This is a genomic window from Herbiconiux gentiana, from assembly GCF_024978135.1.
Taxonomy (GTDB): domain Bacteria; phylum Actinomycetota; class Actinomycetes; order Actinomycetales; family Microbacteriaceae; genus Herbiconiux; species Herbiconiux gentiana.
Genome location: NZ_JANTEZ010000008.1, coordinates 1 through 101284 on the forward strand (window position 1 = coordinate 1; position 101284 = coordinate 101284).

At 72.3% G+C, this 101284-nt stretch carries 104 protein-coding genes; 59 read left to right on the top strand and 45 right to left on the bottom strand.

Features of this window, described 5'->3' with window-relative positions:
• Positions 1-239: 239 nt before the first annotated feature.
• Positions 240-1385, bottom strand: coding sequence for an MmyB family transcriptional regulator (locus NVV95_RS16135; RefSeq protein ID WP_259487576.1), 1146 nt, complete (start codon positions 1383-1385; stop codon positions 240-242).
• Positions 1349-1696 carry a helix-turn-helix domain-containing protein gene (locus tag NVV95_RS16140; protein ID WP_259487577.1) on the bottom strand — a complete coding sequence of 116 codons (348 nt, stop codon included), beginning with the start codon at positions 1694-1696 and terminating at the stop codon, positions 1349-1351. Before NVV95_RS16140 ends, NVV95_RS16135 begins: the two co-directional genes overlap by 37 nt.
• Before the next feature lie 101 nt (positions 1697-1797).
• Between NVV95_RS16140 and NVV95_RS16145 the strand changes: the two genes are divergently transcribed.
• Complete coding sequence (locus NVV95_RS16145; protein ID WP_259487578.1) at positions 1798-2490, top strand: SDR family NAD(P)-dependent oxidoreductase; 693 nt, start codon at positions 1798-1800, stop codon at positions 2488-2490.
• Positions 2491-2502: 12 nt separating this feature from the next.
• Here NVV95_RS16145 and NVV95_RS16150 read toward each other — a convergent pair whose 3' ends face one another.
• The 3 genes from NVV95_RS16150 to NVV95_RS16160 form a co-directional block, all read right to left on the bottom strand.
• A complete protein-coding gene (locus tag NVV95_RS16150; RefSeq protein ID WP_259487579.1) occupies positions 2503-2907 on the bottom strand; it encodes a hypothetical protein in 405 nt (134 codons plus the stop codon).
• Positions 2908-2992: 85 nt separating this feature from the next.
• Entirely contained in the window at positions 2993-4591 is a 1599-nt protein-coding gene (locus NVV95_RS16155; RefSeq protein WP_259487580.1) for an ABC-F family ATP-binding cassette domain-containing protein, read from the bottom strand.
• Positions 4592-4643: 52 nt separating this feature from the next.
• Positions 4644-5234 (bottom strand): uracil-DNA glycosylase family protein, encoded by a 591-nt coding sequence (locus NVV95_RS16160; protein WP_259487581.1) that lies wholly within the window; start codon positions 5232-5234, stop codon positions 4644-4646.
• Between NVV95_RS16160 and NVV95_RS16165 the strand changes: the two genes are divergently transcribed.
• From NVV95_RS16165 to NVV95_RS16195, 7 genes are read left to right on the top strand one after another with little or no spacing between them, the layout of a single operon-like run.
• Positions 5224-5646 (top strand): biopolymer transporter Tol, encoded by a 423-nt coding sequence (locus NVV95_RS16165; protein ID WP_259487582.1) that lies wholly within the window; start codon positions 5224-5226, stop codon positions 5644-5646. The genes NVV95_RS16160 and NVV95_RS16165 overlap by 11 nt on opposite strands.
• 31 nt (positions 5647-5677) lie before the next feature.
• A complete protein-coding gene (locus NVV95_RS16170) occupies positions 5678-6721 on the top strand; it encodes an NAD(P)-dependent alcohol dehydrogenase (protein WP_259487583.1) in 1044 nt (347 codons plus the stop codon).
• Positions 6718-7518: a GNAT family N-acetyltransferase gene (locus tag NVV95_RS16175; protein ID WP_259487584.1), complete on the top strand. Its 801-nt coding sequence runs from the start codon at positions 6718-6720 to the stop codon at positions 7516-7518. The genes NVV95_RS16170 and NVV95_RS16175 overlap by 4 nt, the downstream gene beginning before the upstream one ends.
• A gap of 48 nt (positions 7519-7566) precedes the next feature.
• The gene (locus NVV95_RS16180) at positions 7567-8307 is read left to right on the top strand and encodes a histidine phosphatase family protein (RefSeq protein ID WP_259487585.1); all 741 of its coding nucleotides are present in this window, start codon (positions 7567-7569) and stop codon (positions 8305-8307) included.
• Positions 8308-8363: 56 nt separating this feature from the next.
• Positions 8364-8939: an Rv2134c family protein gene (locus NVV95_RS16185; RefSeq protein WP_259487586.1), complete on the top strand. Its 576-nt coding sequence runs from the start codon at positions 8364-8366 to the stop codon at positions 8937-8939.
• Positions 8940-8941: 2 nt separating this feature from the next.
• A complete protein-coding gene (locus NVV95_RS16190; protein ID WP_259487587.1) occupies positions 8942-9715 on the top strand; it encodes an Rv2133c family protein in 774 nt (257 codons plus the stop codon).
• A gap of 20 nt (positions 9716-9735) precedes the next feature.
• Positions 9736-11460 (top strand): cation:proton antiporter, encoded by a 1725-nt coding sequence (locus NVV95_RS16195; RefSeq protein ID WP_259487588.1) that lies wholly within the window; start codon positions 9736-9738, stop codon positions 11458-11460.
• Here the strand turns inward: NVV95_RS16195 and NVV95_RS16200 are convergent.
• Together NVV95_RS16200 and NVV95_RS16205 are read right to left on the bottom strand one after the other, a co-directional pair.
• Positions 11457-13460, bottom strand: coding sequence for a vWA domain-containing protein (locus NVV95_RS16200; protein WP_259487589.1), 2004 nt, complete (start codon positions 13458-13460; stop codon positions 11457-11459). The genes NVV95_RS16195 and NVV95_RS16200 overlap by 4 nt on opposite strands.
• A 50-nt stretch (positions 13461-13510) precedes the next feature.
• A complete protein-coding gene (locus NVV95_RS16205) occupies positions 13511-14893 on the bottom strand; it encodes a magnesium chelatase ATPase subunit I (RefSeq protein ID WP_259487674.1) in 1383 nt (460 codons plus the stop codon).
• A gap of 200 nt (positions 14894-15093) precedes the next feature.
• Here NVV95_RS16205 and NVV95_RS16210 point away from each other — a divergent pair, with 200 nt between their 5' ends.
• From NVV95_RS16210 to NVV95_RS16225, 4 genes are all read left to right on the top strand, one after another.
• A complete protein-coding gene (locus NVV95_RS16210) occupies positions 15094-16116 on the top strand; it encodes a 3-oxoacyl-ACP synthase III (protein WP_259487590.1) in 1023 nt (340 codons plus the stop codon).
• Positions 16113-18818: an alpha/beta fold hydrolase gene (locus NVV95_RS16215; protein WP_259487591.1), complete on the top strand. Its 2706-nt coding sequence runs from the start codon at positions 16113-16115 to the stop codon at positions 18816-18818. The genes NVV95_RS16210 and NVV95_RS16215 overlap by 4 nt, the downstream gene beginning before the upstream one ends.
• Positions 18815-19810 (top strand): NAD-dependent epimerase/dehydratase family protein, encoded by a 996-nt coding sequence (locus NVV95_RS16220; protein WP_259487592.1) that lies wholly within the window; start codon positions 18815-18817, stop codon positions 19808-19810. Before NVV95_RS16215 ends, NVV95_RS16220 begins: the two co-directional genes overlap by 4 nt.
• A gap of 92 nt (positions 19811-19902) precedes the next feature.
• A complete protein-coding gene (locus tag NVV95_RS16225; RefSeq protein ID WP_259487593.1) occupies positions 19903-20742 on the top strand; it encodes an alpha/beta hydrolase in 840 nt (279 codons plus the stop codon).
• A 76-nt stretch (positions 20743-20818) separates the two neighbouring features.
• Here NVV95_RS16225 and NVV95_RS16230 read toward each other — a convergent pair whose 3' ends face one another.
• Complete coding sequence (locus NVV95_RS16230; RefSeq protein ID WP_259487594.1) at positions 20819-21847, bottom strand: helix-turn-helix domain-containing protein; 1029 nt, start codon at positions 21845-21847, stop codon at positions 20819-20821.
• 71 nt (positions 21848-21918) lie between these two features.
• A complete protein-coding gene (locus tag NVV95_RS16235) occupies positions 21919-22446 on the bottom strand; it encodes a GNAT family N-acetyltransferase (RefSeq protein ID WP_259487595.1) in 528 nt (175 codons plus the stop codon).
• A 102-nt stretch (positions 22447-22548) separates the two neighbouring features.
• On the opposite strand from NVV95_RS16235, the gene NVV95_RS16240 reads away from it, so the two are divergent.
• Positions 22549-23334 (top strand): aquaporin, encoded by a 786-nt coding sequence (locus NVV95_RS16240; RefSeq protein ID WP_259487596.1) that lies wholly within the window; start codon positions 22549-22551, stop codon positions 23332-23334.
• On the opposite strand, the gene NVV95_RS16245 is transcribed toward NVV95_RS16240, so the two are convergent.
• Genes NVV95_RS16245 through NVV95_RS16265 form a run of 5 tightly spaced genes read right to left on the bottom strand, consistent with a single transcriptional unit; the run spans position 23280 to position 28887 of the window.
• Entirely contained in the window at positions 23280-24548 is a 1269-nt protein-coding gene (locus NVV95_RS16245; RefSeq protein ID WP_259487597.1) for a hypothetical protein, read from the bottom strand. The genes NVV95_RS16240 and NVV95_RS16245 overlap by 55 nt on opposite strands.
• A gap of 47 nt (positions 24549-24595) precedes the next feature.
• The gene (locus NVV95_RS16250; protein ID WP_259487598.1) at positions 24596-25864 is read right to left on the bottom strand and encodes a hypothetical protein; all 1269 of its coding nucleotides are present in this window, start codon (positions 25862-25864) and stop codon (positions 24596-24598) included.
• Entirely contained in the window at positions 25857-26666 is an 810-nt protein-coding gene (locus tag NVV95_RS16255) for a heme ABC transporter ATP-binding protein (protein WP_259487599.1), read from the bottom strand. The genes NVV95_RS16250 and NVV95_RS16255 overlap by 8 nt, the downstream gene beginning before the upstream one ends.
• Complete coding sequence (locus NVV95_RS16260) at positions 26666-27796, bottom strand: FecCD family ABC transporter permease (protein WP_375163851.1); 1131 nt, start codon at positions 27794-27796, stop codon at positions 26666-26668. Before NVV95_RS16260 ends, NVV95_RS16255 begins: the two co-directional genes overlap by 1 nt.
• Positions 27793-28887: a heme/hemin ABC transporter substrate-binding protein gene (locus NVV95_RS16265; protein ID WP_259487600.1), complete on the bottom strand. Its 1095-nt coding sequence runs from the start codon at positions 28885-28887 to the stop codon at positions 27793-27795. Before NVV95_RS16265 ends, NVV95_RS16260 begins: the two co-directional genes overlap by 4 nt.
• 91 nt (positions 28888-28978) lie before the next feature.
• Here NVV95_RS16265 and NVV95_RS16270 point away from each other — a divergent pair, with 91 nt between their 5' ends.
• From NVV95_RS16270 to NVV95_RS16295, 6 genes are all read left to right on the top strand, one after another.
• Positions 28979-30442, top strand: coding sequence for a hypothetical protein (locus tag NVV95_RS16270; RefSeq protein ID WP_259487601.1), 1464 nt, complete (start codon positions 28979-28981; stop codon positions 30440-30442).
• 112 nt (positions 30443-30554) lie between these two features.
• Positions 30555-31580 carry a WxL protein peptidoglycan domain-containing protein gene (locus NVV95_RS16275; RefSeq protein ID WP_259487602.1) on the top strand — a complete coding sequence of 342 codons (1026 nt, stop codon included), beginning with the start codon at positions 30555-30557 and terminating at the stop codon, positions 31578-31580.
• Positions 31581-31670: 90 nt separating this feature from the next.
• The gene (locus NVV95_RS16280; RefSeq protein WP_259487603.1) at positions 31671-32147 is read left to right on the top strand and encodes a DUF1801 domain-containing protein; all 477 of its coding nucleotides are present in this window, start codon (positions 31671-31673) and stop codon (positions 32145-32147) included.
• The gene (locus NVV95_RS16285) at positions 32144-33343 is read left to right on the top strand and encodes a serine hydrolase domain-containing protein (protein ID WP_259487604.1); all 1200 of its coding nucleotides are present in this window, start codon (positions 32144-32146) and stop codon (positions 33341-33343) included. Before NVV95_RS16280 ends, NVV95_RS16285 begins: the two co-directional genes overlap by 4 nt.
• 118 nt (positions 33344-33461) lie before the next feature.
• A complete protein-coding gene (locus NVV95_RS16290) occupies positions 33462-34397 on the top strand; it encodes a M23 family metallopeptidase (protein WP_259487605.1) in 936 nt (311 codons plus the stop codon).
• Positions 34398-34448: 51 nt separating this feature from the next.
• A complete protein-coding gene (locus tag NVV95_RS16295) occupies positions 34449-35624 on the top strand; it encodes an NYN domain-containing protein (RefSeq protein ID WP_259487606.1) in 1176 nt (391 codons plus the stop codon).
• 68 nt (positions 35625-35692) lie between these two features.
• Here the strand turns inward: NVV95_RS16295 and NVV95_RS16300 are convergent, their stop codons facing one another.
• Positions 35693-36466 (bottom strand): hypothetical protein, encoded by a 774-nt coding sequence (locus NVV95_RS16300; RefSeq protein ID WP_259487607.1) that lies wholly within the window; start codon positions 36464-36466, stop codon positions 35693-35695.
• A gap of 188 nt (positions 36467-36654) precedes the next feature.
• Here NVV95_RS16300 and NVV95_RS16305 point away from each other — a divergent pair, with 188 nt between their 5' ends.
• Positions 36655-38505 (top strand): alpha/beta hydrolase family protein, encoded by a 1851-nt coding sequence (locus NVV95_RS16305; RefSeq protein WP_259487608.1) that lies wholly within the window; start codon positions 36655-36657, stop codon positions 38503-38505.
• A 27-nt stretch (positions 38506-38532) separates the two neighbouring features.
• Here the strand turns inward: NVV95_RS16305 and NVV95_RS16310 are convergent, their stop codons facing one another.
• Positions 38533-39036: a TetR/AcrR family transcriptional regulator gene (locus NVV95_RS16310; RefSeq protein ID WP_259487609.1), complete on the bottom strand. Its 504-nt coding sequence runs from the start codon at positions 39034-39036 to the stop codon at positions 38533-38535.
• A 128-nt stretch (positions 39037-39164) separates the two neighbouring features.
• On the opposite strand from NVV95_RS16310, the gene NVV95_RS16315 reads away from it, so the two are divergent.
• The 4 genes from NVV95_RS16315 to NVV95_RS16330 all read left to right on the top strand — a co-directional run bounded on the left by NVV95_RS16315 (position 39165) and on the right by NVV95_RS16330 (position 44324).
• Positions 39165-41282, top strand: a complete 2118-nt coding sequence (locus NVV95_RS16315) for a DUF262 domain-containing protein (protein WP_259487610.1) — start codon at positions 39165-39167, stop codon at positions 41280-41282.
• Positions 41283-41385: 103 nt separating this feature from the next.
• Entirely contained in the window at positions 41386-42471 is a 1086-nt protein-coding gene (locus tag NVV95_RS16320; RefSeq protein ID WP_259487611.1) for a hypothetical protein, read from the top strand.
• 86 nt (positions 42472-42557) lie between these two features.
• The gene (locus tag NVV95_RS16325) at positions 42558-43142 is read left to right on the top strand and encodes a hypothetical protein (protein WP_259487612.1); all 585 of its coding nucleotides are present in this window, start codon (positions 42558-42560) and stop codon (positions 43140-43142) included.
• Between the two features lie 159 nt (positions 43143-43301).
• Complete coding sequence (locus NVV95_RS16330; RefSeq protein WP_259487613.1) at positions 43302-44324, top strand: D-alanyl-D-alanine carboxypeptidase family protein; 1023 nt, start codon at positions 43302-43304, stop codon at positions 44322-44324.
• A 26-nt stretch (positions 44325-44350) separates the two neighbouring features.
• Here NVV95_RS16330 and NVV95_RS16335 read toward each other — a convergent pair whose 3' ends face one another.
• Both NVV95_RS16335 and NVV95_RS16340 read right to left on the bottom strand, forming a co-directional pair.
• Positions 44351-44812, bottom strand: coding sequence for a hypothetical protein (locus tag NVV95_RS16335; RefSeq protein ID WP_259487614.1), 462 nt, complete (start codon positions 44810-44812; stop codon positions 44351-44353).
• 24 nt (positions 44813-44836) lie between these two features.
• A complete protein-coding gene (locus NVV95_RS16340) occupies positions 44837-45544 on the bottom strand; it encodes a Pr6Pr family membrane protein (RefSeq protein WP_259487615.1) in 708 nt (235 codons plus the stop codon).
• A 159-nt stretch (positions 45545-45703) separates the two neighbouring features.
• On the opposite strand from NVV95_RS16340, the gene NVV95_RS16345 reads away from it, so the two are divergent.
• From NVV95_RS16345 to NVV95_RS16360, 4 genes are all read left to right on the top strand, one after another.
• Positions 45704-46984: a sensor histidine kinase gene (locus tag NVV95_RS16345; protein WP_259487616.1), complete on the top strand. Its 1281-nt coding sequence runs from the start codon at positions 45704-45706 to the stop codon at positions 46982-46984.
• Complete coding sequence (locus NVV95_RS16350; RefSeq protein WP_259487617.1) at positions 46981-47655, top strand: response regulator; 675 nt, start codon at positions 46981-46983, stop codon at positions 47653-47655. The genes NVV95_RS16345 and NVV95_RS16350 overlap by 4 nt, the downstream gene beginning before the upstream one ends.
• Before the next feature lie 130 nt (positions 47656-47785).
• Positions 47786-48118: an SHOCT domain-containing protein gene (locus NVV95_RS16355; protein WP_259487618.1), complete on the top strand. Its 333-nt coding sequence runs from the start codon at positions 47786-47788 to the stop codon at positions 48116-48118.
• A gap of 182 nt (positions 48119-48300) precedes the next feature.
• Complete coding sequence (locus NVV95_RS16360) at positions 48301-48897, top strand: HD domain-containing protein (protein ID WP_259487619.1); 597 nt, start codon at positions 48301-48303, stop codon at positions 48895-48897.
• Here the strand turns inward: NVV95_RS16360 and NVV95_RS16365 are convergent.
• Positions 48894-49490 carry a type II toxin-antitoxin system PemK/MazF family toxin gene (locus NVV95_RS16365; RefSeq protein ID WP_259487620.1) on the bottom strand — a complete coding sequence of 199 codons (597 nt, stop codon included), beginning with the start codon at positions 49488-49490 and terminating at the stop codon, positions 48894-48896. The genes NVV95_RS16360 and NVV95_RS16365 overlap by 4 nt on opposite strands.
• A 153-nt stretch (positions 49491-49643) precedes the next feature.
• Here NVV95_RS16365 and NVV95_RS16370 point away from each other — a divergent pair, with 153 nt between their 5' ends.
• The 3 genes from NVV95_RS16370 to NVV95_RS16380 all read left to right on the top strand — a co-directional run bounded on the left by NVV95_RS16370 (position 49644) and on the right by NVV95_RS16380 (position 51516).
• Positions 49644-50978, top strand: a complete 1335-nt coding sequence (locus NVV95_RS16370) for a hypothetical protein (protein WP_259487621.1) — start codon at positions 49644-49646, stop codon at positions 50976-50978.
• A 107-nt stretch (positions 50979-51085) separates the two neighbouring features.
• Positions 51086-51244 (top strand): hypothetical protein, encoded by a 159-nt coding sequence (locus NVV95_RS16375; protein ID WP_259487622.1) that lies wholly within the window; start codon positions 51086-51088, stop codon positions 51242-51244.
• Entirely contained in the window at positions 51244-51516 is a 273-nt protein-coding gene (locus NVV95_RS16380) for a hypothetical protein (RefSeq protein WP_259487623.1), read from the top strand. Before NVV95_RS16375 ends, NVV95_RS16380 begins: the two co-directional genes overlap by 1 nt.
• Positions 51517-51578: 62 nt before the next feature.
• Here the strand turns inward: NVV95_RS16380 and NVV95_RS16385 are convergent, their stop codons facing one another.
• Both NVV95_RS16385 and NVV95_RS16390 read right to left on the bottom strand, forming a co-directional pair.
• Positions 51579-52580, bottom strand: a complete 1002-nt coding sequence (locus NVV95_RS16385; protein WP_259487624.1) for a LacI family DNA-binding transcriptional regulator — start codon at positions 52578-52580, stop codon at positions 51579-51581.
• The gene (locus NVV95_RS16390; RefSeq protein ID WP_259487625.1) at positions 52577-54124 is read right to left on the bottom strand and encodes a glycoside hydrolase family 43 protein; all 1548 of its coding nucleotides are present in this window, start codon (positions 54122-54124) and stop codon (positions 52577-52579) included. Before NVV95_RS16390 ends, NVV95_RS16385 begins: the two co-directional genes overlap by 4 nt.
• Before the next feature lie 172 nt (positions 54125-54296).
• On the opposite strand from NVV95_RS16390, the gene NVV95_RS16395 reads away from it, so the two are divergent.
• Genes NVV95_RS16395 through NVV95_RS16410 form a run of 4 tightly spaced genes read left to right on the top strand, consistent with a single transcriptional unit; the run spans position 54297 to position 59814 of the window.
• The gene (locus NVV95_RS16395) at positions 54297-55580 is read left to right on the top strand and encodes an extracellular solute-binding protein (RefSeq protein ID WP_259487626.1); all 1284 of its coding nucleotides are present in this window, start codon (positions 54297-54299) and stop codon (positions 55578-55580) included.
• Positions 55581-55599: 19 nt separating this feature from the next.
• Positions 55600-56574, top strand: coding sequence for a carbohydrate ABC transporter permease (locus NVV95_RS16400; protein WP_375163855.1), 975 nt, complete (start codon positions 55600-55602; stop codon positions 56572-56574).
• On the top strand, positions 56571-57479 hold the full coding sequence (locus NVV95_RS16405) for a carbohydrate ABC transporter permease (protein WP_375163854.1): 909 nt from the start codon (positions 56571-56573) through the stop codon (positions 57477-57479). The genes NVV95_RS16400 and NVV95_RS16405 overlap by 4 nt, the downstream gene beginning before the upstream one ends.
• A 31-nt stretch (positions 57480-57510) precedes the next feature.
• Positions 57511-59814 carry a beta-xylosidase/alpha-l-arabinosidase gene (locus tag NVV95_RS16410; RefSeq protein ID WP_445727694.1) on the top strand — a complete coding sequence of 768 codons (2304 nt, stop codon included), beginning with the start codon at positions 57511-57513 and terminating at the stop codon, positions 59812-59814.
• Between the two features lie 41 nt (positions 59815-59855).
• On the opposite strand, the gene NVV95_RS16415 is transcribed toward NVV95_RS16410, so the two are convergent.
• Positions 59856-62057, bottom strand: coding sequence for an FAD/NAD(P)-binding protein (locus tag NVV95_RS16415; RefSeq protein WP_259487628.1), 2202 nt, complete (start codon positions 62055-62057; stop codon positions 59856-59858).
• 153 nt (positions 62058-62210) lie between these two features.
• On the opposite strand from NVV95_RS16415, the gene NVV95_RS16420 reads away from it, so the two are divergent.
• The 5 genes from NVV95_RS16420 to NVV95_RS16440 are packed head-to-tail and all read left to right on the top strand — an operon-like array spanning position 62211 to position 66870.
• Entirely contained in the window at positions 62211-63350 is a 1140-nt protein-coding gene (locus NVV95_RS16420) for an LLM class flavin-dependent oxidoreductase (protein WP_259487629.1), read from the top strand.
• The gene (locus NVV95_RS16425) at positions 63337-63942 is read left to right on the top strand and encodes a GNAT family N-acetyltransferase (protein ID WP_259487630.1); all 606 of its coding nucleotides are present in this window, start codon (positions 63337-63339) and stop codon (positions 63940-63942) included. The genes NVV95_RS16420 and NVV95_RS16425 overlap by 14 nt, the downstream gene beginning before the upstream one ends.
• A complete protein-coding gene (locus NVV95_RS16430; protein ID WP_259487631.1) occupies positions 63939-65036 on the top strand; it encodes an amino acid ABC transporter permease in 1098 nt (365 codons plus the stop codon). The genes NVV95_RS16425 and NVV95_RS16430 overlap by 4 nt, the downstream gene beginning before the upstream one ends.
• Positions 65033-65794, top strand: coding sequence for an amino acid ABC transporter ATP-binding protein (locus tag NVV95_RS16435; RefSeq protein WP_259487632.1), 762 nt, complete (start codon positions 65033-65035; stop codon positions 65792-65794). Before NVV95_RS16430 ends, NVV95_RS16435 begins: the two co-directional genes overlap by 4 nt.
• A gap of 59 nt (positions 65795-65853) precedes the next feature.
• On the top strand, positions 65854-66870 hold the full coding sequence (locus NVV95_RS16440; protein WP_259487633.1) for a transporter substrate-binding domain-containing protein: 1017 nt from the start codon (positions 65854-65856) through the stop codon (positions 66868-66870).
• Positions 66871-66881: 11 nt separating this feature from the next.
• Here NVV95_RS16440 and NVV95_RS16445 read toward each other — a convergent pair whose 3' ends face one another.
• Genes NVV95_RS16445 through NVV95_RS16455 form a run of 3 tightly spaced genes read right to left on the bottom strand, consistent with a single transcriptional unit; the run spans position 66882 to position 67758 of the window.
• Positions 66882-67205: a hypothetical protein gene (locus NVV95_RS16445; protein ID WP_259487679.1), complete on the bottom strand. Its 324-nt coding sequence runs from the start codon at positions 67203-67205 to the stop codon at positions 66882-66884.
• A gap of 26 nt (positions 67206-67231) precedes the next feature.
• Entirely contained in the window at positions 67232-67579 is a 348-nt protein-coding gene (locus NVV95_RS16450) for a hypothetical protein (RefSeq protein WP_259487634.1), read from the bottom strand.
• A 2-nt stretch (positions 67580-67581) separates the two neighbouring features.
• The gene (locus NVV95_RS16455; protein WP_259487635.1) at positions 67582-67758 is read right to left on the bottom strand and encodes a hypothetical protein; all 177 of its coding nucleotides are present in this window, start codon (positions 67756-67758) and stop codon (positions 67582-67584) included.
• Between the two features lie 212 nt (positions 67759-67970).
• Here NVV95_RS16455 and NVV95_RS16460 point away from each other — a divergent pair, with 212 nt between their 5' ends.
• Both NVV95_RS16460 and NVV95_RS16465 read left to right on the top strand, forming a co-directional pair.
• On the top strand, positions 67971-68351 hold the full coding sequence (locus NVV95_RS16460; RefSeq protein WP_259487636.1) for a VOC family protein: 381 nt from the start codon (positions 67971-67973) through the stop codon (positions 68349-68351).
• Positions 68352-68363: 12 nt separating this feature from the next.
• Positions 68364-68921 carry a hypothetical protein gene (locus NVV95_RS16465; protein ID WP_259487637.1) on the top strand — a complete coding sequence of 186 codons (558 nt, stop codon included), beginning with the start codon at positions 68364-68366 and terminating at the stop codon, positions 68919-68921.
• A gap of 27 nt (positions 68922-68948) precedes the next feature.
• Here the strand turns inward: NVV95_RS16465 and NVV95_RS16470 are convergent, their stop codons facing one another.
• Positions 68949-69788: an aldo/keto reductase gene (locus NVV95_RS16470; RefSeq protein WP_259487638.1), complete on the bottom strand. Its 840-nt coding sequence runs from the start codon at positions 69786-69788 to the stop codon at positions 68949-68951.
• Between the two features lie 21 nt (positions 69789-69809).
• Entirely contained in the window at positions 69810-70121 is a 312-nt protein-coding gene (locus tag NVV95_RS16475) for a putative quinol monooxygenase (RefSeq protein ID WP_259487639.1), read from the bottom strand.
• Between the two features lie 180 nt (positions 70122-70301).
• Between NVV95_RS16475 and NVV95_RS16480 the strand changes: the two genes are divergently transcribed.
• The 5 genes from NVV95_RS16480 (at position 70302) to NVV95_RS16500 (ending at position 76097) form a co-directional block, all read left to right on the top strand.
• Positions 70302-70982: a GntR family transcriptional regulator gene (locus tag NVV95_RS16480; RefSeq protein WP_259487640.1), complete on the top strand. Its 681-nt coding sequence runs from the start codon at positions 70302-70304 to the stop codon at positions 70980-70982.
• 94 nt (positions 70983-71076) lie between these two features.
• Complete coding sequence (locus NVV95_RS16485; protein WP_259487641.1) at positions 71077-72438, top strand: MFS transporter; 1362 nt, start codon at positions 71077-71079, stop codon at positions 72436-72438.
• Positions 72435-73403, top strand: coding sequence for a dihydrodipicolinate synthase family protein (locus NVV95_RS16490; RefSeq protein WP_259487642.1), 969 nt, complete (start codon positions 72435-72437; stop codon positions 73401-73403). The genes NVV95_RS16485 and NVV95_RS16490 overlap by 4 nt, the downstream gene beginning before the upstream one ends.
• Positions 73400-74548, top strand: a complete 1149-nt coding sequence (locus NVV95_RS16495) for a mandelate racemase/muconate lactonizing enzyme family protein (protein WP_259487643.1) — start codon at positions 73400-73402, stop codon at positions 74546-74548. Before NVV95_RS16490 ends, NVV95_RS16495 begins: the two co-directional genes overlap by 4 nt.
• A 49-nt stretch (positions 74549-74597) precedes the next feature.
• Positions 74598-76097 (top strand): aldehyde dehydrogenase family protein, encoded by a 1500-nt coding sequence (locus NVV95_RS16500; RefSeq protein ID WP_259487644.1) that lies wholly within the window; start codon positions 74598-74600, stop codon positions 76095-76097.
• 37 nt (positions 76098-76134) lie between these two features.
• Here the strand turns inward: NVV95_RS16500 and NVV95_RS16505 are convergent, their stop codons facing one another.
• Positions 76135-76728 carry a hypothetical protein gene (locus NVV95_RS16505; protein WP_259487645.1) on the bottom strand — a complete coding sequence of 198 codons (594 nt, stop codon included), beginning with the start codon at positions 76726-76728 and terminating at the stop codon, positions 76135-76137.
• Positions 76725-77225 (bottom strand): RNA polymerase sigma factor, encoded by a 501-nt coding sequence (locus NVV95_RS16510; protein ID WP_310796089.1) that lies wholly within the window; start codon positions 77223-77225, stop codon positions 76725-76727. The genes NVV95_RS16505 and NVV95_RS16510 overlap by 4 nt, the downstream gene beginning before the upstream one ends.
• A 198-nt stretch (positions 77226-77423) precedes the next feature.
• On the opposite strand from NVV95_RS16510, the gene NVV95_RS16515 reads away from it, so the two are divergent.
• The 3 genes from NVV95_RS16515 to NVV95_RS16525 are packed head-to-tail and all read left to right on the top strand — an operon-like array spanning position 77424 to position 79340.
• Positions 77424-78050: a gamma carbonic anhydrase family protein gene (locus tag NVV95_RS16515; protein ID WP_259487646.1), complete on the top strand. Its 627-nt coding sequence runs from the start codon at positions 77424-77426 to the stop codon at positions 78048-78050.
• Positions 78051-78052: 2 nt separating this feature from the next.
• Positions 78053-78808 carry a CPBP family intramembrane glutamic endopeptidase gene (locus tag NVV95_RS16520; protein ID WP_259487647.1) on the top strand — a complete coding sequence of 252 codons (756 nt, stop codon included), beginning with the start codon at positions 78053-78055 and terminating at the stop codon, positions 78806-78808.
• A gap of 43 nt (positions 78809-78851) precedes the next feature.
• Entirely contained in the window at positions 78852-79340 is a 489-nt protein-coding gene (locus tag NVV95_RS16525; RefSeq protein ID WP_259487648.1) for a YbaK/EbsC family protein, read from the top strand.
• 30 nt (positions 79341-79370) lie between these two features.
• On the opposite strand, the gene NVV95_RS16530 is transcribed toward NVV95_RS16525, so the two are convergent.
• Genes NVV95_RS16530 through NVV95_RS16550 form a run of 5 tightly spaced genes read right to left on the bottom strand, consistent with a single transcriptional unit; the run spans position 79371 to position 83077 of the window.
• Positions 79371-81107, bottom strand: coding sequence for an endo-1,4-beta-xylanase (locus tag NVV95_RS16530; RefSeq protein WP_259487649.1), 1737 nt, complete (start codon positions 81105-81107; stop codon positions 79371-79373).
• Entirely contained in the window at positions 81098-81457 is a 360-nt protein-coding gene (locus NVV95_RS16535; protein ID WP_259487650.1) for a hypothetical protein, read from the bottom strand. The genes NVV95_RS16530 and NVV95_RS16535 overlap by 10 nt, the downstream gene beginning before the upstream one ends.
• A 52-nt stretch (positions 81458-81509) precedes the next feature.
• On the bottom strand, positions 81510-82319 hold the full coding sequence (locus tag NVV95_RS16540; RefSeq protein ID WP_259487651.1) for a hypothetical protein: 810 nt from the start codon (positions 82317-82319) through the stop codon (positions 81510-81512).
• An 11-nt stretch (positions 82320-82330) separates the two neighbouring features.
• The gene (locus tag NVV95_RS16545) at positions 82331-82912 is read right to left on the bottom strand and encodes an RNA polymerase sigma factor (RefSeq protein ID WP_259487652.1); all 582 of its coding nucleotides are present in this window, start codon (positions 82910-82912) and stop codon (positions 82331-82333) included.
• 30 nt (positions 82913-82942) lie between these two features.
• Positions 82943-83077, bottom strand: a complete 135-nt coding sequence (locus NVV95_RS16550) for a hypothetical protein (RefSeq protein ID WP_259487653.1) — start codon at positions 83075-83077, stop codon at positions 82943-82945.
• A 59-nt stretch (positions 83078-83136) separates the two neighbouring features.
• Between NVV95_RS16550 and NVV95_RS16555 the strand changes: the two genes are divergently transcribed.
• Together NVV95_RS16555 and NVV95_RS16560 are read left to right on the top strand one after the other, a co-directional pair.
• Positions 83137-83832: a helix-turn-helix transcriptional regulator gene (locus NVV95_RS16555; protein ID WP_259487654.1), complete on the top strand. Its 696-nt coding sequence runs from the start codon at positions 83137-83139 to the stop codon at positions 83830-83832.
• 97 nt (positions 83833-83929) lie between these two features.
• Positions 83930-84304, top strand: coding sequence for a VOC family protein (locus NVV95_RS16560; RefSeq protein ID WP_259487655.1), 375 nt, complete (start codon positions 83930-83932; stop codon positions 84302-84304).
• Between the two features lie 24 nt (positions 84305-84328).
• On the opposite strand, the gene NVV95_RS16565 is transcribed toward NVV95_RS16560, so the two are convergent.
• A complete protein-coding gene (locus tag NVV95_RS16565) occupies positions 84329-85489 on the bottom strand; it encodes an epoxide hydrolase family protein (RefSeq protein ID WP_259487656.1) in 1161 nt (386 codons plus the stop codon).
• Between the two features lie 126 nt (positions 85490-85615).
• On the opposite strand from NVV95_RS16565, the gene NVV95_RS16570 reads away from it, so the two are divergent.
• Entirely contained in the window at positions 85616-86287 is a 672-nt protein-coding gene (locus tag NVV95_RS16570; RefSeq protein WP_259487657.1) for a TetR/AcrR family transcriptional regulator, read from the top strand.
• Here NVV95_RS16570 and NVV95_RS16575 read toward each other — a convergent pair.
• Both NVV95_RS16575 and NVV95_RS16580 read right to left on the bottom strand, forming a co-directional pair.
• Positions 86202-87641 (bottom strand): sensor histidine kinase, encoded by a 1440-nt coding sequence (locus NVV95_RS16575; RefSeq protein ID WP_259487658.1) that lies wholly within the window; start codon positions 87639-87641, stop codon positions 86202-86204. The genes NVV95_RS16570 and NVV95_RS16575 overlap by 86 nt on opposite strands.
• Positions 87638-88333, bottom strand: a complete 696-nt coding sequence (locus tag NVV95_RS16580; RefSeq protein ID WP_259487659.1) for a response regulator transcription factor — start codon at positions 88331-88333, stop codon at positions 87638-87640. Before NVV95_RS16580 ends, NVV95_RS16575 begins: the two co-directional genes overlap by 4 nt.
• Positions 88334-88469: 136 nt before the next feature.
• Here NVV95_RS16580 and NVV95_RS16585 point away from each other — a divergent pair, with 136 nt between their 5' ends.
• The 3 genes from NVV95_RS16585 to NVV95_RS16595 are packed head-to-tail and all read left to right on the top strand — an operon-like array spanning position 88470 to position 91115.
• Positions 88470-89096: a VTT domain-containing protein gene (locus tag NVV95_RS16585; RefSeq protein WP_259487660.1), complete on the top strand. Its 627-nt coding sequence runs from the start codon at positions 88470-88472 to the stop codon at positions 89094-89096.
• A complete protein-coding gene (locus NVV95_RS16590) occupies positions 89089-89853 on the top strand; it encodes a COG4705 family protein (RefSeq protein WP_259487661.1) in 765 nt (254 codons plus the stop codon). The genes NVV95_RS16585 and NVV95_RS16590 overlap by 8 nt, the downstream gene beginning before the upstream one ends.
• The gene (locus NVV95_RS16595; protein WP_259487662.1) at positions 89850-91115 is read left to right on the top strand and encodes a COG4705 family protein; all 1266 of its coding nucleotides are present in this window, start codon (positions 89850-89852) and stop codon (positions 91113-91115) included. The genes NVV95_RS16590 and NVV95_RS16595 overlap by 4 nt, the downstream gene beginning before the upstream one ends.
• A 94-nt stretch (positions 91116-91209) precedes the next feature.
• Here the strand turns inward: NVV95_RS16595 and NVV95_RS16600 are convergent, their stop codons facing one another.
• The 5 genes from NVV95_RS16600 to NVV95_RS16620 all read right to left on the bottom strand — a co-directional run bounded on the left by NVV95_RS16600 (position 91210) and on the right by NVV95_RS16620 (position 95148).
• Positions 91210-91551 carry a carboxymuconolactone decarboxylase family protein gene (locus tag NVV95_RS16600; protein ID WP_259487663.1) on the bottom strand — a complete coding sequence of 114 codons (342 nt, stop codon included), beginning with the start codon at positions 91549-91551 and terminating at the stop codon, positions 91210-91212.
• Positions 91552-91641: 90 nt separating this feature from the next.
• Positions 91642-92817: a MalY/PatB family protein gene (locus tag NVV95_RS16605; RefSeq protein WP_259487664.1), complete on the bottom strand. Its 1176-nt coding sequence runs from the start codon at positions 92815-92817 to the stop codon at positions 91642-91644.
• A gap of 93 nt (positions 92818-92910) precedes the next feature.
• A complete protein-coding gene (locus tag NVV95_RS16610) occupies positions 92911-93837 on the bottom strand; it encodes an SDR family oxidoreductase (protein WP_259487665.1) in 927 nt (308 codons plus the stop codon).
• A 167-nt stretch (positions 93838-94004) separates the two neighbouring features.
• Positions 94005-94844, bottom strand: a complete 840-nt coding sequence (locus tag NVV95_RS16615) for a helix-turn-helix transcriptional regulator (RefSeq protein ID WP_259487666.1) — start codon at positions 94842-94844, stop codon at positions 94005-94007.
• 88 nt (positions 94845-94932) lie between these two features.
• Complete coding sequence (locus NVV95_RS16620) at positions 94933-95148, bottom strand: hypothetical protein (RefSeq protein WP_259487667.1); 216 nt, start codon at positions 95146-95148, stop codon at positions 94933-94935.
• Between the two features lie 80 nt (positions 95149-95228).
• On the opposite strand from NVV95_RS16620, the gene NVV95_RS16625 reads away from it, so the two are divergent.
• From NVV95_RS16625 to NVV95_RS16635, 3 genes are all read left to right on the top strand, one after another.
• The gene (locus NVV95_RS16625; protein ID WP_259487668.1) at positions 95229-97046 is read left to right on the top strand and encodes a cell wall-binding repeat-containing protein; all 1818 of its coding nucleotides are present in this window, start codon (positions 95229-95231) and stop codon (positions 97044-97046) included.
• Positions 97047-97131: 85 nt separating this feature from the next.
• The gene (locus NVV95_RS16630) at positions 97132-97974 is read left to right on the top strand and encodes an aldo/keto reductase (protein ID WP_259487669.1); all 843 of its coding nucleotides are present in this window, start codon (positions 97132-97134) and stop codon (positions 97972-97974) included.
• Positions 97975-98009: 35 nt separating this feature from the next.
• Positions 98010-98459 carry a BLUF domain-containing protein gene (locus tag NVV95_RS16635; RefSeq protein WP_259487670.1) on the top strand — a complete coding sequence of 150 codons (450 nt, stop codon included), beginning with the start codon at positions 98010-98012 and terminating at the stop codon, positions 98457-98459.
• 54 nt (positions 98460-98513) lie between these two features.
• Here NVV95_RS16635 and NVV95_RS16640 read toward each other — a convergent pair whose 3' ends face one another.
• The 3 genes from NVV95_RS16640 to NVV95_RS16650 form a co-directional block, all read right to left on the bottom strand.
• The gene (locus NVV95_RS16640) at positions 98514-99470 is read right to left on the bottom strand and encodes a sugar phosphate isomerase/epimerase family protein (RefSeq protein WP_259487671.1); all 957 of its coding nucleotides are present in this window, start codon (positions 99468-99470) and stop codon (positions 98514-98516) included.
• Complete coding sequence (locus NVV95_RS16645) at positions 99467-100714, bottom strand: dihydrodipicolinate synthase family protein (RefSeq protein WP_259487672.1); 1248 nt, start codon at positions 100712-100714, stop codon at positions 99467-99469. Before NVV95_RS16645 ends, NVV95_RS16640 begins: the two co-directional genes overlap by 4 nt.
• Positions 100711-101284, bottom strand: a 574-nt coding sequence (locus NVV95_RS16650) for a Gfo/Idh/MocA family protein (protein WP_259487673.1), incomplete at its 5' end; no start/stop codon positions are given. The genes NVV95_RS16650 and NVV95_RS16645, both read right to left, overlap by 4 nt.

Consider the following 101284-nt stretch of genomic DNA (forward strand, 5'->3'; position numbering starts at 1 on the left):
CCCCGCCGCCGCCGCGGCCCCCGCAGCCGCTCCCTCCGCGGCCGCCGCCGCCCCCGCGGCCGCTCCCTCCGCGGCCGCCGCTCCCCCGCGCACCGCCCCCGATCCCCTCTTCTGACTTCCTTTCCCCCAGCGAAGGTGATAATCTTTCAGCGCAGCCCGCTCTAGCGGGCTGAAGTAGGCCTCGCAGTCATCCGGACGGTTCGACGAGCGGGGCTCGCGCATTTAAGGCCCGCCCGTGGTCAAGCCCCGACCTCGACCACGTCGGTGATGAGCGGCGAGACTCGCCGTCGCCAGTCGCCGCCGCGGTGGGCGCACCACGCCACCAGATCACTCACCCACAGCAGTGGGCACTCCCCCGGCGACACGTGCCGGTACTGCAGCCCCGCGCCCGGCGTCGATCGCAGCGCCGAGGCGATGTGCGTCCGGTCCGCGGCCTCCGCCGATTCGTCCCGCTCCAGCACCAGCTGCGAAGCCTCAGACGCCACGAGGTCGCCGACGAGCGACGTGAGCAGCAGCGGCCGGGCGACGCGATCCGAGCATCCGGAGACGAGGTAGAGCACGACCTCGACCTCCATCGCGCACACGGCGGCCACCAGCTGCCGCCGGCTCGAGTCGGACTCCTTGCGGAAGTGGATGCGCGACTGGCCGGGGCGGGTCAACCTGCGCAGCGCCTTCTCGACCGCGGCCGCATCACCGGGTGCCACCGCCGTCGCGGCGATCCAGTACCCGCGGGCCTTGCACTCGTCGACGAAGACGCGCGCGCCGCGCGGAAAGACGGCCATCCCAACACCCTTCGACTGGAAGAGTGAGAATCTATCAGGTCGCGACGACTCCGGGCGCGGTAACGGCCGAGACGCGGAGGAAGTCGAGGCCGCCGCCGGGGTGCCGGCCGCGGCCGTGTAGACGACGATTCGGAGGTCGGTTCCCGCCACCGTGAAGACGTCGCAGTCGAGCTCGATGTCGCCGACGAGGTCGTTCTCGACGACCTTGCGCTCCGACTGGTGCTCGCCGACGGCGCCGCTGTGCCAGACCCCCGCGAAGCGGGGGCTCGCCGCCAGGAGGTCGGCGACGAGCGAGCGCACCCCTCGATCATCCGGATACCGCCCGAGCACCCGCCGCAGGTCGCCCACCAGCGACGCCTCGAAGGCCTCGACGCTGTTGGAGCGGCTCGCGATGCGGCGCTCGGAGGTCATGAAGCCGACGCCGGTGAAATGCCAGATCAGCAGGTTCGCGCGGTGGCTCGTCGAGCGGGCGGGGTCGCCGAGGAGGGCGGTCCAGAGGCGGCTCCAGGTGAGCAGGTCCCATGAGGCGGTGAAGACCGCGAGCGGCACCTCGCCGAGGCGCGCGATCAGCCGCTGCACCCCGGGCGGGATGTGCGCCGGCACCTCGGAGCGGAGGGCGGGAGCAGGCCGGCGACGACGTAGAGGTGGTCGCGCTCGGCGTCGCTCAGCTGCAGCGTGCGGGCGAGGGCGGCCGCGACCTGCGCCGAGGGGCGGCGGGCACGCCCCTGCTCGAGGCGCACCACGTAGTCGACGCTGAGGCCGGCGAGCATCGCCAGCTCCTCCCGCCGCAGGCCGGCGGCGCGGCGGGTGTCACCGGCGGGCAGGCCCACGTCGAGCGGCGAGAGGCGGTCGCGCCAGGTACGGAGGAGCTCGCCGAGTTCGCCGGCTCCGGCGGAGGTGGGGCGGGCATCCATTATGCAAGTCTCGCACCGGGCGGCCCGGCGAGGGTGGTACTGCCGTTCCACCCGTCGACGGGCACCTGGGCGGGGTCGCGGGGCGGGCGCAGACTCGGAGCATGACAACGACACTCATCTCCGGGGCCAACAAGGGCCTCGGCTACGAAACCGCCCGCCGACTCGTCGAGGCGGGCCACACCGTCTGGGTCGGCGCCCGAGACCCCGAGCGCGGGCAGCGGGCGGCGGATGCGCTGGGAGCGCGCTTCGTGCAGCTCGACGTCACGTCCGACTCGTCGGTCGACGCCGCGGTGGCGACCATCGCGGGCGACGGCGGTCTCGACGTGCTGATCAACAACGCGGGGATCCCGGGGCCGATGCGCCCCGCCGCCGAACTCACCGCCTCGGACGCCGAGGACGTCTACGCCACGAACGTCGTGAGCATCGTGCGGATGACCCGCGCCTTCGCGCCGCTGCTCTCGCAGTCGTCGGCGCCGACGATCGTGAACGTGTCGAGCGGCATGGGCTCGTTCGGCGCGGTCACCGACCCCGAGCGGATCGAGTCGCAGATCGTCGCCCCGCTGTACCAGTCGTCGAAGTCGGCGGTGACGATGCTGACGGTGCAGTACGCGAAGGCGTATCCCGAGATGCGAATCAACGCGGCCGACCCGGGGTACACGGCGACCGACTTCAACGGCAACAGCGGGCACCAGACGGTGCAGGAGGGGACGGATGCCGTGGTCGAGCTCGCGACGCGCGGCGGCTCGGGGCCGACCGGCACGTTCGTCGACCGCTCGGGCGTCGCGCCGTTCTAGCGAGGGCGGACGCTACTTCGCCGTCACGACCACCGTGAACGTCAGCGGCTGGATGCCCCCGTCGGAGTTCGTCATGGTGACCTCGGTCTCGCCGGGGCCGACCGCGGTGACCCCGGGGTTGGTCTCGGCGCTGCCGCCCGTGGCGCCCTTGACGAAGGTCGCCACCTGGGTGTCGGCGACCTCGCCGGTGTAGCTGTCGGTGGCGAGGTCGCCCGTCTTCACGTTGAGCACCTGCCCCACCACGAGGTCGACGGTGGCGCCCTGCAGGTCGTTCGCCTCCATCGTCACCGGCGCGACGATGTCGCCGCCGATGGGCGTCGTCGGCGCCTCGGCGGGGCTCGCCGCGCATCCGCTCAACCCGCCGCCCGCCACGGCGACGGCGATCACGACGGCGGTGAAGGTCCTGGTCAGTCTCATGGCGCCAGTATCCCAGCGCACCGCCCTGCCCTCCATCACGATCCGGCAACGCACCCCAACGGGGGTGGCGACCGAACCCGCAGGGTCAGAGGGCGCCGGAGGCGGCGCGGAGGGTGACCTGGGGGGTGCCGTCGAAGATGAGGAGGCGGTCGGCCAGCTTGTCGACGAAGAACCGGTCGTGCGAGACCACGAGCACCGCCCCCGGGAAGTGCGTGAGAGCCCGCTCCATCACCTGCGTGCTCGTGATGTCGAGGTGGTTCGTCGGCTCGTCGAGCACGATCACGGCCGCGCCCGAGAGCAGGCACTGCGCGATCGCGACACGCGCCCGCTGGCCGCCCGAGAGGGTGCCGATCTTCTGCTTCAGCTCGGCCTCCGAGAACTGCAGCATCGCGAGGAACCGCCCGACGCTCTTCTTCGTCGCCGAGAACGCCAGCGAGTCGGGGTAGGCGTTCACGGCGTGGCCGACCGTGTCGGTCAGATCCAGCGCGGCGTAGACGTGGTTGTACGAGACGAACCGCGCCCCCTTGGCCCACCGCACCTGCCCGCTGTCGGCCTCGGTCTCGCCGGTGAGCACGTCGAGCAGCGTCGACTTGCCCGAGCCGTTCGACCCCACGACGGCCACGCGGTCGCCGCGGTGCAGGCTGAAGGTGACGTCGGTGAAGAGCGGATGCCCGTCGAACCCCTTGCTCAGCCGCACCACCTCGAGCAGGTCGTTGCTCACGCGCAGCCCGCCGTAGATCTCGGTGATGATCTGGTCGATCGGTCGCGGAGCCTGCTTCTTCTTGATGTCGGCGAGCCGCCGCGCCACGAAGGTGTCGTCCGAGCGGTTGCGCGCCGCCTCGCGACGGGCGGCCGACGCGGCCTGCTCGTAGGCGAGCAGCTCCTCCTCGTGCGCGAACTGCCGTTCGAGCATCCGCAGCCTCGACTGCTTGGCTTGCACGTAGGCCGAGTAGTCGCCCTCGTACTCCTGCAGCCGGTGGTTCTCGATCTCGACGATGCGGGTGACGACCCCGTCGAGGAACTGCCGGTCGTGCGAGACGACGAGCACCGCGCCCTGGTACCGGCCGAGCCAGGTCTCGACCCAGCGCACGCCGTCGAGGTCGAGGAAGTTCGTGGGCTCGTCCAGGAGCAGCACGTCGGGCGCCTGCACGAGGATCTGCGCCAGCGCCGCCCGGTTGCGCCAGCCGCCCGAGAGCCGGTCGACGGGCAGCTCGCGCCGCGACTCGTCGAAGCCGAGGCTGGTGAGCACGGTGTCGATCGTGTTCTCGTACGACCAGCCGTCGATCGCGTCCATCCGCTCGAACAGCGCGCCCTGCTCGGTGAGCAGGGCGGTCATCCGCTCGTCGTCCAGGGGCTGGGCGAGCTGTTCGCCGATGGTGTCGAGGCGGGCCTGCGTCTCGTGCACGGCGGCGAAGTGGTCGCCGAGAATGCTCCGGATGCTCCGGTCGCCGTCGAGCTCCGAGAACTGGGAGAAGTAACCGATCGTGGTCCCCAGCGTGACGTCGACGCTGCCCGAGGAGGGCTCGATGCGCCCGAGCACGAGCTCGAGGAACGTGGTCTTGCCCGTGCCGTTCTTGCCGATCAGCCCCACCCGGTCGCCGCCGCGGAGCTTCAGGAACGCCTCGCGCAGCACCGTGCGCCCGTCGAACTCGATGCTCACGTCGTTCAGGCGGATCAGGCTCACGGATGCTCGTTCTCAGTCGCTCGGGATGCGGCCGACCGGCCGACGCCCCAGCCTACGTGCTCCGCCGATCGAGGGCGTCGCGCACCAGGGCGGCCAGCTGCGGGGTGGTGTCGGCCTCGAACCAGGGGTTGCGCATCCGCCAGCCCTGCGTGAGGGGCGAGGGGTGCACGATCGGGTAGAACGGCAGGTAGTCGGAGGCCGCGCGCACCGTGTCGGTGAGAGTGCGGCCGCGGCGCGGGCCGAGGTAGAGGCGCTGGGCGTGGGCGCCGATCAGGATGGTCAGCCGCACCTCGGTCAGGGCCGGCAGGATGCGCGGGTGCCACTGCTCCGCGAAACCGCGCCGGGGCGGCTGATCGCCCGAGGCCGCCTTGCCCGGGTAGTAGAAGTCCATCGGCACGATCGCGAGGTTCGCCGGGTCGTAGAACTCGGCGTCGCTCATGCCGAGCCATGAGCGCAGGCGCACCCCGCTGGCGTCGTTCCACGGGATGCCGGTCTCCTGCGCCTTCCGCCCCGGAGCCTGGCTGATGATGAGCACGCGCGACTCGGGCGAGCCCACGACGAGGGGCTGCCAGCCGGCCGCGGTTGCCCAGGCGTTCGACGGATGCGCGGCCACCTCGGCGCGCAGCTCGTCGATGACGGTCACGAACCCAGTGTGCCACCGTCGCCCGAGGCGTAGCGTCGACCGCGTGACCGACGACGAGCGCTGGCTGGTGGTGAACGGGCGCCGCTGGCCCCGCACCGACCCGTCGCTGCCCGACGAGCTCACGACGGCGCTGCGGTCGCACCTCGGCCGGGGGCGCAGCGGGGTGGGGGCGGGGAAGCGCAGCGGCGACGATGAGCGGGTGGCCGCGTCGCGGAAGCGGGTGGGGCTCGCCAAGCACGGACTCGGCGAGCGCGGACCCCGCTGGTGGGACGAGCCGGAGGCCGACCGGCTGGCCCGGGCCCGCGAGGCGCTGCGCGAGCTCGACGCCCTCGACGCTGCCGCCACGGCCGACGCGCCCGCCGCCCCCGCCGCCGCGGCCGCCCTCGACGCCCTCGACACGCCCGAGAGCTGACGCCCTACCCCCCAGGCGTACCGTGGAGACCATGAAGGCACTCCAGTACACCCGCATCGGCTCCCACCCCGAGATCGTCGAGATCCCGAAACCCTCCCCCGGCCCCGGCCAAGTGCTACTCAAGGTCACCGCCGCGGGCGTGTGCCACTCCGACGAGTTCGTGATGGGCCTCTCGGAGGAGGAGTACCTCGGCGGCGGCTATCCGCTGCCCCTCACCCTCGGCCACGAGGGCGCGGGCATCGTGGCCGAGCTCGGCGAGGGTGTCGAACACCTCGCGGTCGGCGACGCCGTCGCGGTCTACGGCCCCTGGGGCTGCGGCCGCTGCCGAAAGTGCGCGGAAGGCAAGGAGAACTACTGCCTGAACGCCCAGGCCGAGGGCATCAAGCCGCCCGGGCTCGGCGCCCCGGGCTCGATGGCCGAGTACATGCTCGTCGACGACGCCCGCCACCTCGTGCCGCTCGGCGACCTCGACCCGGTGCAGAACGTCTCGCTCACCGACGCCGGCCTCACGCCGTACCACGCCATCAAGACCTCCCTGCCGAAGCTCGGCGCGGGCAGCCACGCCGTCGTCATCGGTACGGGCGGCCTCGGTCACGTGGCCATCCAGATCCTGCGCGCCCTGAGCGGCGCCACCGTCATCGCGCTCGACGTGAACGACGAGAAGCTCGCGCTCGCCAAGGAGGTCGGCGCCCACCACACGGTGATCAGCGACGCCTCGGCGGCCGACGAGATCCGCCGCCTCACGGGCGGCCTGGGGGCCGACGCGGTGTTCGACTTCGTCGGCGCCGAGCCCACCATCGCCACCGCCGTCGCCTCGGCGGCCTCCGAGGCCGACGTCACGATCGTGGGCATCGGCGGCGGCACCGCCCATGTCGGCTTCGGGTCGATCGCCTACGACGCCGCCCTCCGCATCCCGTACTGGGGCTCGCGCTCCGAGCTGATCGAGGTGCTCGAGCTCGCCCGCACCGGCCAGGTCGGCGTCGAGGTGCAGCGCTACTCGCTCGACGACGGGCCGAGGGCCTACGAGGCGCTGGCGGCCGGCACGGTGCGCGGTCGCGCGGTCATCGTCCCGTGAGCGCAGCCGCCGCCCGGCAGGAGTACCTGCGCGCCTACGACGAGCCGCTTCGCGGCGACGCCGCGACACCGAGCGCCCTGCGGGTCGAGCGTCTCGGTCCGCTGCGGCTCGTGACCTTCGCCGGTGGGCGCGGCTTCGTCAGCTACCGCGATCTCGGCGGGGCCGACGAGGCGGCGATCCGGGCGCTGGTTCCGGATGCTCTGCAGCACCTCACCGCCGACCCGGCCATCCGGCGCATCGAGTGGAAGACCCGTGGCCACGACGACACCCCGGGCCTGCACGACGCGCTTGTGGCCGAGGGCTTCGTGGCGGAGGAGCCGGAGTCGATCATGGTGGGCCCGCTCGAGGCCCTCGCGGCGATCTCGACCGAGCCGCCCGCCGGGGTCACGGTGCGCCAGGTGCGCGAGGAGGCCGAGGTGCGCGCCATGAGCGCCGCGGTCGACGAGGCCTTCGGCGAGCCGGTCGACGAGGCGATCGCGGATGCCCTGGTGGCTCGGCTCGCCCGCGGCGACGGGATGGAGCTCTGGGTCGCCGAGGCCGACGGCCGCATGGTCGGCGGAGGCCGCCTCGAGCCGGTTCCGGGCACCGAGTTCGTGGGCATCTGGGGCGGCGCGGTGCAGACCGCGTACCGCGGGCGAGGCGTCTACCGAGCCCTCACGGCGGCCCGGGCGCGCTCGGCCCTCGCCGGAGGCGCGCGGCTCGTGCACAGCGACAGCACCGAGTTCTCCCGGCCCATCCTGGAGCGCTCGGGTCTCGTGCGGGTGTCGACCACGACGCCCTATCAGTGGGCGCGCTGACACCCCCGCGCCGACGGATGCCCACCGTCGAGTGTCTAGGCTGATCGGATGGCCACAGTCATCCTCGTGCGGCACGGACGCACCACCGCCAACGCCTCCGGACTGCTCGCGGGCCGCACCCCCGGGGTGAGGCTCGACGAGGTCGGTGAGCAGCAGGCGGCCCGCACCGCCCAGCGGCTCGCCCTGGTGCCACTCGTGGCGGTGGTGTCGAGCCCGCTCGAGCGCTGCCGGCAGACGGCGGGCGTCATCCTCGACCGCCGGCAGAGGGCGCTGGTCGGCGAGCTGCCGGGCGAGCCGCCGGGCGAGCTGCCCGGCCCCCGTCCCTTCGAGCTCCGCATCGACGACGACCTCACCGAGTGCGACTACGGCGACTGGCAGGGCCGCACCCTGAAGGAGCTGGCGAGCGAGCCCCTCTGGTCGACGGTGCAGCGCCAGCCCTCCGCCGTCACCTTCCCGGGCGGGGAGTCGATGGCGACGATGCAGCTGCGCGGCGCCTCCGCGGTGCGCCGCCTCGACGCGGCCTTCGAGGCCGAGCACGGCCCCGGTGCGGTGTGGGTCGCGGTCAGCCACGGCGACATCATCAAGGGCATCCTGGCCGACGCGCTCGGCATGCACCTCGACCTCTTCCAGCGCATCAGCGTGAGCCCCGCCTCCGTCTCGATCGTGCGCTACGGCGCCGACCGGCCCGACGTGGTGGCGACGAACACCGAGGCGGGCGACCTGTCCTGGCTCCGGGCGGCCCCGCCCGCGGCCGACGCGCCGGTGGGTGGCGGAGCGGGCCCCGCGTGACCCGCGAGTCCGTCCGGATCCGAGCGGGCCGGGCATCCGGTCAATAAAATAGGGGCATGCCCACAATCGTCCACGACTTCGCCTGGCCCGACCGTGTCGTGGTGGGCACGGTCGGCAACCCGGGTTCCCGCACCTTCTACCTGCAAGCCCGCACCGGCGCCCAGCTCGTCAGCGTCGCGCTCGAGAAGGAGCAGTCGGCGGTGCTCGCCGAGAAGATCGACGAGATCCTCGACGAGCTGATGGTGAACGACGGCAACCGCTTCAGCGTGCCGAGCAGCATCCCGGTCGAGCTCGTCGACAACGACCCGCTGGAGCCCGTGTTCGAGCAGTTCCGGGCGGGCGCGATGGGCCTCGGCTGGGATCCGACGACCGCCCAGCTCGTCGTCGAGGCCTACCCCCTGGTGGAGACCGAGGCGGCGCCCGACGACCTCTCGGCCGAGCTCGAGTGGGAGACCGGCGAGCCGATGGTCGAGCCCGCCGAGCTGCTGGTGGTGCGGATGCCCGTGGGCACCGCCCGCGCGTTCGCGAAGCGCACCCGCGAGATCGTGGGCGCGGGCCGCCCCCTCTGCCCGCTCTGCGGCACCCCGATGGACCCGGAGGGCCACGTCTGCCCCGTCGGCGACGACGTCTGACCATGGGCGGCGAGGAGCCCGGCGAGGGGCTCGAGCTCGAGCTGATCGGACGCATCACCACCGCCTCGAACGCCACCTTCCTCGCCCGCCTCGGCGAGCTGGAGGTCGTCTACAAGCCGGTTGCCGGCGAGAAACCCCTCTGGGACTTCCCCGACGGCACCCTCGCCGACCGCGAGGCCGCCGCGTACCTCGTCTCGGAGGTGCTCGGCGGCGGGGTCGTGCCCCGCACCTGGCTCCGCGACGGCCCGCTCGGGCCCGGCATGGTGCAGCTCTGGCAGACCGTCGACCCCGAGCAGGACGCGGTCGACCTGGTCCCCGCCGACGCCGTGCCCACCTCGGGCTGGCGCCGGGTCTTCGACGGGCACGACGACGAGGACAGGCCGATTGCCCTCATCCACGAGGACACGACCACGCTCCGCCGCATGGCGGTCTTCGACGTCATCGCGAACAACGCCGACCGCAAGGGCGGCCACGTGCTGCCCCTGGCAAGCGGACACCGGCACGGCGTCGACCACGGCCTCACCTTCCACGCCGAGCACAAGCTGCGCACCGTGCTCTGGGGCTGGATCGACGAGCCCCTCAGCGACGACGAGCTCGCCGGCGTCGAGCGGGTGCTCGCGGCGCTCACCGACGGCGACCTCGTCGACGCGCTCACGCCGCTGCTCACCGACGACGAGATCGTCGCCCTCGCCGACCGCGCGGATCGTCTGCTCGCCGACGGCCGGTTCCCGGCGCCCGAGGGCCGCATGCCCGCGGTGCCCTGGCCGATCTTCTGACACCGGTTAGGGTCGATCAGATGGAACTGGGCATCTACGGGATCATCGCCGTCGCAGTGATCGTGGCCGTGGCCGCCTTCTCGAAACGGCTGGGCATCGCGGCGCCGATCATCCTCGTGGTGGTCGGGGTCGGTCTGTCGTACCTGCCCGGCGTGCCCGAGATCGAGGTGCCGCACGAGATCATCCTCGACGGCCTGCTGCCGCCCATCCTCTACGCCGCCGCGGTGAGCGTGCCGGTCGTCGACTTCCGGCGCAACCTCGCTCCCATCGCGAGCCTGTCGGTGGTGCTCGTGATCGTCACGGCCTTCGCCACAGGCTTCCTGCTCTACACCCTGCTGCCCGACCTCAACTTCGCCGCGGCCGTCGCGCTCGGCGCGATCATCAGCCCTCCGGATGCGGTGGCCGCCACCTCGATCGGCCGTCGCCTCGGTCTGCCCCCACGACTGCTCACGCTGCTCGAGGGCGAAGGCCTCGTGAACGACGCGACCGCCCTGGTGCTGCTGCGCTCGGCCGTGGCCGCCGCCGCCGGAGCGATGACGGCACCGTGGGCGGGTGTCACCGACTTCCTGTTCGCCGTCGTCGTCGCCGTGATCGTCGGGCTGGCCGCCGGCGCGGTGACCGTCTACGTGCGCTCGAAGCTGTCCGACCCGGTGCTCGACACGGCGCTGTCTCTCGCCGTGCCGTTCGTGGCGTTCGTGCCGGCGGAGCAGCTCGGGGCCTCCGGGGTGCTCGCCGTCGTCGTCGCCGGGCTCTACACGGGGCACGCCTCCCCCACCAAGTTCTCACCGCAGTCGCGGATCAGCGACCGGATCAACTGGCGCACGATCCAGTTCCTGCTCGAGAACGGCGTGTTCCTCCTGATCGGTCTCGAGATCCGCACGCTGATCGAAGCCGTGCAGCCCGAGATCCTGACGGTCGAGGCCTCTTTCGGCATCGGCCTGCTCGCCACCGTGGCGCTGGTGCTGATCCGGTACCTCTGGATCGGGCCGCTCGTGTTCGCCCTCGGTCAGCGCGAGAAGCGCAACGAACGCCGAACCTACCGCGCGCTGCTGGCGCTGTACTACTACCGGAGTCATCCGGTCGCGACGAAGCGGCAGGCCCGCGTGCGCAACCGGCTGGAACGCGACTACGAGCGCCGCCGGGCCGATCTCGAGCAGCAGCGCCAGGAACGCATCGACTGGCGCGGCGGCGTGGTGCTCGGCTGGTCGGGCATGCGCGGTGTGGTGACGCTCGCGGCCGCGCAGTCCCTTCCCGAGGACACGCCCTACCGCCCGCAGCTGATCCTGATCGCCTTCACCGTCGCGGTCACGAGCATCGTGCTGCAGGGCGGCACGCTGCCGTGGCTGATCCGGCTGCTCGGGGTCGAGGGCATCGACGCCAAGGAGGACCGCAAGGAGCTCGCCCAGCTGCTGGAGACGATCAGCAGCGCCGGGCTCGAGAAGCTCGACGAGCAGGTCGCCGAGCGCAGCGACCTCGTCGACCCCGAGGTCGTGGAGCGGGCGCGCCAGGCCACGTTCCTGCGCACCGAGGCGGCCTGGGAGCGGGCCGGGCGGCGCGAGCAGCCCGACGAGACCCCGCACCGGCTCTACCGGGAGCTGCGGCTGGCGATCGTGGCCGCCGAGCGCGAGAAGATGCTCGAGCTGCGGGCCGTCGGCACCTACCCGTCACGCATCCTGGCCGAGGCGCAGGCGCTGCTCGACCAGGAGGAGACCCGGCTGCAGCGCCGGCCGGGCACCGGGCACTAGCCGAGGTCGAGCGGGTCGCTGCCGCGGGAGCCGAGGTACGAGCCCACGACGGCCGCCCCGAGGTCGTCGGCCTCGGGCGCCACCACGGAGCCGTCGACGCGGCGCGCCATCGAGTCGATGAACCGCGCCAGCCCCGGGTCGTCGCCGAGCCGGAAGAAGGTCGTGCGGGCGCCCAGGCGCACCGAGTTGTCGAGTTCGCGAACGGCATAGGCGATGGTCAGCGGATGCGGCGGGTAGGCGAAGAACACCTCGCCGTTCGCCTCGAGGTGCGAGGTGGGCTCGCCGTCGGTGACGATCAGCAGCACGGGCTGGGCGTTCGGGTGCTTGCGGAAGTGCCGGTTCGCGAGCAGCAGCGCGTGGTGCAGGTTGGTGCCCTTGTCCCACTCGGCCTCGAGCCCCGTGAGCTCCTCGATGGGCATCACCTGGGCCGAGCGGCCGAAGGCGATCAGCTGCAGGTCGTCGCCGCGGAAGCGGCTCGTGATGAGCGTGTGCAGCGCGAGCGCGGTGCGCTTCATCGGCACCCAGCGGCCGTCCATCGCCATCGAGAACGAGGTGTCGACGAGCAGCGCCACGGCGGCCTGCGTGCGGGCCTCGGTCTCCTGCACCTCGACGTCGCCGATCTCGATCCTGACGCCCGCGGCGGTGTCGCCTCCGGCGCCGGCGACGCGAGTGACGGCGTTCGTGATCGTCCGCGTCACGTCCCACGGCTCGGTGTCGCCGAAGGCCCACTCGCGCGTCGAGCCCGAGCGCTCCCCCGCCGCGCCGGCCTGCCGCACGTCGCGGGCGCCCTGGCGCCCCGACAGCCGCTGGGCCACGTCGCGCAGCAGCGCCTTGCCGAGCTGCCGCATGGCCTTCGGGGTCATGCGCAGCTGCCCGTCCGACCCGCGCTTCATCGTGCCGGTGTCGCGCAGCGCCTTCTCCAGCTGCTGCAGCGTGCGGGCGTCGACCACCGCGTCCGAGCCGAGCTGCCGCGCGAGGGCGTCGAGGTCGAGATCGTCGAGCTGGGAACCGTTGTAGGACTGGGCGAGCTGCTCGCTCAGCTCGTCGAGGTCGGCCAGGTCTTGGAAGACGCCGGTGCCGTCGCCGAGCCCGAGCCCCTGCTCGCCGCTCATCCGCTCGGAACCGCCCCAGTCCTCACCGGGCCGGAGCGACCGCAGGGTCTCGTCGAGCCGGCCGAGGCCCTGCATCAGCTCGGGCGAGCCGAAGGCCTGCTGGGCGAGGGCGTCGAGCTCGTCGCGCTGCTCCTGGGTCATCGAGTTGCGCATCCGCTGGGCGGCCGCGGCGCGGGCGGCGAGCGCATCGAGCAGCTCGTCGATGGTCTCCGGATGCTCGGGGAAGAACTCCCCGTGCTCCGCCATGAACCCCTCGAACTGCTCGGGGGTGTCCTCACCCCGGGCGTGCGCCTCGAGCAGCTCGTTGAGGTCGGCGAGCATCCGCGTGATCGCCTCGCGGTCGGCGTCGCTCGCGTTCTCGAGCGCGTTCTTCATGCCGGCGAAGCGCTGATCGAGCATCTCGCGGCCGAGCAGGTCCTTGATCCTCTCGAAGTCGGCTCGCGCCTCGGAGCTCGTCCAGTCGTAGCCGTTCAGCTCGCTCACCGCGGCCGCGGCGGAGGCGGGCAGGTTGTCGAGCTGCATCTGGGCGAGGGCCCGGTCGCCCTCGTCCATCAGGGCGTCGCGCGCGAGTTGCTTGCGCTCGGCGAGCACCGCCTTCTCGAGCAGCTCCGTGATCTCCTGCAGCGTGCCGTCGAGGTTGTGCTCGCGGGTGAGCTCGCGACGGCGCTCGGCGACCCGGCGGGCCAGGTCGTCGAGCCCGTTCTGGTCCCGGCCGCCGCGGCGGAGGAACTCGCGCAGGGCCTGCTCGGGCGAGTAGCCCGCCATCACCTCCTCGCCGATGGCGTCGAGCGCCTCGGTGAGGTCGACGGGCGGCGCCAGCGGGTCGGGCCCGTCGACGTACCGCCCGTAGCGGGCGGCCCGGGTCAGGCGGCGGTTCGCCCTAGGCATGGTCGCGCATCCGCTCACCGGGGGCGGATGCGCAGACGGCGGTCGCCCGCTCAGCCATAGATCGTCTCGCCGCCGCCCGACTCCTTGCTCACCCGGCGGGCGAGGTAGAGCCCCTCGAGGGCGAGCTCGATGGCGCCCGCCCGCTGACCGTCGTTCGTGGCGCCGAGGCGGTCGCCGATCTCGTCGTAGAGCTCCGACTCGCCGAGCGAGGGCAGCCCGGCCAGGAAGTCGCGTGCGGCGACCTGCTCGCCGGTGGTGACGAGCGACCCGCCCTCGAGCGCGTCGACCAGCAGCGCGAAGTCGAGGCCGCGGAAGTGCGCCCGCACGGTCTCGGCGGTGGCGGTGCGCAGCAGGTGGTCGAGGATCTCGTCCTCCCGGCCCTCCTCGCCCGACTCGAACTCGATCTTGCCGCCGAGCACGTCGACCGCCGTCTCGAGGTCGACCGGTCGGGCGACCGCGTCGGGCTCGCCCTGCCGGGTGGCGCGGTGGATGGCCGCCGCCGCGATCGTCTCGGCCCCGGCGATGGAGAAGCGGGCGCTGACGCCGCTGCGCTGGTCGACCGACGCCGACTCGCGGAGGTTGCGGGTGAACCGGGCCAGGATCTCGATCAGATAGTCGGGCACGTCGGCGACGAGCTCGGCCTCCTGGCGGATGACCGCGATCTCGTCGGCGAGCTCGGTCGGGTAGTGGGTGCGGATCTCGGCACCGAAGCGATCCTTCAGCGGGGTGATGATGCGGCCGCGGTTGGTGTAGTCCTCGGGGTTCGCACTCGCCACCACGAGCACGTCGAGCGGCAGGCGCAGCACGTAGCCGCGGATCTGGATGTCGCGCTCCTCCATCACGTTGAGCATCGCCACCTGGATGCGCTCGGCGAGGTCGGGCAGCTCGTTGATCGCCACGATGCCGCGGTGGCTGCGCGGGATCAGGCCGAAGTGGATGGTCTCGGGGTCGCCCAGGCTCCGCCCCTCGGCCACCTTCATCGGGTCGACGTCGCCGATCAGGTCGGCCACGCTCGTGTCGGGTGTGGCGAGCTTCTCGACGTAGCGCTCCTCGCGGCGGCGCCAGGCGACGGGCAGCTCGTCGCCGAGCTCGGCCGCGCGGCGGAGGCTGACGCTGGTGATCGGCTCGTAGGGGTGCTCGCCGAGCTCGGAGCCGTCGATGACCGGCGACCACTCGTCGAGGAGGCCGGACAGGGTGCGGAGCAGCCGGGTCTTGCCCTGGCCGCGCTCACCGAGCAGCACGATGTCGTGCCCGGCGATGAGCGCGCGCTCGAGCTGCGGGATGACGGTGGACTCGAAGCCGTGCAGCCCCGGCCACGGGTCGCGGCCCTCCCGCAGGGCGTCGAGGAGGTTGTCGCGGAGCTCGGTGCGGAGGGTCTTCTGGACGTGTCCGGAGGCACGCAGTTCGCCGACCGTCGTCTGGGTTGGGCGCATCACGCGGGCAATGCTACGCCCGCTTTCCGGGGCCGATGTCAGGGCCTCGGAAGCTCGCTCCGAGGCCCCCGTGTGCAGCCGGGGGCGGGGCGTGCCTAGGATGCGAGGATGACCGGTTCAGCCTCCACCCAGCGCACTCCCTGTAGATTACTGGTCTCGTGCGTGCGATCACGCGCGTTCTGGAGAGCCGCGGAGGATTCGTGACCGGCAATTCGACTACCCGATTCCGCAACGTGGCCCTGCTGTCCGTTGCGAGCACGATCCCGTCGAGGGTGACCACCTCCGACGAGATCGAGCAGAAGCTCGCCACGGCGCTGAAGCGCCTGAAGCTGCGCAGCGGTCTGCTGCGCCGTGTGGCCGGCGTGCTCGAGCGGCGCAACTGGGGCCCCGGTGAGAGCTCCGACGCCGCCACCATCTCGGCCGGGCGCCGTGCGCTGGCCGAGGCCGGCATCGACGCCTCCGAGATCGGGCTGATGATCAACACCTCGGTGACCCGGCAGCACCTCGAGCCGTCGGTGGCCGTGCGCATCCACGACGGGCTCGGGCTGCCGAGCTCGGCCATCAACTTCGACGTCGCCAACGCCTGCCTCGGCTTCGTCACCGGCATGACGCTCGCCGCCGCGATGATCGAGTCGGGCCAGGTGAAGTACGCCCTGATCGTCAACGGCGAGGACGCCGACGAGATCCAGGTCAACACGATCGAACGGCTGCTGCGGGAGGACATCGACCGCGAGGCCTTCATGAGCGAGTTCGCGTCGCTCACGCTGGGCTCGGGGGCGGCGGCGGCCGTGATCGGCCCGGCCGACGCGCATCCGTCGGGCCACCGCATCCTCGGCGGCGTCACCCGCGCGGCCACCCAGTTCCATGAGCTGTGCGTCGGCAGCGTCGACGGCATGTTCACGGATGCGCGAGCACTCCTGAAGGGCGGGCTCGACCTCGTGCTCTCCGCCTGGAAGGAGGCGCAGACCGAGTGGCGCTGGGGCAAGATGGACCGCTACATCACCCATCAGGTCTCGTCGGTGCACACCGACTCGATGGTGCGGGCCGCGACGCTCGACAAGAGCCGGGTGCCGGTGACCTATCCGCACCTCGGCAACGTCGGTCCGGCGTCGATCCCCATCACGCTCGCCGAGGAGCAGAAGACGCTGAAGAACGGCGACCGGGTGCTGCTCATGGGTGTGGGCTCCGGGCTGAACACGGCCCTGATGGAGATCGCCTGGTGACGGCCTCGCCGCCGCCCGCCCGCTCCGCCGTCTCCCCCGCCGCCCTTCCCCCCGCCGGGCTCGACGGCTTCGACACCGCCCACTCGCGCCTGCTCACGGTGCCGGGCGGCGACTCCTGGCACTACGTCGACACCGCGGATGCCCTGGCCGCCCTCGGGGCCGAGCCGGTCGGCACCGTGCTCGCGGTGCACGGCAACCCGACCTGGTCGTACCTCTGGCGGCACGTCGTCGCCCGCACCCTCGAGGACGCCCGCGCGGGCGGCCCCGCGTGGCGTGTGGTCGCGGTCGACCAGCTCGAGATGGGCTACTCCTCGCGCAGCGGCCGGTCGCGCATCCTCCCCCAGCGCATCGACGACCTGTCGGCCTTCACCGAGGCGCTGGGTCTCACCGGCCCGGTCGTCACGCTCGGCCACGACTGGGGTGGAGTGGTCTCGCTCGGCTGGGCCACCACGCATCCCGAGCTGCTGGCGGGTGTGATGCTGCTGAACACCGCCGTGCACCAGCCGGCCGACGTGCCCATCCCGGCGCCGCTCCGGCTCGCCCGGGCGCGCGGGATGCTCGGGGCCGGGTCGGTGCAGACCACCGGCTTTCTCGACGTCACGCTCTCGCTGGCCGCTCCGCCACTCCCGCCCGAGGTTCGCGCCGGCTACCGGGCGCCCTACCCGACCGCCTCCCGCCGACGCGGGATCGGCGCGTTCGTCGCCGACATCCCCGTGGACGCCTCGCACCCGAGCCACGCACGGCTGACGCGGCTCGCCGCCGACGTGGCCGCGCTTGAGGTGCCGGCGCTGATGCTCTGGGGTCCGCGCGACCCGGTCTTCGGCGACCGGTACCTCGACGACCTCGTGGGGCGGTTGCCGCACGCGCAGGTGCACCGCTTCGAGGGGGCCGGGCATCTCGTGGCCGAGGATGCGCCGGTCGCCGAGTCGGTGCTGACCTGGCTGGACGAGTACGTCGGCCCGGGTGGTCGTGCCGGTGCGGGCGGTCTTGCCGGTGCGGGTATCGTCGGCGACGCCGGTACCGCCACCGCTCCTTCCTGTGATGGCGATGGCGCCGGCCGCGCATCCTTCACCCCCCTCTGGGCCCACCTCGAGGAGCGTCGCGACGACGACACCGACGCCGTGGTCGAGCTGCGCGGCGACGGTGTGCGCCACGTCTCGTGGCGCACGCTGAACGACCGCGTCACCCGCCTCGCCGCGGGGCTGCACCGCCTCGGCGTGCGGAAGGGCGACCGCGTCTCGCTGCTCACGACCCCCGGCGCGACGCTCACGGCGGTGGTCTACGCCTGCCTGCGGCTCGGCGCCGTCGTCGTGGTGGCCGACGCGGGGCTCGGGGTGCAGGGGCTCGGACGCGCCCTCCGCGGCGCCTACCCCGACTTCGTCATCGGCGAGACCCGTGGGCTGGCGGCGGCCCGGGCGCTGGGCTGGCCGGGCATCCGCATCTCGACCGCTCGCCTGCCTCGCGCGTCGGCGAGGGCGCTCGGTGTGACCGTGAGCCTGCGCGAGCTGTACGACGGGCCGTCGCTCGATCTGCCCGCCGCGCCAGAACCCGGCGATCCCGCGGCGATCCTGTTCACCTCCGGGTCGACCGGCCCGGCGAAGGGCGTCGTCTACACGCACGCCCAGCTCTCGGCGGTGCGCGACGCCCTCGGCGAGCACTTCGCCGTCACTCCCGACTCGGGCCTCGTCACGGGCTTCGCCCCCTTCGCGCTGCTCGGGCCGGCGCTCGGCGCGCGGTCGTCGACCCCCGAGATGGACGTCTCGGCGCCCCGCACCCTCACCGCCCGCGCGGTGGCGGCGGCGGTCTCGGCCGCGGCGGCCGACATCGTCTTCCTCTCCCCCGCCGCCATCCTGAACGTGGTGGCGACCGCGGGCGAGCTCGAGCCCGCCGAGCGGGTGGTGCTCGGGGGCGTGCGCACGGTGCTCTCCACGGGGGCACCGGTGAGCGAGCGGATGCTCTCCGAGCTCGTCGCCGTGCTGCCGAACGCTCAGGCGCATGCCCTCTACGGCATGACCGAGTGCCTGCTGGTCTCCGACATCACGCTCGACGACGTGCGGGCCGTTCGCGCCTCGGGGTCGGGTGACGAGGGGGTGTGCGTCGGGCATCCGATCGCCGGGGTCGAGGTGCGGATCAGTGCGCTGGACGAGCTGGGCCGGGCGACGGGGTCACCGTCGCGGGCTGTCGGCATGCTCGGCGAGGTGCTGATCTCGGCGCCGCACCTGAAGAGCGGCTACGACCGGCTGTGGCTCACCGACCGGGAGGCCGTGCGGGACACGCCCGAGAATGGACGCTGGCACCGCACCGGCGACGTCGGGCACCTCGACGCCGACGGGCGGCTGTGGATCGAGGGGCGGCTGCCGCACGTCATCGCGACCTCCGACGGGCCGGTCGCTCCGGTGGGCGCCGAACAGGCCATCGAGACGGTCGAGGCGGTGCGCCGCGCGGCGGTCGTCGGGGTGGGTCCGCAGGGCCTCCGGCAGTTCGTCGCAGTCGTCGAGGCCTCGCCCAGGGCTCGGCGGGCCGCCCTCGCCGCGCCGGAGCTCGCTCGGCGGGTGCGGGAGTCGACCGGGCATCCGCTCGTCGCGGTGTTCTCGGTGGCGCAGCTGCCGACGGACATCAGGCACAACTCGAAGATCGACCGGGCCGGGTTGTCGCTCTGGGCCGAGGGCGTGCTCGAGGGCCGGCGGCTGAGCGCGCCGTGACCGTTCTCGTCACCGGGGCGAGCGGGCTGCTCGGGCGGGCCGTGGCGGCCGAGATCGCCGACCGCGGGGTTCGTGTGCGCACGCTGCAGCGGCGGCCGTCGGGGCTCGCAGGGCGGGGTGGCGGCGGCTCGGTCGCCGATGTCGCTGGCTCGGTGACCGACGCCGCCGCGGTCGCCCGGGCCGTCGAGGGCGTCGACGCGGTGGTGCATCTGGCCGCGAAGGTGTCGCTCGCCGGCGACCCCGACGAGTTCACGGCGGTCAACGTCGAGGGCACCCGGCTGCTGCTCGACGCCGCCGAGCGCGCGGGTGTCGCGCGCTTCGTGCAGATCTCGTCGCCGTCGGTCGCGCACGCGGGCAGCTCCCTCGTCGGCGCCGGGGCCGAGCCCGCCGATCCCGCCCGGGCCCGGGGCCTCTACGCCCGCACCAAGGCGGAGGGCGAGCTCATCGCCCTCGCGCACGACCGGCCGGGCTTCGCCGTGGTGGCCGTGCGCCCGCACCTCGTCTGGGGCCCCGGTGACACGCAGCTCGTCGAGCGGATCGTCGACCGCGCCCGGCACGGCCGGCTGCCGCTGCTCGGCGACGGCACCGCGCTGATCGACAGCACCTACATCGACAACGCCGCGACGGCGATCGCGTCGGCGCTGGAGCGGGCCGCGCATCCGGACGCCCATGGCCGACCCTTCGTCGTGACCAACGGCGAGCCGCGACCGGTGGCCGAGCTGCTCGCGGGCATCTGCCTCGCCGCCGGCGTGCGACCGCCGCGCTGGAGCGTGCCGGCCGGCCTCGCCCGCGCGGCCGGCGGCGCCGTGGAGCGCTGGTGGGCGGTGCGGCCAGGCACCGACGAGCCGCCGATGACGCGCTTCCTCGCCGAGCAGCTCTCGACCGCGCACTGGTTCGACCAGCGCGCGACCCGCCACGCCCTGGCCTGGGCCCCGTCCGTCTCGCTCGACGAGGGCCTCCGCCGCCTCGCCGCCCACTACGCGGCCCGCTGACCCCGGCCGCCTGACCGCGCCCGGCCGACTGCGCCCGGCCGATGTCGGGATGCTCGCTCGTGCGGATGCCGACGGGGTCGTAGATTCGGAGCATGGTCATCGACGACGCGACGCCCCTCCGGTTCTGGCCCGGGTTGGTCTATGCCGAGCGGCCCGAGGGGGCTCTGCGGCTCGATGTGCTGGCACCCGCGGAGGGCGCGGGCGGGGCGGCGGGTGAGGGTGGGGGCTGGGCGACCCGGGCGCCAGGCGCATCCGGTCGGGGGCTCGCCCCGGTCGTGGTGTTCCTGCACGGCGGCGGGTGGCACGAGGGCGACCGCGGGGCGGCACTGCATCCGTGGCTGAATCCGTTGCTGGCCGGGCGGGGCTTCGTGACGGTCGCGCCGACGTATCGGCTGAGCGGCACCGCCGTCTGGCCGGCCGCGTTGGACGACGCGCTCGACGCCGTCGCGTGGACGATCGCGCACGCCGAGGAGTTCGGCGGCGACCCGGAGCGGGTCGCCGTGTGGGGGTTCTCGGCGGGAGCGCAGCTGGCGGCGATGGTCGCCCTCGATCCGGCGAGCGGCGTGCGGGCGGCGGCGGTCGCGGCCTGCCCGGCCGACCTCCGGGGCACCGATCCCGACGCCGACGACGAGGTCACCCGGCTGCTCGGCGCTCCGGTGACCCCCGAGCGGCTGGCGGCGCTGAGCCCGGTCGCCCAGGTGCGGGGCGCGGTCGTGCCGTTCTCGATCGTGCACGGCACCGCCGACGAGATCGTGCCGGTCGAGCAGGGCGAGGCGCTGCGCGACGCGATCCGCGCGGCCGGCGGGGTCGCCGAGTGGCACGCGATCGAGGGCGGGCGGCACAGCTGGCCCGACACCCCGTCGGCGGGCCTCGACGAGCAGGCGCCGAGCTTCGGCTCACTCGCCGCCGACTTCTTCGAGCGGATGCTCTGACCGCCGACGTCGCCCGTACCCCCACGCCGCGCGCGGGCCGACCGCGGTCGCGAAGGGGGCTGGACGAGCGGGCGGGTCAGGAGGCGGTGCGGAGGGACGCCGCGGATGCGGCGGCGCCCGCGGCGGCCGCGCGGGTGAGGTGGTCGTGGAACTCGTCGGGGCGGATGAGGCGGGACGGCGTGCCCGGGGCCTCGCCCGGGCGCACGAGGGCCTCGCCCGGGCGCACGAGGGTCGGACCCTGGTTCCCGCAGGCGCGCAGGGTGCGGCGCAGGTGGGCGATCGCGCCCGAGGCGAAGGTGTCGGGCGGGTCGAGCCAGACGAGCAGGAAGTGCCCGCCCGGCACGTCGAGGCACTGCCACGGCATCTCGCCGAAGCCGAAGCCGTCGACGAAGGCCGGGGCCTCGCCGAAGGTCAGCGGGCGCGCCTCGAGACTCGCCCACATCTCGCGGAAATCCGCGTCGCGCACGGACAGCTCGCCCACGAGCTCCTGCAGCCGCGGGTCGTCCGGGTCGCCGTGGAAGCGCAGGGCGGCGACAGCAGCGCGAGCGGTGCGGCGCCAGCCCTCGAGCCCGCGGGCTTCCTGCGGGGCGAGGAACGCCGCCGCTACGCAGTTGCCCCCGGCGACGGCGAAGCTCGGCTGCAGGGCGTGGGCGAGCTCGTTGGCGACGAGGATGTCCTGGTTGCGGTCGAGGACGTAGACCGGAGCATCCGACCACTGCTCGACCAGCCGGAGGACGAGGTCGCTCACGGGCGGCACCGGGCGGCCCGGTGAGCGCGGCGGAGCCGGCAGCGCGAGGCGGTAGAAGTAGGCGGACGCGTCGGCGTCGAGGCGCAGGGCGCGGCAGAGCGAGGCGAGCACCTGCTCGGAGACCTGGTGGTGGCGGCCCTGCTCGAGGCGGATGTAGTACTCGCGGCTGATGCCCGCGAGGTCGGCCACCTCCTCCCGGCGGAGGCCGGAGACCCGGCGGCCCGGTTCGGCGACGAGCCCGACGTCGGCGGGCTGCAGCTGGGCCCGGCGGCCCCGGAGGTACTGCCCGAGGGTGGGCGCCGCCGAGGCGGGCTCGGGCCGATGACGGGTCGGCGGAAGAGCGGGAGCTGCGCGCATGTCGTTCCTTCGGGATCGCATCCGGAGTAGCGGTGCTCGAATCCTATTGGATTTTCACGCGCAGCGGGACGTCAGCGGAGAGCGCTCTCCCCTACCCGGAACTTGAAGCCGCGGTGCGACCCGACGAACCCGAGCCGCTCGTAGAAGCGGTGCGCGTCGGTGCGCGCCTCGTCCGACGTCAGCTGCACGAGCGCCGCGCCGAGCGCCGGCGCCGCGACCTGCGTGCTCCAGCGCATCATCGCCGAGCCGATGCCCGACGACCGCCGCGCGCTGCTCACCCGGACCGCCTCGATCAGCACCCGGGTGGCACCGCGACGGGCGAGGCCCGGGATGCGCGTGAGCTGCATCATCGCGACCACCTCCTCGTCGGCGCCGACCACGACGAGCAGGTCGTTCGACGGGTCGCCGAGGGTGTCGACGAGCCCGGCCCGGTAAGCCGGGGCGTCCGCCGCGTCGGCGAGGTCGCCGCGCGAGGCGCTGACGGCGTCGTCGGCGAGCAGCCGCATGAGCGCGTCGAGGTCGCCGACGTCAGCGCGTCGCAGGGTGACCGCGCCGTCGGGGGTGGCGAGCGCGGCGGGGAGGTCGAGATCGGTGAGCATCGCCCCAGTCTCGCATCGGCCACCGCGCGGCTCGACAGACGTGGCACGAGGTTGCGACGCCGGTCGTGTCGGCACGGGCATCCGGATGCGTAGCCTCACGTCATGCCGAGCCAGAAGAACCCCGCCCACGTCCCCTCCGGCGCCTCGCCTCTCCGCCGGGCCGCCGCCGAGGCGGGCGGCACCTTCCTGCTCGTGTTCGGGCTGATCGGGGCAGCCCTGCTCACCTCGCCCGACTCGAACGGAGTCGCCGCCCAGCCGGGGACGGGACTGCTCGGCGTGGCCGTCGCACTTGGGCTGACCGTCGCGATCGGTGCGGCGGTGCTCGGCCCGGTCTCGGGCGGGCACTTCAACCCGGCGGTCACGATCGGCGTCGCGGTGGCGGGCCGGCTGCGCTGGGGCCTCGTGCCGGTCTACCTCGCGGCCCAGGTGGTCGGCGGGGTGGCGGGCGCGGCGCTCGTGCGGGCTCTCCTCCTCGGCAGCGCCGACGGCGGGTCGGCGGCGGTCGGGGCGGGCTTCGCGTCGACGGGGTACGGGATGCTCTCCCCCGGCCACTTCGGCCTGGTGCCGGTCGCGGCAGTGGAGGTCGTCGCGACCGCCGTGCTGGTGGTCGTGGTGCTCACCACGACCCACCCCCGCACCGGAACCCCGCTCGCGCCGCTCGTGATCGGCGGCACGCTGACCCTGATGCTCTTCGTCGCCCTGCCGATCGACAACGCCTCGCTCAACCCGGCCCGATCGCTCGCCACCGCGGTGTTCGGCGGAGGTGACTGGGTGGCGCAGGTGTGGGCGTTCATCGTGTTCCCCGTCGTGGGCGCGGCGGTCGCGGCCGGGCTCTACCGTCGCGCGACGGCGGGCCGCGCCTCGGCGGCCCCGGCCGACCCGGCCTGAGCGGCTCGCACCCACGGCAGCGGCAGCCGGCCCGAGAGCTGCAGCACGCACAGCGTGCTCGCCAGAAGGCACAGCACCAGGGCGGCGAGGGGCAGCAGGAGGCCCTCGGCGCCGTCGAGAGCATCCGGAACCAGCCCCGGCTCGGAGCGGGCAGCCGTCAGGGTGTCACCCACCGGGAACGCGGCCGAACCCGCCCCGGGCGCACCCGCCGCGGCCACCCCGCCACCGCCCGGCGGTCGAGCGACCACCGCATTGGAGGGCTGGGCCCCCGTGGGGGTGGCGGGCGCTTCGGGCACCACCGCCGGGGCCGTCGCGTCGTAGTTGACGATCAGCGGGGTGGCGGGCTTGGCGGGGTCGCGCTGGCCACCCGAGCTGAACCAGTACGACGCCTGCCCCGTCGACGCCTGGAAGTCCACGAAGCTCGACGGGAACGATCCCCAGTACGCCTCGTTCACGGCGGTGCGGGCGACCTGCGCCGGGTCGCCGCCGTCGACACCGAGATACTCGGGCTGGGCGGTGAACCCGCCGGCGGCGCCGAGGTCGACGCCGTTCAGCTCGGCGAGCACCACCTCGCGGGCGGGCAGCGGCTCCCACTCGGTGAGGTCGTCCATGCTGGTGGCGTAGCCGCCCAGCGTCGCCACGAGCCGGCCGCTGCCGTCGGCGCCGATCGTCAGCTCGGGGTCGGTGGCGGTCCAGTAGGTCATGCCGCCGTAGAAGGCGACGGTGAACGAACCCGTCCAGCGGATCGTCGCCCCGTCGACCCCGACCTGCCCGACGCCACCGTCCAGGACGACCTGACTGCTCGTCGAGGCGGTGAGCGACCCCGCGCTCACCGGGACGCCGTTCGGATCGAGGCAGCGGCTCGCGAAGTCGGCCGTCCGCCAGGTTCCGGATGCGCTCAGCTTCTCGATCCGCACCGACCCGCTCCGGGCGGCGTAGAGCCCGTCGGCCTCGGTCCACACCCGTGCCCCGCCGGCATCGCCCGCGGCGCCCGCGCTGAGGAAGTTGCAGCCGCCCGCGAACGACCCGCTGCTCGCCTCCCGGCTGAGCCCCCAGCGCAGCTGCGCGTTCGCGACCACGCCGCCTCCGCTGCCGCCCTCGGGCACGGTCACGGTGATGGGCCGGTCGTCCCCACCCGGCTCCGTGGCGGCCGACGCCGACGCCCCCGCACCCGCACCCGCGAGCATTCCGGCCCCGAGGACGACCGCGAGCACGAGCACACACCCGAACCCGGCGCGTCTCGCGGCCCTTCGCGCCGCGCTCACCGCCGCACCGTCTCGAGCACCTCGGTGCTGGATTCGAACCGCGACCCCCCGGTCGGAACCGATCGCGGTGCCGGTACCGATCCCGGTATCGCAGCTCGGGCCGAGCGCCGCGCACGGCGGCGACGGGCCCCTCGCACCACTCCGGTGACGAGGCTCGCCACGAGCAGGGAGACGGTGATCAGGAGCGCGACCGCGACGGCGACCCACAGCCAGGGCGGCACCGCAGCGCCCGCGCTGGCCGGAGGCACGAGCGACGACGAGCCGCCGCCACCGGCCGCCGCCTGCACCGTCACCTCCGTCTGCGCGACCGCACCGGAGGCCGCGCCCGTGAGGATGAGCACATGGGTTCCGGCCCGGAGATCGGCCGGGACGTCGATCACCGCGGCGACCTCTCCGGCGGCGCCGGCGACCAGCGGACCGACGGCGGCGACCCCGTCGCCGAGCGTCGCCACGACCTGCTCACCCGGCGTGAACCCGCGGCCGGCGAAGCTGAGGGCGTTGCCCGCGACGGCCGTCGAGGTCGTGTAGCCGACGCGCGCCGCCGACGCTCCCGACGCGGCGGCGGAGGTGGGCGCATCCGCCGAACCGCCGGTCGAGCCCGCGCCGGCTCCCGAAGCGGCACCGGAACCGCCGGCACCGGAGCCGGCTCCCGAGCCGGCACCCGAACCGCCCGCACCGGCGCCCACGGCGAACGAGATCGGCGTGAACGTCTCGTTGCTCGCGTTCTTCACCCCGTGCGCCCCGATCGTGATGATGCCGCACTGCACCTCGCGGCAGTCCACCTCGCCGACCTCGCCGTCGCGATCGAGGCTCTCGAAGCGGGCCCCGGGCACGACGAGGTCGACGCTCCACCCTCCCGCGGCGTCCATCACGGCGTTGGCGGCGTCGGCCGTGTCACTGCCGGGGAACGCGACGAAGCGTTGGAAGCCGGCGTTGTCCTTCGCCTCGCTGTCGGGCACGTAGCGGTAGTCGACGCCCACCTGGCCCCCTTGACTGGGGCGCCACGAGGCCGGATCGATCCAGCCGAAGAGCACGTACACGCCACCGAAGCCGCCCGTGACCGCCTGGAAGCCGCTGCCCGTCACGGTGACGGGTGTCGCGTAGTCGGGATCGGCGTTCGCGACGCCGTCGGCGTTCGCGACGCTGACCGACCCGGCCGCGTGGGCGGGCGGAGCGGTCGGTGGGGCGGTCGCCGGCACGAGCGCCACGACGGCCGCGAGGGCGGTGAGGGCCACGAGAAATGCGAGCCTGCTGCGGTCAGGCATGGGATGGACCTCCGAGGGGAACGGTCGTCCGTGCCGGCCGCACGAGCAGCTCGCCCGATTCGGCGACCCGGTGCACGAGGATCGGGTGACGGTACACGGCGCTCAGCAGCGCCGCGTCGAGAGCGTCGGCGGGTGGCCCGTCGGCGCGCACCCGACCGGCTTCGAGCACCACGACCCGGGTGGAGTACGCGGCGGCGAGGTCGAGATCGTGCACCACGACGACGGCCGACCCGCCCTCCTCGGTGTGTCGACGCAGGTGTCCGAGCAGCCGCTCCTGGTGGCGGATGTCGAGGCTCGCCGTCGGCTCGTCCAGCAGCACGAGCCCCGCACCCTGCGCCCGCACCCGGGCCCAGGCCGCCCGCGCCTGCTCTCCGCCCGAGAGCTCGGGCAGACGACGGTGCTCGAGCGCCGCGAGCTCCGCGTCGTCGACGGCGGAGTCGATGCGCGCCTCCTCCTCGGCCGGCGGGAGCGCGGTCCACGGGGCGAGTCCCATCGCCACGACCTCCCGCACGGTGAAGGGGAACGACACCTCGTTCGACTGCGTCAGCACCGAGCGGATGCGCGCCAGATCTGCCGCGCGCCAGGACGCCACGGCGCGACCGTCGAGCGTCACCGAGCCCGACGTCGGCGCGACGTCACCCGCCAGCACGTGCAGCAGTGTCGACTTGCCCGCTCCGTTCGGCCCGACGAGCGCGACGAGCTCCCCCGCATCGACGGCCAGCTCGACCCCGCTGAGCACGGCGCGGCCCTCCAGCACGACCCCCACCCCGTCGGCGACGACCCGGGTTCCCGCCCCACGCATCACGCCCACCCGCCCGACCGCCGCCGCGTGCGCCGGATCAGCCAGAAGAAGAACGGCCCACCCACCAGGGCGGTCAGCATCCCGAGCGGCAGATCGGCATAGGGCACCGCCGTGCGCGCCACCAGGTCGGCGGCGAGCAGCAGCAGTGCCCCGCCCAGTGCGCTCGCCACGATCAGCCGCCCATGGCCCGGGCCGAGCAGCATGCGCATGAGGTGGGGCACCACGAGACCGACGAAGGCGACGATCCCGCAGAGCGCCACGGCCGCGGCCGTCAGGATCGCGATCACGACGATGGCGATCACCCTTGTCGCCTCCACCGGCACCCCGAGATGCCGCGCCTGCCGCTCCCCCAGGGCCATCAGGTCTAGTCGCCGCGCGAGCAGCAGCGCGAAGACCGTGCCGGCCAGGCAGATCGGCAGCACGATCGCGACGTCCTGCCACCGGCTGCCGTTCAGCGAGCCGAGCTGCCAGAACACGATCTGCTCGCGCTGCTGCGTCGTGGCGGCGAACATCAGGAAGGCGATGCCCGCCCCCGCGACGGCGGTCACGGCGATCCCGGTGAGCAGCAGCGTCACCACCTCGGTGCGCCCTCGCGAGCGCGCGGTGAGGTAGACGAGCAGCGTCGTTCCGAGGCCCCCGGCGAACGCGAAGACCGGCGCCGTCAGGATGCCGAGGAAGGTGACCCCGAGGACGATCGCCGTGCCGGCCCCGAGCGCCGCCCCGGCCGAGACCCCCACGACCCCCGGCTCGGCCAGCGGATTGCGGAACACCCCCTGCATCACCACCCCGCCCACGGCCAGCGACGCCCCGACGACCGCCGCCATCGCGATCCGCGGGAAGCGGATGGCCCACAGCGTGGCGTCGGCGTTCGGATGCGCGGGCACCGCCGGCACGGGCAGCACCGCCGGGGCGCCGACCCCGGCCAGCAGCTCGTTGCCGTGCAGCGCGAGCGATCCCACGATCTCCGGCAGCGGGATCGGCAGCTGCCCGACACCGGCCGAGACCACCGCCAGCAGCACGATGCCGATCCCGAGCAGCAGCACCGTGAACCGGTACCGACCCGCCCCGGAGGGCACCGGGGCGACCCGGCGCGGAGCCGGCACCGCCACCGGAGCGACCGTGGCGGTCACCGGGCGGCATCCGGGGCGTAGAGCCCCACGGCCAGCGCCTCGAGCACCCGGGCGCTGTCGGGCCCGAAGCTGAGGATCTGCGAATCGGGCATGTCGACCACCCGGCGGTGCTGCCCGGCGGGCGTCTGCTGCAGCGCGGGTACGGCCTCGAGCAGACCGTCGACGCCGTCGACCGACTCGAGGCCGCCGGTCATCATCAGCACGAGGTCGGGCGCGGCGGCGACCAGCCCCTCGTCGGTCAGGGGGCGCATGCCGCTCCAGCCGATCTCGGCGGAGACGTCGATGCCCCCCAGCGCGGTGACGAGGTCGTCGGCACCCGAGCCCTGGCCGAACAGATAGTAGACGCCGGCCTGCCCGCGCACGTAGAGGAACACGATGCGCAGCCGCTCGGCAGGATCGGCGGGGGCGACGGCGGAGATCGCCGCGACCGCCCGGTCGATCTCGGCCCCGGTCCGCGCCGCCAGCAGGTCGCCGCGCGCCGGCACCCCGAGCCCGGTCGCCACCTGCCCGATCAGCTCCCCGGTGCCGGCGAGGGATCGGTGCGAGTCGACCACGACGACCGGAACCCCCGTGTCGCGCAGCTGCAGAACGGTGTCCCAGGGGCCGAGGCTCGTGTCGGTGACGATCACCGTCGGTGCCAGCGCCAGGATGGCCTCCGCGTTGAGGTCGTGGCCGTTCCGGGTGACGAGCGGCCGATCGGCGATCTCCGCGAAGCCGCTCGAGACGTCCCGGCCCACCACGTTCCCGCCGAAGCCCAGCTCGAAGACGATCCGCGAGAGCGAGCCGTACACGTCCAGGGCCAGGATGCGCGAGGTGTCGGTCACGGTCACGGTCGTGCCCTGCGCATCCGTCACCGTCGTCGGGAGCACCTGAGGGGGCTCGACGATCGCCTCGACCGCGCTCGATCGGGCCTCGACACTCGACGGCCCCTCCCAGGCCTTCGGATTCGCGACCGGCGTCACCTCGGCGAGAGCGGGGGTGGCCGGGCCGACGGCGGCCGATCCACCGGCGTCGGACGAGCATCCGCAGAGCAGGACGAGACTCACGAGGGCGCCGGTGACGGCGAGGAGGGGGCGGGGCAGGGAGGTCACGGAATCCACTCTAGCTTTGGTTAGGCTTAACTTACTATGGTTAGGCTGTCCTAACTTAGGGCGCTCGTCAACCGTTCAGAAAGGCAGCACTGTGGCTTCACGCAGCACTGTGGATTCGACCATCCGAAGGCAGGGGCGCAGCGCGCTCCGCCGCCCCCTCGCCGTCACCGCGGCGGCCGCGCTCGCCGCCGGTCTCGCCCTCACGGCGACCACCGCGGCGAGCGCCGCGCCCTCCGCGGGCACCATCACCGACGCCTCGTTCACCTGGGGCCTCAGCAACGAGGCGGGGGGCGGAGCCTACTTCGGCGGCTGCAACTTCCTCAGCGCCGGCACCGCCGGCGACACCGGCAGTTCACGCCTGTGGACCGAGGCCGACGGCTTCTACTCCGCCGAGAGCGGCGACGTCAGCATCGTCAAGCCGGATGCGTCGGGCGCTCTCGTGCCCGCGAGCTGGGCCACGAAGTGCCAGACCCCGGCCGGCACCGCCGTGTCGCCCGGATCGACCGCCTCCCTCACCAAGAACGCCGTCGTCTTCGGCGGCGGCTCGGGCACCGCGGCCGCCGACGGCTCGATCGAGATCTCGTGGACCGGGTCGTTCACCGTCGCCTTCTACGGCGGCCTGACCTACTGGACGGCCACAGACCCCGTCCTGACCCTCGATCCGTCCGGTGACGGCGTGCTGACCGCGACCGCCAGCGGCTACGGAACGAGCATGGAGGACCAGAGCCAGTGGGTGCCGGTCGCCGCCCGGCAGATCGTGCTGGCCGACATCGCGGGGGCGTCCGCCGACGACGAGGGCTTCAGCGTCACCCCGGCCTACCTCGGGGTTCCGGTGACCACCTCCGGCACCCCGCAGGCCACGAGCGGGGCGAGCTGGGGATCGTTCCCGCAGAGCTTCGTCGACTTCCAGACCGCCACCGGCCAGGCGAGCTACTGGTACAGCTCGGGCGGCTCGCGCGACGCGGCCAAGCCGGCGAGCCCGCTCGCGGTGAGCTACTCGCTGGAGGGCGCGGTCGTCATTCCCCCGGAGGAGCCGGCGGCCGACTCCCGCGACATCGAGGTGACGGTTCCCACGGTCGTCACCCCCGAGCCCGAGGACGGCTCGTTCGGTTGGAGCTTCGCCGGCGGCGACGCCATCGCCCTGGGCACCGCGACCCAGGCGGGCAGCACCTTCGTGGCCGAGGGTCCGATGACCCCGATCACGGTCACCGACACCCGCACGGGTGGCACCTCCGCCTACCAGTGGAGCATCTCGGGTCAGGTGGCGGCCTTCACGGCGGGCATCGGCGGTGCCGGCGGTAGCGGCGGTAGCGGTTTCGGAGCGGACGCGCTCGGCTGGACGCCGACCGTGACCGACTCGGGCACGGGTGTCGCGGCGGGAGCCGCCGTGGCGCCCCAGCTCCAGGGCGGCCCCGGGCTCGGCAGTTCGGGCATCCTCGCGGCGAGCTCGACCGCGGCGAGCGCCACCATCGGGGCCGAGCTCCGTCTGGTGATCCCGAGCTCGACGCCCGCGGGCGACTACACCTCCACGCTCACCATCACCGCGCTGAGCTGACCGCTCGGCTCGACCCGGCAGGGGGCGGATGCACGTCCCGCCCCCTGCCTCACCCCACCCCGTTCCTCCCTCTCCCCTCTCCCCTCTCTCCTCCCCCGAGCTCAGGATCTCCATGCGCACCCTCTCGCCCCGCCTGGCCATTGCGACTCTCGCCCTCGCGCTCATCGCGGCACCCGTCGGCGGCCTCCCCGATGCCGCCACGGCCGCGCCGTCCGTTCCCTTCGCCTCCGCCGACACCGGCCCCAGCTGGAGCGTCGCGCCCGCCGACCGGGCACTGCCCGACGGCACCACCGAGACCGGACGGGCGAACTTCGACTACGCCGTCGAACCGGGGGCCGTCATCGACGACGCCTTCGAGATCCGGAACGACGGGGCGGCCCCTCTCGAACTGCAGGTCTACGCCGCCGACGCCTTCACCACCCGGGAGGGCAGCATCGACCTGCTCCCCGCCGGCACACCCTCGACCGACGCGGGCGCCTGGATCTCCGTCGCCGTCCCCCAGGTCACCCTGCAGCCCGGTGAGACCACGGCGGTGCCGTTCCGCATCACGGTGCCCGCGGATGCGCGTCCCGGCGATCATCCCGCCGGTCTGATCTCCTCCACGCCGACCGCCTCCGACTCGGCGACCGTGCAGGTCGACCGGCGGCTGGGCAGCCGGGTCTACCTCCGTGTCGAGGGCGACCTCACCCCCTCCGCGGCGGTCAGCGGGATGCGCGTGGACTACTCAGGCAGCTGGAACCCGCTGGCCGTGGGCGCGCTCGACATCGTCTACACGCTCGAGAACACCGGGGACACGCGGGTGACCGCCGTCTCCTCCGTGACCGCGGGCGGACCGTTCGGTCTGGCCGGCACCTCCGCGAGCGAGCAGCTGGCCGAGGTGTTGCCCGGATCGGCCATCGAGGTGCGGCAGCGTCTCGACGGCGTCGCCGCGCTCGTCTGGCTCAGCGGTGCCGTGCAGGTGCTGCCGGAAGGGGTGGGTCTCGGCGGTGCGGCCCTCGAACCCGTCGACGCGACGTTCTCGTTCGCCGCGGTGCCGTTCGTTCCCCTGATCGTGCTGATCGCCTCCGCCCCGGTGGTGCTGGCGATCGTCCTGCTCGTGCGCACACGGCACCGGCGGCCGGCTCCGGTGTCCGACTAGACGACGCTCGTTTGGCCGGAGCCGGTAGACCTCTGTGCCGCGGCCGCTCGCGGCGGTACTCTGGGCCGACCCGCAACGGAAGGACCCGGCATGAGCGCGAGCGACGAGATCGACCAGCTGATCGCGAAGCATCCCGACTGGCGCGGGGCGAAGCTCGCCGAGATGCGCCGGATCATCCTCGAGGTCGACCCCGGCATCGTCGAGGAGTGGAAGTGGATGGGCTCGCCCGTCTGGGAGCTCGACGGCATCCTGATCGTCGGCGACATCTTCAAGTCGAAGGTCAAGCTCGGCTTCATGTACGGCGCCTCGCTCGACGATCCGGCGGGACTGTTCAACGGCGAGCTCGGGGGCAACCAGCGGCGCAGCGTCGAGTTCGCGGAGGGGCACTCGGTCGACGAGGAGGCGTTCAAGGAGCTCGTGCGCCGGGCGATCGAGCGCAACCGCGCCAAGCCGGCCAAGGCCGTGAAGACCGCGAAGAAGCCCCGCGCCGCATCGACCGCCGCATCGGCATCCGCATCGACCGCCGCACCGGCTGCAGCACCGTCCGCACCGTCCGCGGGCGCATGACCTCCCCCGGGCGCCCCCTCACCCGGCGCGCACTGATCGGCGCGGGCGGCGGCGCCCTCGCCCTGTCCGCCCTGGCGGCCTGCAGCCCGCGCGGTGGCGAAGGGATGGCCGTGTCGACGGCGGCGGGCGCCCCGACGGCGGAACGCGCATCCGGTCTCGAGGCCGCCTTCGACGAGGCCTTCACCGCGTCGGGCCTGGCGGGCTGCGCGGTGCGCGTGCGCCTGCCCAACGGAGCGCTGTGGCTGCGCACGGCCGGCGTCGCCGACCTCGACACCGAGGAGCCCTACCGCTCCGGCGACTTCGTGCGCATCGCCAGCATCACCAAGACGTTCACCGCGACCGCGGTGCTGCGGATGGTCGACGAACGCCTGCTCGCCCTCGAGGACACTCTTGACCGGTGGTACCCCCAGGTCCCGAACGCCAAGGAGATCACGCTCGAGCAGATGCTCGGTATGCGTTCGGGCATCGCCGACTTCACCGCCGACGCCCGGTTCGACGACCGGTTCGCCGCCGACCCGGCCATGCCGTGGAGCCTGGAGCAGACGCTGCAGGTCATCCTGCGCAACCCGCCCGAGTTCGCGCCGGGGGCCGAGGTGCAGTACTGCGACTCGAACTACGCACTGCTCGGGGCCATCGCCGCCCGGGTCGACGGCGCCTCGCTGGCCGAGGTGCTGACCCGTCGCGTGATCGGGCCGGCCGGGCTGCTGAACACCTACTACCCGGCGGATGACGAGATCGGGTCTCCGCATCCGCAGGGCTACGTGCCCACGGTGACGAGCGCGGGCGCCATCGACCCCGCGGTGCCGCCCACCGTGGTGAACGAGGTGAACCCGGCGGTGCCGGCCGGGGCGGGGGCGCTCATCTCGACGCTCGACGACGTCTCGGCCTGGGGCGACGTGCTCGCCGACGGCCGGCTGCTCGGGCCGCTCACCCAGGCCCGGCGCCTGCAGACGCAGCGCTTCGAGGGCCAGAAGCTCGACTTCGGCTACGGGCTCGGCATCACGAACTTCAACGAGTACCTGGGGCACGACGGGGCGATCTTCGGCTTCAGCTCGGTGGTGCTGACCCGGCCCGAGACCGGCACGCAGATCGCCATGGCGGGCAACACCTCGACCAACTCGACCACGCCGACCCTGTCGATCGCCGTGGCCCTGATCGACGAGATCGATCCGTCGCAGGGCACGTCGGCGGGGTGATCGGCATTTTCAGGCGTTACCTATGAGGCGTCTGTAAGCTGGATGACGACGATCGGTGCGGCCTCGAGCCGCACATGCGCCGCCCACCTCCGCGGCGTGAGACGAAAGCGAAACCCGAGTGACCTTGACTCCCCCCTCCGACAACCCGTCGGCGCCTCTGTCGCGTCGCGCCCTGCGCGAGCAGGAGCGGGCTGCCGAGGCGGCGGCGAAGCGCCGACCGGCGCCGGCCACGAGCACCGCGGTGACGACCACCGCGGTCGCGACCACCGCCGTCGCCGCAACCACGGTCGCCGCCGCCCGGCCCGCCCCCGCCGCTCGGCGCGCCCCGCGCAAGCCACGCTGGCAGGCAGTCGTCGCCATGTCGTTCGCCGCACTGCTGGCCGCCGCCACCTCGCTCTCGGCGATCGAGACCTCCGACTCCTTCGCGTACACCCCCGAGATCGAGGCGGCGCCCGCTGCGCAGGAGCTGCTAACGTCCTCCGGAACCGCCGCCTCGGTCTGGCGCGACGGCTATGGTGCCACCACCCCCGAGGAGCTCGCCGCCGCCAAGGCCGCCGCCCGCGCCGCCGAGGTCGCGGCGAAGGTCGCCTCCATCGGCTTCCGCACCGCCTCGACCTACACGAACAACCCCGACAGCGCCGTGCAGTGGCCCTTCCCGGTGGGCGTGCCGATCAGCGACGGCTTCGGCCCCCGCTCCTCCCCCGGCGGCATCGGCAGCACCAACCACAAGGGTGTCGACTTCACCCCCGGCCAGGGCAAGCCCATCTCGGCGGTCGCCTCAGGCGTGGTGCGGCTCGTGAACGGCTCCGACAACGGCGGCCTCGGCGTGTACGTCGTGGTCGACCACGTGATCGACGGCCAGAACGTCAGCAGCTGGTACGGGCACATGCTCTCCGGCTCACCGGTCGTGTCCGAGGGCCAGGCCGTCGTGGTCGGCCAGCAGCTCGGCTCGGTCGGCAACACCGGCACCTCCACCGGTGCCCACCTGCACCTCGAGATCCACCTCGACGAGACCCCCGTCGACCCCATCGCCTGGCTGACCGCGCACAACTAGCGCCCGAGGCAGCAGACTGGGGTCACCTCCCCGATCGGAACGAGCACGCCCATGACCGAAACCGTCGACGCCCGTGTGGCCGTCTACATCGACTTCGACAACATCATCATCTCGCGCTACGACCAGGTGCACGGTCGCAGCCAGTTCATGCGTGACAAGTCGCGTGGCTTCGGCGGCGGCGACGCCGAGAACTCCGAGAAGCTGCGCCGCGCCACCGTCGACATCGGAGCGGTGATCGACTTCGCCTCCTCCTTCGGCACCCTGGTGCTCACCCGCGCCTACGCCGACTGGTCGGCATCGGTGAACGCCGATTACCGCGGCCAGCTCGTGGGGCGCGCTGTCGACCTGGTGCAGCTGTTCCCGGCGGCGGCCTACGCGAAGAACGGCGCGGACATCCGCCTCGCCGTCGACGCCATCGAGGACATGTTCCGCCTGCCCGACCTCACCCACGTGGTGATCGTCGCTGGCGACTCCGACTACATCGCGCTGGCACAGCGCTGCAAGCGCCTCGGCCGCTACGTCGTCGGCATCGGCGTCGCCGGGTCGACGAGCCGCTCGCTGGCCGCGGCCTGCGACGAGTTCGCCACCTACGACGCCCTGCCGGGCGTGAAGCCGGTGCCCGAGTTGGAGCCTGCAGCGGCGCCGGCGGCGAACGAGGCCTCCTCACGCTCGTCGGGCGGCTCCCGTCGGGGCCGCAAGAGCGCCGCCCCCGTCGAGGCCGCCGCGTCGGACGACACAGCCGACGCCACCGAGAGCACCGAGAGCACCGAGACGACCTCTGGTTCAGCGACCGCCGCCGCCGAGGCGGCCACCGACGCCGTGGCGACCGACGTGGCCGCCGCCGAGCGCCTGCTGCAGGATGCGCTCGAGCAGGTCGCACCCCCGGCCGCCAAGAAGCGCGGCCCGCGGCGCGCGAAGTACCCGCCCGAGATCATCGAGGACGAGCCGGAGACCGAGCCCGAACCCGAGCCCGAGGACCCTCAGGCCCTCGCCTCGAGCCTGCTCGAGCGCGCCCTGCGACTCGGCCACGAGAAGGACGACGACGAGTGGCTGCACAGCTCGCTCGTGAAGACGCAGATGAAGCGCATGGACCCGTCGTTCAGCGAGAAGGCCCTCGGCTTCCGCTCGTTCAGCGATTTCCTGAAGTCGCGCGACGCGATCGCCGAGCTCGACGACTCGTCGACGGCGAACCTGGTGCGCCTCACCCCCGCCCTCGCGAACGCGTAGTCGCGAGCGGCACGAACGAAGAAGGGCCCCGACGCCGAAGCGTCGGGGCCCTTCTCGGTGGACGGGGCCTACGCCTCGCTCATCACCGCCTTCTCGGCCTGGCCGCGCGCCGCGAGGGCGGCGGCACGGGCGGCGATACGACGGGTCTGCTCGGCCTGGCCGGCGTCGAGCACGTCCTGCTCGACCTCGACGCTCGGCACGTGCTCCTGGCCGTTGTACTTCGCGATGTACTCGTCGAGCTGAGGGCCCGACTCCCACGACGTGATCAGGCAGTAGCGGGGCTCGGTGCCGTAGTGGGCGGCCGCGTGCCAGAGGCGCTGCGTGTCGACGATCAGCTGCGCGCCGGCGGGAAGAGCGATGCGCACCTCGCCCTCGGGGTCGGTGCGGTTGTGCCGCAGCACGAAGTAGCTGTCCTTGTCGTCGGTGAGGTTGAAGAATCCGCGCACGACCCAGCCGGTGCCGTCGGGGTTCAGACGGTTGTTGTCGTCCTGGTGCAGGTTGTACAGGGCGTCGGCGTACGTGTTCGGCTGGAGCTCGATCACGCGGCAGCGGCCGACGTTCGCGCCCGGCTCCTGGGCGCGCTCGGTCAGGGTCGGGGCGATCTCGGTCTGCGAGTCGATCCAGACGCCGTCCTTGTCGGTGCGCGGCGGCTTGTGGTTCCAGAACCCGTTGCACTCGATCTCGCCCTTGGCGCTGGCGAGCGGAGCGAAGCGGGTGTCACCGGAGGACTTCCAGTCGACGTACTCGATGTCGAGCCACTCCTTGGGGTCGATCTCCTTGTTGTAGCGGTCGAGAACCACGTAGCCGGTCTCTTCGAGAGCGGCGGACTTGATGTAACCCATGACGCGAATCATGTCCTTTCGTCGGAGGGCCAGCACGTTTTAACAGGCCCAACTTAGGCAAGGCTAACATCCGGCTCCTGCGAGCGCCCGACGACTCTGCACAGATGTGCAGATCAGGCACCATCGGCCGGTGTCGACAGCCACTGCGGGTTAGGTTAGCGACCAGTCACTACCGTGAAGGAACAGCAATGAAGCACATCACACCGCGCCGCAACGCGCTCTGGCTGGCGATCGCCCTCGCCCTCTGCCTGATCTCCGCCGTCGGAGCCTCCCTCGTCCAGACCTCCGGCGGCCACGTGGCCGTGAAGGACCTGCGCTGGGAGACCTCCTCGGGCGAGACCCTGAGCGCCCTGCTCTTCAAGCCCGACACCGCGACCGCCGACGACAAGGCACCCGCCATCGTCGTCAGCCACGGCTGGTGGAACAACCGCGAGATGCAGGACGCCAACTACGTCGAGCTCGCCCGCCGCGGCTACGTCGTGGTCTCGATCGACATGTACGGCCACGGCAACTCCGAACCGCTCGCGAACGAGGCCATCCCCGTGAACGGCACCGGCATGTACGACGCCGTCAAGCTGGTCGCCGACCTGCCCTACGTCGACACCGACCGCATCGGCATCACCGGGCACTCCAACGGAGCGCGCGCCGCCAACTACAGCGTGGTCGCCGACAACGAGGCTCCCACCCCGCTGATCTCCTCGGTGCTGCTGGTCGACAACGAGGCGTTCTACGCCGACGCCGACGGCGAGTACACGAACATCTACGGCAGCCGCGACGTCGGTCTCGTCGCCGACCAGTACGACGAGTTCTTCTTCCGCAGCTACGACGCGAACGGGGTGGCGCTCACCGCACCGCGTGACTTCGTCGGCACACCGAACGCCCAGTCCTTCCTGAACTTCGGCGTCGACCCGGCCACCGCCGGCGAGACCCGCGAGGCCGGCACGTTCTATACCGAGTCGGTCGACGGCACGGATGCTCGGCGGATCCTCTACACGCCGGCCCAGACCCACCCGTGGGGCCCGTTCTCGAAGCAGACCACGAGCGACGTCATCGCCTACTTCGACGCCACCCTCGGAGCGCCCGACGCCATCGACCCCGGCGCCCAGGTCTGGCAGTGGAAGGAGTTCTTCAACGCCCTCGGACTCGTGGGCTTCGGCATCTTCCTCGTGGCCTTCGCCCGGGCCCTGCTCGGCACCCGCGCCTTCGCGGGCCTGCGTCGCACCGAGCTGCCCGACGCGAAGCCGCTGAACCGCACCGGTCTCGTCTGGTTCTGGGGTTCGATGGTCGTCTCGGCGCTGATCTCGGGGGTGACCTACGTGGCCCTGTCGCAGAGCGACGCGATCGGCACGCTCGCCTTCAACTCGGCCCCCTCGCTGTTCCCCCAGGGCGCGGTGTTCTTCATCGCCCTGTGGGCCGCGATCAACGGTGGTGCCGCCCTCCTGATCATGGCGGTCTCGTGGTTCGCCGTCGGCCGCAGGACGGGGCTCGACCTGCGTGCCGCGGGCATGCTGCCGGGCTGGAAGAAGTTCTTCCAGGCCGTCCTGCTCGGCCTCGTCGTGGTGGTCGCCGCGTTCGGCATCGTCGCCGTGGTCGACTACTTCTTCACCACTGACTTCCGCCTCTGGGTGCTCGCGGTGAAGTGGTTCACGCCCGACAAGATCCCGCTGGCCCTGCTGGTGCTGCCGTTCTTCCTGCTCTACTTCTTCGCCAACTCGGTCGCGGTGAACGTGTTCAACCGCTTCACCCTCGGCGGGCGCGAATGGGTCAACACGGCCGTGCTCGCCCTGTTCAACGCCCTCGCCCCGATCGTGCTGGTCGTGGTGCAGTACACGGTGTTCTTCAGCAGCGGCGAGCTGGTGCCGGGCTTCGGCGGCATCTTCAGCATCTGGCTGTTCCCGGTGATCGTCATCCTCGCGGTGGCCGCCGTCGTGTCGCGGAAGCTCTACCGCGCGACGGGCAACCCGTACGTCGGCGGGTTCATCATGGCTGCGACCGTGAGCCTGGTCTCGGTGACCAACACGCTGACGGTCACGAGCTAGCGCGGAGGCGCATCCGCCCGCCCGGAGCTAGCTCAGCAGCTCGATGCCGAGGGCGGTGGACACCACCAGGCGGGCGCCGCGGGCGAACATCTCGTTCACCTCGTCGGCGCTCGCCCCGGTGAGCTCGCGGCTCAGCTCGAGCGATCGGCTGAAGCGGGCCGCCACCACGGTCCTGATCTCGGGATGCGTGGCCGACGCCGCCCAGGCCTGCAGCTGGAAGCGCAGCAGATCGGCCTCGGCGATGGTGTGCCTGAAGGCGTACCCGATGTCGTCGAGGGTTCCCGGATGCCCGGCGGCGGCCCTCTCGGCGAGCCGCGCCCTGGCGTTCTGCTCGATCAGGTCGTAGCAGAGCTCGACGCAGGCGATGAAGAGGCCGGTCTTGCTGCCGAACAGCTTGAAGAGGTAGGGCTGCGAGACGCCGAGCGCCTCGGCCACCACGCCGACAGGGGTGCCGTCATAGCCGCCGCGCGCGAACTGCGTCATGGCCTCGCGGGCCGCCTCCGAGCGTCGCGCCTCGGCCGTGCTTCTCATGATGCGACCGTAACGCACGCACCCTGAGCGGCGCCCCGCCGCGGTGTCGCAACCGCGGGCGGGCCGGGCGCATCCCGTAAGCTCGATTGCTGCGCAGCACGGCGATCCGAGAGGCGAAGCGAACACACATGGTCACTGCTACGAACGTCGAGGCGACCGCGGTCAACACCATCGCCTGGCTCTCCGACCCCGCGACGACGATCGTGGTGCCGGTCTATCAGCGCCAGTACCGGTGGGACATCGGGGGCTGCGAGCAGCTGCTCGGCGACATCCGGTCGGTGGCGCGCAGCGACGACGGGCAGACCCACTTCATCGGCTCCATCCTGAGCACCGCGAACACCGCCGACACCTCGGACACCGCCGACGCCTCGAGCACCGCCGACACCTCGGACACCGAAGGCACCGTGGCGTCGGGCGACGACGCCGCCCTCGTGCTGATCGACGGGCAGCAGCGCATCACCACGCTGATGCTGCTGATCGCCGCCCTGCACCACACGGTGCGTCACGAGCAGCCGGAACTGGCGGCGGAGCTCGAGCGGGTGCTCGTGCGGGAGACGGCGGCAGGCGCATCCGGAAGCCTGCGCACGAAGCTGCGGCCGCACCGGGCGTGGGCCGAGGTCTTCGAGAGCGTCGTGCTCGACCGTCGCGGGGCGGGCGAGGAGCTGCGGGAGTCGCGGTTCGACGACAACTACGCCTTCTTCCGCAGCCAGGTGCGGGTCGAGGAGGTGCCGCTGATCTGGCGCGGGCTGCAGAAGCTCGAGCACGTGGCCATCACGCTCGGCGCCGACGCGAACGCGCAGCAGATCTTCGAGAGCCTGAACTCCACGGGTGAGCCGCTGCGCGACCACGAGCTCATCCACAACTACGTGCTGATGGGGCTCTCGCACGCCGAGCAGAGCGAGATCGAGCGCGAGTACTGGCTGCCGATCGAGCAGAACACCGGCGAGTCGATCGCGAGCTTCTGGCGCCACTACCTCGTGATGCGAACCGGTCGCGAGGTCGTGGTCGCGGGCGAGCGGGGGGTCTACGACGCGTTCCGGCAGGAGTTCCCGCGGCTCGACCTCGCCACACTGCGGCGGCACGCGGCGGAGTGGCGCGAGTACTCGGCGGCCTATCGGGTGCTGCTCGACCCGTCGCAGGAGGGCGACCCGGTCGTCGCCCGGCAGCTCGGCTGGCTGAACACCTTCGGTCGGGGGCTGTACCCGCTCGTCATGCGCGCCTATCACGACCTCGTGCGGGGGCAGACCTCGGCAGAGGCGTTCGTGGCGCTGGCCGAGATGCTGCAGTCGTTGCAGCTGAGGCGCATCGTGGTGGGGCTGACGAACGAGCGGCTCGTGGCTCGGCTGTGCCGAGCGCGCGCCGAGGGCGACGAGAGTCTGGTGCGGGCGCTGTCGCGCATCACTCCGTCGGATGAGCGGGTGAAGGTGGGGCTGAAGTACACCGAGCTGCCGCACGCCGCGTACGTGCTCGGGCGGCTCTCGGGTGCAGCCGGTCTCGATGGTCTCGATGGTCTGGGCGGTCTCGGCGGTCTGGTGCTCGAGCACGTCGCGCCGCTGGCGCCCGGCGACGGCTGGAGCGGCGACGGGGTGCGCACGTGGGCCGACTACGGCGACGACGAGCAGAACAGCGCCCGCGCCCTGGCCCAGACGCTCGGCAACCTGACCCTGCTCGAGGAGCCGCTGGCCGAGCGGGCGTTCGACGAGTCGTTCCCGGCCAAGCGGCCGCTGTACGCCGCGAGCGAGGTGCCGCTCACCGCCGAGCTCGCGTCGGTGGAGTCGTGGGGCACGGCGGCGATCGCGGCGCGCACGGTGGAGCTGACGAGGCGCTTCCTCGACGTCTGGCGGCGACCCGGCACCGCGTTGATCGACGACGACAACCTCACGCCCATCCTCGACGCGGTGCGCCGCCGGGGCTGGCCGCGCGGCTGGGAGCGTGAATACGAGTACGTCGAGTACCGGGGCGAGCACTGGGAGGTCTACGACGTCAAGTATCTCTTCAACCGAGTGTTCAAGCGGTTGTGGGCGGATGCGCGCCCGGCGGTGATCGCGTTCAGCGACCGCCGCGGCGGCCCGATCTACGACGCCCGCGCGTGGACGGGTCACTGGGACGAGCTCGACGAGTCGCACTTCCTCTACCTGGGGTGGGACTCGAAGTACATGCTCACCGCCGTGCAGGGTGTGCTCGAGGAGGCGGGGATCGCCTCGGAGGTGTTCGTGAAGTACTCGTACTTCGGCGCGGTGATGTAGCGGGTTCTCGGTGTTCACGGATGCTCTGCTGGGCTGATCCACACGAAGCCCGGCCAGGATCGATGGAAGACACCGCCCGACCTCACCCGACCGGAAGGCCCCCGTGAGCAACCTGCAGCGCATCCTGAATTTGGCATCGAAGGCCCTCGACAAGAAGGGGGCGTCGGGTGGCGGGTCGGGTTCCGGCTCGTCAGGTGGCCGCTCGGGCTCGACCGACTGGCGCGATCTCGTGCGCTCGGCCGCCGAGAAGGTGACGGGCGCGCCGGCGCCGACGCCTACCCCTTCGCCGCAGCCTGCGCCGCTGGCCGGGGCCGGGGCTGGAGCCGGCGCTCTTGCTGGTGCCGCGGCCGGCGGTTCCACATCTGCGCGCGCCTCCTCGGCCCACGCGTCCGCATCCGCCTCCAGCCGCCCGGTAGCCGGCGCCGCGCTCAGCGCCGAGGATCGCGGGGCCATCGCCCGCTACGACTACCTGCTGAAGACCGCCGATCCGGGGCAGCTGGAGCAGGTGCACCGCGATGCCTTCGCGCGGTTGACGCCGGCGCAGCGCGTCGAGGTCGAGTCGCGGCTGCGGGCCGAGCTGCCCGCCTACGAGCAGCCGGCGTCGGCGTCGTCCGACGACCTCGCCCGCGCGGCGACCCGCGGCGAGGCGCACCACCCCGGCTTCCTCCGCGGCCTCTTCACGAAGGTCATGCCGACCGGAGGCTTGAACACAGGCGCCGGGCACGGGGTGGGCGCCGGGCACGCAGCCGGAGCAGCCGGCGGACGCGGCGGGGGCGCGGGGGCGGCGCTCGGGGCCGCGGGCGTCGGGGCGGTGGCGGGAGCGGGGTCCGGCGTGGCCGGCGGACTGCTCGTCGCGGTCGCCGGTGGGGCTGTCGTGAGCAGCGTCGCTGCTCCCCTGGTGGAGCAGGCGGCGAACCTCGGCACCGACTTCGAGGCGTTGAGCGGCGACCTGAGCCAGTTCGGGCTCGGCGAGCTCGGCCTCGACCAGCTCGGCTTCGACCAGCTCGGCGTCGACCAGCTCGGTCTCGGCGAGGTCGCCACCGGCGCCGAGGACCTCGCAGCCGGAGCCGGCGACGCCGTCGCGGGCATCGGCGAGCAGGCCACGGGCTTCGGCGAGCAGCTGTCGGAGTTCGGCTCGAACTTCGGGATCCCGGGCCTCGGTGGCCTGGGCAGCCTGTTCGACCGCTAGCCCGTCCGGGCCGTCCGGGCGGTCGCGAACCGCAAAGAGTGCTGGCAGCCCGGACCCCCCACCGACGACTGCGGTTGGCTGGACCGATGCGAAACCCCACCAGGTCCATCCGCACAGTCGCCGTAGCCGCCGTCCTGGGCACCTCGGCCCTCCTCGCCGGCTGCACCCCGAACGCCGGGCAGGTTCCACCGACATCCGCCGCGAACACACCCTCCAGCACGGCGGCCGTGGGCGCGACCCCGAGACCAACGCCCACCCCCACCTCCACCGTCCAGGCACTGTCGGCCACCGACCCCACCGCGCCGTACGACGAAGCCGAGACGTCCCGCTGGTTCGCCCGCGTCGCCGACGAGGTCAGGATCAGCCTGGGCCTCGACCGCGCGGCGCCGGGCATGACCGTGCATCTCGACGCCGAGACCAGCCAGAACCACCTCGTCACCATGAAGAGCCTGCCCGCCGGCGACTACTCGTTCCACCTCGCCTGCCGGGGCGGCGGCTCGCTCACGCTTTCCGTGAGCGGCGGAACCCCCGGCCCGGTGGTCGAGGGCCCCTGCACCGACGAACTCGTCTCGGGCGCCTTCACCGCTGCCGAGGGCGGCACCGAGTTCCGCTTCACCGCGACGGGGGACCCCATCGACGCGGCCCTGCACTACTCCGCTGCAACACCGTGAACATCCCCGCGACCCCATCGACGCGCCGCTGCGCTACTCCCCTGCGACACCGTGACCACCGCCGCGGCACCGTCGACGCGGCGCTGCATTACTCCGCCGTCGCGCCTTGACGGCCGCCGCGACACCGGCCGGCCGGGCCGGGGCGCTTAGGATCGGCTGATGCAATCTCAGCACCGCCTGCGCTTCCTGGCCATCGGGGCCGCCGTGACGGCTGCACTGGCGGGGCTCGGCGGATGCGCGGCCGAACCGGCTCCGACTGCCGCGACCGACGCCACCGCGACCCCGACCGCGACCGCGACCGCGACCGCGACGAGCGACCTCCCCTCGCCCACGACCTCGGCACCCACCGCAGGAGCCACGCAGAGCGCGGCGCCGGCCGTCGATCCGGCGGCGCTTGTGTGGCCGGCGGAGGGGCAGGGCGCGGTGGGCATCGCGGCTCCGGACGGCACGGCGCAGCTGCTCGGCCAGAGCCCCGGTGCCGCCACCACGCCGGTGCCGATCGCGAGCATCACGAAGGTGGTCACGGCGCTCGTGGTGCTGGACGCGCATCCGCTCGTCGACGCCGCCGACCCCGGCCCCACGATCACCCTCGGCCAGGCGGACCTCGACGTCACCGCCGCGGTCGAGGCCGACGGCCAGTTCACCGAGCCGATGTTCGACGGCCAGCAGGTGTCGCTGCGGGACGCCCTCGCCGTCACGCTGCTGACCAGCGCCAACAACTACGCCGAGTCGACGGCTCGGTGGGCCTTCGGGTCGCAGGAGGCGTTCCTCGTGGCCGCTCGCGCCTGGCTCGACGAGCACGGGCTCGGAGGCACGGCGCTGGCGGATGCGAGCGGGCTGGACCCGGGCAGCGCGTCGACGCCGGCCGACCTCCTGCGGGTCGCCGCACTCGCGCACGCCGATCCGGCTCTGGCGGCCATCGCGGGCACGGCGTCGATGGAGCAGGCCGACCTCGGGACGATCGTCAACCAGAACGTCCTGCTCGGCGAGAACGGCGTCGACGGGCTCAAGACCGGCTCGACCAGCTACGCCGGCTTCACCCTGCTCACCTCGGCCGTGTGCGTGATCGGGACGGCCCCGGTCACGCTCGTCGCCGTGGTCCTCGGCACCCCGTCGCTCGACGCGCGCTTCGCGGACACCCGGGCGCTGCTCGCGAGCACCGAGGCGGCGCTCCAGCCCTGACAGGGCCGCCGCGCGAGCGTCAGCGCCTAGAGCGCAGGCCCCATCAGCACAGCGAACATCGCGAACGCCCCACCCACGATGAACAGCATCGTCCCGAGCTGCATCGTGCGGGTCTTGTTGCGATCGGCGGTGGGAACGTCGACCTCGAGGATCGGGCATCCCGACCACCCGATCAGCCCGATGCTGAGCACGACGAGGAACGACCCGACCCACCAGAGCACGCCCTCGCTCGGGTTGAGCATGCTCGGGCGCCAGCCGGCCGAGAGCAGCAGGCCCAGGACCACCGCGGTCGCGCCGACCGCGACGCCGAACCATATGGTGCCGGTGCGCATGATGCGCTGCACGTTCTGCTCGGGCGACATCAGTTCGTGCAGCGGCGGAGCGACGGCGATGGGCGCCGCCTGGGTCGCAGGCGCGCCGGCACCGGTGCCCTCGGGTGCGCTTCCCTCGCCGCCGGAGCGGCTGGACATGATCTCGGTGCGGGTCATCACTTCTCCTTCATCCACTATTTACTATGCGTCAACTTCTTCGAGGCCGCCATTGTTCCGGATCCGCCGTCGCGACCAGAGCACAGCGAGCGCGCCGAGCCCGACGAGGAACGCCGTGAGGCCCACGACGTAGGCGATGACGCTCCCCCATCCTCCCGTCGCCGGGTCGAGGAAGGGGTACGGGTAGATCTCCCCACCGCTCGCCGCGGCCCTGATGAAGGTGTACACCGCCCAGGCCACCGGGTACACCGGCACCAACCAGAGCGAGCGCCAGGGCAGGGCGGGCCGGCCCGGCGTGAGCAGCCAGTCGAGCACCAGGATGATCGGTACCCAGACGTGCACGACCTCGTTCGGCCACGACAGACCCTGGAAACCCTCGCGCGGGATGCCGCGCAGCAGCAGGTTGTAGACGAGGCCGGTGACGATCGCGTAGCTGAGGGTGGCCATGCGCACCGTCGTGAAGAGGTGGGTGTCGCGGGTCAGACGCAGGGCGAGCATCCCGCCGACGACGAGCACGACGATGTTCATCAGGCTGGTCTGGATGGTGAAGTAGCTGAAGTATTCCCACGGGTCGAAGGCGTCGTTGGCGACACGGTCGCCGATCTGGATGCCGATGGTGACCGCGAGGGCGAGGCCGACGGCGAGACGGATGACGCCGGCGACGCGGCGGGCGGGGAGGAGAGTGCTGCTCACCCTGGTCATTCGGCGCGGCTCGCCGGTGGGACTGCTCATGCAGCGATGCTAGGGCCAGACCGGCCCGGCCGACGAGGTGCGCGCCTGGGCGGTAGGGCCCGACCGGCCCGCCCGACGAGGTGCGCGCCCGCGCTCGCGCCCCACCACGTACTCCCCCGGGAGGACGCGCGCGCCGCGGCCCGCGGCTACGATCGGGCCATGACCGAGCCGGATCGCGCGAGCGAGTGGGAACCGCGGTTCCGGTTCTCGGGCCGCGCCGCGCTGTGGCTGCCGGTGATCGTCTCGTTCGTGGTGCAGGTGCCCACGACGCTCTGGCTGGCACGCGTCGGCCGCGCGTTCGAGGGTTCGGCGGGCGACGGCGCGGCGGGCGAGGAGTCGTGGCGCTTCGCCGCGCGGCTCGGCCTCGCGATCGTCGGTCCGGTCGCGCTGGTGTTCGCGCGGCGGTTCCCCGGGCCCGTGGTGGCGGTGGTCGCCTCGGCGGCCGGGGCGTACACGCTGGTGGTCGCGGGCGGGGCCGCGCCGCCGTACGTGGCGCTGGCCTTCGCGATCGTCGGCGCCGTGGTGCGCGGGGCGCGGCGCTGGGCGATCGGGGCGGTCGCCGTCGGCTGGGTCGTGACGATCGGGCTGGGTATCGCGCTCGGGGTGCCCTGGCAGGCGGCCCCGGTGACGGCGGTCACGCTGGCGCTGGTGCTCCTGGTGGTGGTCGGGGAGAGCATCCGGAACCGGCGCGCCCGGTACGACGAGCTGCGGCGACGCGCGGCCGAGCGGCGGCAGAGCGCGGCCCAGGCCGAGCGGGTTCGGATCGCCCGTGAGCTGCACGACGTGCTCGCCCACTCGCTCAGCCAGATCAACGTGCAGGCGGGGGTGGGGCTGCACCTCATCGACCGCGATCCCGAGCAGGGGCGCGCGGCGCTGGCGAACATCAAGGCGGCGTCGAAGACGGCCCTCGACGAGGTGCGCTCGGTGCTCGGGGTGCTGCGCGACGACGGCGCGGCCGGCGCTCCTCTCGTGCCCGAGCCGGGGCTCGCGCAGCTTCCCGCGCTCGTCGACGGGGTGCGGGAGCAGGGTGTCGCGGTGACGCTCGAGCTGCGCCTGCCCGACGCGGTGTCGCCGAGCCGGCCCGTGCAGCTCGCGGCCTACCGGATCGTGCAGGAGTCGTTGACGAACGCGCTGCGGCACTCCGGTGGTGGGGCCGCCCGGGTCGGCGTCGGGGTCGAGGGGCGGATGCTCGTGCTCACGATCGAGGACGACGACGGCGCCCCGGGCCCGACCTCGACGCCGGGCCCGAACCTCGCTCCGATCCCGACCCAGCCGGGCGTCGGCAGCGGCAGCCGGCCCGGCGGCGGGCGCGGGATCGAGGGCATGCGCGAGCGCGCGCACCTGCTCGGCGGTCGCTTCGCGGCGGGCCCGACGGCCGCGGGCGGCTTCCGCGTCCGAGCCGAGCTTCCGCTCCTCCCCGGCGAGGAGGGGCGCGCGTGATCCGGGTGGTGGTGGCGGATGACCAGCAGCTGATCCGGGCGGGATTCGCCGCGCTGCTCGGCGCCGAGAACGATATCGACGTGGTCGGTGCGGCCGGCTCGGGCGAGGAGGTGCTGCGGGTCGTGCGGGCGACCCGGCCCGACGTGGTGCTGATGGACATCCGGATGCCCGACGGCGACGGCCTCTGGGCCACCGAGCAGATCAGCGCCGACCCCGTTCTCGCCGCCACCCGCGTCGTGGTCGTGACGACGTTCGAGCTCGACGAGTACGTGGAGCGCGCGATCCGGGCGGGCGCGAGCGGCTTCCTCGTGAAGGACACCGAGCCGGTCGAGCTGATCCGCGCCGTGCGCGTGGTGGCGGGCGGCGACGCGCTGCTCAGCCCCGGGGTGACGAAGCGGTTGCTCGAGCGGGTGGCCGCCGGGCGTCCGGGGTCGGCCGACACGCGGATGCTCGGCCCGCTCACCGCCCGCGAGCGCGAGGTGCTGGCGCTCGTCGGCGAGGGGCTGACCAACGAGGAGATCGCCCGGCGGCTCGTGCTGAGCCCGCTGACCGCGAAGACGCACGTCTCGCGCATCCTCACCAAGCTCGCGGCGCGCGACCGCGTGCAGCTCGTGATCGTCGCCTACGAGGCGGGGCTCGTGGCACCGCGACATGTACTCCCCGGGGAGTAGCGACGGGTCTGCCCCGGGGAGCAGGCCCGGCGGCGGAGTGCATCCGCCGGGCCGATTCGCGCGGGCGGCGGCTCGATGAAGCTGGATCCAGGCGCCGATCGACGCCCACCGTGTCTCGGAAGGACAGCTCATGCTCACCGCACTCACCACCAGCCCGGCCCTCGCTGCCGTCACCGCCTTCGGCCCCCACCACGGGTTCGGCTACGGCGGCGGCCCGGGCTGGTTCGTTCTGCTCATCCCGCTGTTCTGGATCGCGCTGTTCGCGGTGCTCTTCGCCACGGTCGGCCGCCGCTGGCGCCGCCGCGCCTGGGAGGCGAGAGCCGCGGGCACCGCGCCCGGGCGGCGCGCCGAGACGGTGCTCGCCGAGCGCTTCGCGCAGGGCGACATCGACGAGGTGGAGTATCGGGCGCGGCTCGAGGTGCTGCGGGCGAACAATCCGGCGGCCGAGTACCCCGGGCGGTGACGCCCGGGTGACTGCCGGGCGGTGACTGCCGGGTGAATGCCGGGCGGTGACCGCGAGGGGCGGATGCGCGGCGGCGGATGCGCGGGCCGGCCGGCGTCGCGTTCCGGTCAGTTCTCGTGCCGAAACCGCCGTGTGCCGGGGAACGGCGGTTCGGGCATCCGCCGCACCGGCACACTGGGCGCATGCGACTCGACGACCTGCCCCTGCCCGACACCCCCGCCGCCCGGGCCGCCCTGGAGGTGGCACGGCGGTTCCACTCGCCGGCGTTCGTCAACCACGGCGTGCGCTCCTACCTCTGGGCGGCGGCCGCGGCCCGCAGCGAGGGCCTCGCGGTCGACGACGAACTGCTCTTCGTCTCGGCGGCGCTGCACGATCTCGGACTGGAGCCGGCCTTCGACAGCCACACGCTGCCGTTCGAGGAGGCGGGCGGACTGGTCGCCTGGGTCTTCGCGGCGGGCGCCGGCTGGACCGAGGAGCGGCGCGACCGGGCGGCGGCCATCATCGTCGCGCACATGGCCGACGCGGTCGACCCGGCCGTCGACGCCGAGGGGTACCTGCTCGAGATCGCGACGGCGCTCGACATCTCGGGGCGGAACCCCGAGGCCTGGGACGCCGAGTTCCGGGCCGAGGTGCTCGAGGCGTATCCGCGTCTCGACCTCGTCGGCGAGTTCACCGGATGCATCGTCGATCAGGCAGAGCGGAAGCCCGGCTCCACGGCGGCCGCCGCGGTCGCCGCCGGCCTGCCGGCGCGGCTGGCGGCGAACCCGCTCCAGCTCTAGCGGAACAGGCGGCGGAGCACCCGCAGCACGGTGGCCCCCACGCCCGACCCGGCCGAGGCCGGTGCCGCGGTGCGAGACGGTGCCGCGGTGCGAGACGGCGCCGGCGTGCGAGACGGCGCCGGCGTGCGGCTCGGCGCCGGAGCAGGCTTCGCACCGGTCGGGGCCGGCCACCCGTAGCGGTCCGAGAGCGCCCCCGCGACCAGCCCGTACCGCGCCTCGTCGAGCCCGACCCCGGCCCGCCGCACCCCGCCCTGCTGCAGCCGGAACACCCGCTCGAGCCGCACCCAGCTCGGCCGCCCGGCCGAGTCCCACGGACCGCTGCCGATGGCGACGTCCCAGCGGTCGTCGTGCGGCTTCGAGGTGAGGGCCACCCCGAGCAGACCGCCGCCCGGCTCGGTGGCGACCACGAGCACCGGGCGGTCCTTCCCTCGGCCGTCGCGCTCCTCGTAGGGCACCCAGGTCCAGACGATCTCACCCGGGTCGGCGGCGCCGTCGGTGTGCGGGCTGTAGGCGAGGCGGATGCGCCCCACGCTCCGCGGATCGACCTCGATCGTCGCCGTCTCCCCGTACCGTCCTGCGCTCGCACCGTCCACGCCGCGACCCTACACCGCACACCCCGCCGAGGGTCGTTCACCGGCAGCAACGATTCGCGAACCGCCGGGCCCGGATCCCCCCGCCGCCGCGCCCCGGCGGTTGAATGGCCGAGTCGCCGCGCTCCGCCGACCCGTTCCGACGCTCGAGGACCCATGAACCGCTCACCCCGCCGCCGCGCATCCGCTCGCCTGCCCCTCGCCGTGACGGTGCTGCTCACCCTCGCCCTCACGGCGACCGCGACCATCACCGGTGCACCGCGCGCGGCCTTCGCCGACGACTACCCGAGCTGGGACGACGTGATCGCGGCCCGCGCCTCGGAGAGCGCGAAGCAGGACGAGATCACGCGCATCCAGGGCATCATCGCCGATCTGCAGGAGAAGGCGCGCGCCGCCCAGGCGCTCGTGACCCAGCGCAGCGACGAGAACGACGTCGCCGCGGCCGCCCTCGCGGCGGGCCAGGCGAAGGCCGACGCGCTGGCCGCCAGCGCCGCCGCCGCCGCGACGAAGGCGGAGGAGTCGAAGAAGCGGGCCGCCATGATCGCGGCCCAGTTCGTGCGCACCGGTGGCAGCGACGTCACCTCGATGCTGCTGACCAGCTCCTCGCAGGGGGCCGATCAGCTGCTCGCCCAGCTGAGCTCGGCGAGCCAGCTGACCCAGGCCGTGAACGCCGTCTACGCCGCGGCGCAGCAGGACGCGAACACCTCGACCACGCTGAGCGCCCAGGCGGAGGTGGCGAAGGGTGAGCTCACCGGGCTCGCCCAGGCCGCGGAGGACGCCCTGCAGGAGGCCGCCGCCGCGCAGCAGGCCATGGTCGCTGCGCTGCAGGAGCAGAACGCGCACCAGGGCGAGCTGCAGGCCCAGCTGACCAGCCTGCAGAGCGACGTCGCCACGACCGAGCAGCAGTATCAGGCCGGCGTCGAGGCCCGCGCGGCCGCCGCCGCCGCAGCAGCAGCCGCCGCGGCCGCCGCCGCGCACCAGGGCGGCGCCGTGATCGGCCCCGTCTCGGGCGACGCCCAGGCGCTGGCGCAGGAGCTGATGGGCTACGTGGCCGCCGGTCAGTTCCACGGCTCGAGCCCCGACCACATCTTCGAGATCGCTTGGATCGCCCAGGGCCAGGACGTGGAGAACTGCGGCATCGACGTCGTCATCCTGCAGGCGATGGTCGCCGCCGTTCGCGCCTTCGGCAGCGCCGGGGTGAGCGACATCAGCCGTCGCTGCACCGGCCAGATCGAGGGGGCGGGCACGCAGTCCGCGCACTACCGGCAGGGCGGCGGCCACGCGGTCGACTTCACCTCGGTGGGAGGCGTGCCGACCCTCGGCGCCAACGACGCCTCGCTCTCGCTGATCGCGGTGCTCGACCCGATCATGCCGAACGGCTCCCGCGTGGGTCAGTCGAACTGCCGCTACGCCGCCGGCAACGAGCCGTCGTTCATCAACTTCACCGACTTCGCCGACACGTGCAACCATCTGCACATCGACGACTTCTGATCGGCGTTCTAGCCCCAAAGCGCAGGTGATGTCAAGCCGTTTACCGCATGGCTTTCTAATTGCTAGAGTATCTAACTAGTTGCACATCTAGCTTTCGAGGAGACATCATGAACGAGAACACCGCCGCCGGCTTCGACAACGTCCTTCCCTTCGTGCGCCCCGAACAGCTCGTGCACCCCGACCTGGTCGGCTACGTCAAGCGCACCTTCCGGTTCCTCGACCCGGAGCACGCCGCGCGCTTCGACGACGCTCCCGACGCAGCCTGATGTTCGACCCGTCGCTCGCCGACGTCGCGGTCGTCGTCGAAGACGACGGCCGGTGGCGTCTCGACGTGCGCCGCTTCACGGGCGACGTGATCGCGACCACTCCGCTGCACGTCGACGGGGCCTTCCAGCCCCGTGTGCTCGCCCTGGTCACGCGGATGCTCGCCCGGTGGGACGTCGCCGCGAGCGCCGAGTGGGACGGGCACCACGGCACCTGGTCGGCCCTCCTCAACCCCGCCCCCGCCGTCGGTCAGCGGCCCAGCCCGGTCGTCTGAGCCGCGCCCGGCGGTGTGAGCCCCGGCTGGCCGTGTGAGCCCAGCTACGCCGACGCCGACGTCTACACCAGCGGCGGCCCGGTCGTCGCCCGCCGCACCAGTCGCGTCGGCAACGTGATGTGGGTGCGCTCCGGCGTCTCCCCCGCCAGCAGTCCGATCAGCAGCTCGGCCGCCGAGGCACCGATCGACTGCATCGGCTGGCGCACCGTGGTCAGCGGCGGATTCAGCCTCGCCGCCTCGGGCACGTCGTCGAAGCCCACCACCGAGAGATCGCCCGGCACGTCGAGCCCGAGCTCGGCCGCCGTCTGGATGGTCGCGATCGCCGAGAGGTCGTTCGCCGCGAACACCGCAGTGGGCCGGTCGGGTGACGAGAGCAGCGAGGTCGCCGTCTCCCGCGCGATCTCTTTCTCGTAGAGGCCGACCCGCACGAGCGAGGGGTCGAACGGGATGCCCGCCTCCTCAAGCGCGCGCCGGTACCCCGCGTCGCGGAGGTTCGACGAGCGGAGGTCGGGCCGGCCGGCCACGAAGGCGATGCGTCGGTGCCCGAGCTCGATCAGGTAGCGCGTCGCGAGGAGGGCTCCGCCGAAGCTGTCCGACTCCACCGTCGGCAGATCGGCGCGACCCGTGTGCGGGTCGACGGCGACGATCGGCACGTCGGAGGTCACCCCGACCACGGTGGGCGTCACCAGGATCGCCCCGTCGATCAGCGTGCCGCTCAGCCGGCTCAGCGACCGCCGCTCCCAGCCCGTGCTGGCGTTCTGCCGGGAGCCGCTGTAGGCGAGCAGGTCGTAGCGCGAGTCGTGCAGCGCCGCCGCCACCCCCTTGAGGATCTCGGCGCTGAACGGCTCGAAATCGGCCACCAGCACGCCGATCACGCCGGTGCGTCGCGAGCGCATGCTGCTCGCGATCAGGCTCGATTCGTAGCCGAGCTCCTCCACCACCTGCAGCACACGCTGCGTGGTCTCGGCCGAGATGCCGTAGCGGCCGTTCACCGCCTTCGACACCGTCGAGACCGAGACGCCCGCGGCCGCCGCCACGTCGTGGATCGTGGGCCGCCCGCTCACGGCCGCACCACGAGCCGGAAGTCCGACGCGGTCACCACTTCGGACGGCGGCCCGACGGCGATCGGCCCCACCCAGGCGCCGACGAAGTCGCGACCCGCCTCGGGCGCGAGCTCCGTGAGATCGACCTCGGTGAGCAGGGCCCCGTCGACGGATGCGCGGCCGCCCAGCCCGTCGATCGAGAGCTCTAGGCGCGCCTCCCCCGACCCGCTGGCCGACCCGGTCGCGAGCACCGACCGCTCCCCCGGGGTGAGCCGGAGGCACTGCACCACCCCGCCCGCGTCCACCGACAGCTCGAGCAGCGCCCGCTCCGACACCCGCAGCAGCAGTCCGCCGCGCCCGGCCGAGCCCGGCGGCACCCGGATCGTGACCGACACGTCGACCCGCTCACCGGGCAGTCGACGCCCCAGGAACGAGCGCGGCCCCACCTCGGCGGGCTCCCCACCGCCCCGGAGCGTCAGGACCCCATCGGCCTCGAGCTCGGCGAACTCGACGGGGTGGCGCCCGACGCCCGTCCAGGCCAGGTCGAGCGCGCCGGCCCCGAAGCCCGCCACCACCAGGGGCGCCGCGGCCGGAGGCGCACCGCCTCCCGCCGTCGACACCTCTCGCTGCACCCGCCCCACGCCGGGCGCGAAGAGCGGCCGGCCGTCCTCCCACTCGACCGGCACCAGGCAGGTCTCGCGCCCGAGCAGCCCCTCGCGCACACCACCGTCGCCGGCCGCCACCGGGCGGGTCGCGAGCACCGTGGCCCACCAGGCGCCCGTCGCATCCTGAACCAGATCGGCGTGACCGACGGCCGCGAACTCGCCGCGGCGCCCCAGCTCGCGGTGGCTGAGCCGCGGGTTGCCGGGGTCGCTGACGTAGGGCCCGGTGAGCTCGTCGCCATAGGCCACGCACACGGCGTGCTCCCCGGCCGTTCCCCCCTCGGCGGCCAGCAGCATCCACCCTCCCCCCGGGCGGCTCAGGATGCGCGGCCCCTCGGCCCAGACGGCACCGATCATCGCCCCGCCCCAGATCACCGTCGGCACCCCGAGCGGCTGGAACGTCGTGGGGTCGAGCTCGACCAGCCAGACGTCGGTCTGTCCGGCCCAGCGCGCGTCCGCCGCCGGCCGGGTGCCGGTGAGCCACAGCCGATCGCCGTCGACCGTCAGGCACGGATCGATGCCGCCGACCCCGTCGATCCAGACCGGATCCGACCAGGGTCCCCGCGCATCCGTCGCGGTCACCGCAAAGTGCCCGGTGCGCCCCGGCCAGGAGCCGTCGTCGGGCCCCACGACGGTGCAGACCACCACGAGACGGTCGCCGATCACCCGCACCGACGGCGCGAACAGGCCGCGCGACGACTCCAGCCCGGCGAGATCGAGCTGCCCGGGCCGCTCGATGGCGTGGCCCACCTGCTGCCACTCGACCAGGTCGCGGGAGACGTGCACGGGCAGGCCGGGCAGGTACTCGAAACTCGAGGTGACCAGCACGAACTCGTCGCCGAAGCGGCACACGCCCGGATCGGGGTGGCAGCCGGCGAGAACCGGATTGCGGTAGCGGGCCATCGTCGGCTCCTCTCGATGATGGCTCAGCCTAGACCCACAGAAAACAGTTTCGAAAACGTTTGACGACCCGGCGAGCGCTTGCGACACTGAGTGCGCCCGGCCGAGCCGGGACCCCGACCACCCATCCGTCCACAGCGGATGCATCTCAACGAAGAGAGAGCAGGTTGCACTCATGAAACGCTCGAAGATCCTCACCGGATGCGCGGCGCTCGCCCTCAGCGCCCTGGCCCTGTCGGGCTGCGCCCCGAGCTCCGGCGAATCCTCCGACGGCAGCGTCACGCTGACCTTCTGGCACAACTCCACCACCGGCGACGGAAAGAAGTACTGGGAGGACACCGCGGCCGCCTTCGAGAAGGCGAACCCCGGCGTCACCATCGAGGTGCAGTCGCTGCAGAACGAGGAGATGGACGGCAAGCTGCAGACCGCCCTGAACTCCGGCGACGCCCCCGACGTGTTCATGGCCCGCGGCGGCGGCAAGCTCGCCGACGTCGTCAAGGCCGGCCAGGCGATGGACCTCAGCGACGGCATCTCCGCCGACGCGAAGGCCGCCGTCGGCAGCTCGCTCTCGGCGTTCGAGGTCGACGGCAAGAACTACGGCATGCCGGTCTCGGTGCTCCCCTCGGGCATCTTCTACTCCTCCGACCTGTTCTCGCAGGCCGGCGTCACGACTCCTCCGGCGACGATCGCCGACCTCGAGGCCGCCGACGAGAAGCTGAAGGCGGCCGGTATCGACCCGATCGCCGTCGGCGCGAAGGACGCCTGGCCCGCCGCGCACTGGTACTACAACTTCGCCCTGCGCGCCTGCTCGAAGGACGTGCTCGACTCGGCCGCCGAGAGCCGCAAGTTCGACGACCCGTGCTGGCTGAAGGCGGGCGAGGACCTGCAGGCCTTCATCGACACCGCTCCCTTCAACGACGGCTTCCTGACCACCGCCGCCCAGCAGGGCGCCGGATCCTCGGCCGGCCTGCTCGCCAACAAGCAGGCGAGCATGGAGCTGATGGGCGCGTGGGATCCCGGAGTGATCACCTCCCTCACCCCCGACGAGAAGCCGCTGGCCGACCTGAAGTGGTTCCCCTTCCCCGAGGTCGAGGGCGGCGACGGCGAGCCCGGCGCCATGATGGGCGGCGTCGACGGGTTCTCCTGCTGGGTGAACGCGCCGAAGGAGTGCGTCGACTTCCTGAACTTCATGGTCGAGAAGTCGAACCAGGAGGCCTACGCCGACGCGTTCCAGACGCTCCCCGCCTCGCAGGACGCTCAGAGCGTCGTCAGCGACCCGGCCCTGAAGGACGTGCTCGCCGCCTACAACGAGGCCCCCTACGTGGTGGTCTGGCTCGACACGCTCTACGGCCAGAACGTGGGCAACGCCCTCAACGTCGCCGTCGTGGACATGTTCGCCGGCAAGGGTGATGCCGCGAGCATCGTCGACGCCGTGAACGACGCCGCGGCGAAGTCCTGAGGCGCGCGCCGTGGCTACCGTGACCGCACCCCCGCTGACGCCGACATCGACGCCGACGCCCGGGCCGTCGACGGGAGCCACGGCGCGCCGTCGCCGCTGGGCGACCCGGGGCGAACTGGCCCTGCTGCTCGGCCCCGCCCTGATCGTCTTCTGCGGCTTCGTCATCCTGCCGGTGGCGATGGCGGCGTACTACGGATTCTTCAGCTGGTCGGGCTACGGCCCGGCGGTCGACTTCGTCGGGATCCGCAACTACGTCACCATCCTCACCGACCCCGACTTCCACGAGGCGCTCGGGCACAACGCCTTCATCGTCGTGATGTCGCTCGTGCTGCAGGGCCCCCTCGCCCTGGGGCTCGCCCTGCTGCTGAACCGCAAGCTGCGGTTCCAGTCGGTCATCCGGGTGCTGATCTTCGTGCCCTACGTCATCTCCGAGGTCGTCGTCGGTCTCGGCTGGGGGCTGATGCTCCAGTCGAGCGGCGCCGTCAACGGTCTGCTCGACAAGACCGGGCTCGGTGCCTTCGCCGCCGACTGGATCTCGGAGCCCGGCCGGGCGATCTGGACCCTGCTCGTCATCATCACCTGGAAGTACATCGGCTTCGCCGTCATCCTCTTCCTCGCCGGGCTCCAGGGCATCCCCGAGGAGCTCTCCGAGGCGGCGGCCATCGACGGCGCGTCGTTCTGGCAGATCCAGCGGCACATCGTGCTGCCGCTGCTCGGCCCGACCGTGCGCATCTGGGCGTTCCTGTCGATCATCGGGTCGCTGCAGCTGTTCGACCTGGTCTGGATCATCTGGGGCCAGTACGTCGCCTCCACGGCCGGCACCTCGACGATGGCCACCTACATGGTCGCCAACGGCCGCAACGCCGGCAGCTACGGCTACGGCAGCGCGGTGGCCGTCGTCATGTTCCTCATCTCCCTCGCCGTGGCGCTGCTCTACCAGCGCTTCGTGCTGCGCCGCGACACCGACGGCGCCCTCACCGGAAGCAGCAAATGATGGCAACCCCCACCCTGCAGAAGCCGGTGACGGAGCAGTCGACGACCAGGCGCGCACCGGCCGCATCCGCCGCCCCCGTCGGCACCCGGCGCCGCTCGAGCAGCCTCGTGATCTACTTCGTCGCGCTCGTGCTCGTCGGCCTCATGCTCGCGCCGATCGCCTACATCATCCTCGGCGGCTTCCGGTCGAACTCCGAGATCACCGTCGACCCCGCCGGGCTGCCGGTGCAGTGGAACTGGTCGAACTACTCCGATGTGCTCGGCAGCGGCGTGTTCTGGGGCCAGATGGCCAACTCGACCATCGCGGCCGTGGTGACCACCCTGTTCGTCGTGGTGCTCGGCCTGATGGCGGCCTTCGCCCTCTCGCGCTACGCCTTCCGCGGGCGCGGTGCCGTGTACGCCCTGTTCACCGCCGGTCTGATGTTCCCGATGACCGTGGCGATCACGCCGCTCTACATCCTGGTGCGCGACCTCGGGCTGATGAACTCGCTCGCGGGCGTCATCGTGCCGCAGATCGCCTTCGGGCTGCCGGTGACGGTCATCGTGCTGGTGCCGTTCCTCTCGGCGATCCCGCGCGAGCTGCAGGAGGCGGCGTCGATCGACGGCTGCAGCCGCCTCGGCTTCTTCTGGCGGATGGTGCTGCCGCTGGCGGTGCCCGGCGTGATCACCGTGGGCATCCTCGCCTTCGTCGCGAGCTGGAACTCCTACATCCTGCCGCTGTTCATCCTCAACAACGAGGCCGCGTTCACGCTGCCGCTCGGCACCCAGGCGTTCGCGTCGCAGTACTCGGTCGACACGGCGAAGGTGCTGGCCTTCACCTCGCTGTCGATGATCCCGGCCCTCATCTTCTTCAGCCTCTTCGAGCGGCGCATCGTGGGCGGTCTCACGGGCGCCGTCAAGGGCTGACCCTCTCCTGCTAGCCGAAAGCGAACCCGTCGTGACCACTCCCCTCCCCGCCTCCGACCGTGTGCACGGGCTGCTCGCCCAGATGACGCTCGAGGAGAAACTCGCCCAGCTCGTGGGCTTCTGGGTCGATCAGAGCGACGACGCCGTCGCGCCGATGGCCGGAGACATGAACACCCGCGGTCTCTACCGCGACGCCGTCGAGCACGGCATCGGCCACCTCACCCGGGTCTACGGCACCCGCCCGATCGACCCGGTGGAGCGGGCCGACTGGCTCTGGGCCGAGCAGCGACGGCTCGTCGCGGAGACCCGGCTGGGCATCCCGGCCCTCGTGCACGAGGAGTGCCTGACCGGGCTCGCCGCGTGGAAGGCCGCGACCTTCCCCACCCCGCTGGCGTGGGGCGCCGCGTTCGACCCCGAGCTGGTCGAGCGGGTCGGCGCCGCGATCGGTCGCTCGATGCGCGAGGTCGGAGTGCACCAGGGGCTCGCGCCGGTGCTCGACGTCGTGCGCGACCCCCGCTGGGGCCGGGTCGACGAGTGCATCGCCGAGGACCCGTACGTCGTCGGCACCATCGGCACCGCCTACGTGCGCGGTCTCCAGCAGGCCGGCGTGCACGCCACCCTGAAGCACTTCGCCGGCTACTCGGCCTCGCAGGCCGGCCGCAACCACGCGCCGGTGCACCTCGGTGCCCGCGAGCTGGCCGACGTGTTCCTTCCGCCGTTCGAGATGGCGATCCGCGAGGGCGGCGCCCGCTCGGTGATGAACTCGTACACCGAGATCGACGGGGTGCCGGTCGCCGCGAACGCCGCCCTGCTCACCGGTCTGCTCCGCGACGGCTGGGGCTTCGACGGCACCGTCGTGTCGGACTACTTCGCCGTCGCCTTCCTGGCGAGCATGCACGCCGTCGCCGGCTCGCTCGGCGAGGCCGCCCGGCTCGCCCTCGAGGCGGGCATCGACGTCGAGCTGCCGACCGGTGACGCGTACCTGGCGCTCGCCGAGGAGGTGCGCGCCGGCCGCGTTCCCGAGAGCCTGATCGACCGCTCGGTGCTGCGGGTGCTCGGCGAGAAGGAGGAGCTCGGCCTCCTCGACGAGACCTTCGACGAGGCTCCCACCACGATCGACCTCGACGATGCCGAGCACCGGATGCTCGCCCGGCAGCTCGCCGCCGAATCCGTCGTGCTGCTGAGCAACGACGGCGTCCTCCCGCTCGCGCAGCCCTCCCAGGTCGCGGTCATCGGGCCCAATGCCGATTCGGCCGAGGCCCTGATGGGCTGCTACTCCTTCGTCAACCACGTGCTGGCGCACCACCCGGGAACCCCGATGGGCATCGAGATCCCCACGGTGCGCGCCGCCCTGGCCGACGCCCTCGGTTCCGCCGCCACCGTGACGTACTCGCAGGGTGCCGACGTCGAAGGCGACGACCGCTCCGGCATCGCGGCGGCCGTCGCGAGCGCCCGGGACGCCGACGTGGCCGTGGTCGTCGTGGGCGACCGGGCCGGCCTCTTCGGCCGCGGAACCGTCGGCGAGGGCAACGACGTCGAGAGTCTCGAGCTCCCCGGTGTGCAGCGGCAGCTCGTCGAAGCGGTCGTCGCGTCGGGCACGCCGGTGGTGATGGTGGTCGTCACCGGCCGGCCCTACGCGATCGACTGGGCGATCTCGGGCGCCGCGCGCCCTGCGGCCGTGCTGCAGGCGTTCTTCCCGGGCGAGGAGGGCGGCACGGCTCTCGCAGACGTGATCTCGGGAGCCGTGTCGCCGAGCGGCCACCTGCCCGTGTCGCTGCCGCGCTCGGCCGGCGCCCAGCCCTTCTCCTACCACCACCCGATCCTCGGCGGCGCCTCCGAGGTCACGAGCGCCGACAGCACTCCCGTGCTGCCGTTCGGCCACGGCCTGAGCTACACCACCTTCGAGCGCTCCGAGCTGACCGCCGATGCCGAGGTCACCGCCGGTGACGCCTTCAGGGCCTCGGTGCGCATCCGGAACACGGGCGACCGCGCGGCCACCGACCTCGTGCAGCTCTACGCCCGCGACCTCGTGGGCAGCGTCACCCGACCGGTCGCCCAGCTGCTCGGCTACCACCGGGTGGCGCTCGAGCCGGGCGAGGAAGCGGTGGTGCGCTTCCGGGTGCCGACCACCCGGCTCGCCTTCAGCGGTGTCGACCTCACGCGCATCGTGGAGCCGGGCGCGGTGGAACTCTGGGTGGGTCCGTCGTGCGCCGAGCGCGAGACCGAGACGGCGCTCGAGATCGTGGGGGCCGTGCATCCGGTCACGGTCGACGACGAGCTGCTCGTGGCCGTCGAGGTCGACCGGATGCCCGCCCGCGCGGTCGCGCAGGCCTGACCCCGCGCGTCAGCGGGGCCGCCGGTCAGCGGGGCCGCGGGTCAGCGGGGCCGGGCCGCGAATTCGCCCCAAAGGCGGTCGGTGAAGGCGTCGGGCGGGAGCGGAGTGGCGTTGTCCGCGGCGGGTGCAGCGGGCGCAGCCAGCTCCGGCGCCGCGAGGTCGGCGAGGTGGCGGAGGAGTGCGCGGGCCACGCGGTCGTTCTCGCGGCAGGCGACCGCGTTCGTGCGGGGGCGGGAGAAGGCGCCCACGAAGGGCGAGTTCGTGTACGGGCCGATGGCGTAGCTGCGGCCGGAGGGCTCGTCGGCGTGTAGCACCCGGCGGTCGTCGGGGCGCACCGCCAGGCGGCCGGTCGGCGCGCGGAAGTGGGCGTCGTGGGCGACGTCCTCGACCGCGGCGCCCGCGTCGAGCAGCGCGCGCAGCAGTGCGTTGTCGCTGCGGGTCACACTCGTCTCGGGCAGGCGGGCGTCGACGAGGGCGCTGGCGGTGACCTCCTCGTGGTCGGCGGAGCTCGCCCGGAACACCCCTCCCTCCTCGTCGGCCTCGACCCGCAGCCCGGCGCCGAGGAAGTGCACCACCCCCGCCTCCGACAGCGCCAGCAGCTCCTCGAGCCGATGGGCGGGCGGGCCGCTCGCGATGAAGCTGAACCAGCCGAGCCACCAGCCGTTGATGTCCTCGACGCGCGACCGGGCCGTCCACGTGGGTGATGAGACGATCTCGGCGAGGGCGAACAGCGAGGTGAGCAGCGCGATGAACAGCCCGAGGGTGGCGCTGTGCTCGGGCCGGGTGCGCAGGCGCAGGTCGCGCTCGATGTAGTCGCGCACGCGCTGCTGCAGGTCCTCCGCACCGTCGGCCGGGAAATCGAGCGGATGATCGAGCACACGATCGAGCGGACGATCGAGGGTAGGCAGGAACAGCCGGTCGATCTCGTGGATGACCGCGTGCTCGATCAGCTCCGTGAGCGCCGCGGCATCCCGCCGCACCCGCTCCTCGTCGGCCGCGTCGCTCACCACCGGGGCGGCGAAACCGCGACCGCACGGCACTGCCGCCGGCGAACCCGACGCCGTCGCCGCGATCGACGCCCGCGGGTCGAGTGCCTCGAAGCGCGCCGCGAACTCGGCCCAGCCGATCCGCACCCGCTCCGGGTGGCCGGTCGCCAGCTCCCGGTAGTAGCCCCAGAGCATCTCCTGCGCGATCAGCGGCCAGACGTCGGCGGCGAAGTCGAGCGAACCCCGCGACGCCTCGAGCTCCGCGGCGACCGCGGGGGTGAAGAAGCGCCCCGTCGGGGCCTCGCCGGCGAGCGCCGAGCCGATCTTCGAGTGGTACGGCACCCCGCGCCGTGAACCGATCAGGATGCGCGGCTCCCGCCCGGAGGGCTCGTACCTCAGCCGCCCCTCCTCCCGGCGGAACACTCCCCCGCGCCCCTCGGTGAGCAGCACGATCAGGTCGACCGCCGCGAGCCCGAAGCCCCGCACGATCAGCCGCTGGCCGGGCACGATGGCGCGGGTGTCCGCGTCGGCGGTGAAGGCCGGTGGCAGGTAGTAGAGCTCTCGGCGCCGGGCGAAGTCGATCAGCCGGGCGTGCTCGGGCTGCGGATCGGCGCCCGTGTGACCCAGGGAGTACAGCACGAGGTCGACGGTGAGGGCCCGGCCCCGGTCGAGGCCGACGCGGCGGCGGCCATCCGGCAGCTCGGTCACCGCGGTCGCGCGGGCCCGGTGCTCGCGCACCTCGACGCCCGGGCCGAGTGCGGCGAGCGCCTCCTCGTGGAACCAGCGGAGGTAGAGGCTCTGCAGGCGCCTCGTCGGGAAGCTCGCCGGCCCGAGGTGCCGCAGCTCGGCACGCAGGGCGTCGTCGAGGCGGTCGGCGGGCACCCGGATGCTCCCCGAACGCACCCGGTCGACCCACTCGATCAGCGAGGGCCCGGGGCGCACCGGCCCGTCCACGGTGGAGGTCTCGTCGGTGAACATGGTGACGTCGGCCGCCATCGAGTTGAGTTTCAGCAGCGGGGACTGGTCGTGCCGCCAGATGCGGCCGGGGCCGGCCGGGTGGGGGTCGACGAGGTGCACGACGAGCGCCGGAGCGCCGTCACGGGTGCGCCGGTCGCGGCCCCAGAGCTCGTCGAGGTTCGCCGCCAGGCGCTCGAGCACTCCGACACCCCGCGGGCCGGCGCCGACGATCGCGATCGAGACCGGGGCGGCGGGGCGGGTGGGGGCCGGGTGCGAGGGGGCCGGGATACGTGCGGACATGCCCCGAGGATCGCCCGCGCATCCGCTCGATGCGAGCACTGTGACCAACCATGACGCAGGTTTCGCTTTGTGAACGCGGTTCGTTGGCGGGCGGCCCCCGGCGCACCTAACGTCGGCCCCACGACAGCGCCCCGCTGCGACGGAAGGAACCCCATGCCCATCGAATTCCTCGGCATCGCCGCCACCAACGACGGCAGCGAGACCCGCGCCCGCAGCGGCGCGAGCTTCGACAAGGAGTACACGCTGCGCCTCGCCCGGGCCCACGAGGACACCGGCTGGGACCGCGTGCTCTTCGCCTACCACTCGGGTTCGCCCGACCCCGCGACCGCGGCGGCGTACGTGGCTTCGAAGCTCGACCGCCTGCAGATCCTGCTGGCGCACCGGCCGAACGTGTCGTACCCCACCTATGCGGCGAAGGTCATCGCCACCCTCGATCAGATCAGCGACGGCCGGCTGACGGTGCACATCATCACGGGCGGGTCGACCGCCGACCAGGCCGCCGAGGGCGACTTCCTGACGAAGGACGAACGGTACGAGCGCACCGGTGAGTACATCCGCATCCTGAAGCAGGCGTGGACGAGCCGGGAGCCGTTCAGCTTCCACGGCACGCACTACCGCTTCGACGACTTCGTCAGCGACGTCTGGCCGGTGCAGCAGCCGCGACCGCAGGTCTCGTTCGGCGGGTCCTCCCCCGCCGCGTACGCGATCGGCGCAGCGGAGAGCGACATCTACGCGCTCTGGGGCGAGCCGCTCGCGAGCACGGCCGAGCAGATCCGCACGATCACCGATGCGGCCCTGGCCGCCGGACGGCCGTCGAGGCCGCGCCTGCAGGTGGCGTTCCGGCCCATCCTCGGCGCGACCGAGGAGCTCGCCTGGGAGAAGGCGGAGCGCATCCTGGGCCGGATCGAGGAGCGCACCGGCGTGCTCGGCGCGGCCGCCGGCGATCTGCGGAACCCCGAGAACGCGGGCTCGCAGCGGCTGCTCTCGATCGCCGAGCAGGGCGACCGCTACGACCGGGCCCTGTGGACGAAGGTCGCCGCGGCCTCGGGCGGACGGGGCAACTCGAACGCGCTCGTCGGCACGCCCGAGACGGTCGCGGCGGCGCTGCTCGACTACGTCGACCTCGGCGTCGACATCATCTCGGCGCGCGGGTACGACTACGTGGACGACACCATCGACTTCGGGCGGTACGTCATCCCGCTCGTGCGCGAGGAGGTGGCTCGGCGCGATGCCGCGGCTGCTGCCACCTCGGCGAGCATCACGAACGAGGAGCGCTCCCGTGCCGCAGCCTGACGAGTTCCGCTACGTCGCCGCCGACGACCCGCTCGCCCTCCCGCTTGTCACCGAGCTGACCGAGGAGTACGACGCCCGCTACGGCGACGCCTGGGGCGAACCGGCGTCGACCGAGCTGAGCCGCTACCCGGCCTCCGAGTTCGCTCCCCCGCACGGCGCCTTCGTGCTGCTGCTGCGCGACGGCACGCCCATCGCCGGCGGCGCCTTCAAGACCTTCGACCCGGCGACCACCGAGCTCAAGCGCATCTGGACCTCGAAGCACCATCGTCGTCAGGGCCTCGCCCGCCGGGTCGTCGCCGAGCTCGAGGAGGAGTCGCGCCGCCGCGGCTTCACCCGCGTGTACCTCACCACCGGGCCCCGCCAGCCGGAGGCCCAGCGGCTCTACCTCGAGACCGGGTACACGCCCCTGTTCGACACCGCGCTGAGCGCCGAGGAGGTCGTCATCCACGGCTTCGCGAAATCACTCGGGGCCGAGCCGCTCGACGTCGAGGACATCCGGCGGCGGCACGACGAGTCGCTCGCGCACTTCTACGCGGCGCTGCCGAACCGGCGGCTCGGCACGGGCCGCGGCACGCAGGAGGTGCTCGCATGAGCGGGCTGTCGACGAGGGTGCGCGCGGCGAGCGACGGCGGCCGAGCATCCGCCACCCCACCCGGCGAGCGCGGCGCGCCCGATGACGCCACCGCGCCCGGCACGCCCCTGCCGCCCGGAATCGACCTGAAGCGACTCGCCGAGCGACCGGTCGTGCCGCTGCGCCACCCCGTGCGCTGGGTGATCACCGCCGTCGTGCTCGTGCTCCTGCTGAACGTCGTGCAGACCCTCTTCACCAACCCCGCCTGGGAGTGGTCGAAGGTGGGCACCTGGCTGTTCGCCCCCGCGATTCTCAAGGGGCTGCAGCTGACGCTCGTCGCCACCGCGATCAGTGCCGTCGTGAGCTTCCTCGGCGGCATCGTCGTGGCGCTCGGCCGCATCTCGGGCAACCCGGTTCTCAGCACGCTGAGCTGGCTGTACATCTGGCTGTTCCGCTCGGTGCCGCTGATCCTCGTGCTGATCTTCCTGTTCAACCTCGGCAACCTGTACCCCACGATCGGCATCGGCGTTCCGTTCGGTCCGCAGCTCGAGGTGCCGACGTTCACGCTGCTGTCCTCCCTCGCGCTCGGCGTGATCGGGCTCAGCCTGAGCGAGATCGCGTACAGCGCCGAGGTGGTGCGGTCGGGCATCCTGGCCGTCGACCAGGGGCAGCACGAGGCGGCGAAAGCGCTGGGCATCCCGTCGCGGCGGCAGTTCACGCGCATCGTGCTGCCGCAGGCGCTGCGCTCGATCGTGCCCGCCTACGTGAACCAGATCATCGGACTGCTGAAGGCCAGCTCGCTGCTGTTCTACGTGTCGCTGCTCGACCTGTTCGGCGTGGTGCAGAACCTCGGCAGCACGTACCCGACCGACATCATCCCGCTGCTCGTGGTGGCGACGATCTGGTACCTCGTGCTGACCAGCGCCATCTCGGTGGTGCAGTACTACATCGAGCGGTTCTACGCCCGGGGGTCGGTGCGGGTGCTGCCGGCGACGCCGTGGCAGCGGGTGCGGGGCGGGCTGGGTGGGCTGGTGCGGTCGGCTCGGTCGTCCCAGTCGTCCCAGTCGTCCCAGTCGGCCCGGTCGTCTCACTCGTCCCCCGGGGGTGTCCGATGAGCGCGGCGATCGAGATTCACAACGCCACGAAGTCGTACGGCGGCCGCACCGTGCTGAAGGGCGTCGACCTCACCCTCGCCGCGGGTACCGTGACGGTCATCCTGGGCCCCAGCGGCTCGGGCAAGTCGACCCTGCTGCGCGCCATCAACCACCTCGAGAAACTCGACGAGGGCTACGTGGCCCTCGGCGGCGAGCTGATCGGCGTCACCGTGCGCGGCGACCGCCTCAAGGAGCGCCGCGAACGCGACATCCTCCGCCAGCGCTCCCGCATCGGCTTCGTCTTCCAGAACTTCAACCTGTTCCCGCACCTGACCGTGCTCGAGAACGTCGTCGAGGCCCCCGTCGCCCAGGGTGTCAGAGCAGCGGATGCGCGATCCCGCGCCCTGGCCCTGCTCACGCGAGTCGGCCTGGCCGACAAGGCCTCCGCCTACCCGCGGCAGCTCTCGGGCGGCCAGCAGCAGCGCGTGGCGATCGCCCGGGCACTCGCCCTGGACCCGGACGTGCTGCTGTTCGACGAACCCACCTCCGCGCTCGACCCGGAACTCGTCGGGGAGGTGCTGCAGGTCATCCGCACCCTCGCCGGCAGCGGCAAGACGCTCGTCGTCGTCACCCATGAGATCGGCTTCGCCCGCGAGGTGGCCGACCACGTGGTGTTCCTCGACGAGGGCGTGCTGCTCGAGCAGGGGCCGCCCGCGGAGGTGCTGGCGGCGCCGCGGCATCCGCGCACGCGGGACTTCCTCGACAAGGTGCTCGCGTAGCGCCTCCCCTCTCTTCTTCTCACCCCTGCATCACCCACCATCACAGCGAAGGACACACCATGCCCCACTCCACCCCCACCCGCCTCCGAACGCTCGGAGCCCTCGCCGCCGCGGCCCTGCTCGTGTCGAGCCTCGCCGCCTGCGCTTCCGACGCGTCGGCCACCGGCGCCGACGCGGCCCCCGACGGCACCGTCACCGTCGGCGCCCACTCCAACGGTGCGGCCACCGAGACGTCGATCGAGGTGTCGACGGTCGAGAGCATCCGCGACACCCTGCCGAAGGAGGTGCTCGACAGCGGCAAGCTCGTGATCGGTGTCGGCGCCCTGCCCGCCGGCTTCCCGCCGCTTGCCTTCACCGGCGACGACAACGAGACCCTCACCGGCGCCGAGCCCGACCTCGGCCGCCTGGTCGCCGCCGTGTTCGGCCTCGAGCCGGTCGTGCAGAACTCCACCTGGGACAACCTGTTCGTCGGCATCGACACCGGCGCCACGAACGTCGGCTTCTCGAACATCACCGACACCGAGAAGCGCAAGGAGAAGTACGACTTCGCCTCGTACCGCGGCGACAACCTGGCCTTCCAGGTGCTCGCCTCAAACGACTGGGACTTCGACGGCGACTACGAGAACCTCGACGGCCTGACCGTCGCTGTGAGCTCGGGCACCAACCAGGAGAAGATTCTGCTCGAATGGAAGACGAAGCTCGAGGCGGAGGGCAAGACGCTCGAGGTCGTCTACTTCCCCGACGCGAACAGCACCACGCTCGCCCTCAACTCGGGCAAGATCGACGCCTCGTTCGGCCCCAACCCGAGCATCGCCTACCAGAACACGACCTCGCAGTCGGGCGCCAACCCCACCCGCACCGCGGGCACCTTCTCGGGCGCCGGCGAGACCCTCGACGGCCTGATCGCCGCCACCGTGAAGAAGGACTCGGGTCTCGCGCAGCCGGTGGCCGACGCCATCAACCACCTGATCGAGAACGGCCAGTACGACCAGTGGCTCGCCGCCTACAACCTCGAGAACGAGGCGGTCGAGACCTCGCTCGTCAACCCGCCGGGCCTCCCGCTCGACAACAACTGAGCCGCCGGCCGTCAGGCCCCGTCCGCCCTCTCGGCGGGCGGGGCCTTCGTCGTGTCAGGGGCGTTCTTCGATCGCATTCGCCCGAGCATCCACCCGGCCCAGAACGCGAGCCCGGCGATGCCGCCCGCCACGACGATCGCTCCCAGCACGCTCCCCCAGCCGATCACGACCGCCCCTGCGGGGCTGAACATCGTGCCCGACAGCGGCGCATAGGCGAACCACCCGAACGACGCGGACTGCGGGGTCGAGACGACCACCGTGACCACGCCCGCGACGATCGCGGCGACCGCCAGCAGCGGAAGGGTCAGGTTCGCACGTCTGGGTCGGGCAGCCATTCCCCTAAGCTAACGCGGCCGCCGGGTCACTGCTCGGCGGGGTCGGTGCGGGGCTGCTCGACGCGCCGCTGCTCCCCGACAGCCGGCTCGATGCGGGACGATCCACGCCGGGCGCCATCGCGCTTCGTCCCCGCGACGACCCGTCTGACGCCGACGACGACGCCGAGCGACCAGAGCGGCAGCCCCACGAGCGCCACCACCCAGAGCGGCGCACTGCGGAACCCGTGCCCCACTGTCTCCCCGAGCCGCCACCCGTGGGCCGCGCACATCCAGATCGTCAAGACCAGGAACAGCGCCGACCCCACGACCAGAATCGTCGGATGCGCGGCGAACACGCCCTCAGCCCGCCTCCGCCGTCCCTCCCGCCTCGGCACGCTCAGTCCTCGAGGTCGCCGGCCTGCTCCGGCTCGGCGGCGCTCTGCTCGGTGCGGTCGCGCAGGCGGTCGGACATCTCCGACGCCCCCGCCCCCTCGTCCTCGTCGGCCGCCTTGATCAGCGCAGCGAGCTCCTCGTCGCGGGGCGCATCCGCGGTGCCGTCGTCGTTCGTCGTCATGGGTGTCTCGCTCTCCCGGTCTATTGCTCTGCCGCTCGATCGCTCAGTCGCTCTGTCTGTGTATCGCTCTAATGCTCGATCGCTCTATCGCTCTATCGCTCGGATGCTCGGCCCGCACGCTGCGCGCCGCCTCCCCTCCCCAGCGTGCCACCACGCACCCCACCTGTGCCCGAGGCTATCCATCACCTGCCCGCGCGATTAGGGTGTGGCGCATGATCGGATCCCTCGACGTGGTCGTGCTCGATTGCCCCGACACCCGCGCGCTCGCCCGCTTCTACGCCGAGCTCATCGGTGGCGAGAGCGTGCAGGACGACCCCGACTGGGCCGAAGTACTGCCACCGGGCGCGACCGGCCGCCCGCTGCTCGCCTTCCAGCGCGTCGACGACTACCGCGCGCCCGACTGGCCCGGTCAGTCGGTGCCCCAGCAGCTCCACCTCGACGTCAAGGTCGCCGACCTCGACGAGGGCGAGCGCGCGGTGCTCGCCATCGGCGCGACCCCGACGGGCTCGGGCACCGACACGTTCCGGGTGTACCTCGATCCGGCCGGGCATCCGTTCTGCCTCGTCGCACCCACCGACGACGTCGCCGAGTGAGGGTCGAGCGAAGTGAAGGTCGGTGGCGGCGTGCTCGCGATCGTTCCTGACCCCTGGGTCGCGGGCACACGATTGATCGGTACCGGATCAGACGACGGGGTCCCGTCAGAGGCCTCCGTCGAGGTCCGCTCGGCGACCGGCTCGGCCTTCACCGTCAGGACGCTGGTGCGCCTGGGCGAGCGCCTCGGCAGTGGCGGCCATCCGCACGGCACCATGACCGACGCCGTCTCGATCGCGGCCCTCGCGGCGGGCTCGTTGATGCTGCAGGCCATCCCGCCTGGTCTCCCCCGCGAGGAGACCAGGAAACGCATGGACGCCGCCGCCGAGACGTCGCAGTCCTTGGCTCGGGACCGCAGCGGCTGGGCATTTCTCCCGATGCAGCTCGCCGGCATCACATACGCACTCTGGTGCCGCTCGCACTGTTCCGGGTTCATCGCGCACGCCGACCTCGGAAGCCACGTGATGGCGGCCTGGGGTGAGGGCGATGTCCCGCCGGAACTCTCCGCCATGCAGTTCCGGGATCTCGGCACGACTCACGCCGGTAGCGCCCCCCACGGGAGCCACCCCTGAGCTGCAGAACGCCCACGGAGGTGGGCGTCACAGCATGGGCAGCCGCCGCGGCCGGGAACCGCGGGGGAATGCGGCGTCGATCCGGTCGAGCTCGGCGGTGCTGAGCGTCAGGGCGCCCGCCCCGGCGTTGTCGTCGGCGTGCTCCACGGTGGAGGCCTTCGGGATGGCGAAGACGGCCGGCCGGCGCACGAGGAAGCGCAGGGCGACCTGCCGGGCGGTCGCGCCGTGCTCCGCCGCGATCTGCTCCAGCACGCGGCCGCCCGGCGTGCGCGCATCCGGGAAGCGATCATGACCGAAGGGACTGTACGCGACCACGGCGACGCCCTGCCGCTCGCACCACGGGAGCACGGCGTGCTCGATCGCGCGCTCCTCGAGGTGGTAAAGCACCTGGTTGCAGGCCAGGCGCCCCTCCCCGCCCGACCGCCAGGCGTCCTCCAGATCGTCGACGTCGAAGTTGCTCACGCCCCACGACCGGATCTTGCCCTGCTCGCGCAGCTGCTCGAAGCCGGCGAAAGTCTCCTCCAGCGGATGCGAGCCGCGCCAGTGCAGCAGGTAGCAGTCCAGCCTGTCGGTGCCCAGGCGGGTCAGCGTGCGCTCGCATGCCGCCACCACTCCGGCACGCGAGGCGTTGCTCGGGAGCACCTTCGAGACGAGGAAGACCTCCTCCCGCCGCCCGGCGATCGCAGCACCGACCACCAGCTCGGCGTCGCCGTACATCTCGGCGGTGTCGATGTGCGTCATTCCGCTGTCGATCCCGTGACGCAGCGCAGCGACGGCGGTCGGGCGGTGGGCGTCGTCGATGTACCAGGTGCCCTGCCCGATCACGGAGACGTTCGACGACGAGTGCCCGAACGGGCGGTGCTCCATGGCCGTCATCCTGCCGCGCGCCTAGGCGGGCTGCTTCTCAGCGACGACATCGACCTGTTCAACGGTGGGCTCGCCGAACAGCACCCCGGTGTTCTCGCCGAGCGCTCGGCCGACCTCGCCCGACAGGTGGGTCTGGCGCCCGGTGTCGTCGGGGAAGGCGTCGAAGATGCCGAACGACGTGGGTCCGAACTGCAGCGCGAACCACCGCACCGTCTTCGGCTCCCCCTCCACGATCGTCAGCCCCTGGTTCAGGAACGCCCGGAGGTCGTCCGCCTTGCCGGGCAGCGCCTCCAGTCGCACGAGGAGTGCCTTGCTCACCTGGGTTGCCATCATCGGTCTCCCTTGCTCGAACGGCGTAGCCGGCCCCGGATCGTGTTCGCCCGGTGACGATGTCATCATGCCCACCGCGACCCCCTCGCACCTACGACGTTGACAGATCCCCCCTCGACCGGTAAGGACTCGCACTGGAGGCCTGGGTCATATATGATGTACGAAACACCACGAGGAGTGACGATGACAGCGACGATGCAGTTCGGTCCGGTCGGGACGACGTCACGCACCTCGCACGTGCTCGAGATCCTGAAGAACGCGATCCTCAACGGACAGCTCTCCCCTGGTGAAGCCCTCGTCGAATCCGAGCTCGCCGGTCGCCTGGGGGTATCCAAGACCCCCGTCCGCGAGGCCCTGAAGACGCTAGAGGGAACGGGACTCGTGGTCATCCGCCCGTACTCGGGCGCGACCGTGCGCGTCTTCAGCGACGACGACGCCGTGGCGATCTACGACATGCGGCTGCTGCTCGAACCCGAGGCCGTGCGCCGCAGCGTCGCCTCGGGAGCCGATCTCACCGAGGCGTCCGACGCCCTCGCCCGCGCCGCGGCCGCCGAGAGCGGGTCGGAACGCAGCCTCGCCAACCGGGCGTTCCATCGCTCTCTGTATCGGCATTCCGGGAACCCGCTGCTGCTCCAGACCCTCGACGGCCTCCGCGACCAGATCGCTCTGATCTCGGCCGGTTCGTGGGCACGCAGCGCCTCGTGGCAGCACGAGGCCGAAGAGCATGCACGGATGCTCGATGCAGCCCGCGCCGGAGACGCCGACGGCACGGCCCGGCTGGTTCACGAGCACATCGCCGATTTCGCCCGGAGGCACATCGCCCCGGTCGACCCGACGACCGCGGAAGGGGGATCGACCAGGTAGGAGGGAGACGGCTCGTTCACCGCCAAGATCCCGAGCCGCCCCGTCGTTCAACGCTCCTCACGGAGCGGTCACCGTCGCTTACGAAGGAGCAACGATGCTTCACAATGATACAAAACCGGCCGCCACGGCCACGCCCGATGTCCGCCGGAAGCGCAGCAGCATGCGCTGGACGATCGTGGGCTTCTCGGCCCTCGGTCTGACCATCGCCTATCTGGACCGTGCGGCGCTCGCCGTGGCACTGCCCTTCATGGCCGAGGAGTTCGAGATAGGCCCCGCCGTCCAAGGCGTTCTGCTGTCGTCGTTCTTCTGGACCTACGCCCTCTTCCAGATCCCCTCCGGCTGGCTGCTCGACAAGTTCGGGCCGCGCGTGATCTATCCCATCGCCGTCGGCTGGTGGTCGGTCTGGACGGCCCTCACTGCGCTCTCCACCGGTGTGGCCTCGACGATCGTCTTCCGACTCGGTCTCGGTATCGGCGAGGCGCCGGTGCAGCCGGCGAACGTCAAGGTCGTCTCCCGCTGGTTCCCGCGCCGCGAGCGCGCCTTCGCGTCGAGCCTGTTCGACATGGGTCAGCAGATCGGCACCGCCCTGTCCATCCCGGTGGTGACGGCCCTCGCCCTGTTCGCCGGATGGCGCTTCGCCTTCCTTCTGATCGGCGTCGTCGGCGCGCTCTGGGTGATCGGGTGGCTGGCCGTCTACCGCGCGCCCGAGAAGCACCGTCGCGTCAACGCGGAGGAACTCGAGTACATCAACTCCGACCAGGGTGAGATGGTGGCCGCCGCGAGCACCGGCGAGAAGAAGCCCTGGCGCGCACTGCTACGGAACAACCAGGTCTGGGCGCTCATGCTCGGCTACGTCTTCCGCTCGCTCGCCGGCGCCTTCTTCCTCACCTGGTACCCCAGCTACCTCCTGAACGACCGGGGACTGTCGAAGGAGGAGTTCGGTCTCGTCGGGGCGATCCCCGCCGTGATCGCGATCGGGGCGACGATCCTCGGCGGCATCGTGTCCGACCGGCTGCTCGCCTCGGGGAAGGTCTCGGCCGGTGCCGCCCGCAAGATCCCGATCATCGCCGGGCTCGTGCTGAGCGCCTGCATCGCTTTCAGCCCGTTCATCGAGTCGAACGTCCTCGTGATGGTCGTGCTGACGGTCTCGAGCGCGGCCCACTCCTTCGCCGGCGCGGCCATCCTCAGCCTTCCGGCCGAGGTCGCCGAGTCCCGGGACACGGTCGGCTCCGTCGCCGGGTTCCAGAACTTCGGGTCGCAGCTCGGCAACCTGATCAGCCCCATCACCATCGGCCTGTTCCTGACCGTCAGCGACAACTCCTACGTCGGGCCACTCGTGTTCGCCGGGCTGAGCTGCCTCATCAGTGCCGCCATCTACGCCTTCTGGGTGCGCATCAAACCGGTCGTCGCATCGGCCGACGTGATCGCTCCCCCCACCGAAAGGACCACGTCATGACGAAGACCGGTCTGCACCGCGACGCCCTGATCGCCCGGCTCTCCACCGTCGTCGGCATCCCCGTGGTGCCGTTCGACGAAGACGGCGAGGTCGATCATCCGCTGCTCGCCGCGCTCGTCGACCGCCTGATCGCCGCCGGCGTCACCGCGCTCACGCCCAACGGCAACACCGGTGAGTTCTACGCACTCTCGCCCGACGAGCGCCGCGCGGTGCTGAGCACGGTGACGGAGGCGGCGGCAGGTCGGGCGGTGATCGTCGGCGGGGTCGGGCTCGACCTCGGCACCGCGATCGCCGACGCCCGCTTCGCCCGCGACCGCGGGGCGGACGCCGTGATGGTGCACCAGCCGGTGCTGCCCTACCTCTCGCCCGAGGGCTGGGTCGACTACAACCTCGCCGTCGCGCGATCGGTGCCTGAGATCGGGGTGGTGCCCTACCTGAGCTCGACGCTGATCGGCGGCGAGCAGATCGCCCGGTTGATCGACGCGGCGCCGAACGTCGTGGCGCTGAAGTACTCGGTGCCCGATCCGGTGGTGTTCGCCAGCGTGCGCTCCGACGTCGTCGCAGCCACCGCCACCGAGGTGTTGTGGATCGCCGGACTGGCCGAGTCGTACGCCCCGGCCTACTGGCAGGGTGGCGCGCGCGCCTTCACCTCCGGTCTGGTCAATGTCGTGCCCGCGACCTCCCTGGCGATGCTGACGGCACTGCGCGGGGGCGACCCGGCCGAAGCCGAGAGCGTGTGGCGGAGCATCCGGCAGTTCGAGCACCTGCGGGCTCGCAACCGCTCGGCCGACAACGTCGCGGTGGTGAAGGAGGCCATGAACCAGCTGGGTCTCTGCCGTCGTGATCTGCGGCCCCCGAGCGCCCCGCTCGGGGAGTCCGCCCGCGCGGAAGTGCGCGATGCGATCGCCGACTGGCCCGCGGCGCCGCCGCTGCACCGCGCCGAGACCGCGGGGGTGCGGGCATGACGGTCATCGAGCAGCTCGACACCTACCTGCAGCGCGTCGGCGACCGACCGCGAGTGCTGGTCAAGATCACCACCGACGACGGGCTGGAGGGTTGGGCCGAGGTCTACAACCACGGCCCTGACCTGGCCTTCCCTCCGCTGCTGGAGTACCTGTTCGAGCAGATCAAGGGCATCGACGCTCGCCGCACCTCGTACGTGTCCCAGTTGCTGCTGCAGTCGTCGCGGTTCCCACCCGGCGCCCTGGGGCTCGCCGCCCTCGCCGCGATCGACCACGCGTTATGGGACATCGCGGGCAAGGCCGCCGGGCTGCCCGTCTACCAGCTGCTCGGCGGCGCCGTGCGCGACCGGGTGCGCGTCTACGCGGGTCTGTACTCGGCACCCGACCTCCCCGAGCTGCTCGACCGCACGAGCGAGCTGCACGAGAGCGGCGGCTTCACCGCCTTCAAGCTCAGCCCCTACCGAACCGAACTGCATCGGCACCGCTTCGGCGTCGTCGCCGCCGAGCTGGGGCGGTACTTCGGCGAGGTGAGGGATGCGCATCCCGACGACGTCGAGTTCGCCTTCGACGCCCACGCCTGCCTGTGGGCGCCGCAGCAGGCGGTGGCGCTCGGCGCCGCACTGGCCCCGAACGACCCGCTCTTCCTCGAGGAGCCGATCCGCCCCGAGCACCTGCCGTCCTGGGCGCGCATCCGCTCGGAATTGTCGGCGCTGTCGGTGCCGCTCGCCACCGGCGAATCGCTCTACTCTCCGAATGAGTTCCTCGGACTGCTGAGCGTGCAGGGCGCGGACATCGTGCAGCCCGACATCTGCGTGGTCGGCGGGCTGACCCAGATGGTGAAGATCGCGCACCTCGCCGAGGCCCACTACGTGCCCGTCGCGCCGCACAACCCGCTCGGGCCGCTCGCGACCGCGGCCAACGTGCACTTCGCGGCGGCCACGACGAACTTCTCGATCCTGGAGTACAAGCCCGACCCGGTGTCGTGGTGCCACGACCCCTACACCCCGGTCGACGGACACCTCGAGTTGCGACCGGACCGTCCCGGCTGGGGCATCACCATCGACGAATCCGCCCTCGTCGAGAACGACTGGGTGCACTGGGAACGACGCGTGCCCGTGAAGCCGGACGGTTCGACGGGGTGGATGTGAATCGAAGCCCCCTCCCCTCCCCGCGGCCGAGACGAAGGATCTGCACGACATGACCACCATCACCACCACCGACCCGGCGACCGGAGTGCGCCGCACCCTCGACCTCGAGGAGACCGACGCGGCAGGCCTCGCCTCTGCCGTCTCGTCCGCCACCGCCGCGACGGCGGAGCTCCAGGCACTCGGGCGCTCCGGGCGAGCCCGGCTGCTGGAAGCGATCGCCGACGCCCTCGATGCGCGGCGCGAAGACATCGTCGCCACCGCCGACGCGGAGACCGCCCTCGGCGCGGTGCGCCTGAACGGCGAGCTCACCCGCACGGGCTACCAATTGAGGTTCTTCGCCGAGGTGTTGCGCGAGGGCTCCTACCTCGAAGCCGTCATCGACCACGCGGGCGACACCCCGATGGGCCCCCGGCCCGATCTCCGGCGGATGCTCGTCCCGATCGGCCCCGTCGCCGTGTACGCCGCGAGCAATTTCCCCCTCGCCTTCTCGGTGCCGGGAGGGGACACGGCGGCCGCACTGGCCGCCGGGGCGGGAGTCGTCGTCAAGGCGCATCCCGCGCATCCGGCCACCAGCGCCCTCGTCGCGTCGGTGATCGCCGAGGTGACGGACCCCCTGGTGGGACGGGCGGTGTCGGTGGTCTACGGCTACGCGGCCGGGATCGACCTCGTGCAGGCGCCCGGCATCCGTGCCGCCAGCTTCACCGGATCACCGGGCGGTGGACGCGCGCTGGCCGAGCTCGCCGCGAACCGGCCCTCGCCGATCCCGTTCTACGGCGAGCTCGGGAGCATCAACCCGGTGCTCGTGTCTCCCGCCGCTGCTGCAGCTCGGGGCGAGAGCATCGCGGAGGGCCTCGCCGCGTCGATCGTGCAGGGCGGCGGACAGTTCTGCACCAAGCCCGGCATTGCGCTCGTGCCGGTCGGGCCGGCCGGCGACGCCCTCGTCGGGGCCCTCTCGGCGTCGGTCGCGCACGTCGGCGCGAAGCCGGCGCTCACCGCCGGGATGGCCTCGGCCTACGACGCCGGACTCGACGAGCTGACCGCGGTTCCGGGCGCTGCCCTGGTGAGCCGCGGTTCGGCGAGCTCGACCATCGGGTCGACGACCCCGGCCCTCGTGGAGTTCGTCGGCGACGAGCTGCCCACCCGTCTGGCCGAAGAATGCTTCGGGCCGGTGGCCGTCGTGGTGCGCTATCGCGACGACGAGCACGCCGCGCGGCTCGCCTCGGCGCTGCCCGGCACTCTCACCGCGACGCTGTTCATCGAACCCGGCGACGCCGGGGTGCCGATGGCTCGTGTCGCGGTCGCCGAGCGGGCGGGGCGAATCCTCTACGACCAGTACCCGACGGGGGTGGCCGTCGCCTGGGCCCAGAATCACGGTGGCCCGTGGCCCTCCACCGACTCCGTGCACACCTCGGTGGGGGCGACCTCGATCAGGCGGTACCTCCGTCCGGTCGCGTGGCAGAACGCTCCCGCCGCCGAGTTGCCGCCGGAGCTGCGCGACGGGCCCGTCGACCTGCCGCGCCGGGTGGACGGGGTGATGGTCCTTCCGTGAACGGAAGGCTCGATCAGGCGCGTCGCGGGTTTCTCGATCAGATGTCCTTCGCGGTGAAGAAGTCGAGCGTGGGGGCGGCCGGGTCGCCTCCGAACCGGCAGATCCAGATCGTGCCTGTCGGCATCGGGTCGTCGGGAGTGTCGAAACCGACAGTCACCTCGGGGACGCCATCGGGGGTCGGCTGCACGAATCGGAGGTCGTACTCGCTGGTCGCGACGGCGCCGGGGAACTCGTCCTGGCCGCGAGCGATGCAGAGATCCCACAGGGTCCGCGCGTCGTATCCGGCCACGAGATCCGGGGTCGGGGTCTCCTCGACCAGGGGCGGAGCGGGCGGGGCGGGCGTCTCGGTCGGGACCGTGATCGTAGGCGTCGGAGGGGTGGGCGTAGGGGTCGGGCTCGGTGTCGACGTCTCAGTCGGTGAGAGAGCCGCCGGCGGCCCGGCGAACTGAGGAACCCCGGCGATCACGACCGCGACGGCCGCGGCCGTGACACCGGCCACTAGCGCTGCGGTCGCGACCACCGCCGCGATCCGTCGGAGCGAGAATCTCCTGCCGGCGGTCGATCGTGCGTTCTGGATGATCACCCGGCGCATGGATGCAGCGAGCTGCGGGTCGAGGTCCGGTCCGGTCATCGTGTTCCTCCGGTCGTGATCGTGGTGCGGTTCAGTGTCGCCGAGACGTCGGCCGCGAGCCGTTGCCGGGCGCGAGACAGCCGGGACTTCACCGTTCCGACCGGGATCGAGAGGACGGCTGCGGCGTCGGCGGTCGAGAGCTGTTCGATCAGGCACAGGGTGATGATGTCCTGATCCCGTTTGGGCAGACGGGCGAGGGCGTCCCGCACGCGACCGGTCATGGACTGCGCGTCGATCCGGTCAGCGACATCGTCCGCCGGGTCCCTGAGGTGCTCCGGTTCCCGCATCTGTTCCAGAAGGGTCCGATACCTACGTCGCGACCGGTCCACGTTCCGGGCGAGGTAGTTGGCCGTGACGAGTAGCCAGCCGATGACCGAGCCGTCCACCACCCGGACGGATTCCCGTCGTCTCCACGCCTCGAGGAAGGTGGCCGCGGTGACGTCTCTCCGCGTCGTGCATCGTGGCGGACATCCGCTGTGCTTGATGGAAGACGCGATTGCGGTGCAGGTCGAAGATCATGGCGAACGCGCGCGAGTCGCCGGCTCGGGCCGAAGCCCAGGTGGCTTCTTCGTCGTCAGGTGTAGTGGTGGTCACACTAAGAGATTGTCGTCAGCCGCGCCTCGGTTCCCGAATCGACGAAAAATCTTTCGCGCCGCAGCCTCGCTATCGTGACGGATGACGAGAGGAGCCAGCGAATGCTCATCAGACACCGTGGCCACGAACCCTCGATCCATGCGTCCGCCTACATCGCACCGTCCGCGGTCATCGTCGGCCAGGTGCGGATCGAGGCGGGCGTCCGAGTCCTGCACAGCGCGGTCGTCACCGCCGAGGACGGCGCCGTCACGATCGGCGAGAACACCGTCCTGATGGAACACGCTCTGATCCGCGGCCGATCCCGCCACCCGGTCTCGATCGGGACGGCGGTCATGATCGGGCCCCACACCCACGTGAACGGCAGCACCGTGGCCGACGACGCGTTCATCGCGACCGGTGCTTCGCTGTTCCCCGGCAGCCGCATCGGCCGCGGGGCCGAGGTGCGCATCAACGGCGTCGTGCAGGTGAACACCGTGCTCGAGGCGAGGGCGGTGGTGCCGATCGGATGGGTCGCGGTCGGATCGCCGGCGTCGATCCTCCCGCCCGAGCGCCACGACGAGATCTGGGCGATCCAGAAGGAGCTCCACTTCACCGAGACGGTCTACGGCGCAGGACGCGAGGTGTCGATGGCCGAGCTCATGCGAGGGCAGTCCGACTTCTACGGGTCACACATGGATGACGAGATAATCGAGCAGGACTCTGCCTCGTCCTCCGAGCGGAAGGCTTGATCGTGCGCGTCACTCCTCGGATCTGGATCGGGCTGGCGATCTGGGCCGGCTACGTCCTGGTGATCTTCGTCGTGTCGACCATCAGCGGTGTGCCCTTCCCCGAGATCGGCACCTCCGCCGAGTCGACCTGGCGGGGAGCCGTGCTCGATCTCGCCGTCGGCGCCATCGGTCTCGTGGTGGTCGCGACGCTGCTGGGGTGGTGGCGCCCCGCGCTCTTCGAACGGCGCCGGTCACAGCACAGCTGGCCGGTGTTCGTGCCCGTCATCATGCTCGCCGCCGCGGTGCTGAACCTGATCAACACGGACTGGTCGCAATTCGACGCGTCGTTTTTGCTCGCGCTGGTGGCACTCGGGGTTCTCGTCGGGTTCAACGAGGAGCTGATGGCCCGGGGCCTGCTGCTGACCGCGCTCCGGTCGCGCCTCGGTGAGGGCTGGGTCTGGTTCCTCTCCAGCGCCCTGTTCGGGGTGATGCACCTCGTCAACGCCGCACTCGGCGCCCCACTGGGAAGCTCGCTGCTCCAGGCGGTGCTGGCGTTCGCATCGGGGACGGCGTTCTACATCGTGCGCCGCGTCACCGGCTCGCTGATCTGGGCGATGCTGCTGCACGGGCTGTGGGACGTGTCGGTGTTCTCGGTCGGCCATGCGCCCATCTCGACCGCGTTGGGAGCCGTTCTCGGACCGGTCGTCGGCATCCTCTCGCTCGCCGTCGTCTACTGGGTGATCAAGGGAACCGACGAACGGGTACCCGCGACCTCGTGACGGGGCGGGGCGATCACGATACCTGAGGAAGGATTCACCCACCATGACCGATGACCAGCAGCTGCCCGAGCGCAGCCGGATCGTGCAACAGCACCTCGCCGACGCGGGGATCGCCGCACGCGTGCGCGAGTTGCCCGATTCCACCCGCACCGCGGCCGAGGCCGCTGGCGCGCTCGGGTGCGAGGTCGGGGCCATCGCCAGCAGCCTCGTGTTCCTGGCCGACGACGAGCCTGTGCTGGTGATGACCAGCGGCCGTCACCGAGTGGACACGGGCGTTCTCGCCGGCCAGCTCGGTGCGGCGACGGTCGTGATGGCGACGGCGAAGCAGGTGCGAACGATCACGGGTCAGGCCATCGGCGGGGTCGCGCCCGTGGGGCATCCGGCCCCTGTGCGCACCGTGATCGATGACGCGCTGTCCGCGTACGACACGATCTGGGCCGCGGGCGGCACTCCGCACACCGTCGTGCCGCTGACTTTCGAGCAGCTCACGCGGCTCACCGGCGGCACCCCTGTCACGGTCGCTGCCGATTGAGCTCACGATGACGGAACGACGACGTGGGGGTCACCCGTCGAGGACATCTCGCAGCGCCTGATACGCAGGCGTCGGCTCGCCGTCGTCGAACAGGAGGTCGTGGCCCTGCTCCGGCGTGCCGTCGTCGCCGAGGAACCAGTCGTACCGGTCGTCCACTCCCCAGGTCGTGTACGAGACACAGGTCACCGACCGGATGCACGTGCGGAGGATCGTCGCGAACTGATCCGCCTGGACCCGCTCGCCCTCGGAGTCCGGGACGTCGTTCTCGGAGATCCGGACTGTCAGGCCCGCGTCGCCGAAGGCCTCCAACGTCGTCTCGAGATCCTCGGCGGAGATGGCATCGGTGTCGAGGTCGTAGACGTGGGACTGGAGCCCCACGCCGGCGATGTGGCCGCCCTGCCGGTTGGTCTCGAGAGCGAGTTCTCGAAGAGCATCCTGTCGCTCACCCGGCACGTCGGCACCGTTCTCGTTGATGAACTGCAGCACGGCGGGGTCGGCGTCGTGGACGGCCTGCGACACGACGACCGGGTAGGCCGGCCCGAAGACGCGGTACCAGATGTTCTGCTGCAGGCGTGTGCTCTGATCGACGTCGAACGGCTCGTTCACGACGTCGAGGGAATGCAGGCGGCCCGCGAAGTGGGTGACCACCGTCGTCACGTAGTCGAGCAGGATCGCGCCGCTGTCTAGACGCTCCTGCTCGGTGTCGGCGGGCAGGTCGCGCATCCAGCTCGGCATCGCTTCGCTGAAGGCGATGGTGTGGCCGTGCACCGCGATGCCTTTGCTCTCCGCCAGGTCGAGCAGGGCGTCGGCCTCCTCGAAGGTGTACTCGCCCTGGCGGGGGGAGAGCGCCTGCGGCTTCATGGCGTTCTCGGGGGTCACGGCGCCGAAATCGCGGATGAGGGCGCCGGCGTAGTCCGCGTCGGCGGCGAGCGGGCCGAGGGCTGCGGCCGCGCCGACCAGGAAGCCCGGGCGAGCGCGGGAGGCGAGTGTCTGGAGTCCGTTGGACGATCGTTCTGCGTGGGCGGCGATAGGCCCCGCCGTGGTGAGGGATGCGCCGGCGGACGCCGCGGCGGTGAACGAGCTGACCGTGAACGACCCATCGGCGCTCGACAGGCCCAGCCACAGGGTCCCGGAGTCGAAGACGGCGGCGTGAAGCAGTGAGACCACGACGTCGCCGGCGCTCGAGATCTCGATCCTGTCACCAGTACGGGACACCCCGAGCTCTGCCTCGGGGTCAGAGAGCGGGACTGTCTCGGTCTGCGCAGGCTGGGTGTCCTGGGGCGAGCCGTCGAGGACGTCCACCTGCAGCTGGTCGCCGCGGAGGGTGAGGCGAAGGCCCGGAGGCTCGATGCGGAACTCGTCGGCGATCACCGGTGGGCTGTCGTAGATCGCGAGGGTGGCGTCGGCGGTGGCGTTCTCGATAGTGGCGCTGATCACGAAGTCGCCGTCGGACACGAGATGCGTTCCCGCGAGGTCGACCGGCGGGTCGGGTCGCCCTCCCCCACCGTCCTGGTCGACGATCTGCCGCCCGGTCGAGGTCACGCTCAAGCCGCTGTCGTCGGCGCTGATTCCGGGCACGTTCCGCCAGTCCTGCTGCAGCAGGTCGATGGCGACGTCTGGGGTGGGGTGCGGTTCGATCGGCGTGCAGGCAGCGAGCGCGAGGACGAGGGCGGCGGTCGCGACCCCGGCGGCGCCAAAGCGCCGAGCATTCGGGGTGACGCGGGTCCGAGCATCCGTCACCTGACGCGGCCGGCGAGCTAGTCCCATCGGATCACCATCGACCGAGCGACGAGGAGGGCGGTTCCGATGGTGATGAGACAGACCACCACGAACGTTCCCGGCCAGCTGCCCGAGTAGGTCGTGACCGTGCCGTCGCCCGTGGCAGCAGCCCAGGTGCACGACCGCCCGATCGGCCAGAGCGACGGCGCACCGGCGATGCCGTCGGGGCGTTCGGACACCTCGGCCGCCTCCGAGTACGGACCCTCGACGATGCACTTGTACGTCGACCCCTTGTAGTTCGACGGCACGAGGAGGGCCAGAGTGAGGAACGCCCCGAGGAGAATCAGGATCAGCCCGGCTGCCGTCAGGCCTCTCGTGGCGCGACTGGTCCGACCCATGCCCCCACCCTAAGGCGGCGTGGACGCGTGCCGTGCTGAGCCCGTGTTCCCCTCATCCCTCGGCGGGAGGGGTGAATCCGAGGTCGAACCCTCGTTCGATCTGTTCGCGCGCGAGTCGTTCCTGGGTGTCGTAGCCGGCGATGAGGTACTCGCCGACGACCGTCGTGCCGTCGGATTCGTACACGGGGACGAAGCGATCGGCCCGCCCCTCCCCCGAATCGAGGTAGCGCTGAACGTCCTCCATGGTGGCCTGAGTGGGATCGATCATCGCAGCGTCGACCTCGGAGACCCGCACGTAGCCCCTCTGCCCGTTCGTCGCCGTCGCCGCGGCAAGGTCGGCCATCTGATTCTGCTTCTGAGCCCCGTAGGTCTCTCCGGCCTGATTGGTGCCCCATTCCGTCTGCACTTCGCGACTGAACGCTGCCGTGACGTCGACCTCCAGGCCAGGATCGAGCTCGATGTTGAGAGTGGACTGCTGCCAGAGGGACAGATCCACCACCCCGCGCTTGACGGCACCCAGCTGGTTCGCCGAGCAGGAGATGCCGCCGTAGTTCGCCACCCAGAACGTGCCTTCCGAGCCGCACACCGCGGAGAAGCTGATGCTGGTCGCCTCCGCCGGCGGTGCTCCCAAGCTCAGCACTCCCGATTCCGTGAACGTCGCGGAGACGGGCGAACTCAGCGAGGCGAAGACGGGGGCGCCGGGAGGTGCCGTGAGGGATGCTGTCGCCACGCCCGCCCCGGACACCGCGATAAGGCTCAGCAGTCCGACACCTGCCCAGGCGAACCTCCGCCGAGGGCTCCTGCGTTTGCCGACGTGATCGGTCAGAGCCTCGCGGAATCCGGCAGCGAACAGCGGATCCATCGTGATGTCGTTCATGAGAAATCTCCTGCGCTGGTCGAATCGGCGGTGACCGAGAGCCGTTTCCGCAACCGGCCCTTCATGCGGGACAGTCGGGTCTTCGCCGACCCTGGGGAGAGGTTCACCGCTTCGGCGGCGTCGAGCACGGAGAACCCCTCGAGGATGACCAGGGTCGCGAGCTGGCGGTCCACCGGGTTCAGGTCCCGCATCGCATCCTGGAGCTCATCGCCGAACGGTTCGAGACGGGCCAGAGCTTCGTCATCGACCGCGGGCACGGGCTCGGTGCGAGGCAGCCGGTCGAGCAGCTTCCGATAGCGAGCCGTCGCCCGGCGCGAGTTCGAGGCGACGTTGGACACGGTCACGAGAAGCCACGGAAGAAGCGACCCGTTCACGACGCGGACCGCGCCTCGATTGCGCCAGAGCTCGAGGAAGGCCGTGCCCGCTACGTCTTCGGCGTCGTGCCAGTCCAGAAGGATCCGGTAGGCATGACGAAAGACCCGATCCTTATGCAGATCGAAGACCTCGCCGAACGCCGCGGGGTCGCCCTCGCGCGCCCGGCGCCAGAGGTCGACCTCGTCAGAATCGTTCTCGCTCATAACAAGTAGTGTCCGGATGCGCGGCGAAGGTTACACAGGACGCAAGGTCGCGACGTAGCCGTACAACGCAGCCGAAGATTCGTACACCACCCAATCGACGATGTCGCCAACCCGGATCAGGATCCGATCCTCCACCAGCTGCCAGTCCGTCAGCCACACGAGCATGAGCCCATGGTCGCAGACCGCGACCGCTGGGTGGGGCCGAGCTGGCGGATGATGGACGGGTGAATCGAACCGATCGGCTGTACGGCCTCGTCGAGGAGCTCCGCGCCGCCTCCCCGCGGCCCCGCAGCGCCCGCCGGCTGGCGGAGCGGTTCGAGGTGTCCGTGCGCACCATCGAGCGGGACCTGGCCGCGCTGCAGGAGTCCGGGTTGCCGATCTGGGCGGAGCCCGGCCGCACCGGCGGTTACGTCATCGACGCCTCCGCGACGCTCGGGCCGGCCGGGTTCACCCTCGACGAGGCCCTCGCGGTGCTGATCGGGCTCGGCACCCTGCGGAACAGCCCGTTCCGGCAATCCGCCCAGACCGCCGCCCGGAAGATGCTGGCCGTCATGCCCGACGGCGACGCCGCCCGCGCGACGGCGCTCGCCTCCCGGGTGCACCTCCTGGAGAGCGACGAGGACACGGTCACCCCGCCCGGCTTCGCCGCGGCCCTCCGGTCGAACCGCGTCGTCCGGCTCCGCTACCAGGACGCCACCGGCGCCGACACCCTCCGCGAGGTCGAGCCGTTGGGGTCGATCGGCAAGGAAGGGCACTGGTACCTGATCGCCTGGTGCCGACTGCGCGACGGGGTCCGGGCGTTCCGCGGCGACCGGATGCTCGCCCTCGAGGTCACCGACGAGAGACCTCCGCTGCGCATCCTTCGTTCTGAGGACCTCGCCATCTCGTACGGCCGGCTGCGATCGGTGATCGACGACTGATTCGCGGTCGCCGACTTTCACCGAACACCGACAGGACGGTGTCGCGACCACCCGGGAAGCTGAGCTCGCACGTCATCAGCACCACGGAAGGAAATCCATGTCGTTCGCCTCAATTCGCATCATCACCGACGACCTCGAGGGCCTCGTCGCCTTCTACGAGCGCGTCACGGGCCAGCGGGCCGAGCGCCCAGCGCCGGTCTTCGCGCAGTTCAGCGGCCCGGGCGCGACCCTCGCGATCGCGAGCTCGGCGACCGTCGCGATGCTCGGCGGGGCGCTCGCTCCTGCGACGAATCGTTCCGTCGTCATCGAGTTCGAGGTCGCCGACGTCGACGACGAGTTCGCGCGGCTCCAGCCCGCGGTCGAGGACGTCGTGCTCGAACCGACCACCATGCCCTGGGGCAACCGCTCCGCGCTGTTGCGCGACCCCGACGGCAACGTCGTCAACCTGTTCAGCCGCCTCCAGCCGGCCTGAACAGCGGGGCGAGCCCCGAGGCGCTCAGCCGCGCAGGCTGCGCAGCCCCGCTCGTAGTTCATCGACGAGGATGCGCGGCTGCTCCAGCGCCGCGAAGTGCCCACCCCGCTCAGCCTCCGTGAAGTGCACCAGGCCGGGGTACGCGCGCTCGACCCACGTGCGCGGCAGGCGCGGGATGTCCCGCGGGAACACCGTCACCGCCACCGGGAGCTCGAGCACCGGGCCCGCCATCGTGGCCGAGCGGTTCTCCCAGTAGATGCGCGCCGAGGATGCCGCGCTGTCGGTGAGCCAGGCCAGCGAGATCTGGTCGAGCATCGTGTCGAGCGCGATCGCCTCCTCGGCGCGCCCCGTGTTGTCGGTCTTCGACTGGTACTTCTCGTAGATCCAGGCGGCCTGACCCACCGGCGAGTCGGCGAGGGCGAAGCCGACGGTCTGGGGCTTGGTGCCCTGCAGATGGTTCGAGCCCCCGAGCGGGCCGGCGTAGTGGGCGAGGCCCTCGACGGCTCGCCGTTCATCCGGTGACAGCGTCTCGGGGATGGGGTCGGGGAAGGCGTAGGGCGTGCTCAGGTGCAGGCCGAGCAGCCCCTCGGGGCGCTGCACACCCAGCTCGGTCGTGACGGCGGCACCCCAGTCGCCGCCGTGGGCGGCCCAGGTCTCGTAGCCGAGGCGGCGCATCAGCTCGGTCCAGGCTCGGGCGATGCGGGCGACGTTCCAGCCGGTGCTGGTGGGCGCGGCCGAGAAGCCGAAGCCGGGCAGCGAGGGGATGACGACGTCGAACGAGTCGGCGGCGTCACCGCCGTACGCGACCGGGTCGGTCAGCGGGCCGATCAGGGCGAGGAAGTCGACGAAGGAGCCCGGCCAGCCGTGGGTCAGGACGAGCGGCAGGGCGCCGCGGTTCTTCGAGCGCACGTGGATCACGTGGATGTCGACCCCGTCGATGACGGTGAGGTACTGCGGATGCTCGTTCAGCTGCTGCTCGAGACGGCGCCAGTCGTACCCCTTCTGCCATCGTGCGACGAGGGCGCGCAGCTCGTCTGTTCTGACCCCTTGCGACCAGTCGGGAACCGTCTCTCGGGTGGGCCAGCGGGTCGACTCGAGGCGCCGCTGCAGGTCGGCGAGCGCCTCGTCGGGGACGGCGGCTCGGAACGGGCGGAGCTCGGTGGGTGCGTCGGTCGTGCGGGACATGGCGTGTCTCCTCGGGGCGTCGGTCGGATGGGCGGCGTGCCGTCGAACGCGATTGCACACCGGTGTGCAATCTACGCCCATTGCACAGCAGTGTGCAATCATGGATTCCGAGCGGAGGAGGTCGGGGTGGGCAGTGTGACCGAGACGCGGGATCGAATCCTGGACGTGGCGATCGGGGTGCTCGGCGCTTCGCCCGAGGCGGGGATGGGCGAGGTGGCCGCGACCGCCGGCGTCGTCAGGCGCACGGTCTACGGGTACTTCCCGACGCGGGCCGACCTGGTGAACGCGCTGGCGAAGCGCGCGGCCGACGAGCTCGCGGCGGTGCTCGTCGGGGTCGCGCCCGATGAGGCTCCCGCGGCCAGCGATGATCCCGCGCCCGATGCGGCTCCCGCGGCCAATGCGGCTCCTGCGGCCGGCGAGGCCGCTGTTCCCGCCGACGTCACGTGGGCCCGGTTCGTCGCGCGACTGTGGCCGGTCGCCCACCGCTACCGGGTGCTCGTGGTGCTCCGGCGCGGCGAGTTCGGCACGGGCATCCACGCCCTGCTCGCCCCGGTCGAGCAGCAGCTCGCCGGTCTCGTGGCGCGCGGCCAGGACACCGGCGTCTTCGGCCGCCACCTGCCGGCGGATGCGCTCGCCCAGGTGGTCTGGTCGGCTCTGTTCACCCTCGCCGACGCGGGTGCCGACGCGGCGGCGGCGGCCACGACGACGCTCCTCATGCTCGGCGTGCCGGCGGCCCGGGCGTCGCAGCTGGCGGGGTCGGCAGTCCAAAAGTCCGCACCAGAGGAAGATCGACCGTGACCACGAGACCGTGCGGGTCGGCGGCGGAAAGGCGAGCGGTGCCCCCGGCCGACGCGGCGGCAGCGGCCACGATCGCGAGCCCCAGTCCGCTGCCGCGTCCTGCCGCGCGGGACTGATCGTCCTGCGAGAACCGGTGGAAGGCGTGGGCGACGAACTCCGGTGACATGCCGGGCCCGGTATCGGCCACGGTCGTCACGAGGCGGTCATCCTCGACCACGACCGTGACGGTCACCCGACCGCGACCGTCGAGTTCCTGCACCGCGTTCGACAGCAGGTTGTCGAGCACCCGGCCGTAGTGCAGCGGCGCCATCGCGACTCCCGCCCGGGGAGGGTCGAGCGGCGCGACGAGATCGATCCGGACCTCATCACCCGCGGCCACCAGCCGCGCGCGATCGAGCGCGTCGCCGGCCTCGTCGACGAGTTCCGTCACGGTCGAGACGACCGCAGCCCCACCGCTGTCCAGGCGGGACAGCTCGAGGAGGCTGTCGACGAGCCGGCTCAGACGAGCGGCGGCCTGCTCGGCGGCGAGCAGATCCGTGTCGAGGCGCGCCCGGTCGCCGGTACGCAGGAGCTCGAGCTGGGCCTGCAGCACGGCGAGCGGAGTGCGGAGTTCGTGGCTGGCGTCGGAGACCATCTGGCGTTCACGTGCCGCGGCGGCGTGCAATCGAGAGATGAGGGCGTTGAGCGTGGTGGCCAGCTCGGCGATCTCGTCGTCGGCCGGCCCGATCGGCAGGAGGGCGGCGGACGCGGACGCGGCAGAGTCGGCGGAGTCGGCGGCGACGATGCGATCGGCGCTCCGCCGGAGCTGGCTCACCGGACGCAACGCCGCACCGGTGAGGATCCAGGAGGCGACGCCGAACAGCAGCGTGAGGGCGCCGAGCCCGGCGACAAGACCGACGGTGAGGTCACGGAGCACTCGGGCGGACGCGGTCTCGTCCCGGGCGGAGATGATCGTCCAATCGCCGTCCGGGGAGTCCACCGTCTCGACGGCGACGAGATACCGGGACCCGCCGGCGGCGAGGTGCTGAGGGCCCGACCGCCCGAGGTCGATCGACCCGAGAGTGCCGGTGACCGCGTCGGGAAGAGTCGAGGTGCGGGTGGCGCCGGTGGGGTCGACGACCGCGATGAGCTGGCCCTCCCCGGGGTTGTCGACGGGGTCGCCCGGCTCCTGCTGGATGGCGGTCTCGAACGGGGTGGCGTCGCTGACTAGCACCTCGTAGCTCGCGTTCTGCAGGATGGCGTCGACCTGCTGGCGCACCACGATGGCCACCCCGGTGAAGAACAGCGCCGCGATCAGGATCGTGCCGATGGTGATCCGGGCGCGGATCGACAGACGCCCGAGGGCCCGGGTCATGAGCGCTCCAGCCGGAACCCGACGCCGCGGACGGTGCGGAGGGTCACCCCGCTGCCCACTGGATCGACCTTCCGGCGCAGGTAGCTGACGTACTGGTCGACGATGTTCGGGTCGGTGTGCTGGATCGAGCCCCAGATCTCCTGCAGGATCTGCTCGCGCGGAACCGTCTCGTCGACGTTCTGAGCCAGCAGCCGCAGCAGGGCGAACTCCTTCGGGCTCAGCTGCACCGGGGTGCCGCCGGCGGTGACCGCGTGGTCGTGACTGTCGACGACAAGCCCGGCGACCTCGAGGCGGGGGCTCGCCGCGACGCTCTCCCTCCGGCGGAGCGCGCGGAGGCGGGCGGCCAGTTCGGCGAACGCGAACGGCTTGACGAGGTAGTCGTCGGCGCCGGCATCCAGCCCCTTCACCCGGTCGTCGACGTCGTCGCGGGCGGTGAGCATCAGGATGATCAGGCCGGGGTCGCCGTCACGGAGCCGCCGGCAGAGCTCGAACCCCGACATGCCGGGCAGCATCACGTCGAGCATCGCCACCGCGAGGTCGCCCCGTCCGGCCCGGATGAGCGCGGAGGTGCCGTCCTGGCACCACTCCGCGTCGTAGCCCTCGTCGGCCAGGCCGCGCACCAGGAGAGGGCCGAGCTGCGTGTCGTCCTCGACGACGAGCACACGAACGGGATGGCCGGACGCTCTGCTCATGGTGCCATTCTTCCGCGCGCGTCACGCGCGGCGGGGAGTCTGAACGTTCTCTCACGAACGAGCCGCGATTTGGGGCGTGTTCTCGCACCTGCACTACCTAGCCTTCGAGCACGAACAGTCGACTGAAAGGGCGCGCGTGCTGATCCGATCCGGGGGCCTCCTCGATCCCACCGCACTCCTGGAGGGTGCGGGGCCATGGGTGCTGCCCGTGGTGATGGGGATCATCTTCATCGAGACCGGGCTGCTGTTCCCCTTCCTCCCCGGCGACTCGCTGATCTTCACCGCCGCCCTGCTGTCGGGCACGCTGGGACTGCCTCTTCCGGTCCTCGTCGCGGGCGTCGCGATTGCGGCGATCCTCGGCGACACGGTCGGGTACACCATCGGCCGCCGGTTCGGTCGGCGGCTGTTCAAGCCCGGGGCGCGCATCCTGAAGACCCGCTACCTCGAGAAGGCGGACGACTTCTTCGCCCGCTACGGGGCCCACTCGCTCGTGCTGGCCCGGTTCGTTCCCGTCGTGCGCACCTTCGTGCCGCCGGTGGTCGGCATGTCACGGATGCCCTACCGCCGCTTCCTGCTGTGGAACGGTATCGGCGGCCTGGCCTGGGCGCTGCTGCTCGCCGTCGCCGGGTTCTACCTGGGGCGGATCCCGGCGGTCGCGGACAACGTCGATCTGATCGCGGTCGGGATCGTCGTGGTCTCGATCATCCCGATCGCCATCGCCGTCATCCGGGAACGACGGGCCGGCGAGCGCGACCATGGGTGACCGCGTGCTCGTGCGCCCCGTTGCCGTCGCGAGCAAGGTTCCCCCGATCACGGTGCTGTTCTGGGTGACGAAGATCCTGACCACCGGGATGGGCGAGACCACCTCCGACTTCGTCGTGACGACGATCGAGCCCGTCATCGGGGTCGCGATCGCGTTCGTGCTGCTCGCCGGAGCGCTGGTGCTGCAGTTCCGCACCCGCACGTACGTGCCGTGGGTGTACTGGCTCGCCGTCGTGCTGGTCAGCGTGTTCGGCACGATGGCGGCCGACGTCGTGCACGTGCAGTTCGGGGTGCCCTACGAGGTCTCGACCGCCGGGTTCGCGATCGCGCTCGCCGTGGTGTTCCTGGTCTGGCGCCGCACCGAGCACACCCTGTCGATCCACGCGATCGACACTCCCCGCCGGGAGGCCTTCTACTGGGCGGCCGTTCTCACGACGTTCGCGCTCGGTACCGCGGCCGGGGACTGGGCCGCGCACGTGCTGGGCCTCGGCTACCTCGGATCGGGGCTGCTGTTCCTCGTGGCCATCTGCATCCCCGCCGTCGCGTACACCTTCTTCTCGGCCGATGCGATCGTCACGTTCTGGGTCGCCTACATCCTGACCCGGCCGCTCGGCGCCTCCTTCGCGGACTGGCTCGGCGTCGGCCCCGACCGCGGCGGCATCGGCATAGGCACCGGACTCGTCAGCCTCGTGCTGGCGGTCGCGATCGCCGCCTGCGTCGCACTTCTCACCCGACGACACGCGAAGGCGGCATCATGAGCGCACACGACCTCCGGGCCACCACGTCGACTCGGCAGCTGCTGAGCAAAGTCCCCGAGATCACGATCTGGTTCTGGATCATCAAGATCCTCTGCACCACCGTCGGTGAGAGCTTCGCGGACTACATCAACATGGCCCTCGGGGTCGGCCTCGTACCCACCGCGATCATCTTCACCATCGTCAGCGCGTTCGTGCTCACCGTGCAGATCCGGCTCAGCCGCTACCGGCCCGCCGCCTACTGGCTCACCGTCGTCGTGATGAGCATCACCGGAACCCTCTACACCGACATCCTCACCGACCAGGCCGGGGTGCCCCTCGTGGTCAGCTCGAGCGTCTTCGCGGTCGCCCTGGCCATCGTGTTCGCGATCTGGTTCGCCCGCGAACGCACGCTCTCGATCCACAGCATCGTCACCCGGCCCCGCGAGGCGTTCTACTGGGTCGCCGTGCTCGTCACCTTCGCCCTCGGCACCGCGCTCGGCGACTGGACCCTCGAGCTCACCGGCTGGGGGCCCGGCCTGTCGATCCTGTTGCCGCTCGTGCTCATCGGCATCGTCACCGCCCTCTGGCGCTACGGCGCGAACCCGGTGCTCACCTTCTGGATCGCGTACATCCTCACCCGGCCCCTCGGCGCGAACATCGGCGACTGGCTGGGCCTCACCCCGGCAGAGGGCGGGCTCGGTCTCGGCACCTTCACCACCAGCCTGATCTTCCTCGCCGCCATCCTCGCCACGGTGATCTACCTGACCATCAGCAAGACCGACCTCGTCGAGCGAGACCGAGCAGCGGATGCGCGGCCGTCGTCGCCCCGTCGCCGCCGACTCTCCGTGCTGGCGCTCGGCCTCGTCGCCGCGGCCACGATCGGGCTCCTCGCCTTCACGAACAGTCAGCCCCACGCGAGCGCGCTGGCCGACGAAGGCCCGGGACCCAGCTGCAGCAGCGCGGCACCCCTCACCCAGGACGAGGCCACGGCCTCCGCGAAGGCGAACTTCCCCGTGTCGGACATGAACGACTTCCGCACGATCACCACCGACATCCTGGCTCTCGTGCAGAGCGGCGACCAGGCCGGCGCATCCGCCCGCGCCACCGACCTCGAGACCGCCTGGGACGACCGCCAGGACACCCTCAACGCGGCCGACTGCGGGGCCTGGACCTTCATCGACCAACAGATCGACCCGGTGCTCTCCTCAGTGCGCTCGCCCTCGCCCGACGCTGCCACCGAGCAGCGCGCGCTCCAGGCGCTGCTGATGACCCTCGGGGCCTGAGCCCTCGGCTGCCGGGCCGCCGGGCCGCCGTCAGGCGGCACCGCCCCGCTCCCCCGACGAAGGCAGGGCTCCTCCACCGAGGCGCCCGGCCCGCTCAGTGCTCGTGGGCGCCCGAGAGCTTGAAGGCGAGGCGGCCGTGGGCGTAGCCGCCGCCCGCGCGGATGGCGGTTGCGACCCAGGCGGACTCGGCGAGCTCGGCCTCGGTGGCTCCTGCCTTGACGGCGTTCTGGCTGTGGGCGTCGATGCAGTAGACGCACTGGGTGGTGATGCCGACGGCGAGCGCGATGAGCTCGCGGTACTTCAGCGGGATCGCGCGGCCCTCGGGCTGGAAGACCGCGGAGTCGAACGCGGCGAAGGCGGCCAGGATGTCGGGCGTCTCCTTCTTGTAGACGGCGGTGTAGGTCTTGTCGGCGGTGCGGTCGAAGTAGTCGGCCATGGTGGGTCCTCTCGGATGGCGGGTGAGCTGGTGGGCGGATGGTCGGGTAGTGGGAAGTAGCCGGGGGGCTGCCGGTCGGTCGGCGTCGGCTCAGGGGCCCGGCAGCGCATCCGCTATTCGCCGCACCGCCTCGCGCAGCAGCGGGCGCGGCATCGCGAACACGAGGCGCACGAAGCCGTCGTAGCCCGCCCCGCAGAGCGCGCCGTCGGTCACCGTCACCCCCGCCCGCAGGCCGAGGAACTCCGCCGGCGACCCCTCGATGCCGAGCCCCCGGCAGTCGAGCCAGGCGAGATATGTCGCCTCGGGCATCGCGTAGCCGACCCCCGGCGCGTGCGTCGCCAGCAGCGACCCGAGTAGCCGCCGGTTGCCGTCGAGGTACTCGACCACGTCGCCGAGCCACTCCCGCCCGTCGCGGTACGCCGCGGTCGCCGCGATGACGCCGGGGGTCGCCGCCCCGTGCTGCACCGCGAAGCCGAAGCGCGCGTAGCGCCGCTCGTCGGCGTCGTTCGTCGTGATCAGCTGGGCCGCCTTCAGCCCGGGCACGTTCCAGGCCTTCGATGCACTGGTGCCGGTGATCGAGTGGGCGGCGGCGGCCTCCGACACGGTGGCGTACGGGATGTGCGCCCGCCCGTCGAAGCGCAGCGGCGCGTGGATCTCGTCAGCGAACACGCGCCCGCCGTTCCGCTCCACCACCTCCGCGATCGCCTCGAGTTCGGCGCGGTCGAGCGCGGTGCCCGTGGGGTTCTGCGGGTTGCACAGGACGAGCGTGCCGGCGCCTGCCCGGAAGGCCGCGTCGATCGCGTCGAGGTCGTGCCGCCAGCGCCGCCCGCGCCCGTCGCCCGTGTCGCTCACGATGCCCGGCACCTCGACCACCGGATGCCCCAGCGTCGGCGGATAGGTCAGGAACGGCATATACGCCGGCGTCGGCACGATCACGGCCGAGCCCGGCGGCGAGAACGCCGTGACCGCCACCCCGAGGGCCGCCATCACGTCGGACACGTGGTGCACCCGGGCGGGGTCGACACGCCAGTCGTAGGCGTCGAGCATCCACTCGGCCGTGGCCTCGGCCATCGCGTGGGCGGTCGCCGGCGCCAGGTAGCCGAGCACCCCCTCGTCGAGAGCGCGGTGCAGGGCGGCGGTCACGGCGGGCGCGGTTCCGAAGTCCATCTCGGCGACCCAGGCCCCGATCGTGCCGGGGCGAAGGCTCCACTTGCGGCTCGAGGGCACGTCCAGGCGGTCGGCGGTGAGGTGGTCGAAGGGATGCATGTCCCCGCCATCCTCGCGGGGGCCGCCGTGGTGCGCTCGCACTGTTGCGCAATGCGTCGGCAAGGCGATCCGCCACGTCCCCACCCGCGACCGTCAGGGCGCCGGGATGCCCACGAGCTCCACCGACACGTCCCACAGCCGCCGCGCCTCCGCCGGGTCGCGCAGCGGCTTCCACAGCTCGCGCTCGACCGGCGGCCCGCTCAGCGTGCGCTTCGGCCCGTAGAGCCGGTCGCTCCGCACGTGCTCCCCCGTCGCGGCGAGCAGCGCGGGCAGGGCGGCGTTCTCGGGCGACCCCGCGAGGCCCAAGCGGCCGAGGGCCCCGATCAGGCGGCGCTCGGGCGGCGTGCGGTCGCGGCCGAGCGCGGGCTGGGCCGCCAGCAGGTTGGTCGGCGAGATGCCGGGGTGGGCGAGCGTGCTCCGGATGCCCCAGCCCTCCTCCCGGCTGCGGGTGTCGAGCTCGCGGGCGAACAGTCCGTTCGCGATCTTCGACGCCGCGTAGGCCTTCATGACGTCGTAGTGGCGCTCGGAGTTGAGATCGTCCCAATCGATCGAGCCGCTGCGCGCGGACACGCTGGTCTGGTGGGTCACCCGCCCGCCGCCCTCCCGGAGCAGGGGCAGCAGGCCCAGGGTGAGGGCGACGTGCCCGAGGTGGTTCGTGCCCAGCTGCAGCTCGAAGCCGTCGGCCGTCGTGCGGCGCTCGGGCGGGTTCATCACGCCGGCGTTGTTGACGAGCAGGTCGATCGGCCGCCCCTCGGCGGTGAGCTCGGTGACGAGGGAGGCGACCGAGGCGAGGGAGGAGAGGTCGAGCATCCGCGTGCCGACCTTCGCGCCGGCGACCTCGTCACGGATGCGCCGGGCCGCCGCGTCGCCCTTCGCGCGCGACCGCACGGGCAGCACGACCTCGGCGCCCGCCCGGGCGAGCCGGGTCGCGATGACGAGGCCGATGCCGTCGCTCGCGCCGGTGACGACGGCGAGGCGTCCGGTCTGGTCGGGGATGGCGAGATCGTAGGTGCGTGGCATGGTGTCCTCCGTGGGAATGGTCGCCTGGTCGGCGGTTCCATCGTCGAACGGTTCGGGATGCGCATCCAGGGCCTGTGGATCAGCGGCTGCGGAGGGCGCGCCTCGGCCGCCGGCCGGCACCCGGCGCGGAGGTCGCGACCGGCCGTCGACCCGAGGGCCCGACCCGGCTACGGCGTGAGCCGCTGCGCGCCGATCACCGCGAGCAGCTCGAGCTTCTCGTGGCTCTCGCTGCCGGGAACCGCGGTGTAGACCAGCAGCCGGTGCGACTGGTCGGGGTCGATCAGCGTCTGGCAGCTCAGCTCGAGCGCCCCGACCTCCGGGTGGTGGAACCGCTTCAGCTCGGGCGGGCGCACCCCGACCTCCTGCGTCTGCCACACCTCGCGGAACTCGGGCACCTCCTGCAGCAGCACGGCGAGCTCGGCCGCCCGCGACGACGGCCCGCGCAGGGCGACGAGCTCGCGCAGCCCTGAGGCGTACAGACGCGTCAGCCGCCGCTGCTCGTCGGCCGGGTAGGCCTCCCGGGTAGCGGGGTCGGTGAACCAGCGATAGCCCAGGTACCGGTCGTTCCCGCGACGCTCGGTCGCGTCACCGGTGAGTGCGACGCCGAGCGGCGTCTGCCGCAGGGTCTCGCCGAGCTCGGTGACGATCTCGGCCGGCGTGTCGACCAGGCGGTCCAGGATGCGCAGCAGCCCCGGGCTGATGTAGCCGCTCGCCGTCCCGCGCGCCGGCGGTCGGTGCCCGGCCAGTCGCAGCAGGTGATCGCGCTCGTCGAGCGTGAGGTGAAGGCCCTGCGCGATCGCGGCGACCATCTGCTCGGACGGGTGCGGGCCGGTGCCCCGCTCGAGCCGGGCGTAGTAGTCGGCCGACATGTGACTGAGGGCGGCGACCTCCTCGCGGCGGAGTCCGCCGGTGCGCCGGCGACTGCCGCGCGGCAGGCCGACATCCGCCGGCTGCAGCGTTTCCCGGCGGTGCCGCAGGAACGCGGCCAGCCCTGCACGATCGATCACGTCGCCCCGTTCCCTCGAGGCTCAGTTCTATCGCACCGGGCCGCGCGCAGCCACGCCCTGACGATCCACCCCTGCGCCCGAGCGGCGGTCAGATCCCGCCGCCCGCGCCGAATCCGCTGCGGTCGGACATCTGCCGCGCCATCGTCGCCCGGGTGTCGGGCGCGTCGGCGGGCCGGTCGGCCGGATGCACGCGGCGCTCCACCACGTCGAGCCCGCCCCGCAGGCGCCGGCGCACGACGAGCGCGACGACCACCACGGCCACGAACACCATCAGCGCGATGACGTCGATCCAGAACGGTTCCATGACGCTTCCTCCTCGTCGATCGTCGTGCCGTCATCCCATCATCGACGACCGTCGAAACGAGACCTCGGGATACACACCCCATGCCCAGCCGGTCGGGCGCCACCGCCGCTGCTACTGTGACCCCGTCGGGCGCCATCGGGGAGCGGCGACAGCGGGGGGACACCATGGTGGCTGCACGACGCACCGGACTGATCGGGGCGGCCATCGGCGCGCTGCTTCTGGGCGTGATCGGAGCGGTCGCGCCCGCCGCGGCCGACGACGCCCGCCCGCCGATCGACGTGGCGCTGACACCGGCCGGCGTCTCGCTCGTGGCGACCTGGAACGCCTTCGGGTACGTGCCGTCCGAGACCCGCCAGATCCACGTGACCCTTCCGCCCGAACTGCTGGACTACTCGTTGACCGGGTACTCCTGGCGGCTGTCCGGCCTCGAGTCAGATCTCACCGGCGTGCTCCCGGCGACGCAGACCTCCTTCGACATCGACCTCCCCTTGGATCTGGATCACGCCTCGCTCCAGCTCGACGTCGTGGCTGCGACTGGCGGTGACGGGGATTCGGCGATGCTGTCGGCTCTCATCTGGCCCTCGGTGCCCGGGGTGGGAGATCCGCCGATCGTCGTCGTGGACGCGGATCTCGATCCGACGTCCTCGAAGGCGACGGGCACTCGCGAGCACGTGTTCACCGGGGAGCCTGCCGCACTGACCCTGCAGGGAGGCGACCGGATCGCGCTGAAGGGTGCCCCGGGTCTCTGGACCACCGGGCCGACCGGGGACTGGGGCGATGCGTTCGTGCATCATCAGGTCGAGGTGAGCGGGTCCAACGGTGAGCTCCCACTGGAGGCAAGCGCCTCGTCGGACGGTTCCACGCTGCTGGCCGCCATGCCCGACGACGTCAGCCGACTCCGCGCCGACACCCTCCTGGTGGCCTTCCGACCCCTGGTCAACGGCGAGAAGGTCGTGGAGTCCATCCGGTTCGACTCGCGCGTTTCGATCGAGCGGACGATCAGCGCCACGCGCGTCGACGGCGCCGACCGGTACGCCGTCGCGGCCGCCGCGTCCGCCGCCCAGTTCCCCGAGGGCGCGCCCGTGGCCTACGTCGTCACCGGCGAGGGCTTCGCCGACGCTCTCAGCGCCGGGCCGGCCGCCGCGAAGGATGGCGGGCCCCTGCTGCTGACCCACCGCGACGAGCTCACCGCCGACACCGCGGCCGAGCTGCAGCGGCTGAGTCCCGGGCGCATCGTGGTGGTGGGCGGGGAGAAGGCCGTGTCCGACGGGGTGCTCGACACGCTCGCCGGCATCGCCCCCGTTCAGCGCTTCGCCGGCGCCGACCGCTTCGCCGTCTCGCGCGCGGTGCTCGACACGGTGTTCGGCCCGGAGACCTCCGGCCTCTACCTCGCCACCGGCGCGGCGTTCCCCGACGCCTTGGCCGCGGGTGCGGCCGCCGGAGCCGCCCGGGAACCGGTGCTCGTCGTCGACGGGCGCGCATCCGCTCTCGACGACGCCACGGGAGCCGCACTGAGCGCCCTGCCCCTCGACCGGGTCGCGATCGTCGGCGGGCCCGCCGCCGTCTCGGAGGGGCTGGCCGACGACGTCGCCGCCATCGCCCCGGTGCAGCGCTACGGCGGCGCCGACCGCTTCGAGGTCGCGGCCGCCCTGAACGCGGCGGTGTTCGACTTCGCGCCCGAGGCCTTCGTCGCCACCGGGGCCGACTTCCCCGACGCCCTCGCCGGCTCGGCCTGGGCGGGGCGCACGCGCGCACCCCTCTACGTCACGCGCCCGGGCTGCCTGCCCGCGGAGGCACTCGCCGCCATGCGGGGTCAGGACGTCTCGTCGATCACGGTGCTCGGCGGCCCCCTCGCCGTCGCCGACCCGGTGCTCGCCCTCGAGACCTGCACGGGCTGACGTCGGCCGACCCGGCTGTCCAGCGGTCCGGGAGACCCGGCAGGCAGACCCTGCGCCCGAGCGGCGGCCGGGATAGCGTGGAGGGATGACCGAGATCGCTCCCACCCTCACCCTGAACGACGGCCACGAGATCCCCGCGCTGGGCTTCGGCACGTACCCGCTGCGCGGCGAGCAGGGGGCGGATGCGGTGGCCTCCGCCATCGGCACCGGCTACCGCCTAATCGACACCGCGTTCAACTACGAGAACGAGGGCGCGGTCGGCGAGGGCATCCGCCGCTCGGGCCTGGATCGCGCCGAGCTCTTCGTCACCTCGAAGTTGCCGGGGCGCTACCACGCGCGCGAGCAGGCCGGCGAGGCGGTGCGCGAGTCGCTCTGGCGGCTGGGGCTCGACTACCTCGACCTCTACCTCATCCACTGGCCGAACCCGAGCGTCGGAAAGTTCGTCGAGGCCTACGAAGCGCTCGTGCAGGCCCGCGAGGAGGGTGTGATCCGCTCGGTCGGCGTCAGCAACTTCACCGCCGGCAACCTGCGCACGATCATCGATGCCACCGGCGTGACGCCAGCCGTCAACCAGATCGAGCTGCACCCGTCGTTCCCGCAGGAGGAGCTTCGCGCGGTGCATGCCGAACTCGGCATCGTGACCGAGGCCTGGAGCCCGCTCGGCAAGGGCGCGGCCCGCTACGACGACCCGGCGATCGTCGCGGCTGCGGAGCGGCACGGGGTGTCGCCGGCCCAGGTCATCCTGCGCTGGCACGTCGAGCTCGGCAGCGTTCCGATCCCGAAGAGCGCCACGCCTGAGCGTCAGGCGGAGAACCTCGACGTGTTCGGCTTCGAGCTGTCGGCCGACGAGGTCGCGGCGATCACCGCCCTCGGGCGGCGCGACGGCAGGCTCTTCGGCGGCGACCCGGAGACGCACGAGGAGCAGTAGCCGCAGCCGATGCGCGGCTTCGGTAGACTCCGGGGGTGGGTACCGAACAAGACGACGTGCTGTCGATCATCTACTCCAGCAGCGCCACCGTGCCGTTCAGCGACGACGACCTGGTCGAGCTGCTGAAGGTCAGCCGCCACAACAACGCCGGCAGCGAGGTGACCGGCATGCTGCTCTACCGCGACGGCCGCTTCCTGCAGGTGCTCGAGGGCCCGGAGCCGTCGGTGCGCCGCCGCATGGAGGTGATCGCGGGCGACTCCCGGCACGTGGACGTGCTGGTGCTGCTCGAGGAGGGGCTCAACGAACGGCGCTTCCCCGACTGGACGATGGGCTTCGTGCCGCACGAGGCCACCCCGCCCGACGATATCCCCGGCTACCTCAGCGCCTTCGGCCTCGCCGACGACGACGAGGACTCCCGCGAGGCGGCCCGCGCCCTCGCCGAGCTCATGGCCTGGTTCGAGGACACGGCGAAGCGCAGCGTCTGACCGGAGAGCCGGTCGGCGCAGCGTCCGACGGCAGCCCGGGTCGGTCCGCCTGGCTCAGAGCCACGGCTCCACCAGCTCGGCGTAGCGCCGCGCCATGGTCGCCACGACGTCCGCGCCCGGCGCCGCCCACACGTCCGCGTGGAAGATCTCGACCTCCACGTCGCCCGCGTAGCCGGCGGCCGCCACGGCCCGCGTGAAGGCGGGGAAGTCGATGTGTCCGTCGCCCATCATGCCCCGCGACAGCAGCGTGTCGGCGGGCAGCGGGGTGATCCAGTCGCAGACCTGGTAGCTGACGATCCGCTCCCCCGCCGAGGCGACGAGGTCGAGCACGCTCGGCTCCCACCACAGGTGGAAGGTGTCCACCACCACGCCGACCTCCTCGGGCGCGAACGGTGCCGCCAGCTCGAGCGCCTGGCCGAGCGTCGAGACGACCCCGCGGTCGGCGGCGAAGATCGGGTTCATCGGCTCGATGCCGAGCACCACGCCGCGGGCGCGCGCTTCGGGGGCGAGTTCGGCGATCGCCTCGGCGGCGCGGGTGCGGGCGCCGACGAGGTCCTTCGAGCCCTCCGGCAGGCCGCCCGGCACGAGCACGAGGGTCGGGGCGTCGAGCGCCGCCGCCTCGTCGAGGGCGCGGAGGTTCTCGTCATGGGCGGCCCGGCGCGCGGCCGGGTCGATCACGGTGAAGAATCCACCGCGGCAGATGCTCGAGACCCGCAGGCCCGAGTCGGCGATCCACGCGGCGGCGGTCGGCAGCCCGACGTCGGCGAGGGGCTCGCGCCAGACGCCGATGCCCCCGAGCCCCGCGGCGACGGCGCCGTCGATGGCCTCCCGCAGTGTCCAGTTCGCGGTGGTGCGCTGGTTCAGCGACAGCCGCGCGAGCCGCGGGTCGCCGGGCTCCGGGGTGGGGATGCGCGCCGGCAGCCCGCTCGGCACGTCGAACGCCCTGGCGCGAGCGCCGGCCCGCGCATCCTGAACCGCCGCCACGACCCCCACCCCCTGCTGCACGCTCATCGCCTCGCCCCCAGCGTCTCGGCGAGCACCCCGAACCGGTGCGCCGCCAGCGCAGGATCGGGCAGCAGCCGCGCCTCGTTCAGCAGCTCCACGACCCGCGCGAGGTGCGGCAGGCTGCGCGCCGACTGCAGCCCGCCCACCATCTGGAAGCCGTCCTGCGCCCCGGTCAGCCACGCCGTGAAGGCGATGCCGACCTTGTAGTAGAAGGTGGGCGCCTCGAAGATGTGGCGCGACAGCTCCAGCGTCGGCGCCATCTCGGCGTCGTAGCCCTCGAGGTCGCCGCGGTCGAGCGCCGCCAGTGCGGCCGAGGCGGCGGGGGCGATGGCCGCGAACGCGCCGAGCAGAGCATCCGAGTGACCGTGCTCGTCGCCACGGATGAGCGACGGGTAGTTGAAGTCGTCACCCGTGTAGAGCCGCACCCCGGTGGGCACTGCCCGGCGCAGCCCGATCTCGTGCGAGGCGTCGAGCAACGACACCTTCACGCCGTCGACCTTGCCGGCGTGCGCCTCGATCAGCGACAGGAAGGTCGACGTCGCCGCCGCCACGTCGCGCGTGCCCCAGTAGCCGGCGAGCTGCGGGTCGAAGGCCTCGCCGAGCCAGTGCAGCACGACCGGCTCCGACACCTGCGACAGGATGCGGTCGTAGACGGCGAGGTAGTCCTCGGGCCCGGAGGCGGCGGCCGCGAGGTGACGCGAGGCCATCACGATCACCTGCGAGCCCGTCGACTCGACGAACGCCACCTGCTCGAGGTAGGCGTCCTGCACCTCGGCGAGCGTCGCGACGCCGGGGGCCACGGCGAGGTGGTCGGTGCCGGCACCTGAGGCGATCCGGGCCCCGAACTCTGCCGCCTGCGCCGCGCTCCGGGTCACCAGCTCTTGGATGGCGGGCCAGTCGAGCCCCATGTTGCGCTGCGCGGTGTCCATCGCCTCGGCGACCCCGAGCCCGTAGCGGAAGAGGTGGCGGCGGAACGCGAGCGTCGCGTCCCAGTCGATCGCGGCGGGCGCACCCGGCACGTTGTCGCCGCGCGGGTCGGCCACCACGTGCGCGGCCGCGAACGCGACCCGTGACGTGTAGGGCGACGGATGCTCGGCCCACGCCCGCGGCTCGTTCAGCTCGATCTCACGCCACCCGGTGGCGGTGGGCAAGGCGAGGCGAGAGCCGGTGGCGCCGCCGGCGCGGGAGCCGGTGCCGCTGCCGGCGCTGGCGCGGGAGCCGGTGGCGGCCGCCGCCCCGACGAGCGTCATGCCCCCACCGCCGTGATCTCCACGCGGCGCCCCTCGTTCGACGACTGCAGCCCCGCGTCGACGAGCTGCAGCCCGCGCACGCCGGCGGCGAGGTCGTACGGGTGCTGACGGCCGGCGGCGACGTCCTGCAGGAACTGCTCCCACTGCGCCCGGAAGCCGTTCGTGAACTCCTGGTTGTCGGGGATCTGCGTCCACTGCGACGGGAAGTCCTGATCGGTCGGCAGGTCGGGGTTCCAGACCGGCTTCGGGGTGTTCACCCGCGGCTGCACCTTGCAGCCGAACAGGCCGGCCACGGCCGAGCCGAGGGTGCCGTCGACCTGGAACTCGACGAGCTCCCCGCGGTCGACCCGCACGGCCCAGCTCGAGTTGATCTGCGCGATGATGTCGCCCTCGAGCTCGAAGATGCCGTAGGCGGCGTCGTCGGCGGTGGCCTCGTAGCGGTCGCCCTGCTCGTCCCAGCGCTCGTGGATGTGGGTGACGGCCTTCGACGAGACCGCCTCGACGCGACCGAAGAGGTTCTCGAGCACGTAGTTCCAGTGGCAGTACATGTCGAGGGTCATGCCCCCGCCG

Coding starts and splice junctions, on each gene's coding strand:
- NVV95_RS16300 (WP_259487607.1), bottom strand. CDS start 36,466: ATGGGTTACATCAAGTCCGCCGCTCTCGAAGAGACCGGCTACGTGGTT.
- NVV95_RS16195 (WP_259487588.1), top strand. CDS start 9,736: ATGGAACTGGGCATCTACGGGATCATCGCCGTCGCAGTGATCGTGGCC.
- NVV95_RS16355 (WP_259487618.1), top strand. CDS start 47,786: ATGCTCACCGCACTCACCACCAGCCCGGCCCTCGCTGCCGTCACCGCC.
- NVV95_RS16150 (WP_259487579.1), bottom strand. CDS start 2,907: ATGAGACTGACCAGGACCTTCACCGCCGTCGTGATCGCCGTCGCCGTG.
- NVV95_RS16325 (WP_259487612.1), top strand. CDS start 42,558: ATGCGAAACCCCACCAGGTCCATCCGCACAGTCGCCGTAGCCGCCGTC.
- NVV95_RS16380 (WP_259487623.1), top strand. CDS start 51,244: ATGTTCGACCCGTCGCTCGCCGACGTCGCGGTCGTCGTCGAAGACGAC.
- NVV95_RS16495 (WP_259487643.1), top strand. CDS start 73,400: ATGACGGTCATCGAGCAGCTCGACACCTACCTGCAGCGCGTCGGCGAC.
- NVV95_RS16540 (WP_259487651.1), bottom strand. CDS start 82,319: ATGGATCCGCTGTTCGCTGCCGGATTCCGCGAGGCTCTGACCGATCAC.
- NVV95_RS16340 (WP_259487615.1), bottom strand. CDS start 45,544: ATGAGCAGTCCCACCGGCGAGCCGCGCCGAATGACCAGGGTGAGCAGC.
- NVV95_RS16535 (WP_259487650.1), bottom strand. CDS start 81,457: ATGGGTCGGACCAGTCGCGCCACGAGAGGCCTGACGGCAGCCGGGCTG.
- NVV95_RS16205 (WP_259487674.1), bottom strand. CDS start 14,893: ATGCGCCCAACCCAGACGACGGTCGGCGAACTGCGTGCCTCCGGACAC.
- NVV95_RS16345 (WP_259487616.1), top strand. CDS start 45,704: ATGACCGAGCCGGATCGCGCGAGCGAGTGGGAACCGCGGTTCCGGTTC.
- NVV95_RS16285 (WP_259487604.1), top strand. CDS start 32,144: ATGACCTCCCCCGGGCGCCCCCTCACCCGGCGCGCACTGATCGGCGCG.
- NVV95_RS16590 (WP_259487661.1), top strand. CDS start 89,089: ATGGGTGACCGCGTGCTCGTGCGCCCCGTTGCCGTCGCGAGCAAGGTT.
- NVV95_RS16505 (WP_259487645.1), bottom strand. CDS start 76,728: ATGACCGGACCGGACCTCGACCCGCAGCTCGCTGCATCCATGCGCCGG.
- NVV95_RS16490 (WP_259487642.1), top strand. CDS start 72,435: ATGACGAAGACCGGTCTGCACCGCGACGCCCTGATCGCCCGGCTCTCC.
- NVV95_RS16395 (WP_259487626.1), top strand. CDS start 54,297: ATGAAACGCTCGAAGATCCTCACCGGATGCGCGGCGCTCGCCCTCAGC.
- NVV95_RS16250 (WP_259487598.1), bottom strand. CDS start 25,864: ATGCCTGACCGCAGCAGGCTCGCATTTCTCGTGGCCCTCACCGCCCTC.
- NVV95_RS16420 (WP_259487629.1), top strand. CDS start 62,211: ATGCCCATCGAATTCCTCGGCATCGCCGCCACCAACGACGGCAGCGAG.
- NVV95_RS16310 (WP_259487609.1), bottom strand. CDS start 39,036: ATGAGAAGCACGGCCGAGGCGCGACGCTCGGAGGCGGCCCGCGAGGCC.
- NVV95_RS16415 (WP_259487628.1), bottom strand. CDS start 62,057: ATGTCCGCACGTATCCCGGCCCCCTCGCACCCGGCCCCCACCCGCCCC.
- NVV95_RS16630 (WP_259487669.1), top strand. CDS start 97,132: ATGACCGAGATCGCTCCCACCCTCACCCTGAACGACGGCCACGAGATC.
- NVV95_RS16230 (WP_259487594.1), bottom strand. CDS start 21,847: ATGCGCGCAGCTCCCGCTCTTCCGCCGACCCGTCATCGGCCCGAGCCC.
- NVV95_RS16600 (WP_259487663.1), bottom strand. CDS start 91,551: ATGGCCGACTACTTCGACCGCACCGCCGACAAGACCTACACCGCCGTC.
- NVV95_RS16305 (WP_259487608.1), top strand. CDS start 36,655: ATGAAGCACATCACACCGCGCCGCAACGCGCTCTGGCTGGCGATCGCC.
- NVV95_RS16470 (WP_259487638.1), bottom strand. CDS start 69,788: ATGGAGCACCGCCCGTTCGGGCACTCGTCGTCGAACGTCTCCGTGATC.
- NVV95_RS16435 (WP_259487632.1), top strand. CDS start 65,033: ATGAGCGCGGCGATCGAGATTCACAACGCCACGAAGTCGTACGGCGGC.
- NVV95_RS16180 (WP_259487585.1), top strand. CDS start 7,567: ATGGCCACAGTCATCCTCGTGCGGCACGGACGCACCACCGCCAACGCC.
- NVV95_RS16165 (WP_259487582.1), top strand. CDS start 5,224: ATGACGGTCACGAACCCAGTGTGCCACCGTCGCCCGAGGCGTAGCGTC.
- NVV95_RS16500 (WP_259487644.1), top strand. CDS start 74,598: ATGACCACCATCACCACCACCGACCCGGCGACCGGAGTGCGCCGCACC.
- NVV95_RS16255 (WP_259487599.1), bottom strand. CDS start 26,666: ATGCGTGGGGCGGGAACCCGGGTCGTCGCCGACGGGGTGGGGGTCGTG.
- NVV95_RS16640 (WP_259487671.1), bottom strand. CDS start 99,470: ATGAGCGTGCAGCAGGGGGTGGGGGTCGTGGCGGCGGTTCAGGATGCG.
- NVV95_RS16145 (WP_259487578.1), top strand. CDS start 1,798: ATGACAACGACACTCATCTCCGGGGCCAACAAGGGCCTCGGCTACGAA.
- NVV95_RS16170 (WP_259487583.1), top strand. CDS start 5,678: ATGAAGGCACTCCAGTACACCCGCATCGGCTCCCACCCCGAGATCGTC.
- NVV95_RS16225 (WP_259487593.1), top strand. CDS start 19,903: ATGGTCATCGACGACGCGACGCCCCTCCGGTTCTGGCCCGGGTTGGTC.
- NVV95_RS16275 (WP_259487602.1), top strand. CDS start 30,555: ATGCGCACCCTCTCGCCCCGCCTGGCCATTGCGACTCTCGCCCTCGCG.
- NVV95_RS16360 (WP_259487619.1), top strand. CDS start 48,301: ATGCGACTCGACGACCTGCCCCTGCCCGACACCCCCGCCGCCCGGGCC.
- NVV95_RS16595 (WP_259487662.1), top strand. CDS start 89,850: ATGAGCGCACACGACCTCCGGGCCACCACGTCGACTCGGCAGCTGCTG.
- NVV95_RS16405 (WP_375163854.1), top strand. CDS start 56,571: ATGATGGCAACCCCCACCCTGCAGAAGCCGGTGACGGAGCAGTCGACG.
- NVV95_RS16485 (WP_259487641.1), top strand. CDS start 71,077: ATGCTTCACAATGATACAAAACCGGCCGCCACGGCCACGCCCGATGTC.
- NVV95_RS16445 (WP_259487679.1), bottom strand. CDS start 67,205: ATGGCTGCCCGACCCAGACGTGCGAACCTGACCCTTCCGCTGCTGGCG.
- NVV95_RS16370 (WP_259487621.1), top strand. CDS start 49,644: ATGAACCGCTCACCCCGCCGCCGCGCATCCGCTCGCCTGCCCCTCGCC.
- NVV95_RS16645 (WP_259487672.1), bottom strand. CDS start 100,714: ATGACGCTCGTCGGGGCGGCGGCCGCCACCGGCTCCCGCGCCAGCGCC.
- NVV95_RS16525 (WP_259487648.1), top strand. CDS start 78,852: ATGACCGATGACCAGCAGCTGCCCGAGCGCAGCCGGATCGTGCAACAG.
- NVV95_RS16330 (WP_259487613.1), top strand. CDS start 43,302: ATGCAATCTCAGCACCGCCTGCGCTTCCTGGCCATCGGGGCCGCCGTG.
- NVV95_RS16315 (WP_259487610.1), top strand. CDS start 39,165: ATGGTCACTGCTACGAACGTCGAGGCGACCGCGGTCAACACCATCGCC.
- NVV95_RS16610 (WP_259487665.1), bottom strand. CDS start 93,837: ATGCCACGCACCTACGATCTCGCCATCCCCGACCAGACCGGACGCCTC.
- NVV95_RS16515 (WP_259487646.1), top strand. CDS start 77,424: ATGCTCATCAGACACCGTGGCCACGAACCCTCGATCCATGCGTCCGCC.
- NVV95_RS16430 (WP_259487631.1), top strand. CDS start 63,939: ATGAGCGGGCTGTCGACGAGGGTGCGCGCGGCGAGCGACGGCGGCCGA.
- NVV95_RS16560 (WP_259487655.1), top strand. CDS start 83,930: ATGTCGTTCGCCTCAATTCGCATCATCACCGACGACCTCGAGGGCCTC.
- NVV95_RS16185 (WP_259487586.1), top strand. CDS start 8,364: ATGCCCACAATCGTCCACGACTTCGCCTGGCCCGACCGTGTCGTGGTG.
- NVV95_RS16620 (WP_259487667.1), bottom strand. CDS start 95,148: ATGGAACCGTTCTGGATCGACGTCATCGCGCTGATGGTGTTCGTGGCC.
- NVV95_RS16475 (WP_259487639.1), bottom strand. CDS start 70,121: ATGATGGCAACCCAGGTGAGCAAGGCACTCCTCGTGCGACTGGAGGCG.
- NVV95_RS16625 (WP_259487668.1), top strand. CDS start 95,229: ATGCCCAGCCGGTCGGGCGCCACCGCCGCTGCTACTGTGACCCCGTCG.
- NVV95_RS16140 (WP_259487577.1), bottom strand. CDS start 1,696: ATGGATGCCCGCCCCACCTCCGCCGGAGCCGGCGAACTCGGCGAGCTC.
- NVV95_RS16480 (WP_259487640.1), top strand. CDS start 70,302: ATGACAGCGACGATGCAGTTCGGTCCGGTCGGGACGACGTCACGCACC.
- NVV95_RS16550 (WP_259487653.1), bottom strand. CDS start 83,077: ATGCTCGTGTGGCTGACGGACTGGCAGCTGGTGGAGGATCGGATCCTG.
- NVV95_RS16565 (WP_259487656.1), bottom strand. CDS start 85,489: ATGTCCCGCACGACCGACGCACCCACCGAGCTCCGCCCGTTCCGAGCC.
- NVV95_RS16280 (WP_259487603.1), top strand. CDS start 31,671: ATGAGCGCGAGCGACGAGATCGACCAGCTGATCGCGAAGCATCCCGAC.
- NVV95_RS16295 (WP_259487606.1), top strand. CDS start 34,449: ATGACCGAAACCGTCGACGCCCGTGTGGCCGTCTACATCGACTTCGAC.
- NVV95_RS16575 (WP_259487658.1), bottom strand. CDS start 87,641: ATGACCCGGGCCCTCGGGCGTCTGTCGATCCGCGCCCGGATCACCATC.
- NVV95_RS16335 (WP_259487614.1), bottom strand. CDS start 44,812: ATGACCCGCACCGAGATCATGTCCAGCCGCTCCGGCGGCGAGGGAAGC.
- NVV95_RS16580 (WP_259487659.1), bottom strand. CDS start 88,333: ATGAGCAGAGCGTCCGGCCATCCCGTTCGTGTGCTCGTCGTCGAGGAC.
- NVV95_RS16545 (WP_259487652.1), bottom strand. CDS start 82,912: ATGAGCGAGAACGATTCTGACGAGGTCGACCTCTGGCGCCGGGCGCGC.
- NVV95_RS16240 (WP_259487596.1), top strand. CDS start 22,549: ATGCCGAGCCAGAAGAACCCCGCCCACGTCCCCTCCGGCGCCTCGCCT.
- NVV95_RS16235 (WP_259487595.1), bottom strand. CDS start 22,446: ATGCTCACCGATCTCGACCTCCCCGCCGCGCTCGCCACCCCCGACGGC.
- NVV95_RS16460 (WP_259487636.1), top strand. CDS start 67,971: ATGATCGGATCCCTCGACGTGGTCGTGCTCGATTGCCCCGACACCCGC.
- NVV95_RS16440 (WP_259487633.1), top strand. CDS start 65,854: ATGCCCCACTCCACCCCCACCCGCCTCCGAACGCTCGGAGCCCTCGCC.
- NVV95_RS16390 (WP_259487625.1), bottom strand. CDS start 54,124: ATGGCCCGCTACCGCAATCCGGTTCTCGCCGGCTGCCACCCCGATCCG.
- NVV95_RS16455 (WP_259487635.1), bottom strand. CDS start 67,758: ATGACGACGAACGACGACGGCACCGCGGATGCGCCCCGCGACGAGGAG.
- NVV95_RS16530 (WP_259487649.1), bottom strand. CDS start 81,107: ATGGGACTAGCTCGCCGGCCGCGTCAGGTGACGGATGCTCGGACCCGC.
- NVV95_RS16605 (WP_259487664.1), bottom strand. CDS start 92,817: ATGCATCCCTTCGACCACCTCACCGCCGACCGCCTGGACGTGCCCTCG.
- NVV95_RS16200 (WP_259487589.1), bottom strand. CDS start 13,460: ATGCCTAGGGCGAACCGCCGCCTGACCCGGGCCGCCCGCTACGGGCGG.
- NVV95_RS16375 (WP_259487622.1), top strand. CDS start 51,086: ATGAACGAGAACACCGCCGCCGGCTTCGACAACGTCCTTCCCTTCGTG.
- NVV95_RS16190 (WP_259487587.1), top strand. CDS start 8,942: ATGGGCGGCGAGGAGCCCGGCGAGGGGCTCGAGCTCGAGCTGATCGGA.